The sequence below is a fragment of the Mesorhizobium sp. C372A genome (assembly GCF_030323245.1).
In the GTDB taxonomy this organism is placed as follows: Bacteria; Pseudomonadota; Alphaproteobacteria; order Rhizobiales; family Rhizobiaceae; genus Mesorhizobium.
In genome coordinates, this window is sequence record NZ_CP100475.1 from 5,435,130 (window position 1) to 5,546,746 (window position 111,617).

The following is a 111,617-nucleotide window of genomic DNA, read 5'->3' on the forward strand; positions in this document are numbered from 1 at the left end:
CTTCAACGGGTTTTCCTTGGCCGCACCCGCCTTACCCTTGGCGGCAGGTTTTTCAGCGTCGTCGGCCTTGCTCTTCGACTTGGCCGGCGGCTTGGCTGATTGCGACAGGCTCGCCTTCAACGCGTCCATGAGGTTGATGACATTGCCACGCTCGGGCGCCGCCGCAATGATCGGCTTATGGCCCTTCAGTTTCTCGCGGATCATCGTCATCAGCGCGATCTCGTAGCGGTCCTCATAATTCTTCGGATCGAAGGTGGTTTCCTTCTGCTTGATCAGCGCTTCGGCCAATTGCAGCATTTCGGGATCGGGCTTGCCGGCAGGGATGTTGCCGAAATATTCAGCCGTGCCGCGCACTTCGTTCGGGTTCCTCAAGGTGCAGACGAACATGCCGTTCTCGCGCGCGCCGATCGTCACCACGCGCTCTCGGCTGGACAGGACAAGGCGGGCAATGGCCAGCTTGCCGGATTTGCGCATGGCCTCGCGCAGCACGGCGAAGGTTTCTTCCGCCATGGCGCCATCCGGCGCCATGTAGTACGGCGCATCCTGATAAATGACGTCGACCTCGTCTTCGTCGACGAAGGCCTCGATGTTCATCGTGTGATTGGATTCGATGCGCACTGCTTCGAGGTCGGCCTCATCGATGATGATGTACTGCTTGTCCTCGTATTCGTAACCCTTGACCAAGTCCGCGCGCTCGACGAGGCCGAGTTCAGGGTCGACCGGCTTCATGTTGATGCGGTTGTGGGTCTTCTTGTGCAATTGGTTGAACGATATGCGCTCGCTGGTCGTCGTTGCCGGATAGAGCCGGACCGGACAGCTGACGAGGCTGAGCTTGAGGTAACCTTTCCAACTTGCCCTGGGCGCCATGATACTCTCCTACGCGGCCACGCACTGACATTTCAGACTGAGCATGATCTTAACCGAAAACCGGTTCCCACGTTTCGGGATCATGCTTACTGCAGCGCTTCGTCCAAAGGACGAATGGTGCTGCGGAAATCCTACACCGGCCCCAAACATACCGGCAAATTCCTGACGAAACCTTCCAGGTGAGCTGGAGGGCACCGACGGAGGATAATTCAAATTGTCCGCATGGTCGATGGACTTGGGGAAGTAAGTCATGCCGGAGGGACAGCACCCCCCTCTGTCCTGCCGGACATCTCCCCCGCAAGTGGGGAGATTGGCAGCTTCAACCTTATCGCTCCTCTTGCAAGGTTTGCGATTGGCGAAAGCAGAGGCGACATCCGATCTCCCCCCTTGCGGGGGAGATGTCCGGCAGGACAGAGGGGGGTGTGCCGGATCGCCAACACCTCCCGATCTACTTCCCCGAAAACACCGGCAAATCCCTCGCGAAATCCTCCATGTCCGCCCAGGGGTCGCCCGAGGTCGCCAACAACCCCGGCAGCGAGGAATAGTTCAGATCCTGCGGCGCATCGATCGTCTCAAGGTCGCTCCAGCTCACCGGCGTCGACGCCGGCAGGTTGGTGCGGGCGCGCAGCGAATAAGGCGCCGCGGAGGTGTGGCCGCGCGCGTTGCGGTGATAGTCGATGAAGATGCGGCGCTTGCGGTTTTCCTTGCCCATTGTGGTGGTGAAAGTGTCGGGCGCGGTGGCCGCCAGGTGCGTGGAGATGGCGCTGGTCGCCTGGTGCAGCTTCTTCCAGTTCTGCTTTTGCGTCACCGGCACGGTTATGTGGATGCCGCTGCCGCCGGATGTCTTGGCGAACGGCACCAGGCCGAACCGCTCCAATTCGCCCTTGATGTGGACGGCGGCCTCGACCACCTCGCGCCAGGCGATGCCCTCACCCGGATCGAGATCGAAAACGATCTGGTCGGGCTTGTCGAGGCTCAAGCGATGCGTGCCCCAGGTGTGGAACTCGACGACGCCGAACTGCGCCAGCGCCAGATAGCCTTTTGCTCCCTCGACCGACAGACAGGATTTGGTTTCACCTTCGGAGTTGGTGGCGTCAAAAGTGACCACCGACGGCGGCATGCCGGTGAAGGCGTGGCGCTGGAAGAAACAGTCCTTCGGCAGGCCCGTCGGGCAGCGCACCAGCGACACCGGGCGGCCCATAATGTGCGGCAGCATGAAATCGCCGACCAGCGCGTAATAGACGGCGATGTCGAGTTTGGTCGGTCCGGTCTTGCCGAACAGCCGCCGCTCCGGATTGGTCACCCAGATGGTTGCGAGATCGGCTTCGGCGATCAGCCGCTTGCGCTTCGGCGACACCGGCGTCGACAGGCCGACATCGCGCAAGCCCCGAAACACACCGTGGCGCAGCGAATTGTCCGCCGTGCGGTTGGCGTAGTGGATGCGGGCCGACAGCATCGGCCGCACCCATTTCATCTCGCGCATGATCTCGCGCGGCACACCCTCGGGTGCTGTCGCGCCGTCGCGCAGCGGCTGCAGCCGGGCCAGCAAGTCGCCCGCCGTCGCGGCATCGAAGCCGGTGCCAACCTTGCCGCGATAGTGCAGTTCACCATCCGCGAATTCAGCCATGCCGATTGCCGCCAGTCCTTCGGCCGCGTCGGAAACGGTGTAGCCGGCGATGATGAAATCGCCGGTCTCCAGCGCCTTGACCTTGGTCCAGGTCTTGGTGCGGCCGCTCTGGTAGATGGCGTTGGCGCGCTTGGAGACGACGCCTTCCAGCCCAAGGATCGAGGCCTGATCGTAAAGCCCCTGCCCGTCGCCTTCGACATGGTCGCTCAGCTGGATGGCGGAGTTGGCGCCCTGCCCGGCTAGCAGTTCGGCGAGCAAGGCCTTGCGTCTTGCGAGCGGCGCCTTGCGGAGGTCCCAGCCGTCGAGATGCAGCAGGTCGAAGGCATAGAAATGGAGCTTGCTGCCCGCACCCGCCGACAGCGCATCCTGCAGCAGCGCGAAACGCGAGATGCCCTTCTCGTCCAGCACCATGATCTCGCCGTCGATGATCGCCTGGCTGAGCGGTAGCCGGGAAAAGGCTTGCGGCAGGTCGCCGTAACGCTTCGTCCAGTCGATGCCGCCGCGGGTGATCAACCTGACCTCGCCATCTCCGACATGCGCCATGGTACGATAGCCGTCGAATTTTATTTCATGCAGCCAGAGTTCACCTGTGTCTTCCACCGGCCCGCCCGGCGGTTTCGGCACCTGCGTGGCGAGCTGCGGCTCGATGCGCGACGGCGGATCGCCCCTGACCGCACCGGACAACGCGCCGGGTTTCAGCGCGCCGGGCTTGGGCGGCAGGCGGGCCGGCTTCCTCGGCGGCGCCACCAGCTCCTCGATCCGCTTGCCGGACTTCACGCTTTCCGGCCGCGCTTCCAGGATGTCGAGGCCGGTATCGGCGGCGAGATCGCGCTCCTTGAACAGCAGCCAGTTTTTCTTCTCGCTGTCTTCGCCGGGCTTGGGCTTCAGACGGGTCAGCATCCAGCCGCCATTCAACTTGTCGCCGGCCAGCCGGAACTTGAAGGCGCCGGTGCGCAGGCTCTTGTCGACATCGTCCATCGGTGCCCAGGTGCCGGTGTCCCAGACGATCATCGGCCCGCCGCCATATTCGCCTTCGGGAATGACGCCCTCGAAGTCGATATATTCGAGCGGATGGTCCTCGGTCTCGACTGCAAGCCGCTTGTCGGCCGGGTTGAGCGAGGGCCCGCGCGGCACCGCCCAGCTTTTCAGCACGCCGCCGACCTGCAGGCGCAAATCGTAATGGTCGGCGGTGGCGTGATGCTTGTGGACGACGAAGCGGTTGCCGTCGCCTGAAATGAGCCCGCCCGCCGGTTCCGGCGTCTTCGTAAATTCGCGCTTGGCGCGGTAGGCCTTGAGTTTTGGCGGGGTTGGCATGGGTCAGGCGGGAGCGGCGGCGGCGGACGAACCTTCCCTGCGCCGCGTTCCTGCACAGTGCTGTCCCGCCAACATTTCAGATTTCCCAGCGTGGTGCGAAGAATGTGGAGATCACGCTCAATCGTCTGAGGCGGGCGTCAGGTCTAGCTCGGCCGGGGACAGCCCTTGTTGGAGCTGGCTCAGCCGGAACTCGTCGACCCAGTAGGCCTCGCCGTCGACCAGCACGCGGGCCGAGTAGACGCCGCCGGAAAAGCTTTGCGCGGTGACGTAGACCTTGTGGCGGTCGAGCGCCTTGCGCACCGCGGCGCGCTTGGAATTCTGGCTGGTGACGGAACTGGCCATGGCTCACTCATACACAAGACCGCAAGACATGGCGGCGGCATAAGGATGCTGGAGATCGGCCGCTCTGTCAATTTTGACCGCCTGCTTCTGGCAGCGCTACGATCCGACGGCAGCAAAAAACCGCTGCGCCTCGGCAGCGGACTTTGCAATGGCGACGACAATATTCGGTTAGTGGTCCGAAGGAATTATGAGCGCGGTGACGCGAGAGCTGCTGACGCCGGTTCAGCGTCGGCTTCTCGTAGATCTTCTTCATTGGTATCCCATGGCCCCCAATGGCCGCCGGCAAAGGCGCTTGCGGCTGGGTTTTGTCAAGGGAAGCGCTGTTCTTCCGCCGAACAGCTATGGAAACTGGAGGAGCGGCCGCTATAGTTTTCCGCAGCCCCAAGGAGAACGGCAATGACCCTCAGCACCCGCAAACTCGGCAGCCAGGGGCTGCAGGTCTCGGTGATCGGCCTCGGCTGCATGGGTATGAGCCAGTCCTACGGCCCTGCCGACGAGGCGGAATCGATCGCTACCCTGCACCGAGCCATCGAACTCGGCTGTACCTTCCTCGACACGGCGGAAGTCTACGGCGCCTATGCCAATGAAGAACTGCTCGGGCGGGCGCTGAAGGGCCGGCGCGATGAGGTGACCCTTGCCACCAAATTCGGCTTCCGCATCGAAAACGGCAGACAGGTCGGCACGGAGCGTGACAGCCGGCCCGACCATATCCGCGAGGCGCTGGAGGGCTCGCTGAAGCGGATCGGCACCGACCATGTCGACCTTTATTACCAGCATCGCGTCGATCCGGCGGTGCCGATGGAAGATGTCGCCGGCACGGTCGGCCGGCTGGTTGCCGAGGGCAAGGTGCGCTTCTTCGGCCTCTCGGAAGCGGGCGCGGCGAATATCGGCCGTGCTCATGCCGTGCACCCTGTGTCGGCCCTGCAGAGCGAGTATTCGCTTTGGGAGCGCAATCTGGAGCCGGAGATCATCCCGCTGCTCAAAAAGCTCGGCATCGGCCTGGTGCCGTTCGCGCCGCTCGGCCGCGGTTTCCTCGCCGGCGACGTCAAGCGCGCCGAGGATTATCCGGAAGGCGATTTCCGCCGCGGCGACCCCCGCTACCAGGGCGCCAACTACGACGCCAATGTCGCGGCTGCGGCTGCGGTGCAGGAGGTGGCCGCGGCCAAAGGGGCAAAGCCCGCACAGATCGCGCTGGCCTGGGTGCTCGGCAAGGGCGACGGTTTCGGCATTGACATCGTGCCGATCCCGGGGACAAAGCGGCGCAAGTATCTCGAAGAAAATGTTGCTGCGGCCGCGATCCAGCTCGACCCGGCCGAGACTGCTGCGCTCGACGCAGCCCTTGCGCCGGGCGGTCTCAGGGCCGCTCTACAATGAGCGGGTGATGACGACCATCGACAGGTAGAGGCGTCTAAGCTGCCAATCTCCCCCCTCGTGGGGGAGATGCCTGGCAAGGCAGAGGGGGGCGCGAAGGATCGCCCGCATCAAGTATTCTGCGTAGAGGTTAGCTCAAAGATGTAAGTGAAATTGGCCAATGTCGGCGGGACAGCGCCCCCCTCTGTCCTGCCGGACATCTCCCCCACAAGGGGGGAGATTAGCAGTTTCAGCCCCTCGCCTCACCTTGCGTAATCGATTTTCCTTGGCTAGCATCCTCGGGTCGGCGCCGTGCGGAGGAGAACGTTGCGGCGGACCGGCTGGAGCGCCTCGCGTCCCCTCGGGGCGTTCACAGGACACTCCATTTTTGAATTGACGCAAGGACCGTCCCGAGCCGCTCCCGGTTTCGGGCTCCTGCGTTCATGTGGAGGATATCTGATGAACAGACGCGAATTCCTGTTGTCGACCGTGGCGACCGGCGCCATGGCGCTGGCCGCGCCCATGGCCTTTGCCGCCGACAAACTGACCATATTGGGCTCGGTGCCCAATCTCGGCTTCCCGTTCTTTGTGCACATGCTGAACGAGATCAAGGCGGAGGCGCAGGCGCAAGGCGTCAACCTGGCCGAGAGCGACGGCCAGAACTCGGCGCCGAAGCAGACCGCCGACATCGAGGCCGCACTCGTGCAGAAGGTCAACGCCATCGTGATTTCGCCGCTTGACGTCAACGCGCTGGCGCCGGCGATCGAGGAAGCGGTCAAGGCCGGGGTTCCCGTGGTCACCATCGACCGCCGCGTCGACGGCGTCGAGGGCATTCTGGCCCATGTCGGCGCCGACAATGTCAAGGGCGGCGAGGCCGAGGCGCAGGCCATGGTGGCGGCGTTCCCCAACGGCGCCAAGCTGTTCCATTTGCAGGGCCAGCCGGGTGCCGGACCCGCGATCGACCGCAACAAAGGCGTCCACAATGTGCTCGATCCGCTCAAGGACAAATACCAGATCATCTTCGAGCAGACCGCTAATTTCGCCCGCGCCGAAGCGCTGTCGGTGACCGAGGCCGGGCTTGCCGCCAACGGCAAGCCGGACGCCATCATCTGCGCCAATGACGACATGGCGCTCGGCGCGCTCGAAGCCTGTGCCGCCCGCAACTTCACCGACGTCAAGATCTACGGCTTCGACGCACTGCCGGAAGCGCTGGTCGCCGTGCGCGACGGCAAGCTCGCCGGCACGGTCGAACAGTTCCCCGGCGAACAGTCGCGCACGGCGGTGCAGATCGCGGTCGCCTTCGCCAGGGACAAGACCGAGCCGAAGGAGAAGCTGGTGCTGTTGACGCCGATCGTCATCGGCAAGGACAATCTCGACAAGGCGGAGAGGTTGAACGAGACGAAGTGAGAGTAAGGCCCATGACGGGTGGAGGTCGCGCTCTGTCGCGCCCCCCTCGGTCCTGCCGGACATCTCCCCCACTTGGGGGGAGATTGGCCGTCACGTCTGCTTTCGCCAATCGCCAACGTTGTAGAAAAAGTGCTGCCGGCAAAACTGCTGATCTCCCCCCGTGCGGGGGAGATGTCCGGCAGGACAGAGGGGGGCGCTGTCCCGCTGCCTATCGCAATCCGGGAGCAATGCTTGTCCGCCGTTGAACCCACCGCATCATCGCCCCCGCTCCTTTCCGTCGAAGGCGTGACCAAGCATTTTTCCGGCGTCACCGCGCTCAGCGACGTTTCGCTCGAGGTGCGGCCCAGTGAGATCCTTGGCCTGCTCGGCGAGAACGGCGCCGGCAAGTCGACGCTGTTGAAAATCCTGTCCGGCGTGATGCCGCCGTCGAGCGGCCGCATCGTCTTCGACGGCGCCGACTACGCGCCGTCCAGTCCGCAGGATGCCAAGCGGCATGGGATCGTCACCATCTATCAGGAACTGAGCCTGATCCCGACGCTGACGGTTGCGGAAAACATTTTCATCGGCCGCGCGCCGCTCGGTCCGCTCGGGCTGGTCAGCTGGCGCAGGATGGAGGACGCCTCGCGCGCGATCATCGCCCGCGTCGGTCTCGACATCGATCCGGCAACGCCGGTGTCCTCGCTGTCGGTGGCCGAACAGCAGCTGGTCGAAATCGCCCGCGCTCTGTCGCTGGAAAGCCGCCTGATCATCATGGACGAGCCTACCTCGGCGCTGACCGAGACCGAAGTGCAGAAACTGATGTCGATCATGGACAGGCTACGCAAGGACGGTGTCGCCATCATGTTCGTCACCCACCGGCTGGAAGAAGCGTCCGCCATTTGCGACCGCATGACCGTGCTGCGGGACGGCAGGCTGGCCGGTCATCTCGACCGCGACGGCCGGCCGATCCAGATTCCGAAGATCATCGAGAAGATGGTCGGCCGCGCCGCCTCCGAACTCTACGCGCGGCCGACGCAGCGCGACGTCGCCGGCGAGGTCCGGCTCTCGGTGCGAGGCTTGCGAACGGTGCGCGATCCGCTGGCGCCGCACGCCATCGTGCTCGAAGGTGTCAACCTCGATCTGAAGGCCGGCGAAATCCTCGGCGTCGCCGGCCTCGTCGGCTCCGGCCGCACCGAGCTTGCCCGCGCCATTTTCGGCGCCGACCGCATCGCGGCCGGCACGATTGCGCTCGACGGCAAGCCGATCGCCCCGGCTTCGCCCGCCGACGCCATCAAACTCGGCATCGGCCTGGTGCCGGAAGACCGCAAGCACCAGGCGATTTTTGCAGCACTTGGCATTCTCAACAATTTCTCCATCGCCTCGCTCGGTCGCTACAGCAATGGGGCCGGCTTCATGGCCGAACGGCGCGAGCGCGAGGCGCTGGCCGGCTATCGCAAGGCACTGTCGATCCGCATGGCCTCGCCCGAGCAGGCGATCGAGGGCCTGTCCGGCGGCAATCAGCAAAAGGTGATCCTGGCCCGCTGGCTGGCGCGCGACCCGAAAGTACTGATCGTCGACGAGCCGACGCGCGGCGTCGATGTCGGCGCCAAGGCCGAAGTGCACCAGATCCTGGTCCAGTTGGCTGCGCGCGGCATCGCCATCATGATGATCTCGTCGGAACTGCCGGAGGTGCTGGCAGTGTCGGATCGCATCGTTACGATGCGGCGCGGCCGTATCACCGGCGAAATGCCGGGCATCGAAGCGACCGAGGAAAAACTGATGGAACTGATGGCGCTCGACCGCAAGCAGGACGCAACGCAATGACCAGCACCACCGAACAGACCCAGCGCAGCGGCATCAACATCGCGCGGCTTCTGATGAGTTTTGGGCCGCTGATGTTCCTGGCGGTGTTGATCGTCATCTTCACCGTGCTGAAGCCGAGCTTCATCGATCCAATCAACCTGTTCAACATTTTGAGGCAGATCTCGATCACCGGGCTGATCGCGCTCGGCATGACCTTCGTCATCCTCACTGCCGGCATCGACCTGTCGGTCGGCTCACTGCTCGCCTTCTGCGGTATGGTGGCCGCGGTGGTGGCCAAGGGCGGCACCGCCAACACGCTGTCGCTGTCGACCACGGGCACGCAAGGATATGGCTGGTTCGCCGCCTTGCTTGCCGCCGTCATCGTCGGGGCGCTGGCCGGCGGCGTCCAGGGCTTTGCCATCACCAGGCTGAAAGTGCCGCCCTTCGTCGTCACGCTGGGTGGGCTCACCGTGTTTCGCGGCCTGACGCTGACCATCTCCAATGGCGGACCGATCTCCGGTTTCGACGCCTCGATGCGCTGGTTCGGCACCGGGCTCATCGGACCGGTGCCGGTGCCGGCGATCATCTTCGCGGCGGCGGCCATCCTGTGCCACATCGTGCTGCGCTATACGCGCTACGGCCGCGCCGTCTATGCCGTCGGCGGCAATGCCGAGGCCGCACGCCTGTCGGGCCTGCGCGTCGACCGCATTCTGATCTCGGTCTATGTCATCGTCGGCTTCTTCGCCGGGCTGGCGGCCTTCGTTTTGTCAGCACGGCTCAACTCCTCCGAAGCCGTAGCCGGCATCGGTTACGAACTTACGGTGATTTCCGCCGTCGTCATCGGCGGCACCTCGCTATTCGGTGGCATCGGCTCGGTCGGCGGCACGGTGGTGGGCGCTGCACTGATCGGCGTGCTGCAGAACGGGCTGCAGTTCAATAATGTCTCGTCCTACACACAAAGCATCGTCATTGGCCTGATCCTGATCCTGGCCGTGGCCTTCGATCGTTGGCTGAAGTCGCGGGTGAGGCGGTGAGGATTTAGGCCATGGTTCAGATCAGGGCGATGACCGAGAAAGATATAGCGGCGGTGTCGCGGCTGTTGGGGGAATCCTGGCGGCGCACCTATTCGGCAATTATGGGGCCAGAGACCACTGCGCGGCTCTCGGACGACAAGCATGCGCCCGAGCGGCTGGCAGAGGAACTTGGGGACGACAACAAGATGTCGTTCGTGGCCGAACGGCCGGACGGTTCGATCGCCGGCTACGCGATGGCGGCGATGGACGATCGTGGCGATGTCCTGCTCGACCGGCTGCACATCGACAAGACAGAGTTCGGCAGCGGGGTCGCCACCGACCTGCTGCACGCGGTGCTTGTCGCGCATGCCGGCATCCCCAGCATTGCGCTGAAAGTGATCGAGGGCAACGACCGGGCGATCGCCTTCTATCGCAAGCACGGTTTCGAAGTGGTCGAGCGCCGCACGGCCGCGCACGGCGTTGGCGGCCACGCCTCGCTCATCATGCGCCGGCTGCTGTCGAGGGCGTGAAGTGAATGGGAAACCGCAGTAGTCAGGGCCCTACTGCCCTAACCCCTGCGCCGCCACCGCCTGTGGACCGTCCTCGTCGTCCGGCATATCGAGGAGTTCGATCAGCCGCGCCACCTTCGTTCCCGGCAAGGGGCGGCCCTCGTTGACCAGCGCCTCGTCGGCACCGAGCCAGGCGAACGCCTCGCGCAGTTCTTGAAGGGTGGCGCCGGTCAGCGCGATGTCGGCTATGACCGCCTCGTCTACCGGCCCCAACACCGAAATGATGTCGTCGCGTGTCATGGTCACCTCCATGCTAAGTGCCGGCAGGTCGTCGAGTTGACGCCGGGATCCGGCCATCCAGTCAACGGATTGCGAGCGAAAGCCGCCGACAAAGCAGAATCTGGGTCTTCTTTTCGACTAAGCAAGGTGAACGCGCGCCTTTTGCCGTCAAGCAGCCGAGTGCCGATCGATGCTGTAGAGATGCACGGGATAGCCGGGACCGATGGCGTCGCGCACCCGGTCCGTCCAGGCGAGGACCGCCGGATAAGCCGACAGCGCAAAGCCACAGTCTTCGGCACGGTGGCCGTAGGCATAGACAGCAATGTCGGCGATGGTGAGCGTGTCGCCGACAAGGAACGGCGTGTCGTTCAGGCTGCGCTCCAGCGCTGCCAGCGTGCGGGCGCCGGCTTCGCGCTTGGCCGGAACCATCGCCTGGTTGCGCTCCAGCCTTCCGGCCAGCGTCCAGAAGCGCAGGGAGCCGATGACCGGCTCGACATGGTACTGTTCGAAGAACAGCCATTGCATAATTTTCGCGTTGACATAGCGATCCGCCGGCAGCAAGGGCGTGCCTTCGGCGAGATAAATGAGGATCGCATTCGATTCGGCGATCGCACGGCCATCCTCGAGTTCGAGCACAGGAACGGCGCCGGCCGGGTTGAGCTTCAGGAAAGCGTCGGTGTGGCTCTCGCCCTCGAAAATCGACACCAGGCGGCTTTCATAGGGAATGTTGAGCAGGCCGAGCACGACCCTCGCCTTCCAACCGTTTTGCGACGGCAAATAATCATGAAGCGTGAGCATGGCTGTCCTTTCGCTGCGGTCGACGCCTGATTTGCACGGTGCCACGATCCCAGCCACCCGAATCCTGCAATGTGTACGCGCAGAAACAGATAAACTATACGCATGTAGAGTTTTATTGACTTCGCTGTATGTGCGATTTACCCGATAAACACTTGCGTCGGATAACTGCGCGGGCAAGCAATCAGTTTGCGTGTGAGAGGAATCGCAAGCATGAGCCTTTCGCGCCGCAGCGAAATCGCCGCCGAGGCCGCGGGGCCAACGATTGCCGCCGGCGAGATCCTGGTCGAGATCATGGCGACGGAACGGGGTTTCGGCTTCCTCGAGCCGCAATCGCTCGTCGGGCCATTCCCCAGCGGTGCGCCGGCGATCTTCATCGATCAGGTCGCCCGGCTGGGAGGCGGCGCCGGCATTATCGGCTGCGTCGGCCGCGACGATTTCGGCACGCTCAACCTGGACAGGCTGGAGCGCGACGGCGTCGACGTCTCAGCCGTCGATATCAGCGACCGCTTCCCGACGGGATGCGCCTTCGTGCGCTACCGGCCCGATGGTATCAGGGACTTCGTCTACAACATCGCCGAATCCGCCGCCGGGCAGATCCACCTGACCACTGCTGCGCGCCTGCTGGCGGACAGGGCCGGCCATCTGCATATCATGGGATCGACGCTGTCGGTGGCAGGGCTGAAGGAGATCGTCAGCTACGCAGTGCAGGCGGTTCGTGCCCGCGGCGGCTCGACCTCATTCGACCCGAATGTGCGCAAGGAGCTGATCGACGGCTCCGACGGCGCACTGTTTTCCGCACTCATCGACGATGCCGACCTGCTGCTGCCGTCCGGCGACGAATTGCTCGCTACGGCGGGCGTCGATGACGAGCACCGGGCGGTGGCGGCGCTGTTTGCCAGGGGCGTCGGCGAGATCGTGCTGAAGCGCGGTGCTGACGGCTCTTCCTGGTTCGGCGCCGACGGCGCCAGGATCGACTGCGCCGGTTTTCAGGTCGAGGAAGTCGACCCCACGGGCGCCGGCGATTGTTTCGGCGCCACCTACCTGACCTGCCGCCGCCAAGGAATGGAGCCCGGCAAGGCGCTGCTTTATGCCAATGCCGCCGGCGCCCGCAACGTCACCCGGCGCGGCCCGATGGAGGGCGTCACCAGCTTCGACGGGCTCGATCAATTCATCAAGGGAACAGCGAGACGGACATGAGCGCCAACCCGCTTGCAGGCCTCGCCAGCGCGCGCAAAAACGGCTCGCCCTACGGCATCACCTCGATCTGCTCCGCGCATCCGCTGGTGATCCAGACGGCGATCAGGCGCGCCGTTGCCGACAGGGAGAAAAACCTGCTGATTGAGGCAACCTGCAATCAGGTCAACCAGTTCGGCGGCTATACCGGAATGACCCCGGCGCTGTTCGTCGCCTTCGTGCTGGAGATCGCCTGCCGCGAGGGGCTGGAAGCCTCGCGTATCATCTTCGGCGGCGACCATCTGGGACCGAACCCGTGGCGCGCAGAGCCGGCGGCGCAGGCGATGGACAAGGCCGAGGCCATGGTCGGCGCCTATATCGCGGCCGGCTTCACCAAGATCCATCTCGACGCATCGATGGGCTGCGCCGGCGAGCCGGCGGCGCTTGACGACGAGACCATCGCCACCCGGGCGGCGCGGCTGGCAAAGGCGGCCGAAACGGGCGCGCACGCCGCAGGCAGCACCTTGCCGGTCTACATCATCGGCACCGAAGTTCCCGCCCCCGGCGGCGTCGACCATGCGATCAGCGAGTTGAAGCCGACCGAGGCGGCGGCGGCGCGGCGCACGATCGAGGTTCACCGGGAGATCTTTGCCCGCGAAGGCCTGACCGAGGCGTTCGGCCGCGTCATGGCCGTGGTGGTGCAGCCGGGCATGGAATTCGGCAGCCAGAACGTCGTCGCCTACGCGCCCGAGAAATCCAAGGGCCTGACCGGCTTGCTCGATGAGCAGCCGTCGCTCGTCTACGAGGCGCATTCGACCGACTACCAGAGCCGTGCGGCTTTGACCGCGCTGGTCGCAAACGGCTTTCCCATCCTCAAGGTCGGCCCCGGCCTGACCTTCGCCTTGCGCGAGGCGCTTTACGGGCTCGACCTGATAGCATCCGAAATGATCACGGATTATGGCGACCGGTCGCTCGCCCGGACCATGGAAGGCGCGATGCTGGCAGCACCCGGCCATTGGCACAGCCACTATCACGGCAACGAAGCAGAGCTCTATGTGCAGCGGCATTACAGCTACAGCGACCGCATCCGCTATTATTGGAGCAACTCCACCGCTGTCGCGGCCGTCGAGCGCCTGCGCAAGGCGCTGGACGGGGTCGCCATTCCCGAAACGCTGATGCGGCAATTCCTGCCGGCGCTGCCGGCCGAACTCGGGCCGGCGGGCAATCCCGAGGCTATCCTTCTCGAAGCTGTCGATCAGGTGCTGGCCGACTATGACGCGGCCTGCCGTGGGACCTGAGGCATTGCGCCGGGTTGATCTTTGCCTCAGCCCAGTGTCTCTGACGTTTCCATGAAACCAGCCATGTTCTTTCTCCTGTTCGCGGCCTCCCTGCTGGCGTCGCCGGCACGCGCCGACTGGAAGCCGGTCGAAAAGGTCGAGACCTACGCCATCGCAGGGCGGACCGGCCCGGAACTCTATGCCGCGATCGGCGAAGCCGGCCCCTTGCTCGGCAAGGGTCGGGTCATTGCGCACACCAATTTCAAGCTGACCTGGACCAGGGACTACAGGCCGCAAGGCGACGCCTGCGTGCTCAAATCGGCGCGCCCGAAACTGATCATCACCTACACCTTGCCGAAGCCGGCCGAACCGTTGCCGGCTTCCGTCCAGAAGAACTGGACGGTGTTCATCGCCGGGCTCGCCGCCCACGAGAGAGTGCATGGCGCAGCCATCGCCGAGATGGTGCGCAAGATCGAGGCGGTGAGCGTCGGCCTGACCATTACTGATGACCCCGCCTGCAGCAAGATCAGAACCGAGCTGACGAGGCAACTCGCCCAGATCTCGCTGGCTCAGCGGCAGGCGAGCCGCGACTTCGACCGGGTCGAATTCGGCCCCGGCGGAAACCTGCAGAAGCTGGTGCTGGCTTTTGTGAATGGGGGGTAGTTTGCCGGCGAACCGGTCATTGCGCCGGTGTTCCGAACGACAAGAGCACCGGCCGCATGGCCGCTTTACAGGCAGGCTTGGTAGCGCTACCGTCTGATCGTCACGCGACCTGTTGGGGGAATGGGAGACGGTCGCGAGGCAGGAGAGGAGCGGTTTCCTTCGGGGCGTCGCAAGAAGCATTCGGGAGGAGATCGATGGCGTCTGTCGCGATCGGCGATGTTTACAAATCGTTCGGGACCGTCGAGGTCCTGCATGGCGTCAGTGTGGATATCGACGACGGCGAATTCGTCACGCTGGTCGGCCCGTCGGGTTGTGGAAAATCGACCCTTCTCAGGATGATCGCCGGCCTGGAAAAGATTTCTCGGGGCGAGATCGCGATCGGGGATCGGGTCGTCAACAACGTTGCGCCGAAAGAGCGCGACGTTGCCATGGTGTTCCAGAACTACGCGCTCTACCCGCACATGACGGTCGCCGAGAACATGGCGTTCTCGCTCATGCTCAAAGGTGTTTCGAAGGCCGATTGCGCTACCAGCATTCAGCGCGCCGCCGAAATCCTCGGGCTGGTGCCATTGCTGACGCGATATCCGCGCCAGCTTTCCGGCGGCCAGCGCCAGCGCGTCGCCATGGGCCGGGCGATCGTGCGCGATCCACAGGTTTTCCTGTTCGACGAACCGCTCTCCAATCTCGACGCCAAGCTCAGGGTGCAGATGCGCGCCGAGATCAAGGAACTGCACCAGCGGCTCAAGACGACCACAGTCTATGTCACCCACGACCAGATCGAGGCCATGACCATGGCCGACAAGATCGTGGTCATGCATGACGGCATCGTCGAACAGATCGGACCGCCGCTGGAGCTCTACGACAGGCCAAACAATCTCTTCGTCGCCAGTTTCATCGGCTCGCCCGCCATGAACCTGATCAAGGGCGAGATCGTCACCGACGGGTCTCCGTCCTTTCGCGGCGCCGGGGGAATTTCCGTGCCGCTGGCCGGCGCGCCGGCCGTTGGCAACGGTCATCCGGTGGTGCTGGGAATACGGCCCGAGCATTTGCGGCTATCGTCAGACCAAGGCATTCCAGTCACCGTCGCGGTGGTCGAGCCGACCGGGTCGGAAGTGCAGATCATCGGCCGCACCGCCGGCGGCGACGAGATCGTCGCCAATTTCCGCGAACGCCATGCCTTAACACCGGGCGAATCCATACGGCTCTCTGCCGCGCCTGGCCTGATTCATCTCTTTGACGGCAAGACCGGAACACGATTTGAAACGCGTAACGGATGGTAAGGACCGCATAGCAAGGAAGATAAACCGGAGGAGACGACCATGAAATTCACGAGACGCGATGTAATCCGCACGACCGCAGGTGCCGCGGCGGGAGCTCTGGGAAGCCGGTTCGTCGGCTCGCCGGCTTTTGCCCAGGAGGGCTTGAAATACAAGCCCGAGGAAGGCGCAAAGCTGCGGCTGCTGCGCTGGTCGCCCTTCGTCAAGGGCGATGAGGATCAATGGCTGGCCAACACCAAGCGCTTCACCGAGGCGACAGGTGTCGAGGTTCGTGTCGACAAGGAAAGCTGGGAGGACATTCGCCCCAAGGCAGCGGTCGCCGCCAATGTCGGTTCCGGCCCGGACCTCATGTTCGTCTGGTTCGACGACCCGCATCAATATCCCGACAAGCTGCACGACGTGACCGAGCTCGGCGAGTATCTGGGCTCGAAATATGGCGGCTGGCACGACGGACCAAAGCAATATGCGACGCGGGACGGCAAGTTCGTCGGCCTGCCGCTGGCCACGATCGGCAATGCCATCGTCTATCGCGAAAGCTGGGTGAAGGAGGCCGGCTTCTCCGAATTTCCGAAGGACACGGCAGGCTTCCTCGAGCTTTGCAAGGCGTTGCAGGCGAAGGGACATCCGGCTGGCTTCACGCACGGCCACGGCGTCGGCGACGGCAACAATTACGCGCACTGGCTGCTGTGGAGCCATGGCGGCCAGATGGTCGACGAGAGCGGCAAGGTGGCGATCAACAGCCCCGAGACGCTAAAGGCGATCGGATACGCGCAGGAACTCTACAAGACCTTCATTCCCGGGACCGAAAGCTGGCTCGACGTCAATAACAACCGCGCCTTCCTGGCCGGCGAACTCGGCGTCATCGCCAACGGCATTTCCGCCTACAATACGGCCAAGATCAACAAGGACAACGATCCGAAGCTGGCTGAGATCGCCAAGGACATCCGCACCACCAACCTGCCGATCGGTCCCGTCGGGAAATCGGTCGAACTGTTCCAGGTGACCACCGCAGTCATCTTCAACTACACGCCCTACCCCAATGCGGCCAAGGCCTATCTGCAGTTCATGTTCGAGGATCCGCAGATGACCGACTGGATCACCTCCTCGGCGGGCTATTGCTGCCAGACGCTGAAGGCCTTCGACAACAATCCAGTGTGGACGGCCGACCCGAACAATGCCGCCTATGCCAAGGCCTCGGCGACGCTGCGCCCCAACGGCTATGCCGGGCCGCTCGGCTATGCCTCGGCGGCGACCATGGCCGACTATGTCCTGGTCGACATGTTTGCCAAGGCGGTGACCGGCCAGGCGACGCCGCAGGAGGCGATGGAGGAGGCGGAGAAGCGCGCCAACCGCTACTACCGCGTTTGATCACGGCACCGCCGGGCAGCGTCTAGTGCGCTGCCCGGCCCGTCGCACAATCCCATGGCGGCCGTTGACGCCGTGACCTGATTCCCCGATGAGGAGCCCTCCATGGCCGTGCCGTCCGTTGCCGCCCAGCCGCGTCCGTCGATGCTTTCGCGGATCTCCGAAAGCCGCAACGCGCTGGGCTTCGGCTTCATGCTGCCGGCGGCGGCGCTGCTGCTGGTCTTCCTGACCTATCCGCTCGGGCTGGGCGTCTGGCTCGGTTTCACCGATGCCCGGATCGGCCGCCCCGGCATCTTCATCGGCGTCGAGAATTATCAGTACCTTTGGAATGACAACGTCTTCTGGCTCTCCGTCTTCAACACGCTGCTCTACACGGTCAGCGCCTCGATCCTGAAGTTCGTGCTCGGCCTGTGGCTGGCGCTCATCCTCAATGAAAACCTGCCGTTCAAATCGTTCTTCCGCGCGATAGTCCTGCTGCCCTGGGTGGTGCCCACTGTACTGTCAGCCATCGCCTTCTGGTGGATCTACGATTCGCAGTTCTCCATCCTGTCCTGGGCGCTGCAGCAAATGGGCCTGATCGACCACCGCATCAATTTCCTCGGCGATCCGGAGAATGCGCGCGCTTCGGTTATCGCCGCCAACGTCTGGCGCGGCATTCCTTTCGTCGCCATCACGCTGCTCGCCGGCCTGCAGACCATTCCGCAGTCGCTTTACGAGGCGGCCACGCTCGACGGCGCCAGTCGCTGGCAGTTGTTTCGTTATGTGACTCTGCCGCTGCTGACGCCGATCATCGCCATCACCATGACCTTCTCGGTGCTGTTCACTTTCACCGATTTCCAGCTGATCTACGTGCTGACCCGGGGCGGACCGGTGAATGCCACGCATCTGATGGCGACATTGTCTTTCCAGCGCGGCATTTCCGGCGGCCAGCTTGGCGAGGGCGCGGCCATCGCGGTGGCCATGATCCCGTTCCTGCTGGCGGCGATCCTGTTCAGCTATTTCGGCCTGCAACGCCGCAAATGGCAACAAGGCGGCGGAGACTGACATGGTCAAGACGGCCGCGACAAGGAAGGCGAAACGTGGGGATATCGACGAAGGCGGCATGGGCTACCTGCAGAGCCTGCCGCGCCGCGTGGTGACGGTCTATCTGCCGCTGCTGGTGTTCGTCTTCGTGCTGTTGTTTCCGTTTTACTGGATGACGATCACCGCGGTTAAGCCCAATCTCGAGATGACCGACTATGCGCAGTTCAATCCGTTCTGGGTGGTGCATCCGACACTGGAGCATATCCGCTACCTCCTGTTCGAAACCTCCTATCCGGGCTGGCTGCTCAACACGATCATCATCTCGACCGCCGCTACTTTCCTGTCGCTGCTGGCGTCGGTGTTCGCCGCCTATGCGATCGAGCGGCTGCGGTTTTCCGGGGCGCGGCAGGTCGGCCTCGGCATCTTCCTCGCCTATCTGGTGCCGCCCTCGATCCTGTTCATTCCGCTGTCGGTGATGGTGTTCAACCTCGGGCTCTACGACACGCCCTTCGCGCTCATCCTTACCTATCCGACCTTCCTGGTGCCGTTCTGCACGTGGCTGTTGATGGGTTACTTCCGCTCCATTCCGTTCGAACTGGAAGAATGCGCGCTGATAGACGGAGCGAGCCGGTGGCAGATCCTCACCAAGATCGTGCTGCCGCTGTCGGTGCCCGGCCTGATCTCCGCCGGCATATTCGCCTTCACCCTGTCATGGAACGAGTTCATCTATGCGCTGACATTCATCCAGTCCTCGGAAAACAAGACCGTGCCGGTGGGTGTGCTGACCGAGCTGGTGCGCTCCGACGTCTACGAATGGGGGGCGCTGATGGCGGGAGCGCTGATCGGCTCGCTGCCGGTGGTGGTGCTCTATTCGTTCTTCGTCGAGCACTATGTCTCGTCGATGACCGGCGCGGTGAAGGAGTGACGCGCCGGCTCACGCGAGGCGACCGCGCGGTCAGATCGCGCCGATGATGCCGCCGTCGACGCGGATGTTCTGGCCGGTGATGTAGCCCGCACCTTCGGAAGCGAGGAAGGCGATGGTCGCGGCAATTTCCTCCGAGGTGCCGTAGCGCTGCATCGGCACGCTGTCGCGGCGCTCCTCGGTGGCCGGCAGGCTGTCGATCCAGCCGGGCAGCACATTGTTCATGCGCACATTGTCGGCGGCGTAGGTGTTGGCGAAGATCTTGGTGTAGGCGGCAAGACCGGCGCGGAACACGGCGGATGTCGGGAACATCGGGCTCGGCTCGACCACCCAGGCGGTCGAGATGTTGATGATGGCGCCGGCCTTCTGCTTGACCATCTGCGGCGCCACGATGCGCACCGGCCGGATGACGTTCATCAGATAGACGTCGAGACCGGTGTGCCACTGCTCGTCGGTGATTTCGAGGATCGGCGCGCGTGGCCCGTGGCCGCCGCTGTTGACCAGCACGTCGATGCGGCCGAAGCGCTCGAGCGTCAGATCGGCGAGCCGCTGCAGATCGTCATTCGACTGGTTGGAGCCGGTGACGCCGAGGCCGCCAAGCTCCTTGGCCAGAGCCTCGCCCTTACCGGAGGACGACAGGATCGCGACCTTGAACCCGTCCGCCGCCAGCCGCTTGGCCGCCGCCGCGCCGATACCGCTGCCACCCGCGACGACGACTGCCACTTTTTCTACACTCATTTTTCTCTCCTTGGGGTTTTGCGGCGTGTGTCTCGCGACTTCAAAGGATGATATAGCCGGTCTTGCCATCTGGTTCGAACCAGAAAGCCTGAAATCAAGCTGTAGAAAAACTCCTGCATGCCCGAAGCCTTCCTGAGCCTGCCACCATTGAATGCGCTGCGTGCCTTCGAAGCCGCCGCGCGTCATCTCAACTTCCGCATCGCCGCGCAGGAGCTGAACGTGACGCAAGGGGCGGTGGCGCAGCATATACGCGGGCTGGAGGCCGATCTCGGCGCAAAGCTGTTCGACCGGCTGCCGCGCGGCCTGGCGCTGACCGATGAGGGACGTGCCTATGCGCCGAACATTCGCCGCGCCTTCGAGCTGATCTCCGAGGCAACGCTGCTGTTGCGGCCCGAGCCGGCGCGGCTGACGATCAGCGTCACGCCGAGCTTTGCCACCAAATGGCTGATCCCCAAACTGCCGGAGTTCGTCGCCCACAACCCGCTCGTCGATTTGCGCATCCTGGCCAGCCAAAGCCTGTCGAGTTTTCAGGCCGACGGCGTCGACATTGCGGTCAGGCAAGGCCGCCCGCCCTTCGGCGCCGGCCTGATGGTCGACCTGTTGTTCCCACAGCAGATCGTCGCCATCTGCAGCCCTGCCCTGCTGCCTACCGAGGCGAACGAGATCGCGACGGCCGATATCCAGCATCATGTCCTGTTGCACGACGCGCACAATCTGTGGCCGGAATTCATGGAGAGAGCGCTCGGGCTGAAGATGGCCACCGAGGCCAAACGCATGCGCTTCAACCAGACAGGCCTCGCGATCGACGCCGCCATTGCCGGCCAGGGCATCGCGCTGGCCAGCCGGTTTCTCGTCGCTGCCGACATTGCCGCCGGCCGGCTGGTGCAGCCGATCAACGCAGAGATGCGTGGGACGCACGATTTCTATGTCGTGATGCCGCGCAAGCAACGGCACCCAGAACCGACGCAAGCCGTGCGGCAATGGCTGCTCGATGAGGGCGACGCGGCGGGGCTGTGATGGATAGCCGATCTCCCCGCAAGGCGGGAGATCCGCAGCTTGGCCGACGCCGCCCCTTTCAGCCTCGCCGAGCAATGTCGGCCGCCACTGCCTTCGCCTCGCGTCCAATTTCCCTGAGCAGACCGGTGACCGGATTGTAGAAGCCGACGAGGTAGAGGCCGAGTTGCGAGGCGCGGGCGTTGACGCCACTGCGCTCCGGCTGCAATTCCACGGGCAGAAACTTTTCGTAGCCCGGGCGATAGCCGGTGGCGAGGATGACGGCGTCGAAATTTTCCTGCCTGCCGTCGGTGAACGCAGCGCCGCGCTCGGTGAAGCCCGCTATGTCGGGCGCGATCTTGATGGCGCCTTTGGTGATGGCGTCGACCGTGCCGACGTCGATGACCGGGATGCGGCCGACTTCGTCGATCTGTTGCAGGATGCCCTGTTTCGGCCTGACGATGCCGTATTTCTCGAGCTTGCCCAGCGCGAAATCGAGGATGATCGGAAACATCCAGTCGTTCAGCGCCTGCGGCATTGGCCGGCTGGCGATGCCGACCATCTGGATCGGCACGCCAAACAGCTGGCGCGGCACGATGTGGACGCCCTTGCGCACCGAAATGGTCGGACGCGCGCCACTTTCCACCAAGTCGAGCGCGATCGCGTCGCCGGTGTTGCCCATGCCGACGATCAGCACCGAGCGGCCGGCAAAGGGCGCCGCTTGCGTATAGTCGGCGCTGTGCAGCACCTCGCCCTTGAAAGCCTCGATGGCAGGGAGCCGGGGGATGATCGGCTCGGCATTGTTACCGCTGGCGATAACGACATGGCGCGCCTTGAGGTTGTCCGATCCTGTCTCGACCAGAAAACCGCCGTCCCCGAGGCGAATGGCTTTCACCGTCACGCCGAAGCGCGGGCGCAGATCGAATTTTCCGCGTAGTCGTCGAGATAGCGGACCACCAGTTCGCGCGGCACGTAGCGCGGATAGTTTTTGGGAAAGGGCAGGAACGGCAGCGACGAGAACGACTTGACCGTATGCAGATGCAGCCGCCGATAGTGCCGCCGCCAGGCGGGCGCGATCTCCTGCGATTTTTCGAGCAGGATGAAATCCACTCCTGCCCGCTTCAGGCAGGCACCGACCGCAAGGCCGGCGGGCCCGGCGCCGACAATAACGACAGTGGTGTCCAAGCGATTCTCCTCCCGCTAGCTCCTTAGGCTACGCGTAGAAGCGCAGGCGGGACAAGGCGCGCCTCACCTTCTCCCCTTGTTGGAGAAGGTGGATCGGCGCGCTAGCGCCGAGACGCCTTCGCATCGCGGCGCGCACGCTGCGCATCCTGTCCGGTCTCGGCTCACCCCCGGTGACGAATGTCTATCCCGGCAATCGCCCCATGCTGTCGGACGGGCTGCCTGTCGCCGGCCGCACCGCGACCGAAGAGCTCTACGTGCATGGCGGCATGGCCCAATCGGCATGCATGCCGCCCCCGCCACCGCGCGCTGGCTGGAAGAGGCCGTGGTTCGGGCGATGGCAATCCGAAGCAGACATGGCTCCGGCCACAGCGATTTGCGGGATGGGAAGGGTGAGGCTGCGCGACGTCGTGTCGATCTAGCCCGCCACCAGCGCGAAGGGAGGCGTTCCTCCCTAGCCGACATGCTCGGCGCGCAGCTTCTTCTTTATCTGCTCGAGCGCTGCCTCGCCGCCCCTCGCCAGTTCATCGGCGATCCTTGCCAGCTTGTCATCGGCGTTGCGGTATTTGCTGCCCCAGGCGCCGAGCGTCGCCAGCACCGGCAACAGGTCGATGCCCGCCTCCGTCAGCTTGTAGATCGCCTTGAGCTTGTGCGTGGGGTCGTCGCTTCTGGTGACGATGCCCTCATCCTGCAAGGTCTGCAGCCGCTCGGCCAGGGTGCGCGACGAGATGCCTTCGCCTGATAGCAGAAACTCCCGGAAGTGCCTTTTTCCGGCGAAAATCATGTCGCGGATGATCAGCAGCGTCCAGCGGTCACCGAGCAATTCGAGCGATAGGCTGATGGGACAGCCGGATCTTTCCCTGGTCGACATTTAAATGCTTCCATTTTTAAATCACTTTACTATTGACATCATTTTTCACTCATGTCAATGGTTCCGAAAGTAAAGCAATAACCAACGCCGCCTGACCTGGCGCTGGTGACACCAGAGCTCAGGAGAACGACGATGAGAAAACTGATCCTGCAGATACAGATATCGGTCGACGGTTTTGTCGGCGCGGCCGGCGATGAGCACTGGCAGCTCTGGGAATGGGGCGCCAACTGCCCGTGGGACGACGACTTGAAGCAGGATTTCAACGCGGTGTTCGCCGGCATCGACACCATTCTGCTCAGCCGCAAGATGGCCGAAGAAGGCTATCTAACCCATTGGGGCAATGCGGCAAAAAACTATCCGCGCGATCCCTTCTACGCCTTTGCGCAGCGCATCGTCGAGGCGCGCAAGGTGGTGCTGAGCGACAAGCTCGCGGCATCGCGGTGGGAGCGCACGACGGTTGCCAGCGGCAACCTGCCGCGCGAGGTCAAGGCGCTGAAAGCTGAAGGTGAAGGCGACATGGCGGTATTCGGCGGCGCCGGCTTTGCCTCGGCGCTGATTGCAGCGGGACTGGTCGATGAGTTCCAGCTGTTCATCAATCCGGCCGCGCTGGGCGACGGCGAGCGGATTTTCGACCGTGGTGCCTTCCGGAAATTGCGCCTGCTCGGCTCTAAAGCCTATGCCTGCGGAATGGTGGTGAACCGCTACGCGCCGGCAATGTGAAGCAGTTCAGCGATTGAATCCGTGGACCGCTTCAACTCTTTGTTTTTGCGAGAACTCCGGACGGATCACCGCAACCCGCTCCTCGTGAACCTGCGCTAGAAATTGATCTCGACCGAAGCGGCACTTCGCTTTGCCGGCCCGTGAAACACCGCCTCGATGTTGTTGCCGTCGGGGTCGAGCAGGAAGGCGGCGTAGTAGCCGGGGTGGTAGGGCCGCTCACCCGGCGCGCCATTGTCGGCCCCGCCGGCATTGAGGCCGGCCCTGTAGAAGGCATCGACCATGGCGTTGTCGCTGGCCTGGAAGGCCAGATGATGGCGCCCGGTCAGTTGTCCTCTCGCCGCCCGGCTGTCGAGGCTTGAGATGAACAGTTCGTCGGCCCAGAAATAGTCCTCGGCCTCGCCGCCGATCGGAATGCCGAGCACCTTGAAGACGGCTTCATAGAAGCGCCGGCTCGCCTCGAGGTCCCTGACCACCAGCTGGACGTGGTCGATGAGGCGGCCGCGATGCAGTTCCATGAGCGATCTCTCCCGTCGCGAGACCACAAAGCTAGTGCCGCGGAGCGGCTCGTCAATTCGGCAGTCTATCTTGTCGGCGCGCTTGGCAGCCTTACACCCTGCTTTTGTCATATCCGGATGGACTTCCACGCAGACCGGATAAAAAATGCAACCGGATTGTCGGATTCGAAATCCCGCCAACGTCCTTCGGACGCAAGCGGCGCAACGGAGCTGGAGCGAGTGGCGCCGCATCGAAACCGATCTCGGGAGAAGAGCATGAACAATTCCTACCGTTGGGTGATCGTCGCGTGCGGCGCGCTGATGACCTGTGTGGCGCTCGGCGCGATGTTTTCGCTGGCGATCTTTCTCGAGCCGATGGCGCTCGACACCAACTGGTCGCGAACCGGCATTTCCAGCGCCATGACGCTGAATTTCTTGGTGATGGGTGCAGGCGGTTTCGCCTGGGGCGCCATCTATGACCGTGTCGGCGCCCGCCCGGTGGTTTTTGCCGGCGCGGTGCTGCTCGGCCTGTCGCTGGTGGTGGCGAGCCGAGCCCAATCGCTGCTGGTCTTCCAGCTGAGCTATGGCGTCATCGTCGGGCTGGCGGCCAGCGCCTTCTTCGCGCCGATGATCGCGCTGACCACCGCCTGGTTCGAGACCCATCGCAGCCTGGCCGTGTCGCTGGTCTCGGCCGGCATGGGCGTGGCGCCGATGACCATTTCGCCCTTCGCACGCTGGCTGATCACGGCCTATGACTGGCGTACCGCCATGTTCGACATCGGCATCATGGCCTGGGTGCTGTTGCTGCCGGCCGTCTTCCTGGTGCGCCAGCCGTCGGCGGCGGTCGCGGCAGCGGATGGCAGCGCGCCCGCGCCTGCCGCGGCCCCCGGCATGTCAGTCGGCCAGGCGCTGCGCTCGCCGCAATTCCTGGTGCTGGGCATGACCTTCTTCGCCTGTTGCGCGGCGCATTCGGGGCCGATCTTTCACATGGTGAGCTATGCCATGTCGTGCGGCGTGGCGCCGATGGCAGCCGTGTCGATCTACAGCGTCGAGGGCCTTGCCGGCCTTGGCGGGCGCGTGCTCTACGGCGTGCTCGGCGACAGGTTGGGCGCCAAGCCGGTGCTGATCGTGGGCCTCGCCATCCAGGCGGTGGTGATCGCCGCCTATCTCGCCGTCGGCAATCTCGAGCAGTTCTATCTCCTGGCGATCATCTTCGGCGCCACCTATGGCGGCGTCATGCCGCTCTATGCGGTTCTGGCGCGCGACTATTTCGGGCCACGCATCATCGGCACGATACTTGGCGCCGCGACCCTGTTGTCCAGCCTCGGCATGTCGTTCGGCCCGCTCGCCGGCGGCATGATCTTCGACGCCTATGCCAGCTATTCCTGGCTGTTCATCGGCTCGGCGCTGATCGGCCTCGGTGCTGCCGGCATCGCCATCGCCTTCCCGCCGCAGCCCGGCCGAGAGAGGCTGCAGGCGGCGTGAGCGAAATTTCCCCTCGAGGGGAAATACTCATCACCCTGTCGCCGTTCCCGAGCGCAGCTCTTCCCTGCCCTCGTCGTCGCGGCTGAGCCTGGCGTCCGAGATCAGCACCACCGGGCATTGGCAGCGCTGCAGCACGCCGGTGGTCGTCTCGCCAAAGAAGAGTTCCTCGCCAGGGCGCCGCGCCACGCCCATGACGATCAGCGCCGCCGCCCTGCCGGCCTGGCGGGCAATGGCATCGGCGGCGGCGGCCCGGCTGCGGATGGCCGTCTCGATCTCGACGCCATAGCGGTCGGCTAGCGCGACGGTATCCTTCAGCACCGCCTCCCTGTGGCGATGCGAGACAGTGTCGCGCGGTTCGTCGCGGCCGACGCGCGCGACATAAAGTATCTTGACCCGCGCACCCGTGACCGCTGCAATCGCCAGTGCCATTTCGGCACCCCGGCGGGCGATCGCGGTGCCGTTGACCGGAACCAGAATCTTCCCGCCTTCAGGTCCTAGCCTTGGCATCTGGCGGCCGGCGCCGGTCGCCTTCAGCACCAGGCATAGCGGACCCTCGAAGGCGCCGGCGATCTCGTTGATGCGGCGGGTAAACCCACCTTTCGAGGTGACCGCGCGGCCGAGCCCGATCAGCAGCAGCCCATAGCCTTTGCGCGCCTCCTTGGCAACCGTTTCGGCCGAAAGCTCGGCCTCGTGGCGCCGCGTGACAGGCGCCGCGCGGGCCAGCTCCTCGTCCGAACTCCTGGCGGCCTCGCGGCTGTCCTCGGCACCCTTTTCGATCGGCTCGAGCTTCGCATCCGTGCCGGGCTCGGCCTCCTCCCCCTCGCCTCGGGCATGCAGCACCGTCGTCGGCTTGCCGGCGCCCACGACTCCGGCGAGGTAAGCAGCAAAGCGGCCGACAACGCCCTCATCGGTCACCACCAGCAGTCGTTCCAGATTGGCGATGAAGCCGCGGTGGTCGATCTCCTCGCGCTCCAGACGCTTCTTCTCGTTCTCGCCCATCGGCAAGCGGCCGAGTGCCCAACGCAAGGTCGGCGGCATGGCGAGCGTGGTGATGACGGCCATGGTCACGATCATGGTGAAAAGATCGTGCGACAGAACGCCGATCGACAGGCCAATCGAGGCGACGATGACTTCGGTCGAGCCGCGCGCGTTCATGCCGCAACCGACGGCGATGCCTTCCTTGCGGCTCATGCCGGCAAGCTCGGCGCCGATGAAGGCGCCGGCGAATTTGCCGAAGCTGGCGATCAGCACCAAAGCGGCCGTGAGTAGCGCAAGCTCGTGGTCGACAAGCACGGTGAGATCCGCCGAAAGGCCGGCGACGCCGAAGAAAACCGGCATGAACAGCGCCATGATGACGCCGCGCAATTGCCCTTCGATATGACGCGACAGGATCGGCGATTCCCCAACCAGTATGCCGGCGACGAAGGCGCCGAGCACGGTGTGCACGCCGATCAGATCGGTGATCAGCGCCATTGCGCCCATGATGGCGAGAATGACGGTGACGACGGCGTATTCGCTGCGGAACGTATCGTTGGTCCAGCGGATGGCGTCGAAGACGATGCGGCGGCCAATCGTGAAGGAAAACCCCATGAAGGCGGCGACGCCGACAATGGTGAAGGCAAGGCTGCCGAGCTCGATGCGCCCCTTGGTGGCGATGCCGATGGTGATGGCGATGATCACCCAGCCGATCGTGTCCTCGATGATGGCCGACGAGACGATGATCTGACCGAGATCGCGGCGCATGAAGTTCATCTCGCGCACCACCATGGCGACGATCTTGACCGAGGAGATCGACAGCGCCGTGCCGAGGAAGAGACCGGCGACAATGCGCTCGGTTCCGTCGGCCAGCAGCGAGGCCGGCATGAACTGTGCGGCGGTGAAGCCGAGCGCGAAAGGCACGGCGACGCCCGCGGCGGAGATGGAAAAGCACGCACGGCCGACCCTGCGCACCAGCCGCAGATCCGTCTCCATCCCGGTGAGCAACAGAAGCATCAACACGCCGAGCTGGGCGATGGCGCTGATCATGCTCTTTTGGGTGGCGTCGCCTGAAAAGATCACGCGTTCTGCTTCCGGCAATAGCCAGCCGAGCAGCGATGGCCCGAGCAGGATGCCGCCGATGAGCTGACCCATAACCGCCGGCTGGCCGAGACGCTCCAGCAATTCGCCGATGCCGCGGCCGACGAGAAGCAGAAGGAGGATTTCGAGAACGAAAATCCCCTCGCTGGACATGCCGGTCTTTTCGGCTGCCAACGATGCGGCCGGCATGAATGCGAAAGCTGCCGCGGCAAGCGCGACCGGCCGGCGCCGGTTGACCACGAAGGACATGCACCCCCTCATCGTGCCCGGTATAACGTTTGCGGGCGAGATCGGTTGCACGCCACGCTCCCTTGGCGCGCCGCAGGTTCCTCATTACCTGAATCGCATAACGGGCCTATCTGACTGCGGATAAACCGCCGAGACCCGGGCCGGCGACGGAACATTTTCAACCGATTGCGCGTTGCGCGGATGGGGATGACCGGCGTCGTTTCGGCCGGCCATGGCGTTGGGAGGCGCGTGGCAAGGGATGTCCCAGGTCAAGACCGTGAAAACCGACGAAGCGGCTGCAGCGCCGCGGGCCTCTGATGCGTTCGCGCTGAAGCTCACCTCATCGGAATTCGTGGCCACCATGTCGCATTTCCACCGCGCCGAAATCGCCCGCATGGCCGGCTGGCGCGACCGGCTGGACCGTACCAGCAACTGGGCGATTACTGTCGTCGCCGCCATGCTCTCAGTCTCACTCTCGACGCCCAGCGCCCATCACGGGGTGCTGCTCTTTGCCATGCTGCTGACCACGCTGCTGCTATGGATCGAGGCGCGGCGCTATCGTTTCTTCGACGTCTACCGGGCCAGGGTGCGCCAGTTCGAGCGCTATTATTTCGCGCAGATTTTCTCGCCGCAGCCCGACTACGCCTCCAACTGGCTGGCCATCGTCGGCGAAGGCCTGCGTTCGCCGCGCTTCCTGATCTCGCAACGCGCGGCGTTGGTGCGCCGGCTGCGCCGCAACTACATTTTCATGTACACGATCCTGATGCTGGCGTGGGTGCTGAAGATCACGACGCCCAGTCTGCAGCGCGAAGGGTCGCCGATAGGCTTGGGCGCGTCATTTCTCGACGCCGCGCGCGTGGCGCAGCTCGGCCCGGTTCCAGGCATCTATGTCGTGTGCATGGTCGGGCTGTTCTATGTCGGCCTACTCGCAGCCGCTTTCCTCATCTCAAGCGACGAGGGCGAGCTTTCGCATGGCACCGTGCATGTCTGAGAGCGGCCTCGAAAAGCGCAATCTGCCGCGGTGATCTTCAGCAGACATTGTCGACCATCAGAGCGGTCGCTTCCGACCGGCTTGCGGCTTCCTCAACCGGAAGCCGTGCGCGATGGCGCTTGTAGGCGGTGAGCGCGATGACCAGCACGCAGCATACGGCGTTCAGCCAGTTGATCGCCGCCAGAGCGGGATCGTTCAGATTGATGTGGGCGTAGAGTCCCGTCGTGGCGTTGGCGCCTGTCCACAACAGCCAGGTCGCGTAGGAAATCGCCGACGCCCCGTGCCTGTCCCGGGCCACCCGCACGATCTGCGGCAGGTAGGACACCACCCGCAAGCCATTGAAAATAGTGAAAAGATAAAAAGACAGATCAGCAAGTGTCATCCGAAACCCCTGTCATGGCCGGACGTCCCATAGCGTTCCTTGCAGTGGCGGCATGTGAGCCCGTTCACATGCCGGTTTCGATTTTCCTGTTGCGGCCCGGCATCCGGATTCTTTCGCCATGGGGGCGTTCGCCGTGAGCCAGCCCGACGAGGTCGACATGAACCAGATCTTGTTTCGGCCGACGGCGCGGGAGTGCTAAACAGATCTCGTGCTTGGGCAAAGTTCGGGTTGACCGCTGCCAAGCGCGCGGCGACTATCCCTGCAACGTGCAGGAGGACATGAGAATGGACGAACCCGATCGCTGGCGGCACATGGCGAGCGCCCCCAAGGACGGCAGCCGCATCCTGGTCACGGTCAGGCCATCGGAACAGGGGCCGGCCGAGGTCGACCTCGCTTACTGGTCGCGCGCCGACCAGTTCGGCACGGAGGGCTGGCGCTCTTCCGATTCGTCGCCAGGACGGGTGATCGAATACCCCGAACCGGAGTTGAAATGCTGGATGCCGCTGCCGACGGCCAATCTGAGCCGGGCTTCAATGCCAAGTCCGTGGCAAGGCGAAGACGTCCCGCTGCTCGACGGCTCCGGGATATGATCTCGGCGGGATGACCGTAGGAAATACGCTGCCGGCCCAATACTTGACGGCCTTACTTCGGCCGACGCACCGATCGCACCATGCCGCCAGGGCCGCTGCCGCAAAAGAAGCGGTCGCCGCCGTCGGATTCGAGCCCGGAAACGCCCACCCCCGCCGGCATGTCGAGCCGTTCCAGCACCTTGCCAGTTTGCGGATCGACGCGCCGGACATCGCTCTGGTCGCCTTCCCAGGTGCCGTGCCAGAGCTCGCCATCGACCCAGGTCACTCCGGTGACGAAGCGGTTTGAGTCGATGGTGCGCAGGATTTTCCCGGTCTCGGGATCGATCTGGTGGATCTTGCGCTCCCGGTTCTGCCCCACCCAGAGCGTGCCCTCGGCCCAGGTCATGCCGGAATCGCGGCCGCCGCCGGGCGCCGGGATGGTGGAGAGCACCTTGCCGGTATCGGGGTCGATCTTCTGGATGCGGTCCCCGGCGAGCTGGAACAGATGCCGGCCGTCATAGGCGGTGCCGGCATGTGCCGCGACATCGATCGAGCGCAGCGTCTCGCCGCTTGCCTGATCGAAGGCGGTCAGCCGCTCGCCCGTCGCAAACCAGACATTCTGTCCGTCGAAGCTCACGCCGTGCACGGTGTCGACATCAGGAAAGGGCCCGTATTCGCGCAGGATTTCCGCTGCTGAATGTTTCATGTCCTGGTCCTCGATCATGGTCACCTTTCCTAGCCGTTCGGCAGCGGCGACGGGAGTAACAAGGTGGTCGTGAAACCAGCGACCGGTGGCGTCATCCAGCGCCGCGCCCGGCCGTGGCCGAAGGACTGCACTTTGCCGGTCTCGGCCAACTGCTCGAGCGCCCGCTGTACGCTGCGCTGTCCGGCGCCCAGCGCCAGCGCCAACGCCGAGCTGGCCCAGGATTCACCATCGGCCAGGAAGGCCAGCACCGCGGCGTGCCGCTCCTCGATCGGCCGCGCCAGCACCGCCACGGAGCCTGCTTCGCGCGGCTTTAGCGCAAAGCCCTGGCTGGTCGCGCCGATGCCCGCCAGCGGCCGCAATTCGGCGCGCAGCCGGCCGATCTCGACCCGCAGCCTGGCGCGATGCGATTCATCGGCATGCCGGCCGCCAAAGGCGCGGGCAATCAGCGTCGCCCTCGGCACATCCGCCGGCCAGGCTTCGGCAAGCGCGCGCGCCAGCGCAAACAGCACCGGCCGCGTTGCCAGCGAGATCGTTGTTTCCTGCTTGTGCACGATATAGCGGAACGTATCGACGACCAGCGCGCGCGACGCCTGCAGCGCCTCGACTTCTTCGAGCAACAGCGGATGCTCCTCGCCGCCTGCGATCAGCCGCGCCGCCGGCGTCTCCAGCGCCAGGAAGGCGCTGTCGACCTCCGCCATGAGACCCGGAATGCCGGCCCGGCGGGCGGCATGGCGCGCCCACTCAAGGGCTGCGCGCGCGGCCTTCGTCTTCAGGCGCCGCATGGCGATGCCGGCAACCGCGAGTTCATGCGCGGCGCGTGAGGCCGGCGGAAGCGGCGACGGATCGAGCCCAGCCAGCACGTCTTCAGCCTCGTCGAGGCGGCCGATCAGCAGCAGGCGGCGCACTTTGAGATGCCCGGCATGCGCCGCGTTCAGCCGGTCGCCATGCTTTTCCAATGTCGACCGCGCCGCGTCGAGCGCCTTGGACGGCCAGCCGAGATCACGCGAAACAAGTGCGATCTCGGCTTCGGCGACAACGCACCTGGCGCGCGCCACCGCCTCCTTTGGACCGAAGGCACGGCCGGCCCTACGCAACAGTACTTTGGCGCGATCGAAATCGCCGAGCTGCGCCATGGCAATGCCGCGCAACGCCAGCGCCGGGGCATCCTCGCGCAAGGCGACGCGGTCGAGTGCCGCCAGCGGATTGCCCGCCGCCAGCGCCAGCCCTGCCGCGGTGATCAGCGAGTCCATGCAAATCCCGTCACATTTGTAACTCCCACCGCTCCCCTTATCGGCCCTAACTTAAGTCACCACCGCCAAGCAGCAAGCCGCGGACGGCGACCTAGCCATCTGGACTGGTTGAAGACGCCCAGGCCTGCGTTGACGGCAATATTCGCATTCGCTAGCCTGAGCATCTCAGACAGTCGCGTTAAGCTTCTCAATAAGGAAAAACCGACCATGCCTGCTTCCGAGGACTTCGAGCCCACCGTGCGGCCTCGCCACCCCTGCTGCGGTGGCCTGCAAATGCCGTCACATTTGTAACTCCGCCCTCGCCGCCTCGCGGCCCTAGCCTGCCTCACGATCAACAGGCAACGACAAGCCACAACGGCTCAACAACTGGCAAAGGAAACAAGCAATGACCAAGCACGTGGCAATGAAGACCCCACCGGTCGTTTCAAGGCAAGAATGGGAAGCCGAGCGCGAAAAGATGCTGGTGAAGGAAAAGGCAACGATGCGCGCCAGGGACGCGCTGTCGGCCGAGCGCCGGCGCATGCCATGGATGGAAGTAGACAAGGCCTATGTGTTTGAAGGTCCCAACGGCAAAGCGAGCCTGCTCGATTTGTTCGAGGGCCGGCGCCAGTTGATCGTCTACCGCGCCTTCTACGAACCCGGCGTCCACGGCTGGCCCGAACATGCCTGCCGCGGCTGTTCGCTCGGCGCCGACCAGGTCGGCCATCTCGCCCATCTCAACGCCCGCAACACCACGCTTGCCTATGCCTCCCGCGCGCCGCAGGCCGACATTGCCAGCTTGAAGCAGCGGATGGGTTGGGAGATGCCCTGGTACACAATCACCGACAGTTTCGACAAGGATTTCGGCGTCGACGAATGGCACGGCCACAACGTGTTCATCCAGGACGGCAAGAAAGTGTATCGCACCTACTTCATCAACAACCGCGGCGACGAGCAGATGGGCACGGTCTGGAGCTACCTCGACGCAACGCCGCTCGGCCGCCAGGAAATCTGGGAGGATTCGCCCGAAGGCTATCCGCAGACCGAGCTCTACAGCTGGTGGAACTGGCACGACAATTACGACGCCGCACCCGACAAGACGTGGGAGGAAGTGTCGGCGGCCGGCGAAGCCGCGTTCCGCAACAAGGACGGCAAGTAAGGACCTGGAGCGGCGCCCATCCAGCTTGGTTTCCTGTCCCTCACGGGACAGGAAACCCGGGCATTGATCATCAAGGGATTACGACCATGAGCGATATCGGCACAGGGACCGACAGTGAGGTCCCTAAACGCTCCGATGCAGTTTCTCTCCGCACCGCCGACTGGCTGTGCCTCGCCGCGGCCCCTGTTTTCGCCGTGATGGCGCTGCTTACCTGCATTCACGCTGGCGACGGCGTCATGTCGTGCCTGGGGGCCGATGCCTCCCCGCTCACCGGCATGCCGCTGATGTATCTCTTGATGAGCGCCGTCCATCTGGCGCCTTGGCTGCGCGTGATTTCCGGCCGGCCGGTCCGGCGATAGGCTGGACCGCCGCCGCCATGCTAACGCTCTTTACGTCGGAGAGAGACTATGAAGCTGGTCAGGCTGAGAGCGCCGGGCGGGTTGGACAAGCTCGACCTGGTCGAGGTGGATCAGCCCCGGCCTGGGCCGGGAGAAATGCTGGTCAGGATTCGCGCCTGCGCGCTGAACATGCGCGACGATTTCGCCGTACAAGGCAAGGTGCCGCTCGCCGAAGGCCGCGTGCCGCTGTCGGATGGCGCCGGCGAGGTGATCGCGATCGGTGACGGCGTCGACACGTTCAAGCCGGGCGACAGCGTCGTCAGTGTTTTCTACCCCTGGTGGCTGGCCGGCGACATGAGATCCGATACAAGCCGCGACATTCCCGGAGACAGTTTCGACGGCTTCGCCAGCGAGTATGTGTGCATGCCGGCGCACGCATTCACCAGGGCGCCGGCGGGCTATACGCATCTCGAGGCGGCAACGCTGACCTGCACGGGCGTCACCGCCTGGCGCGGGCTGGTGACATGCGGCAAGGTAAAGCCCGGCGACACGGTGCTGATCCTTGGCACCGGCAGCGTGTCATTGTTTGCGCTGCAATTTGCCAAGGCCGCCGGCGCAAGGGTCATCGCCACCTCGTCCGATGAAGGGAAGCTGGAGAAGCTCAGACGACTCGGGGCCGACAGCGTCATCAACTACAAGGCGGTGCCGCAGTGGGGCGGCAGGGCCAGGGAACTGACGGACGGACGCGGCGTCGATCATGTGATCGAGGTCGGCGGACCGGCGACGCTGGCGCAGTCGATAGCGGCCTGCCGGACAGGCGGGCATATCGCACTCATCGGCGTCCTGACCGGCTTTGCAGCAGAAGTTTCAATCCCGGCGCTGTTTTCAAACCAGATCCGCATCAGCGGAATTTCCATCGGCAGCAAAGCCGACCAGCAGGACATGATCCGTGCGATAGAGGTCAACCGCCTGAAGCCTGTCATCGACAGCAGCTTTCCACTGCAGGATATCGCCGCCGCCTTCAGGCACTACGAAGCGCAAAGGCATTTCGGCAAGGTCTGCCTCGAGCTTTAGATCCTGCGATCGGCATTCCTACCCAGCGGCCGGCGCCAGCGTCCCGCTTGCCATCAGGCCCCAGAGCTGATCGGCGGTCAGCTGTTTGGCCGAGCCGTCGTAAGCCACCCTGCCGAGGCTGAGCACGACGATCCTGTCGGCCAGCGCCCTGACCGTCGACAGGTCGTGCGTGACCAGGATGACGCCGGTGCCGCTGGCGGCGATCGAACGGATCAGCTTGACGACCTGCGCGGTCTGCTTGACGCCGAGCGCGGCGGTAGGCTCGTCGAGGCAGATCAGCTTGACGTGATCGGCAAGCGCGCGGGCAATGGCGATGGACTGCCGCTGGCCGCCCGACAGCGAGCGCACCAGAACGTTTTCGTCGCGAAGCGTGACGCCCAGCGCGGCAAGCCGGGCACGACACTGCTCGGCGGCCTTTCGGTCGTCGCGAACCGGGAAGACACCGAGCCAACGCCGCGTTTCCTCACGCCCGAGGATCATATTGTGGGCGACGCTGAGGTTCGGGCAGAGCGCCAAATCCTGATAGACCGTCTCCAGGCCGGCGCCGCGTGCATCCTGCGGGCTCCTGAAGGAAATCGGCTGGCCCTCGAGGGTCATCGCGCCGGCATCGGGCTGGATGGCGCCCGAAATAATCTTCATCAGCGTCGACTTGCCGGCGCCATTGTCGCCGAGCAGACAGACGATCTCGCCTTTGCCGACCGTGAAACTCGCCTCTTCCAATGCCGTCAGCGCGCCGTAGGATTTGCGGGCGCCGGCAATCGAGAATGCCGGACCTTGCGGGGCTTCTGCATTGCCCGCCGTCACGGCAGGGCCGGCCGAGGCGACGGCACCATTGTCCGCCACCGTGAAGTTGGTCGCGGCGGCCCGAGCGCGCCGGCCGCGAAAACCGATCGCAGCCTGGTCGGCCACCAACGCCAGCAACAGCATGCTTCCCACCGAAATGGATTGCCACCATGATTGCAGGCCGACGAAGATCAATCCTGCATTTAGGATGCCGATGGTGGCAACACCGATGGCGATGCCGAGCGGCCTGCCGGAGCCGCCGGAAAACGCAACGCCGCCGAGAATTGCAGCGGTGAGCACGTCGAGCTCGAAGCGAACGCCGATGGTCGGCGTGATGCTGCCGAGACGACCGGCGATCAGAACCGAGACCAGGCCGATCAGCAAGCCATTGGCGGCGTAGAGGCCAACCACCGTGCGCCCCACCGGAATGCCGCAGAGTTCGGCTGCGCGCGGGTCGCCGCCTATGGCGTAGAGCCTCAAGCCGGTGACCGTGCTGGTCAAGACAAAGGCTCCGATGACAAAGACAGATGCGGCGATGATCACGGTGTACTGGATGCCGAAGATCTTGCCCCGCCCCAATTCGAGCAGAGCCTCGGGAAAACCATAGACCGCGGTGCTGGAGACGACGAAGGCAAGGCCGCCATAGAGCGCCAGCATCGCCAGCGTGACGATCAACGGCGAGATGCTCAGCCTGCGCACCAGCAGACCGTTGAGCAGACCGAGCAAAAGGCCCAGACCCAGGCCGACGCAGATTGCCAGCGGCGCGCTCTGCGTCGCCACCGCAACCTTGGCAGTGATGATGCCGATCAAGGCGACCATGCTGCCGATGGAGAGGTCGACATAGCCGGCGATCAGCAGCGCGGAGGTGCCGAGCACGGCGATCAGGATCGAGGTCGAGTTGACGCCAATGACGACGAAATTGTCGAGGCTGAAGAAGGATTTGTTCAACAGCGAGAAGGCGATGATCAAGCCCAGCGCGACCAGCGCCAGCCCGATGCGGCCAGACGCTTCGCCCGGCGCCTTGACGCCCGGCAGCAAGGATGAAAACCGGCCCGTTTGCAGCGGTGTCGTCCCCGTTCGAAGGCTGTCTGTGCTCATGCTAGCCTCTGACTGAAGCGGGCGGTTTCAGGTCAGGCTGACCCGCCCGTATCGCGCGGGAAAAACAGGCGCTACTTTGCCTCGGATGACCAGGGGAAATTCACATACTGGTCGCGCGTGTCGTAGCAGATGTTGCCGTACATCCTGAGATAGATGTCGCGGCGCTTCGGGTCCTTGTAGACCGCGGCCGGGTCGGCGACATCGGCCTCGTACTGGGCCATGTAGTCGCTGGTCAGCGCCACGGGCAGGATATCCATCGCCTGCGGGATGCTCTTGCCCTCCAGCCAGTCGGCGGCATGCTGGCCCATGGCATAAGCGAAGACCGGCGACGCCAGGCTGATGCTTGCCTTGTAGGGACCGCCGCCTTTCTTGATCGCGGCGACTGCCTCCGGTTCGCCGTCGATGCCGCCAAGGAACTGGTCCGGCCGCGCCTTGCCCGCCGCTTCCAGGGCAGCCAGCGCGCCGAGCACGACCGTGTCGGCGCCGAGCACGACATCGACGTCGGGATGGGCCTGGAGAATGGTGCTCATCGTGGCAAAGCCGCCTTCCTTGTTGACGGGATTGGGCGAGATGTCGGCGACGATGGTGACGCCTGGCATAGCCTTGAAGATGTCGCGCATGGCGGCAAAGCGCGGCGCCAGGAATTCCATGCTGTCATGCGACAGGATGACGACATTGGCCTTGCCGCCGAGCTTGTCCTTTATGTAGGCCGCGGCCGCTTCGGCCAGCACCTTGCCGGTCTCGTATTGCGGCGCGTTGAGCAGCGACGTCGCCGGCGGCGGCACGATGGTGCCGACATAGGCGCCCGACCAGATAAGCTCCTGCAGGCTGCGGCTCATCGAGGCCGGGTCCACGGGGGCTGCGACCAGACCGCCGATCTTGGAGGCGAGAAACAATTGCACCTGCTCGACCCCCTTGGCGGCGTCATTGTTGGCAAGCGCGCGGCGATATTCCAGGCCGCGATCCTTGGCGGCGGCGGCCAGGCCGCGGTCGACGCCCTGCATGAATTCACGCTCGTTGTCCTGCGCGAAGGCCAGCACCTTGCTCAGGCCGGGCGGTGGGCTGCAGGCCGGCGCCTTCGGATCGAACGGCGCAAATACCGCCGGCTTGGTGAGCCCGGCCGGGCCGTCCTGCGCGCTTGCCAGAATGGTACCGCCCGCGAGCACACCGGCAACGCCGAGCAGCGTCGCCAGCATCATGTTCCTGTCAGATCGCATTTTACTTCCTCCCTGTCGTTGATTGTTGCCGCGCATCGCAAGCCTCGCGGTCGCTACTCTTCCCAGTCTCCCCAGATACCCACCTTCCCGCTCGCAAGTCAAAACTTTTTCCAGTGGAATTAATTAATCAGAGATAGTCGGGTGACTCGCCCACGCGATCACGCCTTGGCGATCAGCGACTGGACGACTTTGGCCAATTCCGTGCCGAGCACGCGATGCGCGTCGCTGTCGAGGTGAATGCCGTCTACCGCGCTCGACTCGACGACATCGCCGGCGTTGAAGAACGCGGCGCCGGCGCGCCGGGCCGCATCGCGGAACAGGCCGGCAAAGTGCATCGACTTTGCGGCGCCGCCCAGGAACATCTGGCCGAACCAGTCGACCTCCAGCATCGGCGGCGGCGCTACTATCAGGACCGCGGGCGCCACGCCCGCGGGGCCAGCTTCGCTGCGCAGGACAATTCTGGCCAAGATCTCAATGGAATCAGCGACGTCATTCGGCGTTACCGAGAACCTATGCTTGAGATCGTTGGTGCCGAGCATCAGGATGACGAGGTCGAGCGGCATATGCGTTTCCAGGCACACCGGGAGCGATTTGAGCCCGTTCTTGTGGAGACCTTCGATCGGATCGTCGTGCACGGTGGTGCGCCCGCCCTGCCCTTCTTCGATCACATCCCATCCGTTGCCGAGCTGGCGGCGCATGATGCCCGGCCAGCGGCGGTCGGGCGTGAAGCGGTGCCGTCCGACGCGGGCCAGGGTGGGAATGGCGCCATAGGTATTGGAATCGCCAAAGCACATGATGGTCCGGGTCTGCGTCACGGCATTGCTCCTCCAGGCTTGCATACTTTGAACGACAGCAGGCCGGCTGGCGTCAACTACATTTTTCCATCGGGTGGATTTAAGTGTTGCCTTGCCAGGCCCGCATTGCTACGTCAGCGCTTTGATCGGCTCGCCTTGCGGCCAAACTCCTTGCGCAGGGGAAAGCGTGACCGGCACCAGCTTCTTCAGTCTCGAAAAGATCGCCGAGGGGCGCAGCGGCGGAACCACGCAGGCCGAGAGCCGCATTTACAACGAACGCCTGATCGTCTCGCTGATCCGCCGGCACGGCCAGCTGGCCAAGACCGATTTGACGCGGCTGACCGGGCTGGCCGCGCAAACCATCACCACCATCGTCAACCGCGCCGCCGACAACAAGCTGCTGCTGCGCCTGGAGCCTTTGCGCGGACGGCTGGGGCAACCCTCGGTTCCCTATGCGTTGAACCCGAAAGCCGCGTACGCCTTCGGCCTCAAGGTCGACCATCGCAGCGCCGATGTCGCCCTGGTCAATTTCGTCGGCAACGTGATGGCGTTCGAACGCACGCTGTTCGACTATCCGACGCCCGTCGAGGTGATGAAATTCGCCAAGGGCGCCATCGCGCGCATGTGCCGCAAGCACAGATCGATAGAAAAAGACCGCATCGCGGGTCTTGGCATCGCCTCGCCATTCCATCAGTGGAACCTAAGCGAAGAGGGCGCGGTGCCGGCGGGCAGGCTGGATGCCTGGAAGGAAATCGACATTCGCGCCGAACTGGACCGGGCGTTCGACTGGCCGGTGTTCCTCTACAACGACGCCACGGTGTCGGCCGCGGCCGAACTGATGTTTGGCGCCGGCGGATCCCGCGCCGACTTTCTTTACGCCTATGTCGGGCACTTCATCGGCGGCGGCCTGGTGCTCGATCATCACTTGTTCCCCGGCCGCAACAAGCTGGCCGGGGCGCTGGGCGACATGCCGGTGCCCGCGCCGGGGCGCAAGGGCGACCGCATGATGCCGTTGCTGCGCGTCGCTTCGCTGCATTCGCTCGCCGGCAAGCTCAACGACCAGGACAATGGGGACAAGGATGCCGGCCGCATCTGGTCGTCGCCTGACGATTGGGGAGACCTTGGAGAGCCGCTCACCGCGTGGATCGATGAGGTTTCGGACGGGCTTGCCTATGCCGCCCGCAGCGCCGTTGCCTTGCTCGACATCGACAATGTGGTGATCGATGGCGCCATACCGAATGGCGTGCGCAAGGAGATCGCCAAGGCCATGCGCAGAAAGCTGGCACGGATCCTTGTCGATCGTCCCGAGCCGTTCTCGGTCATCGAAGGGACGTTTGGCCATCTCGGTCCCGTCATCGGCGGCGCCAGCATTCCGCTGCTGGTCAAATATTCGAACGACAAGGACCTGCTCTTCAAGGAGTAGGGTTGCGGCTGGCCGGCCGGGCGGATCACCAAAACAGCGATCTGTGAGACTTGTCACATACCCGATCTCGAAGCGCGTGCTACTGCCACCCTACGGTCAACCAGCGCTGAAAGAAATCGGCTGCCATGGTCTGGCGGTGACGGGGCTTTCACTTTATCCTGTGGCAGGTTGCATACTCTTAACGGACCTCATGCCGCAGAATGCCTTCGTCGGCGTAAGGCGGCAGTTGCCAGGAGTTTTGCCATGCTCCGACTTTGTGGATTCATCGCGGTCTTCATCCTCGCCGGCCTCACGACGTTCGAGGCCTGCGCCGATCGAAGGGTCGCGCTTGTTATCGGCAATTCCGAATACCGCAACATTCCGGCGCTGCAGAACCCGGCCAAGGATGCCCAGAACGTATCGGCCACGTTCCGGCTGGCGGGCTTCGAGGTTTTCGTCGCCGAGAATCTCACCAAGCAGCAGTTCGAAGGTCAGTTCCGGGACTATCTGGCCGCCGCCGACGGCGCCGATCTCGCCGTCGTCTACTATTCCGGGCACGGCTTTCAGATCGGCGGCGAGAATTTCCTAATACCGGTCGACGCCTCGTTGAAGAAGGCGGCCGATATCGAGGTCCAGGCCATCAAGCTCAACGACGTGCTGGCGCAGCTGCGCTCGAAGTCGAAGATCCAGGTGATCATCCTCGATGCCTGCCGCAACAACCCCTTCCCGCGCAACAATTACTGGCTGCGCGACCAGCTTGTCACCGCCGGCAATACCGGGCTGGCGCAGGTGCGAAGCTCGCTCAACACGCTGATTGCCTTCGCCACCGAACCAGGCGCGGTCGCCTATGACGGCAGCGGCGACCTCAGCCCGTTTTCATCGGCCTTTTCGCGGCGCGCGCTGGCGCCGAACCAGGAGATCCGCACGGTCATGTCGGCGGTGCGCCGCGATGTCGTGCAGGCCACCAACGGCATGCAGGTGCCATGGGAAAATTCCTCACTGATCGACGACGTGGTGCTGGTGCGCCGCAACAATCGGCCTTCGCTGCCGCCAGTGCTGGAGAAGGTGGTGCTGTCGGGGGTCGGTCCTGTCGCTCTCGGCCTGCCGGAGCCGGTCGATGTCGATGGCGGCGCTATCAGCGTCAGCATCGAACGGCCGCCGGCAATGGGCCGTCTGGTGCTGGACGGCAAAGACGTCGCGGTGGGCGAACCGATCCAGGGCAAGGACCTGCCGCGCCTGCAGATGGATATCCCCAAAGGAGCCGCCACGCAGGACGAGGTGGATATGCTGGCCTATGCCACGCATGACAATTGGGGCGGCGGGAGCCAGGGCATATTGGTGTTCCGCGTCAAGAGCGGCGAAGGTGCGGCGGGTCAGCAGATCATGGCTTCGCTCGAGGCCGAGCAGAAGCAGCAGGTGCTGGAGCGCGGCATCCACATCACCGGCGCTGCCGAAGCAATCGAGAACCGCAAGCTTGATATTCCCGTCGGCGTCGGCCCGGTCGCGCTCAATCTGGATTTCCCCACCGACGATCCGGCGGTCAGCCTGAAGGTCTCGGGGTATCCGGCAACGGGAACGCTGTCATTGCCTGATCGAACCTTGTCGCCGCAATCCAGCCTTCTGGCCGGTGAAGTCGACCATCTCCGTTACGAGCCGCAGATCGGCGCCGGCGCGCCGGTCGAGGTCGGCTTCGAAATCCGCGCCGACAGCAGCTCCGCCAAGCCGGCGACGATGAAGCTGTCGCCGACGGTCGAGGCTTGCGACACCGCCGCCGGCGAGCCTCTCGACCTGCAAGGCGTGGTGCCCGGCCTGCTGCCGAACGAGATCGGCGCCGGTGCGGTGGCAGCCTGCGAGGCGGCGGTGAAAACCTATCCAGACGTCGCCCGCTTCCACTACGAGCTCGGCCGCGCCCTGCTTGCGGCAGGCCAGGTTAGAGAGGCCAGGACAGCCATCGAGGACGCCGCCAAGAAAGGCCATGTGCGCGCCGTCTTCGAACTCGGCTATCTCAACGCAACCGGAACCGGAACGACCATAGACCGCACCCAGGCCAACGCTCTCTACAAGGCTGCCGCCGACAAGGGTGATCCTTACGGTATGACCTCGTGGGGACGCGCGCTGTTCAATGGCTATGGCGTCAACCGCGATACGGCCAAGGGCCTCGACCTGCTGCTCAAGGCGGCGGCCATGGGGCACACCTATGCCATGAACGATCTTGCCGCCATCTTCACCGAGGGCCGCAATGGCGTGCCTGCCGATCCGGCCCGCGCCGTCGCCTTCCTGCAAGCGGGGGTGCAGCGCCAAGACATGTATTCGATGAACCTGCTCGGCCGCAATTACCTCGCCGGCCAGGGCATCGACAAGGATCCGAAGACGGCGCAGGCCCTGTTCCAGCAGGCCACCGATCTTGGCCAGCCCTACGCGCCCGGCAGCCTCGCCCGCATGTACAGGGATGGCGCCGGTGTGCGCCAGGACCCGGCGGAAGCGCAAAGGCTGTTCGAACTGGCGACCACGCGCGGCGATCCGTCGAGCGCCTATGATCGCGCGGCGCTTGAAATGGCGAAAGGCGACAAGGCCGATCAGGCTGTCGCGGTGCGCTTCCTGGCATTCGCCGTCGCGCTCGATCTGCGCAAGGAGCTGCCGGACGCCAAAAAGGGCCTGGCGCAGTTCGGCACCAAGCCGAAAACGGCAGCTTTGGACGCCCTGCGTCGAGAGCTCAAGTCGAAGATTCCCGCGTCCGGTTCGCTGGACACGCAACTGGTCAATGCGGCCCGGGGGGTCTGGGAAGAAGCCAATCCGCGTCGGGATTTGTTCTGAACAATAAGGAGGCCATGGTGGGCAAGGCATTCAAGCAGACATTCGGGCAGGCATTCATCGGGATAATTCTATCCGGCGTTCTGGCCGGGCTCATGGGCTGCACCTCGGTGTCGCCGATGTTTGAGCCGGCATCGCCGGTGAAACATCGCAAGGTGGTTCGCGCAGCACCCCAGCCAAAGGTGGTCAGATTCAAGAAGGCGGCCACCGGCAAAGTGATCAAGCCGGCCGAGGAGATCCCGCAAAAGCCGCCCGTCATTCCCGCTCTCGGCGGTAGCGGCGGAGGCGGTGGGGCTGGCGGCGGCGGCGGCGGTTGGGGATGAGATCGTCGACCAAGGGCGCTGCACTCAGCGGCCCCAAAGGGTCTTGCTAAGATCCGCATGAGCCTTGGACAACGTCAAGCCGAAATCGTCCATCCCTGTCGCGGCATCGGTTGGCCAGCGGACAATTCGGCGCAGCGCTGCACGGAAAAGGCAGCGGACGAACGCTGCCAGTGCAGAGGCCACGACCGCCGCCGGATCGAGTCTGCGAGCCGCCAATGCCCGATGGGCCTGTTGTGTTTCGAGATAGCGGGCCAGCGCAACATCGTGACGCGATGGTGCGCCAAGCTCCTGCCGGTCGCGCCCGGGGTCGTCATGCCAGATGGGCCACTCGGTCGGGCTAGGGTGATGCACGGTATCCTCCTGCGAAAAGAGATCCAGTGCGAACAATCTCCTCAAGCGCCGTGAGCAACGCGTGGGAACCTGCGTGATGGAATCGTGAAAAGCGCCTCGGCGGCGGAATAAGTGTTGAAATGGACCGAGCTTGAGCGGATCGTCGTCGCGCTGTGACCGTGGCGGATCCGATGACCGGACCTTATCTTCACCTGCTGGGTGGTTTCGACTTTGCCGGCGTCGGGGCCACGGTTCCAGCCATCAGCCGCAAGGCGCGTGCGATGGTCGCCTATCTCGCGCTGCAGTCGGGGCATTCGCAGTCGCGCGAGAAGCTGGCGACCCTGCTCTGGGGCATCAACAGCGAGGCGCAGGCGCGAATGAGCCTGCGGCAAGCGGTATCGTCTGTCAGGAAGGCCATGCAGACGTGCGGCGGCGGCCGCTTCCTCACCGATGGCAACAGCGTCGCTCTGCATCTCGACGGCCTTGATTTCGACGTCGCGCGGTTCGAGGCGCTGGTCGCCAGCCCGGCACCCGAAGACCTCGAACTGGCGCTCAATGTCTACCGCGGCGACCTGCTCGACGGCTTCGGCCTGAAGGAGGAGCCATTCGAGGACTGGCTGAGGATCGAACGCGAGCGGCTGCGGGCATTGGCCGTCGCGGCGCTCGACAGGCTCGTCGCGCATTATGCAGCGACGAACGATCCTGCCGCATGCGTGCGCGCGGCAGCGCGCCTGCTGGCCATGGACCCGTTGAGGGAGGATGTCCACCGGGCCCTGATGCGCGCCTATGCGGCGCAAGGCAGGACCAATCTCGCGCTGAAGCAATATGAGCACTGCCGCACCGCGCTTCTACGCGATCTCAAGCTGCAGCCGGAGCCGGAGACGCGGCAATTGTTTGAGACGCTGCGCACACGCCGCACAATGGCGCCGGCACGGCCACCCACGACCGATGCGGATGACGCTACCGGCTTCAGCCACGAACTCGCAGCCCCCCCGACCCACTATGTCAAATCGGCCGGGATCAACATCGCGTATCAGGTGACCGGCGACGGTCCGGTCGACCTGATCCATGTGCCGGGATGGGTCTCCAACCTCGACCACGCCTGGGGCTCGCCGCGGCTTTCGCATGTGCACCGGCAGCTCGGCACTTTCTCGCGCCTAATCCGCATGGACAAGCGCGGCACCGGGCTCTCGGACCGCAATGTCGGTCTGCCGACCCTGGAAGAGCGGATGGAAGATGTGCGGGCAGTGCTGGATGCGGTTGGCTCGAAGCGCACGGTGCTTTTCGGCAGCTCCGAGGGCGGCCCGATGTGCATGCTGTTCGCGGCGACCTATCCCGAGCGCACAGCGGCACTCGTGCTCAATGGGGCCTACGCCCGCGGCAGGTGGTCACAAGACTATCCGTGGGCGAAGACAAGCGAGCAGGTGGAAGAGGATCTGGCGATCGTCGAGAAAGAATGGGGAGCGGCGGCGGATATGAGCAACGCGGCGCCCAGTCTGATGAGCGACACGTTCGAGACAGAATGGTTCGCCGCCTATCTCAGGAATTCTGCCTCGCCCGCCGACGCGATCGCCCTGTGGCGCTGGGGAGCCGAAATCGATGTTCGCGACATTCTGCCTGCTGTCCATGTTCCGACACTGATCATGCAGACGACTGGCGACGGCTGGGTGAAGCGGGAAGAAGGACGTTACCTGGCGACGCACATCGAGGGCGCCCGATACATTGAGTTCGCCGGCCGCGACCACGTCATCTGGGGCGAGAATTCCGATCGGATCGTCGACGAGATCCAGGCTTTCGTCACCGGCGCCTTGCCGGCGGCCCCAGGCGAACGGCTGCTTGTGTCGGTGCTGTCCCTCGATATGACGGGCTCGCCTTTCGGCATCGACCCGGCCGAGCGGCACGCCGAAGCGCTCCGTGGCGAACTCCTCGCGGCCGAAGGCAGAGAGATCAGCCGATCGGACGGCAAGGTGCTCGCGGTGTTCCAGCGGCCAACGCGGTCGATCCAGTGCGCGATCGCCATCCGCGATCGCTTGCGGCAATCCGGTGTCGAGGTCCGCTCGGCGGTGCATATCGGCGAGTGCGAGCAGCGGGGCCATCAATTTTCAGGCGCGGCGATCGAACTGTCATCGCGTCTGCTTGACCATGCGCGGCCGGGCGAAATCATCGCATCAAGGACGGTGCGCGATCTCGTGGTCGGCTCCGGCCTGCGGTTCGAGGAGCGTGGCGAAATGGCGGCAAGCGGGCTGCCCGGCGCGTTTCGGTTCTATGCGGTCGATGGTTCGGCTTGAGCCGCTAGGTCACCTCTTCCCTGCCCCGAACCGCAGCCCGTCCATCAGCAGCTTGACCAGTCGGCGCGAGCGGTCGCGCCAGTCCTTGGTGTCGGGGGCCGAGTAGATGCCGCCGAGTGCGTGCAGCACATCGGAGGCGTCGACGTCGCTGCGGATCGAGCCTTCGGCCACCGCCGCCTCGACCAGTTGCCGCAAGGCCAGCGACACCCGGCCCGACATGTCGGAGAACACGGCGGAATTGGTGTTGAACAGGATGCGCAGGCTGGCAGCCAGGCCGCGCTTGGTGGCGATGTAGTCGACGAAGCGCTGCATCCACTGTTCCAGCGCCATGTCGGCCGAATGGTGGCTGGCGAGGTCATCGGCAGCCGCGCAGAGCGCCTCGACTTCACGCCGGTAGACCACTTCGACCAGATGCTCGCGGGTTGGGAAATGCCGGTAGAGCGTGCCGATGCCGACGCCGGCCTGGCGCGCGATCTCCTCCAGCGAGGCATCGACGCCGTGCGCGGCAAAGGCCGCTGCCGCAACCTCGACCAGCCGGTCGCGGTTGCGCTGCGCATCGGCGCGCAGTTGCCTTGGCGCTGCGGCTTCGCGCTTCTCGTCGGCAATTGCTTGCGACTGCTCGGTCAATTTTTTCTCCACTGTCGACATATGGGGGCTTGAACCCAAAGGGGTAAGCCCCCAACTGGATAAACGGAGGCGCCTCCGTTTTAGTGGAGCAGTCTTATCATATAATCAGGGGAGCCGGTATGTCACGTGTTGAGATTGTGAAGACTGAAGCATCCCCTGCCGGCTGGAGAGTCGGGGCGGCAGAGCTGCCAATCTTCCCCCTCGTGGGGGAGATGTCCGGCAGGACAGAGGGGGGCGCTGTCCCGCCAGCCTATCAAGGCCTGACCAACACCCGCTTGGAAAAGGTCTATTTCGACGCATGTAAATCGGGAACGTCGCATTCCTTCGCGCCCCCTCTGCCCTGCCGGGCATCTCCCCCACAAGGGGCGAGGTTAGGCGCACCGTCGCCTCTTCCCTTTTCCTCTCCCACTCGGACGCCATTTCAATCCCCTTGCGTCAAGCAACTGGAGCCAGACGCCCATGACCAGCCAGACCATCCACCTCACCATCAACGGGCACGACCATGAACTGCAGGTCGAGCCGCGCGTCACGTTGCTCGACGCCTTACGCGACCGTCTTAACCTGACCGGCACCAAGAAGGGTTGCGACCAGGGCCAGTGCGGCGCCTGCACGGTGCATGTCGAGGGACAGCGCGTGCTGGCCTGCCTGACGCTTGCAGCACAGGTCGAAGGCCGCGAGATCACCACCATCGAAGGATTGGCCGGCGACGACGGCACGCTTAACGCGGTCCAGGCCGCCTTCCTCGACCAGGATGCTTTCCAGTGCGGTTACTGCACGCCGGGACAGATCATGTCGGCGGTCGGCTGCATCCGCGAGGGCCATGCCGGCTCGGATGACGAGATCCGCGAATACATGGCAGGCAATCTCTGCCGCTGCGGCGCATATCCGCACATCGTTGCCGCCGTGCGCCAGGCGGCACTGGAGGTCGCGTCATGAGGGATTTTTCCTACGTTCGCGCCGATAGCATCGATGCGGCACGACAGGCGGCCGCCCTGCCTGGGGCCATGCTGCTTGCCGGTGGCACGACGCTGGTCGATCTCGCCAAATGCGGCGTGGCCGAACCCGACAGCCTGGTCGACATCACCCATCTCAAAGGACTCGACGCCATCAAGGTCGACGCTGACAGTGCCATGATCGGCGCGCTGGCCAAGATGAGCCACGTCGCCGACCATGCCGAGATCAAGAGCCGCTTTCCCGCGGTCTCCGAAGCGCTGTGGCAGGCGGCTTCCGCGCAACTGCGCAACATGGCGACCATCGGCGGCAATCTGATGCAGCGCACGCGCTGCCCCTATTTCCGCGATCCCGCGAATTTTCCCGCTTGCAACAAGCGCTCGCCCGGCACCGGCTGCTCGGCAATCGGTGGCGTCACCCGCGGCCATGCCGTGCTCGGCACCAGCGACGCCTGCATCGCCATGTATCCCGGTGACCTCGCCACCGCGCTGGTCGCCTTCGACGCCGTGGTTCATCTTGGCGAACGCCAGGTTGCCGTCGACGACTTCTTTCTCCTGCCCGGCGCCACGCCCGACAGGGAACATGCCATCCAACCGGGCGAGATGATCACCGCCATCAGCATACCGGCTTCCGGCACGGCCCGGCGTTCGACCTATCTCAAGATCCGCGACCGGCAGTCGTATGAGTTCGCGGCTGCAAGTGCCGCAGTCGGCATCGACTTCGAAGCCGATGGCCGCACCATTCGCGACCTGCGCGTCGCGCTGGGCGGCGTCGCGACGAAGCCGTGGCGGGCGCACGCCGTGGAAGCGGCGTTGAAGGGCAAGGTGCTCAGCGAAGACAGGGTGCGGGCAGCCAGCTTGCTCGCCGTGGAAGGGGCCATCGGCCACGGCGCCAACCACTACAAGATCGAACTGGCGCCGCGCGTCGTCGCCCGCGCCATCCTCAAGACGGGAGCCATGGCATGACCATTCACGACCCCAGGACACGGCACGGCGACGCTTCGGACGGCACTGCCGATCAGGTTGGCGGGCGGCTGTCGCGCGTCGACGGCCCGGCCAAGATTACCGGTGCGGCAAAATACGCCGTCGAGCACCAGCTCGACGGGCTAACCTACGGCGTTCTGGTCGAAAGCACGATCGCGTCAGGCAAGGTGCGCTCGATCGACACGTCAGCCGCGGAGGCGGCACCTGGTGTGCTCAAGGTGCTGACGCCGGACACCATCATGCCGCTGAAGACTGCATCGGACTGGTTCGGCACGCCGCCGCCGGACAAACCCTACTGCCCGCTGGCGCGCGACATCACCTTTTCGGGCCAGCATGTCGCCGCGGTCATCGCGGAGACTTTCGAGCAGGCCGTCGCGGCAGCGGCGATGGTCAAGGTCAGCTATGACGAGACGCCGGCCATCGTCGACCTCAGCGACGCCAAGGCCGGCGACGGCATTCCGATCGCCGCCATGACCAAGGAATGGGGCGATGCGCAGGCCGCTTTCGCCGCTGCCCCGGTGCGCGTCTGCGGCGCCTATAACACGCCGCGCGAATACCAGGCGCCGATGGAGCCGCATGGCCTCATCGCCCGCTGGGAGGGCGACAAGCTCACCGTGTGGGAACCGAGCCAGTGGCTCGACGGCATGGCCCGCACCTATGCCGAATGGTTCGGCGTGCCGTTCGAGAATGTGCGGCTGGTCTCGCCCTATATTGGCGGCGGCTTCGGCTCCAAGGCGCTGGCGCTCGGCCATGGCGCGGTGGCTGCTGCCGCAGCCAAGATGCTGGGACGTCCGGTGCGGGTCGTGATGACGCGGCCGCAGACTTTTACCGGCTATGGCGGCCGCGCCGCGACCCGCCAGACGGTGACGATCGGCGCCGACCGTGACGGAAAGATCCAGTCGATCGTGCATCGCGGCGTCAATGAAACGTCGATCGACGGCATGTGGGTCGAGCCTTTGGGCGTGGTCACCTCGATGTATGCGACGCCCAACTTCTCCTCGAAGCAGAATGTCGTGCGGGTGAATTCGGTGGTGCCTGGCGCCATGCGCGCGCCGGGCGAAAACCCTAGCGCCTTCGGCATCGAAAGCGCCATTGACGAGCTCGCCTATGAGGTCGGCATCGATCCGCTGGAGATCCGGCTGAGGAATTACGCCGAGCAGGATCCGCACGCAAAAAAGGCTTGGTCGACGCGGCAGTTGCGCGAGGCTTTCGCGGCTGGCGCCGAACGCTTCGGCTGGGCCCAGCGCACGCCCAAACCGCGTTCGATGCGCAACGGCAACCAGCTGATCGGCTGGGGCGTCGCCGCCGGCACCTATCCCGTGCGGCGCGCTTACGGCGAGGCCATCGTGCGTATCCTTGCCAACGGCTCGGTCGAGGTCGAAAGCTCCTCGATCGACATGGGCCAGGGCACCTACACGATCCTGGCGCAGACGGCGGCCGAAACGGTCGGCGTGGCGGCCGACCATGTCGTGGTGAAGCTCGGTGATTCCCGGTATCCCCGCGCCGGCGTAGCCGGCGGGTCGCGGCTGGCCGGCGTGATGACGGGCGCGGTCTACAAGGCGGCGACATCGGCGCTCGACCAGCTTGTCGGGCTGGCGATCAGCGATCCGCGCTCGCCCTTCCACGCGCTGCAGGCCAACACGCTGGTCGTCGCCAATGGCCGCATCAGGTCGCCGCGCGGCGATGGTCCCGATGTCTCGATCGCCGACCTGCTGGCCAGCGTCGGCCGCGACCGCATCGAGGCCACAGGCGACACCATGCCGGCGAACTCGACGGCCGAGGATCGCTACAAGAACTACACCACCATCGCGGCGGCGCTGCCGCACACCGAGGGCGACTATTCGCGCCACTCCTGGTGCGCGCATTTCATCGAGGTGCGCGTCGACGAGGATTTCGGCACGGTGCGCGTGTCGCGCGTGGTATCGGCACTGGATTCCGGCCGGCTCTACAACCCCAAGCTGGCCGAAAGCCAGTGGAAGGGCGGCATCATCATGGGCATCGGCCAGGCGCTGCTTGAAGAAGGCATTGTCGACCGCAGGCATGGCCGCATCGTCAACAACAATCTCGGCGACTATCTGGTGCCGACCAATGCCGACATCCCCGATATCGAGGTCATCTCGGTCGGCATTCCCGACCTGCACTCTTCGGTGCTCGGCGGCAAGGGTGTCGGCGAACTGGCCATCGTCGGCGTAGCGCCGGCGATCGCCAATGCGGTGTTCCATGCGACGGGAAAAAGAGTGCGGGATTTGCCGATCACGCTGGAGAAGTTGATCTAGGAAGCGGCGTGCGTAATCTCGCCCCTTGAGGGGGAGATGTCGCCGAAGGCGACAGAGGGGGTCGCCTCTCGTAGAGCGCCAACCTCCTTCCGCTGCAGTAGGTCGAGCCCGGTCGGACCGACCCCCTCTGCCCTGCCGGGCATCTCCCCCTCAAGGGGGGAGATTGGCAGCTCGCGCGCCTCGGTTACCAGTCGAGCTTGAACGCAAGCTTGCCGAAATGCTGCCCGCCTGCCGCCATGTGCGCGTAGGCTTCGGCCGCCTGCTCCTGGCTGAACACCTTGTCGACGACCGGGTCGATGCGGGCGGCGGCGATGGCGCGGACGGCGGCGCGAAGGTCAGATACCGACCCGGTGTTGTTGCCGATCACCTTCAGTGCCTTGATGATGATCGGCAGCAGGTCGACCGTGGCCTCGGCGCCGGTGACGAAACCGATGGTGAACAGCGTGCCGCCAGGCGCGGTGGCGTTGACGGCGCGGGCGAAGGTGGCGGTGCCGGCGGTCTCGACGACGAGGTCGGCGCCGAGGCCGCCGGTCAGTTCCAGCACCTTGCCGTCCCAGTCGGGCGTCGCGCGGTAGTTGATGAGATGATCGGCGCCGAGTGCCTTCGCCCGCCCCAGCTTCTCGTCCGACGAAGAAGTGATGATGACGGTGGCGCCGGCGGCTTTCGCCAGCTGCAGGGTGAAGATGGAGACGCCGCCGGTGCCGAGCAGCACGACGACCGAGCCCGGCCCGACATCGGCGGCGCAGACCGCGTTCCAGGCGGTGGTCGCGGCGATCGGCAGGGTCGACGCCGCCTCGAAAGAGAGACGAGCCGGTACCGGCACGAGCGAGTTGGCCGGCAGCGCGACATATTCGGCGAGCGACCCCGGCAGCGAAATTCCGCGCATCTGCGTCATCTCGTTAGGCCGGGGCGGACCGCCGATCCAGCGCGGCTTGGCATGGGCAACGACGCGATCGCCGACGGCGAAATCCGTAACGCCCTCCCCCAGCGCGACGATCTCGCCGGCGCCGTCGGCGACGGGAATGAGCGGAAAGTCGGGCACGCGATAATTGCCGCTGGCCACCGCCACATCGACGAAATTCAGGCTCGCGGCGCGCTGGCGGATCAGCACTTCGCCGCGCTGCGGTTCAGGCGTGGCAATGGTGGTGGCGCGAAAGGCGTCCAGCTTGGCGGCGGTCAGTTCGATGGCTTTCATGGCTCACGCATTCCTGTTGAAAGGGTCGATCGTCGGGATTGAGTGAAGCTATCTGCTGCGCTACAAGCAGATAATCTGGAATTTTTACATTTGAATCCTGTGCTTTATGCAGCAATCACACGACCCCGCCAGCCTTGCCGAAATGGCCGCCTTTGCGGCCATCACGGAAGCGCGCTCCTTCACCAAGGCAGCGTTGCGCGTCGGGCGCGACTCGACGGTTCTGTCACGCCGCCTGCAATCGCTGGAGGAGCGGCTCGGCGTGCGGCTGCTGCACCGGACCACCCGAAGCGTGTCGTTGACGGAGGCCGGAGCGGAGTTCCTGGTGCGTGTCCGCGCCATCCTGGCCTCGGTAGACGAAGCTGAGGCTGCTGCTTCCGCGCATGCCAGCGGGGCTCCGCGGGGCTTGCTGCGGCTGGCGATGCCGGGAACCTTTGGCCGTATGTGGATCGGGCCGCTGCTGCCGCAATTTCTAGCGACGTTCCCGGATGTCCGCATCGAGGCCGAGTTCTCCAACCGGTTCGTCGATCTCGTTGCAGAGAACTTCGATGTCGCCGTCCGTCTCGGCGCGCTGGAGGACTCGCGCCTGGTGGCGCGCAAGATCGCGACACGGCGGCGGTTGCTGTGCGCTGCTCCCTCCTACCTCGCCCGCCGGGGCACGCCGGAAGCGCCGGAAGCGCTCACAGAACACGCCTGCCTCGGCTTCTCCGGCTTCCAGACCTTTCCAACCTGGGAGATGACCGACAGTTCGGGACGCCGCGTCAACGTCGACGTCTCGGGGCCGATGGTGTGCGACGATGCCGAGGTGCTGGTCGAAGCCGCGGTGCAAGGCCTCGGCCTGATGATGAGCACCGACTGGCTTGTCGGACGCGAACTCGCCGACGGACGGCTGGTGCCGGTGCTGGCGGACTGGACGCTGGCCGACGAAGGCGCGGTCTATGTCGTCATGCCCTCGGCCAAGGGACAAGCCGCCAAGACACGCGCCTTCGCCGAGTGGATCGGCAAGCGCTTCGCGCCGGAGCCGCCCTGGACGTCGAGGCCGGTCTCAAAGGCTTGATCAATGGGGCGCGCCGGGGGCTAAGACGGCATATGCCGCTGTCACCAGGCCTTTTGTCCTGTATGATCTCGTTGAATGTAGCTTGGGAGGGGATCATGCAAAGTGCATTGGCGAAGTTCATGATGGCAGGTTCCGTTCTGGCCGCGCTGCAAGCCGCGCAGCCGGCTTTTGCCGCATCCTGCAACTGGAGCGCCAAGATGGAAGAAGACGAAGGCGGCAGCGTGCTGACGGCTTCGGTGTGCGGCGGACCGAAGGCCGATGCGCATCTGATGCTCGTCTGTTTCGACAAGCCGGTGCTGAGCTACGATCTGGGTGCGGCCGGCCAGCAGCTGGAACCCGGCATCAGCGCTTCCTTCACCTTCAAGGGCGGTGACAAGAGCGTGACCAAAAAGCTCGACCTCGAGGCCATGTATAATTACTTCACGGCTGAGCTGAGCAAAGACGATCCACTGCTCGGCCTGTTGCGCGGCAAGGGCGACGTCACGGTTACGGCCGACAAATATGGCGAGAACAGCTTTCCGCTGACGGGCTCGAGCGCTGCGATCGGTAAGGTGCTGGCGCAGTGCGGCAAAAGTTCGGCCGGCGAAGCGGACTGAAGCTCCCTACTTTCGACCACGCAGCTTGGTCCCGCGCCTCCATCAGGGCAAAGCCAAGCAGGTTCTCGCCGCGCCCGGTTTGCCGTTTCGCTCATCGACGGGGGCACGGGTTTGGAGGCGGCAATATGCGGCCTGAGTTTTCAACGCGAGCTGCGCTTTCCCTCCGGTGTCGCCACCAGCGAGGCGGCGGCGGCATTGGCCGTGGCGATCGCCGCTTCCATCGGATGGCCACGGGCGAGGCCTGCCGCGAAGGCGCCGACGAATTCGTCGCCGGCGCCATGGGTGCTGACGACCTTGACCGGGACGGCCGCCAGTGCGAAGGCCGCGCCGGTCCGGTCGCAATAGGCGACACCTTCGCCGCCGGCGGTGACGATCGCCGAGGGGTAGGCATCGATCAGCCGCCGCGCGGCTTCGGTTGCGCCGGCGAGCGTATCGACGACCGGAACGCCGGCCAAAAATTCCGCTTCGATGGCGTTGACGATGACGATGTCTATCAGCGCGGTCAATTCGGCCGACAGTGTTCGCGCCGGTGCGGCGTTGAGCACGACGCGGCCTCCGGATGCCCTCACCGCGCGCGCGGCAGCGATGTTGGCGGCATCGGGCACTTCGTTCTGCAGCAACAGCACTGCCGTCTGTACCACCACCTCGCCCGCAGCCGCGATGTCATCACTGCCCAGGGTGAGATTGCTGCCGGAGACGATCACCGCACCATAGTCGCCATCGCTGTCGAAGATCGCCACGCTGATGCCGGAGCCTGCGCCTGCCGCCACGCGCACGAAGCGGCGATCAACGCCGGCGCGATCGAGATTGGCCAGCAGCGCCGTGCCGAAATCGTCGTCGCCGACGGCGCCGATCATCGCCGCACGCACGCCGGCGCGTGCCGCCGAGACCGCCTGGTTGCCGCCCTTGCCGCCGCATTTCGGCTGCCAGGCATGGCCGGTCACAGTCTCGCCCTTGCGCGGACGGTCGGGCGCGTCGACCATGATGTCGTAGTGCAGGCTGCCGAAGACGGTGACCAGCGGAACCGTCATGTGCCCCGGTCTTTTCGTTTCGAGGTGACCGCCGACATGGTGCGGCCGAGATTGCGCTCCGCCGCCTGGTAGTCGCGCTGCGCCACCGCCACGAACAAAGCGTCGAGGATGTTGAGTTGCGCGATGCGCGCCGCTGCGTTTTCGCCCATCAGCGGCGAGCCTTGCGCGGTCGAGCACAGCACGATGTCGGCAATCCGGGCCAGCGGCGAGTTGTCGTAGTTGGTGATGGCCAGCGTGCGGGCGCCGCTCTTGCGGGCAAGATGGATGGCGTCGATGACGGCCGACGTGTTGCCGGAATGCGAAAAGCCGACGGCGATGTCGTCGGCGCCGAGCAGCGAGGCCGACATCAGCATCATGTGCGAGTCGTCATAGACAGACGCGCGGATGCCGATGCGCAGGAACTTGTGCGAGACGTCGCGGGCGATCTGGGCGGAGCCGCCGACACCATAGAAATCGCGGTTCCTGGCGCGGTAGAGCAGATCGGCGGCACGGTCGAAATCGTCCATGTCGAGGATCGCGAGCGTCTCCTCCAGCGCCTGGATCGAGGTGCGGAACACTTTCTGCACGATCTCGGCCAAGCTGTCGTCGACCGACAGTTCCTGGTGCATCTCGGCGGTCGGGAGGCGGCTGTATTCATAGACGGCGGTGCGGAAGTCGCGGTAGCCGGAGAAGCCGAGTTTCTTGGCGATCTTGACCACCATCGCCTCCGACACGCCGGCCTCCTCGGCGATCTGCTTGAGCGGAATGGTCTCGTCGAAACCGCGCCGGCCGAAGACGGTTTCCACCACCTTGGCCTCAAGCGGGGTGAGATGCGGCATCATCATGCGGATGCGCGGCCCCACGGCTTTCAGATCGAGATTGCTCAACGTCATCCACGTCCCCTCGTCACGACCCGAGCATGGCTTCCTGGACGATAGCCTGCGACGTCACGGCGTCCTGGCTGTCCATGGCGGCGGACAGGCGGTTATCCTTCTCCAGCCGGTCGACAACGCGCAGCAGGCGCTTGACGGTGGCGATGTTGACTTCGCATTCGCGCACCGGATCGAGCCCGGTCATGTCGGGGAAGGTGTCGAAGTAGATGGCGCCGGCGTAGCCGTCGCGGCGGATCTGGCGCAGCAGTTCGATGGTCTGCAGCGTGTGCACCGCGCCGACCATCAGGCCGTCGTCGCGCTTGGCATAGCCATCGTTGAGATGGACGCCGAGCAGCTTGCTGTGGCGAGCGATCAGCGCCGCGGCGAAGGCCGGCTGTTCGTCGGCATAGAGCACATGGGCGAAATCGAGCGTGACGCCGAGAGTGGGTAGGCCGACCTCGCGGATCGCCAGCAAGGTGGTCGCCGCATCCGGCATCAGCGAGTAGGAGCGCGGTTCGTTAGGCTTGTACTCCAGGCTGATCTGGCAGCCGGGATCATGCGCGGCAACTTCACGAATCCCCTCGATTTCGTGCTGCCAGAGCGTCGCATAGTCAGTTTGAAATGCATAGTCGAAGCCATCCTGGCCCAGCCACAGCGTCATCAGACTGGCGCCGGCCGCGCGCACCGCATCGATACCGGCCTTGGTCAAGTCGATGGCTTCGCGGCGCACCGCCGGGTCCGGATTGGTGAAGGCGCCGAGCTTGAAGGCCGGATTGGAGTAGTAACGCATGGCAAAGCCATTGATGGAAAGCCCGAAATCACCGAGCTTTCGGGCGATTTCAGCCGGCTTTTCACTGACATGGTCGGGGAAATTAAGATCAAGGTCGGTCAGCCCGTCGACCTTGGCCGCGCGGGCTGCCATCTGCAGCATGGACGGCTTGCCGGTAAGATCAGGCCATTCGGCTTGCGGCCGCGAGGCGAAGGAATTCAGGCGGGTGGCGAAGCGACTGTTTGTCATGATGGACCTTTCAGTGATTTACTTCATATAAATACGAATATTTGTAAAGTTCTCATTTGCGAGGCGGTTTGTAGCGCGCAACATCCTGCTTGGCCGAGATCTTCGGCTGCGCCTCTGCATCCATGCCGGGAGTTTCGAGTCCCGCAACGGTGCGGATGCTGGTGCAAGCCCTTGCGCCCTGCCTGCCGATTGACCAATCTCGCCGACACTGTCATGAGCCGCGGTTGGGGGATCGCACATGCCAACGCTTTATCAACTGAAACCGGCCTTTCAGGCCAGGCTGCGGCCGCTGGCCGACCGGCTGGCCGATGCCGGCGTCACCGCCAACCAGATCACGCTTCTCGCCGCGGCGCTCTCCATCGCCACCGGCCTGGTGGTCGCGGCCTTTGCCTACCATCCCCTGGTTTTCCTGTTGATGCCGGTGGTGCTGTTCGTGCGCATGGCGCTCAACGCCATTGACGGGATGCTGGCCAGGGAACATGGGCAAGCATCAAAACTCGGCATGTTTCTCAACGAACTCTGCGACGTCGTCTCGGACCTGGCGCTGATCCTGGCCTTTGCCACCTTGTTCCCGGCCTGGGGTGTCGTCGCCTTCGCTATTACCGCCATGCTTGTCGAGTTCGCCGGCGTGCTTGGCGTTGCCGCAGGCAGCGGGCGCAACTATGCCGGGCCGTTCGGCAAGAGCGACCGAGCCCTGGTGCTCGGCGTCATCGGCTTTCTCCTCGCTTGCGGCCTGTGGGTGGCGGGGATCGCGCCATTTGTGTTTCCGATCATGGCTACACTGTCGGGGATAACCGCCATCAACCGGATACGCAGCGGCCTTAGAGCGGGCGGCACCTGATGCCAAAGCGTCAGGCACCCCACCGCCAGAGGGAAACCATGATCCACCAGACCATCGCCGCCCTAGCACCGGCAAGCCTCGAGCGCATCGCGCAGGAGCGCACGTTCAAGAGCCATGACGGCACCGAGATCTTCTACCGCTACTGGCCGGCCGCCGGGTCGGCGCCAAAGGGTGCGATCCTGCTGTTCCATCGCGGCCACGAGCATGGCGGCCGCATGGCGCATCTGGTCGACGAGCTCGCCATGCCCGACCATGCCTTCTACGCCTGGGACGCCCGCGGCAATGGCCGATCGGCCGGCGAGCGCGGCTATGCGCCGTCCTTTGCCGCCCTGGTGCGTGATATCGACTGCCTGGTGCGCGAGATCGGCCGGGATGGTTTTGGCCAGCGCGACATCGCGCTGATCGCGCAGTCCTTCGGCGCCGTGCTGGCTGCTGCCTGGGTGCATGACTATGCGCCCGACATCCGCGCGCTGGTGGTGGCTTCACCGGCCTTTTCGGTCAAGCTCTACGTGCCCTTCGCCAAGGAGGGCATTGCGCTGTGGCAGAATCTCAAGGGCCGCTTCTTCGTCAATTCCTACGTCAAGGCGAAGTTCCTGACGCATGATGCCGAGCGCATCGCTTCCTTCGACGGCGATCCGCTGATCACGCGACCGATCGCCTCCAACATCCTGGTCGAGCTTTACGACCACGCTGCCCGCATCGTCTCGGACGCGCGCGCCATCACCGTGCCGACGCAGCTCTTGATCTCCGGCAGCGATTGGGTGGTGCGGCATGGACCGCAGCACGAATTCTTCGTCAATCTCGGCAGCAGCGCCAAGGAGCGGCATATGCTGCCCGGCTTCTTCCACGACACGCTGGGCGAGCGCGATCGCCAGCAGGCGCTGGACCTGATCCGGCCATTCCTCGAAAAGCAATTTGCCACGCCGGAGAAAACCATCGACTTGCTTCAGGCCGACCGCGCCGGCTACACCCGCGACGAGGCCGAGAGGCTCGCCTCGCCGCTGACGCTGCTGTCGCCCAAGGGTATTTTCTGGGCGATGAGTCGCGCCTCGATCCGCATGGGCGCCTGGCTGTCTTCGGGCATGAAGATCGGCATGGCCACCGGCTTCGATTCCGGCTCGACGCTCGACTATGTCTACGAGAACGATGCGCGCGGCACCGGCTTCATCGGCCGCATGATCGACCGCACCTTCCTCGACGCCATCGGCTGGCGCGGCATCCGCCAGCGCAAGCTGCATCTGGAAGAGCTGATCGGCAACGCCGCCGCCAGCCTGAAGGCAGCTGGCCGTCCCGTCAACATGCTCGACATCGCCGCCGGCCACGGCCGCTATGTACTCGATGCCGTCGCCAAATGCACTGAACCACCAGCAAGCGTGCGGCTGCAGGATTATTCCGAGCTCAATGTCGGACTGGGTTCGAAGCTGATAGCCGAGCGGCAGCTGCCGACCAGCGTCACCTTTCATCAGGCCGACGCCTTCGATGCCGACATGCTGGCCGGGCAAAAGCCGGCGCCGGACCTCGCCATCGTCTCCGGACTTTACGAATTGTTCGCCGACAATACGATGATTTCCCGCTCGCTCGGCGGGCTGGCGAGCGCCATGCAGTCCGGCAGCCTGCTCGTCTACACCAATCAGCCATGGCATCCGCAGCTGGAGATGATCGCGCGCAGCCTGACCTCGCATCGCGGCGGACAGGCCTGGGTGATGCGGCGGCGCACGCAGGGCGAGATGGACCAGTTGGTGACGGCTGCCGGTTTCGCAAAGATCGACCAGCGCATCGACCAATGGGGCATCTTCACCGTCTCGGTCGCACGGCGCGTCTGAGACCATGGCCCTGCCTGTCACTGACCCTGCCCCGGCGCGGGAACCCTATTTGGGCATCGTGCTGAGGGCAGCCCTTTGGCTGGCGCTGCTGGCGCCATTCTTCTATTCGACCTATGGCTTTGCCAACTGGCTGGCGTCGCGGCGCGACCATGTCGGCAGCATCGTGTTTGCCTGGGAATACGCCATCCCGTTCGTCGCCTGGACGATCGTGCCCTATTGGTCGATCAATCTGTTCTACGGCCTATCGCTGCTGCTCAACACGACCAGGCGCGGCGTCGACCGGCTCGCCGGCCGCTATCTCTCGGCGCAGATCATTGCCGTCGCCTGCTTCATCGCGTTCCCGCTGACGGCGACCTTCGTGCGGCCGGAAACCACCGGCCTGCCGGGTTTTCTGTTTGCGGTGCTCGGTGGTTTCGACAAGCCGTTCAACCAGGCGCCATCCCTGCACATCGCGCTGCTGGTGATCATCTGGGACCATTGGCGTCACGTTCTGGCACGCCACCGTCTCGGCGGCATTCTCCGCCCCGTCTGGCACGTCTGGTGTTTTCTCATCGGCGTCTCGGTGCTGACGACGTGGCAGCATCATTTCATCGACATTCCGACCGGCGCGCTGCTCGGCCTGTTTGCGCTATGGCTGTTTCCGTTCAAGGGCGAATTGCCATTCTGGGGTTTTCGGTTGACCGCCGACCCAAGGGCGCGGCGGCTGGCGGGTTATTACGGGCTGGGGGCGGCCCTTGCCCTGGCCGGCGCTGCCGAGGGCGCGTTGGTCTCCGCCGATTTTCTCATCCTGTTGTGGCCGGCATTGGCGCTGGCCATCGTCACCTTCGGCTATGCTGGGGCCGGCGCCAAAGTGTTCCAGAAGGCAGCCGATGGTAGCGTCTCACTGGCCAGCCGTATCCTGCTCCTGCCCTACCGGCTTGGCGCCCGGATCAATGTGTGGGTATGGACCCGCCAACTGGCGCCGCAAGTGGAGATCACCGACGGTGTTTTCCTCGGCCGGTTTCCGAGTGCCGACGAGGCCAACCGCTTCGGCACAGTGATCGACCTTGCCGGCGAGATGGAACGGCCGCGCGGCGTGACCTGCCGCTGGATCAGCTACGCGATGCTCGACCTCGTGGCGCCGCCTCACGACAGGCTGGAGCGAGCGGTGGCGGCGATCGAGCTGGCGCGCCGGCGCGGCACCGTCCTGGTCTGCTGCGCGCTCGGCTTCCAGCGCAGTGCGGCCATCGTCGCCGACTGGCTGGTGGTGACGGGGCGCTCGTACACAGCTGCACAGGCGCGCAAGAAACTCGCCGCGTCGGGCAGGCCCGTGCACCTTCAGATCGGGCTGGATGAACCGGGGCTGGAAGAACCGGGGCTGGAAGAACCGACATGAGTTGGCCGGCATGAGTGGCGACAATTTTCCCGAGAAGGCCGAAATATTCGCCGCCGGGCTGATGGTGCAGGCGGTGTGGCCGATCCTGCTGGTGGTCGCGGCTGTGATGGCAGCGCCGGTCATCGGCCTGGTGGCCGGACCGCAGACGACAGCGCTGTCCGCGGCGGCCTGGCTGGTCGCGGCGGCGAGCGCCGTGGCCACGCTGGCTCTTTCGGCCTTGCTTTTGTTCGATGCGCTGCTGTTCCGGCTGATGGCAAGCCACGCCAGCGAGGCCGCCGGGGGTGCCGCGGTCGACGATGTGCTGGCGCGCATGCGCCTGAAATCCACCACTGCCGGCGGCCGCTCGCTCGACCATCGCATGGCAGGCACGCGCCGCCTGCTGACAAGGCAGCGCATGGCGCTCGCCATGTTTGCTGCGGCATCCTTTTCGCAGCATTTGTTTGAGCCATGACAAAACTTCACCTGCGCGCCAACACCTTCACCTTGCTGCAGACGGTGACGTCGGTCGGCCTGTCGGCGGCGGCCTGGGTGGTAACCGGCGTCAGACCAATCTGGAACGGCAGCCAGCCGTCGGAGCGGCAGCGCATCTACTTCGCCAACCATGCCAGCCATGGTGATTTCATCCTGCTGTCGGCCTGTCTGAGTGAGAAGGTGCGCGCCCGGACCCATGCGATCGCGGCGGCCGAATATTGGGGCAAGTCGCGGCTGCGCCGCTTCATCGCGCAGGACATGCTGTCGTCCGTGCTCATCCACCGGCAGTGGACCGACGAAACGCAACACCCGATCTCGATCATGCTGTCGGTGCTCGACGACGGCCACTCGCTGATCCTGTTTCCCGAAGGCACTCGCAACACGACGGAGGCGGATCTGCTGCCGTTCCGCTCCGGCCTCTACAATCTGTCGATGGCGCGGCCCGATGTCGAACTCATCCCGTGCTGGATCGAGAACATGTCGCGCGTGCTGCCCAAGGGCCAGTTCCTGCCGGTGCCGCTTCTGTGCCGCGTCGTCTTCGGTCCGCCGGTGGCGATCGCGCCCGGCGAAGAACGCCGCACCTTCCTCGAGCGCGCGCGCCAGACGCTGCTGTCGCTCAACCCGCGTCCCGATCGGGACCACTAGCATGACCAGGCAAAGAGACTTCGTATGACACTGCCGCCAATGCATGAAACCGTCATCCTGCTGGCCGGCCTGATCTGCGTGCTGACCATGGCGAGCATCGTTGCCGGTATCCTCTCATGGCGGGCGCCGAAGCCGCTGCCCTCGACGCTCGTCAACTTGAACCAGCGCATCAACGCCTGGTGGGTGATGGTGCTGGCGATCACCGTCGCCTTCTTCTTCGGCCGCACCGGCATGACCATCCTGTTTGCGCTGATCTCGTTTGCCGCGCTGCGCGAGTTCGTGACGCTGACGCACAGCCGGCGCAGCGACCACTGGGTGCTGCTCGGCATGTTCGGCATCATCATTCCCTTCCAGTACTGGCTGGTGTGGACCGCCTGGTACGGGCTCTTCACCATTTTCATCCCCGTCTACTGCTTCCTCTTGATGCCGGCGGTCACCGCGCTCAACGGCGACACCGAGCGCTTCCTCGAGCGCGTGTCCGCGCAGCAATGGGCGGTCATGATCTCGGTCTACTGCGTCAGCCATGTGCCGGCGCTGCTGACCCTCAACGTGCCCGGTTTCGAGGGCCGCAACCTCCTGCTCATCGCCTTCCTGATCATCACCGTGCAAGGCAGCGACGTGCTGCAATACATTTTCGGCAAGCTGTTCGGCAGGCATCTTCTGTCGCCCTCCGTCTCGCCCTCGAAGACCTGGGAAGGGCTGGGCGGCGGGCTGGTGGCATCGAGCCTTCTCGGCGCGCTGCTGTCGTTCCTGACGCCGTTCTCGCCGCTGGCGGCGGCAGGCGTCGCCTTCATCGCCTGCCTGATGGGGTTCCTCGGCGGGTTGGTGGCGTCGGCGATCAAGCGCGACCAGGGCGTCAAGGACTGGGGTCACCTGATCGAGGGTCACGGCGGCATGATGGACCGCGCCGACAGCCTGGTCTTCGCCGCACCGGTGTTCTTCCACATCGTCCGCTATTTCTGGACGTGAGCGAAGCCGTTCAATCGCGGATGGCCCGGCCTGCCTGCTGCAGCAATTCGAAGGCGGCGAAGCGCTTGTCGTGCCAGGGCACGAGGTCGCCACCGGCCGGGCGATAGATGTCGCCGATGCGCGACATGCCGGTCATCGCCGCGATCACATCGGGAAATTTTTGCGCCGCCACCGCAGCCAATATGGCTGAGCCGAGCAGCACCGGTTCGGGCGAGGTCGAACCGGCGACGGTCAGGCCTGTGGTGTCGGCCAAAAGCTGACGTACCAGCTCGCTTTGCGCCGCACCGCCGCTGACGACGATAGTGTCGATGGCAATGCCTTTTTTGGCCATCGCCGCCAGGATCTGGCGAACGCCGTAGCCGATGCCCAGCAGGCCGGCGACATAGAGCGCGACCAGACTGTCGAGGGACGTGTCCATGCCAAGCCCGGCGATCAGGGCCTTGGACTCAGGATCGGCGAAGGGCGAGCGGTTGCCGAGGAATTCCGGCACGACATGCAGTCCATCGGCTAGGTGCGCTACTGCGGACAGGTCGGCGGACTGCTTCGCCGCCTGCTGACCAAGCCAAGCGGTCAGGCCGAGACCTTCCGCCTTGGCTTTTGCGGATGCCTCAGCCGTGGCCGGATGGAAAGCGACGAGGTGGTCGATTGCAGCACCCGCCGCCGATTGCCCGCCTTCATTGAGCCAAAGCCCCGGCACCATCGAGGAAAAATACGGGCCCCAGACGCCGGGCACGAAGGCCGGCTCGCTGGTGCTGGCCATGGTGCAGGCCGAAGTGCCGAACACATAGGCCATGCGCGACTGCAAGGTGCCGACCGAGCCCTGCCCGCCAACCGTGCCGACGCCGCCGGCATGGGCATCGATCAGGCCGGCCGCAACCGGCGTTCCCGGCAGCAGGCCGAGATCGGCCGCGGCGGCCTCAGTCAGGCCTTGGGCAAGTGCCGTGCCGCCTTCGACGATTTCGGTGCCGATGCGGGCAAAGCCTTCATCGGCGAGCGCGCCGAGGCCGATGGCACGGAAATAGGCATCGTCCCAGCGCCGCTCATGACCGAGATAGGTCCATTTGCAGGTCAGCGTGCAGATCGAGCGCGCCAGGCTGCCGGTTGAGCGCCAGGTCAGATAGTCCGTCAGGTCGAAGAAATGCTCGGCCGCATCGAAGGTGGCGGGCAGGTTCTCGCGCAGCCACAGCAGCTTCGGCGTTTCCATTTCCGGCGAGATGGTGCCGCCGACATAGTCGAGCACGGCGTGCTTGCCGGCATTGATGCGCTGCGCCTGGTCGAGCGCGCGGTGATCCATCCAGACGATGATGTTGCGCTGACTGTCGCCGGAACTGCCGACCTGCAACGGCGCGCCGTCCTTGCCGACCACGACCAGCGAACAGGTGGCGTCGAAGCCGATGCCAGCAATGTCGCGCCCAGCGAGCCCCGACTTGGTCACCGCCTCGCGCACGCTGGCGCAAACCGCACGCCAGATGTCCTCGCTCGACTGTTCGGCGATTTCGCCGGGCTCGATGAACAGAGCGATGTCGCGCTTCGCCGAGGCAAGCATGGTGCCCTTGCTGTCGAATACCCCCGCCCTGGCACTGCCAGTGCCGACATCGATGCCGAGGAAGTGGGACATGGGAACCTCAGAAGTTAGGCAGTAGGCAGTAGGCGAGATGGTCAGCAGTGAACGGCCAGTTGCAAGAGCCTCTCCCCATTCCCTACTGCCTAATGCCTACTGCCTCACAAATCATTGCTCTGCGGCAGGATCACCAGATCCCGGATAGTGACATTTCTCGGCCTAGTCAGCATGAACAGCACGGCTTCGGCGACCTCGACCGGTTGAATCAGGCCGCCCTTGGCCAGTTCATCCTCAAGCTTGTCCTTCGGCCAGTCGCTGATCAGCGCTGTCACCACCGGCCCCGGCTGCACCGCGCCGAGGCGCAGGCCGTGCGGGGCGACCTGCCGGCGCACCGTGTGGACGAAGGCCTGCACGGCATGCTTGGAGGCGGTGTAGATCGGCTCCCAGACCACCGGCACCAGTCCGGCGATCGAGGACGTCACGATGATGTCGCCGGTCTTTCGTTCGACCATATGCGGAAGCACGGCGTGTATGGAACGGAACACCGCGTTGATGTTGAGGTTCAGCATGCGGTCCCACACATCGGGGTCGCCTTCGAGCACCGGGCCTCCGACATAGGCGCCGGCATTGGCGTGGAAGATATCGAGCTGGCCGGCCTTGTCCAGGATTTGCGGCATCATCGTCGCGACGCTGGCCGGCTCCATCAGATCGATCACCAGCGGGATCGCGTTGGGACCGAGTTCGGTGCAGACGCTTTTCAGCGCGTCGGCGGCGCGGTCGACGAGCATAACGCGAACGCCGGCGGCAATCAGCGCTCTCGCGCATTCCAGGCCTATGCCCGACGCGGCGCCGGTGATCGCCGCGACCTTTCCACTCAAATCCTGAGCCATTCTATCCTCGTATCGATTGCGGTTGCGTTCAGGCGCGGCCGTGGGAAACCCGCGAGCGGCGTGCCAGGGAGTCGACGATGACCGCAATTGCCAGAACGGCGCCGGTGATCATGTAGCGAAGCGACGATGACAGATCGAGCAAGGTCAGCCCGCTGGCGATCGACTGGATGACGATGATCCCGAGCAGCGCGGAATAGGCGCTGCCACGGCCGCCAAACAGGCTGGTGCCGCCTATGACCGCCGCCGCAATGGCGTTGAGGTTGACGTCGCCGGTGCCGGCCTGCTGGCTGGCAGAGGCCAGCCGCGCCGCCGACAGCACGCCGCCAAGGGCGGCGAACATCGAGCACATGACGAAGGCGCTGAGGTAGATCGAGCGCACCTTGATGCCGGCGCGGCGCGCCGCTTCGCGGTTGCCGCCGACGGCGGTCATCGAGCGGCCCCATTGGGTGCGGGTCAGCGCATAGTTCATCGCCACCACCAGGCCGACGAACAGGCCGAACATCCACGGTATGCCGCGCGCCTGGTTGAGATAACCGACGATCAGTTCGAGCAGGATGGTCAGGGCGGCGACGCGCACGATGAGGCCGCCGACAGACGGCGCCGACAAATTGACGGCCCGGCGGCGGCTGACGGTGCGCAGGCCGGCGATCAGCATGACAATGCCGGGCAATGCCGCCAGTGCATAGGACAGCCAGTCCGGCATGACCAGCAACTGGCCGAAATTCACCAGGTTCGAGCCATAGGGCAGATTGATCGAGCCGGTGGAGCCCAGAATATACAGCTGCAGGCCCAGCACGGCGAGCAAGCCGGCCAGCGTCGAGACGAAACTCGGCATGCCGAGCCGGTTGAACAGCAAGGCATAGAGCGCGCCGATGAAGCCGCCGACGGCGATCGCGGCGAGGATGGCGAGCGCCACCGGCCAGCCCTGGTTGACCCACAGCGTGCCGACCATGGCCGAAGCAAAGCCGCTGATCGAGCCGACCGACAGGTCGATCTCACCGACCATCAGCACACAGACGATACCGAGCGCGATGACGCCGACGGTCGAGCAGTCGAACAGGAGATTGACCAGATTGCTCGACGAGACGAAGACCGGATTGAGGGCAGTGAACACGCTCCAGATGATGACCAGTCCGACAATCACCGGCAGCGAGCCGAGGTCGCCGGAGCGGACGCGGTCGAAGAAGGCGCTGATGGCGCCACCAACGCCGGCCTGGTGCTTGACGCGCACGTCGCTGCGGTCGAGCGCCGTCGACGAGGAGGTGTCCTGCTTGGGCTCCGCGCTCATGGCCGCTGCTCCTGGTTGTGCGCTTGTTCGGCGGCCTTGCGCCGTTCGGCGCGGCGCGACACTGCATTGTTGGCGGCGCCGGTGATGGCGCTGACCAGTTCCTGGTTCGAGGCGTCGGGTTCGAAGACGCCGTTGTTGCGGCCGAGCCTGAGCACCACGATGCGGTCGGCGACGGCGCGCACGTCCTCCATATTGTGACTGATCATCAGCACGCCGAGCCCACGCTCGCGCACCCGGTCGATGAGGTTCAGCACTTCCGCCGTCTGGGCGACGCCAAGAGCGGCGGTCGGCTCGTCGAGCAGGATGACCTTGGGGTCGAGCAGCAGCGAGCGGGCGATCGCCACGGTCTGGCGCTGGCCGCCGGACAGCGAGGCGACCGCCTCGCGGACGCTTGGAATACGCGCCGACAATTCGTTGAGCAGCGTCCAGGCGCGAATTTCCATCGCCACCTCGTCCAGCCGCAGCGGGTTGATCTCCTTGCCTAGAAAGATGTTGGCGACGACGTCGAGGTTTTCGCACAGTGCGAGATCCTGGAAGACGGTGGCGATGCCGAGCGTCAGCGCGGCGCTCGGGTCGGGCATCGTCACTTGCCTGCCGCGGAAATTGATGGTGCCCGAGCTCGGCTGGTGGACGCCGGCCAGAATCTTGACCAGCGTCGACTTGCCGGCGCCATTGTCGCCGACCAGCGCCACCACCTCGCCGGCATGGACATCGAGATCGATATCGGTGAGCGCCGAAACGGCGCCGAAATTCTTCGAGATGCCGCGCAGGCTGAGCACCAGCTCGCCTGCCGAAACCGGTCCGTCAGAGATGTCAGACATGGTGGCAAACCTTTCCGGATGGGCGGTCAAGAGTGACTGCGAACTTCCGGCCGCCGCAAGGGCGGCCGGAAAGCAGGATCAGGATTCTAGGTCATCCTTTTATGCATGTCTTATCCCAAAACCGCTGCGCGATTTTGGGCGACCTGCATTGTCACTTTGTGATGCCGAGCTTCTTGCAGCCTTCGGCATAGCGGTCGACGCAGAGCTCTTCGGCGGTGTTGATCTTCTTGTCGATGATCTCGGCCTTGAGGTTTTCCTGCGTCACCACCGCCGGCGTGAACAGCTGCGATGGGGTGTCGTAAAGGGTCATTTCGGCCTTCGGCGTCTCGCCCGACAGAAGCTGGACGGCGACGTTGGCGGCAGCCGCCGCAACGATCTCGCTCGGCTTGGAGATGGTGTTGTACTGATCGCCGGCGATGATCAGCTGCAGTGCGGCGATCGTCGCGTCGTTGCCGGTCACCGGCGGCACCGGATCGACACCGGCGGCCTTGAAGGCGGCGATGGCGCCACCACCGGTGCCGTCATTGGCCGCAACGACTCCGACGATCTGCGTGGAGAAGCGGGTGATCTGGCCGCTTGCCCATTGCTGCGCCTTCGGCGGCGCCCATTCCGGCGTGTCGTATTCGGCAAGGATCTTGTAGCCGCTGTTGTCGAGGCTGGAATGGATGCCCTTCTTGATCAGCCCGGCGGCCGCGTCGGTCGGCGATCCGTTGATCTGCAGCAGGCCGCCGCTGGCGGGGTCGACCTTCAGCGCCTTGAGGTGTTCGACGAGCGAGTCGGCAATGGCCTTGCCGATGCCTTCATTGTTGAACGAGACGTAGAAGTCGGCAGGTGCAGTCGGGATCGGGCGATCATAGGCGATGACCTTGACGCCCTGGCTCTGCGCCAGCTTGACCAGCGAGGCGGCGGCAGTCGAGTCGACAGGGTCGAGCACGATCGCCTTGGCGCCTTGCGAGATCACCGAGTTGAACTGCTGCTGCTGGCGCGAGGCGTCGGCATCGGCGTTCTGGTAGATCACCTTGCAGCCGGGGCAGAGTTTTTTCATCTCGGCGACGAAGCCGGGATAGTCGTGCTGCTCGTAGCGCGTCGAGGCCTGGTCGGGCATCAAGAAGGCGACCGTGGCGTCGGTAACCGGGGCGGCAAAGGCAGCGGTGCCGCCAAGAAGAGAAAGAGTGAGCGCGATGGCTCCCGTCGATTTCCAGGCAAATCTGGTCATTTCGATAGCTCCGTTTCAAGGAATGGTTTCATGAAGCCCTGGACACCACATGGCGCCGGGCCTTGACTGCAGTCGGGCTGTTGCGAGGAACAACGGAGCACTTGATCCGTGCTGCGCATCCTCTTGATATCTCTGGATTTCGGGACAAGCGATCTCCAGCACGGGACGCCTCCAACGCACCCCGCGTTCTTACCTCAGTAAATGTCTAGGCTCCTCCCGGTCCTCCCTGTTAGGCGGCAATCTCCGCGCTGACGTTTTCCGCCAGCAGGGCCCTGAAGCGCGAAGGCGACATGCCTTTCTGGGTCAGGAACTGGCGGTTGAAATTCGAGATGTTGTTGTAGCCGGCGGCATAGCAGATCTCGGTGATCGGCATGTCGGCCTCGCTCATCAGCAGCTGGCAGGCAAGGTTGATGCGCAGCCGGTTGACATACTGCACCAGCGCCATGCCGGTGTGACGGCGGAAGCTGCGCGAAAACGCGCTCGGGCTGCGCCCGGCGATCGCCGCCAGATCGCTTTCGCTGAACGGCTCGGTCAGGTTGGCGTTGATATAGGCAAGCGCCTTGTTGACGCCGGCCGACATGAAGCCTGAGGGATCTGGCAGATAGCTGGCGCTGGTCAGCGTCCGCACATCGGCGGCGCGGCTCAGAATATCGATCAGCTCCATGAACAGCGCGATGCGGCGAACGCCTTGCGCTTCGACCAGTTCGGCCAGCACAGGTGCGGCGAGCTTGGCGGTAGCGGTGGAGAACAGCGCGCCGCGGCGGCTGAGCTCGAGAATGTTTTCACAACCGGCAAGTTCCGGCAACGCGGCGGTGGCGTCGGCAATGAACTCTTGCGAGAACTGCACGACGCGGCCGCGCAGCGGCACGCTGGCGCCTGCCGGCACGTCGCTGACCCAGTTGTGCGGCAGGTTCGGGCCGGTGAGCACGAGGTTGCCGGGCTCGAACTCGCCGATGAAGTCACCGACGAAATAATGGCCCGTGGTGGCGACGACGTGATGGATTTCGTATTCGGGGTGGAAGTGCCAGCGCACCGTGTGGAAGGGGTAGCCGTGGGCCCAGGCCTTGAACGACTCGCCGCGTCTGATCTGGACGACTTCCAAGTCCGGATTCATGTCAGTTCCTCCCGGCGCCGGTCCGGTCATGCGACCAGTTGCAGTGCCATCTCCCGCAGGCCGCGTTTGCCGCTCTCTGCAGTGATCGAAGCTTAGGCGGCAATTCATGCAGCCGCCACCACGGTGTGTCCACCTCACTGATACTTTTTTGACGTTTTTGTGGTCAAGGCGATACGTTTGCGAGTACGCGGGAGAGATCAGGGCCCGCTTGCGAGACGGTGACGACGCAAACGATGTCGTCGGCAGCGAGAGCTGGCCGCTCGATTTCGGCTCCGTCACAGTGATAATATGCAAAGGGAGCGGATCGGCATGACAAGGACGTTCACCTACTCCGGCAGCCCTGCGCATATTGTCTTCGGCAATGGCGCGTCGTCCGAGGTGGGCACCTGGATCGAAAAACTCGGCTGCAATCGCGCGCTGGTGCTGTCGACGCCGCATCGGGCTGCCGACGGCGAGGCGCTTGCCGAATCCCTCGGCGCGCTGGCGGCCGGCACCTTTTCGGGCGCCGCCATGCACACGCCGGTCGAGGTAACCCAAACGGCAATGGCCAAGGCGACCGAGGTCAACGCTGACTGCGTTGTCGCGCTTGGCGGCGGCTCGACCACCGGTCTCGGCAAGGCGATCGCCTGGCGCACCGACCTGCCGCAGATCGTCATCCCGACCACCTATGCCGGCTCGGAGGTGACGCCGATCCTCGGTCAGACCGAGAACGGCGAAAAAACCACAATGCGTGACGCAAGGATCCTGCCGGAAGTGGTGATCTACGATCCAGAGCTGACCGTCGGCCTGCCGATAGCGATGAGCGTCGCGTCAGGACTCAACGCCATGGCGCACTCGGCCGAAGCGCTTTACTCGCAGGATCGCAATCCGATTTCCACCCTGATGGCGAAAGAAGGATTGCGCGCCATGAAGACTGCGCTGCCGGTGTTGACCAAGGAGCCTGGAAACATCGATGCACGCGGCGATGCGCTTTACGGCGCCTGGCTGTGCGGTACGGTGCTCGGCGCCGTCGGCATGGCGCTGCATCACAAGATCTGTCACACGCTCGGCGGCTCTTTCGACATGCCGCATGCCGAGACGCATGCGGTGATGTTGCCGCACACGATCGGCTTCAACGCCGCCGCGGTGCCCGACTTGTTGAAGCCGGTCGCCGACTTGTTTGGCAGCAGCGCCGGTAGCGGTCTCCAGGATTTCGCCAAGGCGGTCGGCGCGCCCCTTACATTGAAAGAACTCGGCCTCATGCAGGCCGATCTCGACCGCGCCGCTGAGATTGCGACCAGGAACCCATACTGGAATCCGCGGCCTTTCGACCGCGCCGCAATCCGCGCCCTGTTGCAGGACGCGTGGGAGGGAAGGCGTCCGCAAAACTGACTGCAACAAGCAAGGAACTTACCCGCCGCGAATTCATCAGGAAGACCGCCATGAGTGGCTCCGCCTGATCGGCGCAGGCCGCTCACGCTTTTGTGCGCGTGAAAAACTGCGCGGCTCGAAAAGCCCATTGACATCAACCGTATTTTCGAAGCAAACGTTATATTGTTACCGTTATACAGTTACACAGCCCGCCTCTCCGGCGACATACCTTTCAGACTGCAAGGAGACCACGGATGCGTCGCATTCCCTTTCTCGCCGCGCTGCTCGTCGCGGTGCCGCTTTTGACCGGCACGGCTGCCCGCGCCGAAGACAAGCTGACCATCGTGGCGGCCGAGAATTTCTATGGCGACCTTGCCCGCCAGATCGGCGGCAGCAACGTCGCCGTCACCAGCATCCTGGCCAATCCCGATGACGATCCGCATCTGTTCGAGACCAGCCCGTCGACGGCGCGCACCATCGCCGACGCCAAGATCGTCATCTACAACGGCGCCGACTACGATCCGTGGATGGACAAGCTGCTGTCAGCCTCGACAGCCAAGGATCGCACGACCATCGTCGCCGCCGACCTGATCGGCAAGAAGTCGGGCGACAACCCGCATCTGTGGTACGACCCGGCGACGCTGCCGGCCATCGCCAAGGCGCTGAGCGCCGATCTTGCCAAACGCGATCCGGCCAATGCAGCGCATTACGAGGCCAATCTCAAGGCATTCCAGACCTCGCTCGAGGCCATTGACAAGGAAATCGCCGACGTCAAGAACACCTATGGCGGCACCGAGGTGACGGCTACCGAGCCGGTCTTCGGCTACATGGCGGAAGCGCTCGGCCTGAAAATGCTGAACTACGATTTCCAGGTGGCTTTGATGAACGATGCGGAGCCGAGCGCCACGCAGGTGGCGGCGTTCGAAAACAGCCTGAAGGACGGCTCGGCCAAGATCTTGTTCTACAATTCGCAGGTGACCGACGAGGCAACGACAAGGCTGCTCGACATCGCCAGGCAGAATAAGGTCACTGTCATCGGCGTCACCGAGACGGAACCGGCGGGCCAGACGATCCAGACCTGGTTCCGCGGCCAGATCGACGCGGTCCAGAAGGCGCTCGCCGCCCGCACACAATGAACGTGACTGCGAATGAATGTGACTAAATGAACGCAATCGAATTCGACAGGGTCACGCTGACCTATGGGGGACGCCGGGTTTTATCCGACGTCTCCTTTTCTCTACCGCAAGGCGCCTTTGTCGGCCTGCTCGGCGCCAATGGCGCCGGCAAGACGACGATGCTGCGCGCCATTCTCGGCCTGATCAAACCGGCCGGCGGCGCCATTTCGGTGCTTGGCAAATCGCCGACGCGCGGCAACGCCGACATCGGCTATATGCCGCAGGCGCGGCGCGCGCTTGGCGATGTCGGCGTCAGCGGCCTCGACTTCGTGCTGAGTGCCGCCGGCGGGCATCGCTGGGGCTGGCCCGTCGCATCGGCTGCCGAGAAGGAGGCGGCGTGGAAGGCTCTTGAAGAGGTGGGCGCCGGCGACCTTGCGCGGCGGCCGCTGGGCGAGCTTTCCGGTGGCGAGCGCCAGCGCATCCTGATCGCGCAATCCTTGATCGGCAATCCGCAACTGCTGCTGCTAGACGAGCCGCTGATCAGCCTCGATGCAGGCCATCAGCGCGCGATCATCGACCTGGTGCATCAGATCGGCGAGCGGCTCGGCATTGCCGTGCTGTTCTGCTCGCACGAGATCAACCCGCTGCTGCGCGCCGTCGACCGCGTGCTCTATCTCGGCAACCGCAAGGCGGCGATCGGCTCCGTCGACGAGGTCATCAGCGGTCCGGTGCTGTCGAAACTCTATGGCACGCATATCAATGTGGTGCGCGTCGCCGGCCGCATCTTCGTCATGGCCGACGATGTCGAACTGGAGAGCGGGGCGCATGTCCACGATCTTTGACTATGAATTCATGCGCAACGCCTTCTATGCCTGCACCATCGTCGGCATCGTTTCGGGCGCGGTCGGCTATTTCCTCGTGCTTCGGGGCCAGACCTTCGCCGGTCATGCGCTCTCCCATGTCGGCTTTCCGGGCGCCACCGGCGCCGGCCTGATCGGGCTGTCGCCGTTTCTCGGCCTCACCGTGTTTACCGTCGCCGCCGGCATCGGCATCGGCCTGCTCGGCGAACGCGCGCATCGCGACGTCGCCATCGGCATCGTTTTGACGCTGTCGCTCGGCCTGGGCTTGCTGTTCCTGCATTTCTACACCGCCTTCGCCTCGCAGGCGACCAACGTGCTGTTCGGCAATGTGCTGGGCATCAGCCAGCGCACCGTTATCGTGCTTGCGGTGCTGGCGGTGGCGATCCTTGTCGCGCTTTTGCTGATCGCGCGGCCGCTGCTGTTCGCCAGCCTGCAGCCGGAACTCGCCGAAGCGCGCGGCGTGCCCCTCACTCTTGTCTCGACCCTGTTCATGGTGCTGGTCGCCGTCGCCACGTCCGAGGCGGTGCAGATCGTCGGCGTGCTGCTCGTCTTCGCGCTGATGGTGGCGCCTGCAGCCACCGCGCTCAGGCTTACCAGCGGCGTCGGAGCCGGCGTGCTGACGTCCATCGCGCTTGCCGTGATCATCGCCTGGATCAGCCTGACGCTCGCCTTCCTGACCGACTGGCCGACGAGCTTCTGGATCACGGCGCTGGGCGCGGCGGCCTATGTCGTCAGCGGCATGGTCCGGCGCCCGTCGGTCCGAGAGACTCAGAGCGCCGACGCCGGCCCCTGAGGCTTGCCCTCCGGCGGGTCGATCGGGCCGGCTGGAGTGCAAAACTGACGTGAGGGAAATACACCCAAAAAAAGTCAGGTCTACAATCCGGCTCCTGAAACGTTTCAGCCGCGAAAGACAAATTCATCCAATCGCCTAGATCGCGACCTCTGTCGCGCCAAAGGTCCGCTCCGGAGCGGCCGGAACACCCGGAAAACCGCCATTTCAAGCGCATTTTGTAGCGGCGAATGGCGTCCGCGCGGCCGGTTGGAAGCTGGCCGGGAGGTGCAAAGGCGACCCCCCGCGGCCATCGCGGGCGGCGTTGACAGACCGCGGTGCTGCATGCGTATAGCAAGCCATGGGTCACGCCATGGCCGTGGCGGTTGAGACGGGGCTGGGGGGTTTCGTAACAACAGCATTGACGGCCCGGCGCCGGACGGGCGGCATGCACTCAGCGGAGTGCGCCGCTCGCTCTTGGCTGACCATCGGCGCTGACCATCGGCAGGGTTGCCCGGCAGCGGAGCGGCGACCTCATCGACAAGGCACCGCAGAACGCCATCGTCTCAGCTTTCCGATCCGCATCGGTTCGAAGCGAACGAGGTGACGCCCCCTTTAACCGATATTCGCTTCGCTGCGTCCCCCTCGCCCATGCGGGACGAGGGGGACGCTGGCGATGAACCGCGCCGGCGGATGACGTTACCGCCGATCAGGCGACCCTGACGACGAAATGCTTGGTCACCGGCTCGATGATCTTCCAGGTGCCCTTGAAATCGGCTTCGACCACGAACGCATCGCCCGGGCCGACCTCGACAGGCGTGCCGCCATCCGGCGTGATGATGATGCGGCCGGCGATCATGTGCACGAACTCGTAGTCGGGGTAGGTGGCGTGATAGGTGCCGGGCGAGGCCCGCCAGGTGCCCGACAACACCTTGCCGTCGGCGGTGGTGTGCTGGACGGCGGTCTGCATGGTCGGCCTGCCCTCGACCACGATCCAGCCCGGCAGGTCGCCGGCCTCGGCATGATCGACGGCGCCGAATTTGAGGATGGTGGTGTTGGTCATGGTCGGGCTCCGTTTGCGCCTGCATTGGCTGGCGGTGAAATAGCCGATGCGCATGACAAGGGCAACGCGGGGCGGTTCGCAGTGGGCGCCGGCGCGACCAGGCGATAGCCTGCCACGCTTGACCGGGCCGGCATCGGCGGGATAGGCGAAGCGTGCGGCTGCGCGAAAACCGGCAGCAGAAAAGGCTTACCATGACAGACGTGATCGTTAGAGACAGCAACGGCACCCAGCTGAACGAGGGCGATTCCGTCACCCTGATCAAGGATCTCAAGGTGAAGGGCACGTCGGAGACGATCAAGCGCGGCACGCTGGTGAAGAACGTCCGTCTCACCGGCAATCCTGGTGAGATCGAATGCAACACCAAGCAGGTCAAGGGCCTGGTGCTGAAAACGGAGTTTTTGAAGAAGGCGTGATTGCGTGCGGGAGGTGGCGCCGGCGCCGACCCCGAATGTTGGAGATTGGCGAAGGCGGGTGAGAGCCAATCTCCCCCCTCGTGGGGGAGATGTCCGGCAGGACAGAGGGGGGCGCTGTCCCGCCGGCGTTCCGACAATCCAAATCACTTTTTTCGAGTCAGATGTCACCAAGATCAAGCGAGAGGTCGCGTTCCTTCGCGCCCCCCTCTGGCCTGCCGGCCATCTCCCCCACGAGGGGGGAGATCGGCAGCTTTGGCCGCCGGCACCCTCCACTTATGTTGCACTGCGTTAAGTATGTTGCATTGCGATATCGGCCCGTAGGGTCGAGTCTTGTTCACGGGTGGGCTGCCAACGACCAGCACGAGGCGTTGTCGTGTCAGCACAGTTTCCGGCCTCGGCCTCGTTCCGGCCCGATATCGAAGGCTTGCGCGCGCTGGCGGTGGCGGGCGTCATTGCCTTCCATTTCGGGCTTGCCGCGCTGCCCGGCGGTTTTGCCGGCGTCGACATCTTCTTCGTCATCTCGGGTTATCTGATCACCCGCCACCTCGTCACCGAGATCAGCGAGACCGGGCGGCTCGACCTCTGGCGCTTCTACGCCAGGCGCGCCCGGCGACTGCTGCCGGCCTCGCTGTTCGTGATCCTCGCCACGCTGGTGGCCGGCGCCTTCATCCTGTCGCCGGCGGAGCAGTCGCTCTATTCCAGGGGCGCGATGTTCGCCTCGGCCTACATGATCAATCTGTGGCTGATCCGCTGGTCGTTCGACTATTTCGCCGCCGATGCGGCCAACAACCCGTTCATCCATTTCTGGTCGCTGTCGGTGGAGGAGCAGTTTTACCTCGCCTGGCCGGCGCTGCTGGTGCTGGCGGCGTGGTTGCGCCCCGGCAAACGCGCGGTGATCCTGACCATCGGCATCACCGGCATCGTCTCCTTCGCCGTTTGCGCCTGGCTGACCACGACGGCGCAGCCCTGGGCCTTCTATTTCTCGCCGCTGCGCGCCTGGGAATTCGCCGCCGGCGGGCTGGCGACGCTGGCGCCAGCGACGTTGTGGCGGGAGCGCCCACGCTTGAGCGCCGCCATGGCGTGGCTCGGGCTGGCGCTGGTTGCGATCGCCTATCTGACTTTCAGCGAGGACGCCCCCTTCCCCGGCCTGCTGGCACTGGTGCCGGTGGCCGGCGCCGTCCTTCTGCTGCTGGCGGGAGCGGCCGGCGTCAGGAATGGCCTCAGCGCCGTCCTGGCGCTGCCGCCCTTGCAGTGGGGCGGCAAGCTTTCCTACTCGCTCTATCTCTGGCATTGGCCGGTGATCGTCTATGCCGGCATGCTGACCGCGGAGCTGACCACGCTGCAGCGCCTCGCCTGCCTGGCGCTGACGCTGGCGCTGTCCGTCTTCACCTACAATTTCATCGAAAACCCGATACGCCGCAATGGCTGGCTGATGGCCAATGCGGCGCGGGCGCTGGTGCCGGCCGTCCTCCTGACCGGCACCGGCGTCGTCGCTGCCTACGCCAACGCGCGGCTGGCCGTGAGCGACCTCGACCCCGAGCAACGCATCATTGCCGAAAGTGCCGCGCAGCTTTCCACCGCACGCGCCAAGGGCGGCTGCGTGCTCGATTTCGAGACGGTCAAGCCCAAGCCCTGCGTGTTCGGCGCCAAGGATGCCGAGGGCTCGGTGGTCCTGTTCGGCGACTCGCATGCCGACCACTGGTCGACGCCGCTGATCGAGGCGGCGGCCAAGAACAACTATCGCCTCGTTACCTATCTCAAATCGTCCTGCCGTGCCTCGCGGGTGACGACCTGGAACTGGCGGCTGAAGCGCGACTACACCGAATGCGACCAGTGGCGGGAGCAATCGGTCAAGGACATCGTCGCGTTGCACCCGCGCATGGTGGTGATCTCGGAATTCTCGATCGGCAATGTGATGAAGGAATCGCCCGAGGAACTGAAGCACGCCGATTGGAACGAGGAGTGGAAGGCCGGCCTGCGCTGGACGCTGGCGGCATTCAGCCGGGCCGGGATCAAGGTCGCGGTGATCAGGGACGTGCCCTACAATGGAAGCTATGCCGACAAATGCGTGGCGCGGGCGCTGTGGCGCGGGCAGGCGCCTGAAGTCTGCGACACGCCGAGGGTCGCGGCGGCGAACGACGATATCGCCGCGGCCGAGCGCGACGTCGTGCGTAGCGTGCCCGGCGCCATTTATGTCGACCTGACCAGCCAGTTCTGCGACGCCCAAACCTGCCACGTGTTCATCAACGGCCAACTCGCCTTCCGCGACCGGCACCATCTGGCGACACCGTTTGCGGAATCACTGGAGCCGGTGGTGGAGAAGGCGGTGTTTTAGGGGGTGATGGTGAGGTAAGGGACCTGACGGCTGACCGTGCACTTGATGCGAGCTATGCCACAAACACATCCTCTCGATGGTGAGCGAGGTAAGCCTGCTGCGGCGGGGTGAAGGTGCTAGTGCGCCAGACGGCGGGGGCTTCGGCAAAGCCGAAACTCTGCATCACCAATTGCTCGAATCCGAGCCGCCGCAAATCAGTCTTGTCGACGCGCTGGGATATGAGGACCTGCCCGCTATCTTCAAAACTGATGAAGCCACGGTCAAAGAGGTGGTCGGCATCAGGCGTGAGGAGCAGCCCGTTCATGCCGTCCAAGCGCTCCTGCGCGGAAGCGCATAGGCGCCAGGGCTTGATGTGGCTTGCAATCAGCAACGAGGGATTGGTGACGCCTGTGAGTCGGCACGAGCGCTCCACGGCTTCGACATTGGAACGAAATTTACCTTGGCCGCGACGCGCTTGAATGACGCTCGTCTTTACAGTGTCCTCGAGTTGGAGGTCGTCTCGGATACGGCGCTCAACGACGTCCTCTAAAATTTCGTTGACGACTTCGAAAGTGAGACTGTTCGCGCCACCACGCCTCAAAGCTTCGCGGTCGAAAGCTGTACCCGCGACAATGGTGTGGAATACCTCTTGCGATACGCTCGCGAGATAGGCGTTCTGACGGCCTGATCCGGAGTTTGGGTCGATGGGCGAGTAGCGGGCAGGCAGAAGCGGACCCAATTCGCCAATCATATCCGACGGGCGCACCGTCGGCAGGAGCGGTGCCCAATACACCGGGAGAAGCCAACCTTCCTGGTTCCAATTGGCTCCAGTGTTCTTGAACTCCGGTGGCTTCGGTGCTGTGAATGCAAACTCCGCTACCCGACCAATATAGCGCACGGCTTGACCGAAAAAAGACAACACGAGATCACCAGGTGTCGCCCGACGCATATTATTGTAGAACTCGCTGCGTGCCCCATTCTTCTGAGTTTTGGGCGACCAGAGATATTGCCCGTCGATCTCTTGGCGTGCGGTCTGACTGTGATTTACCCACCAGAATTGCGACATCGTTTTGATTTTAATATTTGTCGTCGGCTGGATAATCTCTATTCGAGACCTGTCTCGCCTTCAAGGAGGGAGCCGACCTTATTGCCAGGTGCGACAGGCGGCGTAACTGCATCTTTCGGCGAGACACCAAGAAGAGCCAAGGGGGCGACGATAGTCGCCACCCCGGCTTGCAAATCCCCACCCAAATGCCATCTAGATCACAGGCGCACCGCCGGTGCGCCGACAGCTTGGAGCAGAAACTTGACGCAGCGAAGCGGCAGCGCGGATTTGCCGCTGCATGGCGGGCGGGTTCCGAAATGGCTGGGCGAGCGCATGACGCGGCTGGGCGCGGTGCTGTGCGAGGCGATCATCCATCACTATGGCCGCGACGAGCTGTTGCGGCGGCTGGCGCATCCCTTCTGGTTCCAGTCCTTCGGCGCCGTCATGGGTATGGACTGGCACTCGTCGGGCATCACCACCTCGGTCGTCGGCGCGCTGAAGCGCGGGCTGAACCCGATGTCGCGTGAGCTCGGCATCCATGTCTGCGGCGGACGCGGCGCGCATTCGCGCAAGACGCCGCAGGAACTAACGGCGATCGGCGAACGCGTCGGCATCGATGGCGCGGCCCTTGCCACCGCCAGCCGCCTGGTCGCCAAGGTCGACAGCGCGGCCGTGCAGGACGGCTTCGACCTCTATCTGCACGGCTTCATCGTCACCGACGACAGCCGCTGGGTGGTGGTACAGCAAGGCATGAACGGCGACAGCCGCCAGGCGCGGCGCTACCACTGGCTGTCGGAAGGGCTGACCAGCTTCGTCGACCAGCCGCATGCGGCGATCGAGGGCGAGACGCAAGGCGAGATCGTCAACCTCACCGATCATCGCGCCGAGCCGTCGCGGACCGGGCAGCTCGACCTGTTGCAGACCATGAGCCCGGATAGCATCCTGCGCGAACTGGCCAGGCTCGAACCGGCAGAAGAGGCGCCGCCTGCGAAACCCGCGGCGCAGCCTATGCTGCCCAATCTGGTGATGCCGGCGCATCACGATGTGCGCGAGAGCGACATTGTCATGCACCGGCTGCACGGCAACATCTCGGCCGCCATCGAAAGCGGGCCGGCTGATTTTCCCGAGCTGCTGCTGGTGCCCGGCGTCGGCGCCCGCACCGTGCGGGCGCTGGCCATGGTGGCGGAAGTGGTGCACGGCGCACCTTGCCGCTTCTCCGATCCGGCGCGCTTTTCGCTCGCCCATGGCGGCAAGGACCGCCACCCCTTCCCGGTGCCGCTGAAAGTCTATGACGAGACGATCGCGGTGCTGAAATCGGCCGTCGGCAAGGCAAAGCTCGGCCGCGACGAAGAGCTCGGCGCGCTGAAGCGGCTGGATGGCGAATCACGGCGGCTGGAGCGCTACGTCACCGGGCCGAGCCTGAAGGAGATCGTCGCCGGCGAATTCGACCAGTCGCATCTGCTTGGCGGGCGCAGTGTGTTCGGGTGGGAGAAGGCGCCGGAGGGCGGTGAAGTGCCGAAGCAGCCGAAGAAGGGTGCCTAGCACCCACGCTGAATCGGTCTGACGCATTGATAAGGATCGTCTGTCTGCGCCGCCCCTCATTGTCCTGCCGGACATTTCTCCCCGTATAGTGACGGGGAGAAAGATGCTGTCCTTGATGCTTTCGCCAATCGCCAACGTTGCAAAAGGAGCGCCGAGGTCGCAGCTGTTTCCCTTCTCCCCGTCACTATACGGGGAGAAGGTGCCGGCAGGCGGATGAGGGGCAGCGCTACCCTTGATGCGTAGACCCTCTGGAAGACATCATACGGGGTTAGAGCTTGATTCACAAAACCGCTTCAAGCATCTGTTTTCGAACAGCAACCCTTCACGTCACGCAGCGCCCTTCAACAGGTCTTCCGGCCGCTCCTCGACCAGCGCCGCAATACAGGTGGTGACGCTGGCTTTTCCCGCAATGCACCGCGCAGGGATCGTTCACATTTTGCAAACTTTGGAACGAGGTCGCGTCTCAGGGGTTATATTAGGCCAACCTTAAAAGGAGGTAGCCATGAAGAAGCTCCTGCTTGCCTCGGTTATCGCCATTGCTTCAGTGGCGGCGATGATCGCCCCGGCGGATGCCCGCAGCCGTGTCATAATCGGCATCGGCGGTGGCTACGCTGACGACTATAACGACGGCTATTACAATAGTTATGGCGACTACGGCGATCGCTACTCCTATCGCCCCTATTACCAGTACGACGCCTACGACAACGGCTACAGGCCGCGCTATTATCACCGGCACTATCACCGTTGCCACATCGAGTTGGTCAAGCACTGGCGCCATCACCACAGGATCGTCGAGGAAATCCGCGTCTGCGGGTGATCCCATAGCGTGAACCGATCCGGCCGGCATTGCCCGGCCGGCCGCTTTGCCCCGCGCGGACTGCCGGCCTTATCGCGGCTTTCGCATCACCATCATGCCGTAATGCACGGCCAGCAGGTCGAGCCCGACTTTCAGCAGCTTCACCACCACATCCCGCCCCTCGCCGGTGCGCTCGGCGAGCGACTTCACCGACTGGCCTTCGAGACAGATCTTGCGGACGGCGTCGGCAAGTTCCCAGTGGGCCAATGCGGCATTGGCGCCGGCATGGGCGCGGCCGGCGTTGAGCACACGGTCGGGGATGCCGCCATTGATGCGGCCGCCGTCGACGCGCTCTTCCCAAGGCATCGGCCGCAGCCCTTCGCGAGAGGCGCGCTCGAAATCATCGCGGAACCGTTGGCCGGCCTGGCGCTGCTGGCGCGTCAGCGAAGTGATGCCGACCAGCGGATCGACGTTGCGCACCCGCACGACGCCGCCGGTCGCGGTGTAGCCGTCATTGGAAACCTCGTAGACGCGCCGCGCTTCCTCTGTGCCAACGCTCAGCCGCTTGCGGCCGAAGCGATCGTCCTTCAGCGCAAAATCATGGCCGACCTCACGGCGGATGCGCACCTGCTCGGCCTCGTCCCTGGGCAGTTTCGGCGGTTTTGCTTTCTGTGCGGTTTTTTTGCTCATGGATGGTCCTTGCGGGGTGGATTGTTGAGCTGGAAAGGTTGGCGTTCCTTCGCGCCCCCCTCTGCCCTGCCGGGCATCTCCCCCACGAGGGGGGAGATCGGATGCCGCGTCGGCTTTCGCCAATCTCGAACGCTGTAGGAGGCAGTACGGGCGAGGCTGCCAATCTCCCCCCTTGTGGGGGAGATGTCCGGCAGGACAGAGGGGGCGCTGCCCGCCGACCTTCCGATGGCTGCTGATTGCCTCGCACTAGTGCTTACACCACCTCAGCCACAGGCCGGTGGAAGCGCGCCTGGTGGTAGGCGCAGTAGCTCTTCAGCGCCTTTGTACGCAGGCCGCAGCACAGCATCTCCGGCCCAGGGCGGCTGCCGGGAGCGTCGTTCTCGGGGTCTGCTTCCAGGGTCAGATCGAGCGGTGCGCGGCAGCGGTTGAACAGGCAGTCGATGAAGCGCATGGCGGCGACATGCGGCTGGCGCCCGATGGCGGCAGGGCGCGGCGCCGGCAGCTTGAAGCGGTAGATCTCGCCATCCACCACCAGTCGCCCTTCGCCCGCGATTGAGCGCGCCGGCCGAGGCGACAGTGGCTTGGCCAGTGGCTGATGGACCGGTTTGGCGACCAGCGTGGTTGGTGCTGCCTGCTTCGAAGCTTCTGGCCGCCTTGCGAGCTTGCCCGGCAGCACCGGCGGATTCTTCCGCGCCGTATTCTCGTTGGCCGCAGACTTCCCTGTCGCACTCTTCCTGGGCCGGCCGCCGGATCGGCCGCCCTTGGGATTGGCAAAGCCGATGGTCTTCAGCGCACCGTTGCGGTGGACGATGCCGATGATGGCGTTGCGCGAGACCGGACTGCCGCGCAGCGCGGTGAAGCGAACGGCGATCCTTGTGGCCGATAGACCGTTTTTCAACCAGACGGCAATCTCCTGCAATTCGGTGTCGGTGTAGGCAGTCATGTCGGAATCCATCGATTGCGCGCAAAGGCGAGCGCTCGGCCTGAAGGCCGGGGCAAAGGTTCAAAGCGTCTGGTTCGGTGTCGTCAGGCGGTGCTGGCGGCCGGCAGGGAGCCGACGAGGCGTCGCAACGCGGCTTCGGCGGCCACCCGGGTGACAGCCGAAACCGCCCTGCCCGTCAGCCGGTCGAACAGGATGACGGTGCCGTCTTCGGTGCGGATGCAAGAGAGGCCGCCTGAAGCAGCTCCCGGCGGACCGGCAGCGCCATCAGGCAAAAAGGTGGCCGGAGCCGGGAGAGGAACGGCTCCGGCCGTTCCGGTCGACAGGGGGAGGTCGACCGGATCCGGGGCAAAAGCCCCGGTTTGCGCCCGGACCGGGGAGGAGGACAGCCCGGACGATTGGAGAAAGCTGACGATGCCTGCGGAAACGCTTGCGGTTTGTTCGATCATGCGTTAAGCGTACGATATGTACGAAACGTACGCAAGCGAAATCGTACATATTGGACGATAAATTTCAGGCAATTTGTACGATGCAGGAACCGAGGCACAGATTGCAGCAGGCGCGGGCGGAGGCGGGTTATGCCTCGCCCAGCGATGCCGCACGGGCATTGCGCGACATCAACAAGAACACGCTGATCAGCCATGAGAACGGCAACCGGCCGCTGTCGCGCAAGGCGGCGGAGAAATATGGCCGCCTGTTCGGCGTCGATCCCGGCTGGCTGCTGTTCAATGGCGATGGCGGCAGCCTTGCGGGCGGCCATTTCGGCTTCGACGAGACGGGCCGGCAAATCCCGATGCCGTCGCTGGCCACGGTCGACGTGCCCATCGTCTCGTGGATCAGCGCCGGCGAACTCGGCGGCCAGGACATGGTGGTCAATCTCAGCGACTATCCCACCATCCCCACCACCGATCTCGAGCAGGGCGAATGGATCGCGCTGCGCGTCGACGGCCCGTCGATGAACAAGATCTCGCCGCCGGATTCGATCATCTTCGTCAACCTCAGGGACAAGCGGCTGGTGACCAATGGCTGCTACGTCATTTCGGATGAGAGCGGCCAGGCCACCTACAAGCGCTATCGCCCCAATGAGAACCCGCCCTTCCAGCCGGCCTCCTATATGGACATCCCGCCGCCGGCGCTCGAAGGCGCCATCACCATCATCGGCCGGGTGAAGCGCTCGATGATCGATATGTGAGGAGTGGCGCCGGCGGCCATACAGCTAATCTCCCCCCTTGCGGGGGAGATGGCCGGCAGGCCAGAGAGGGTCGCCGCGCGTAAGGCGCTGACGTCCTCTGTCCGCGATAGGAAGTCGCGTCAGGACGTACCGACCCCCTCTGTCGCCTTCGGCGACATCTCCCCCTCGAGGGGGGAGATTACGCGCCCAAAAACTCGTTCGTGAAATACGCTCCAAAATCCGGCTTCTCCTTCAGAACCTTGCCATCGCCATCGAGCAATATGCCGGCCCTGAAGAGGTAGGTTCCGATCGCCTCTATCTTGCCCTTGTCGATGGTGCCTATAACGCCGTCTTGGCTGCGCAAGAAGTGCCCGTCGACCAGCATCTTCAGCGAAGCGTGGATCAGCGCCGGATCGGTCAGCGCATCCTTGTTGGAAGCGATCAGCAGGTCGCCGGCTTCTTGCGGATGGTCGACGGCGAATTGATAGCCGCGCCGCGTTGCCTCGACGAAGGCCGACGCCGCTTTCGGGTTTGCCTGGAGATATGCATCGCTGGAGGCAATGACGGTGGTGTGCTCGTCGGGCACGCCATAGTCGGCGTAGCGGAAGCCGCACTGCCTGATGCCTTTCAGTTCGGCATCGACGCCTTCCCAGGTCGAGACCTCCAGCGTGAAGTCGACCGAGCCGTTGGCCAGCGCCTCATAGGCCGAGGTGCCCAATGTTACCGTCTCAAAAGCCCCCTTGCCGCCATCGTGGCGGATGATGGTCGAGATCAGCGTGTTTTCCCAGGCGCTGCCGAAGCCACCATAGGTCAGACCGTCGAGATTTCTGGGGCTCTTGATCTCGCTGCGATCCGCGTTGAAGACCAGCCGGCCGGTCTCTTGCTGCACCACAGCGTAGACCGCCTTGAGGTCGGCGCCGGCGGCGCGCTGGGTGAACAGGCCGACGCCGGCAATGCCGAAATCGGCGATGCGGTTGGCGACCAGAGTGCCGGCGCCGGTATCGCCATAGGGCAGGATGTCGACGGCAAGCCCGGCCTCGTCATAAAAGCCTTTGTCGCGGGCGACGAACAGGCCGATGTGGTTAGTGTTAACCGTCCAGTCGAGTGCGACGGTGATTTTTTGCGCAGCCGCATGAGCGCGCGAGGCAAATGGCAGTGCGGCTGCCAGCGTCAAAAGCAGGGCTTGTCGGCGGGTGAATTCGGTCATGAAAAACTCCTTTGAGCGGTCTGCGCGGACGAGACACGGTCGGTCGGCGGATCGAGCAGCGTGTCGAGGATTTCGGCTTCGAGTGCTGCCGCCTGGCGCGCGGCGGCGCTGCCGGTGGTGCGCGGGCGCGGCAGCGGCACGGCAATCTCGCTGATGATGCGGGCCGGCCGCGCCGACAGGAGGTAGATGCGATCGGAGAGGTAGACGGCCTCACGCACGTCATGGGTGATCAGCAGCGCCGTCCAGCGGTGGCGCCGCCACATGCCTTCCAGCCAGCGCTGCATGGCCGCGCGGGTGAGCGCATCGAGCGCGCCGAAGGGCTCGTCGAGCAGCAGCATGTCGCGCTGCTGCACCACGGTGCGCAGAAGCGCGGCGCGCTGGCGCATGCCGCCGGAGAGTTCGGCCGGCCAGGCGCCCTCGAAGCCGGCAAGGCCGAACTCGGCGAACAGCGGCGCGACATGCTCGCGCGCCGCCCGGCGCTTCATGCCCTGCACTTCCAGCCCCAGCGTCACATTGTCGATCACGCGCCGCCACGGCATCAGCGCGTCGCGCTGCGGCATGAAGGCGAACGGGCTGCCAGCCAAGGGCGCGCCGTCGAAGCGCATTTCGCCCTCGCCTTTCAACGCGCCGGTCAGCAGCTGGAACAGCGTCGACTTGCCGGCGCCGGACGGGCCGAGGATGGAGACGAACTCGCCTGCAGCGACGTGAAGCGAGATACCGTCGAGCACCTCCAGCGCGCCGAAGTTCTTCCGCACATCCCGGAGTTCGAGCCGCGTCATTGGCTGCTCTCTCCCGAAAGCGTGCGGTCGCCGCTCTCGCGCCCCGCATTTTCCCAAGGCATGGCGAGGCGTTGGATGAGCACGGCAACGGCGAACAGAGCGAGCGTGAGCGCTGCGCTGACGGCGACGGCGGCGAGCACCAAATCGGGTCGAAAGTTGTTCTTCGCGTTGAGCATGTAGATGCCAAGCCCCTTCGCCGCGCCCGCATATTCGGCAAAGATCGCGCCGACCACGGCGTAAGTAATCGAGATCCTCAAACCGGCGAAGAAATAGGGCAGCGCCGAAGGCAGCCGCGCCAACCAAAAGATGCGCCAGCGCCCTGCCCCCATGGCGGCGAGCATCTGGGAAATCTCCTTGCTCGTCGCGGCGAACCCCTCGACCAGCGCCACCATCATCGGGAAGAAGGTGACGAGCGCCACAAGGAAGATTTTCGGCAGCAGCCCGAAGCCGAACCACAGCACGATGAGCGGCGCGATCGCCACCAGCGGCAAGGTCTGGCTGACGATCAGCAGCGGGAAGAGCGCGCGGCGCAGCGGGGCCAAGAAATCGACCAGCGCCGAAAGCACGAAGGCAGCGACCAACGAGCAGGCGAAGCCGGCTGATGTGGCGCGGATGGTGGGCAGCGTGTTCTCGGCCAGGGCGGCGCGATGCTCCCAGGCCTGCTGCAGCACGCGCGACGGCGCCGGCAGCATGATGGGGGCAGCGCCGCCATAGCGGGCGTAGAGTTCCCAGGCCGCGAGGAGCAGGGCGAAGGCGCAGGCGGCGGGGATGGTCTTGGCGACGGCTGCGGCTAATCTCCCCCCTCGAGGGGGAGATGTCGCCGAAGGCGACAGAGGGGGTCGTCTCGCATAGAGCGCCCACGCCTTGCCTATGCGAAAAGGACGTCGGCGCTCCACGCGGTGGGACCCCCTCTGGCCTGCCGGCCATCTCCCGCTCAAGGGGGGAGATTCGTGGGCATCGCGGTCTTCGCCAATCGCCAATGGCTCCCCTCCTCTTTGTGCTGAGGGGTCAGAGGCATCTCCTCCACGCAATGGGTCAGATAAACCAGCCACGGCAACATCCTCGAGGAACGACGCTTGAGCCGCGGCTCAGACCCCGCTCGGGCTGTTCGCCGAAATCGTGATGTCGAGGGTGACGTGGCCGGCGCCGGGGCCGAAGCGGCAGAAGGCCTCGTTGAGCGTGGCAAACACCGCACCGGCATCGCCGCGCAGTTTGGTGCAGAAGTTCTTTGAGCGTTCAAAGACGCCGGACTGCTTCAGGAAATCGATGCAGCCATAGATCTCGTCCATATGGTCGCCTGTGCCCATCACATAGAGCGAGAACTGCGCCGCCACCGGCTGGCCGGTCGACGGCGTGGCCTGGACAGCGCGGATCGCGGCGATCTTGCGCTCGTCCAGCGGAATGGCGGGGCCGCCGGTCTCGTCGGAGCGGCAGATCGGATCGTCGGGCTCGCCCGGACAGCCGCGCGAGACCGCCGCCGAAAGCACGCAGTGCTTGCCGCTTCTGGCCGCCGCGACGAACAGGTCGCGCATGGCGGGAAACAGCACCTCGGGCGGCCCGACCATAAGCGTCGAGATGTCGTCGGTTTCGATCCGCAGCCGGTCGCGCCACGGATCGAGCGCGCCGAGCGCGCCAAGGATGACGCCGACGAAATCGTCGGTCATGGGATAAAGGGAAATCTGTGCGCCTGAAAACATCGCCCGCCTCGCTCCGCTGGTATTATCCAGATCAGCTTTAGGGTCCGAAGGCTTGCCGCCCTCATCTCAGCCCCGACCATACGGAGCACCCCTGTGGATGAGCGGGTTAAAGCATTGTTCGCGACATTGGGGAAGCCGTTTGTTGAAGGCACTGCGGCAAAGTGTTTTGGGCCAGACGGGCCGGGCGCCCGGGCGTTAACGGACGACTCGTCAGTTCGTTGCGTTATAAGGTTTCCACGAATTTCTTATAACTGCGTTGAAATTCAAGCTGATAAACGTAATTATAAGAAAACGGCAGAGACTCCGCGCAGCCCTTACGGTTTCTGGATCTCCTTATCCGCGACCCCATCCGGACTGCGCTCCTGCATCGCTCGGGCTTGCCTGTGCTGGTCCCCTCGCCCCAGCGCTACGCCATCCACAAGCTGATCGTCGCCTCGCGACTCGGGCCGAGCGCTGGGGCCAAGCGGGAGAAGGATCTCCATCAAGCGCGCCTGCTGACCCAAGCGCTCGAAGCCACGCGTCGCCAGGACGACCTTGCCTTCGCCTTCATGGAAGCGTGGGACAAGGGCGAAAACTGGCGCGAGACGATCCGGCGCGGCCTGAACCTGTTCGACGCCGACACGAGGGAAACAGTCAACACCATCCTGGGAAAATCCCTCCGCGAAATTGGTGCGAGTCCTGAAGGATTCACGATGCGTGATTAGCTGAAGCGACCGCTGCTATATTCATTGTCATCGTCCCAACTGTACGAAATTGGCTTGACGCTCGTTCGTACATAAAGTACGATATCTCTTTTCGCAGAGAGGAATGTCCTTGAGCACAGCGAACCATGTTGCCTTCGCCGATCTCTCTCGTCCTTTGCTGTCACCCCCGTCATTGCCGCCGCCTTTGTTGCCGCCGCCTTTATTGCCGCCCCCTTTGTTGCCCTTGTCATTCGATCAGTGCGAACGCCTCGCCGGGGCCTGGCGAATGGCCAGCCAGGACATCGCCGACGACATCCGCTTCATCCGCCAATATCTGAAAGTCGTTGCCGAGAAGGACGAGAGGCTGTCGACCGGCACCCTTGTTCACAGCCGCGCCTATGTCGAGGCCTGCGCCGGCTGGCTGCCACAGACTGTAACGCACTATCTGCGCCACCTGCGCCAGATCACTGAATGCGAACTGGCCATGACAGCTGCCGGGATTCGCTTTGCGCTGTCGAGTTATGCCTGGGAGGCATGAGGGCGGCTGTCGCCAAACACAAGGAATTGCGCTGCCCGTCGCAGGCGCAATTCGTCAGGTTGAGAGGCTCGGGCGCGCTGAACGGCGGGCGCCAAGGATGGCCCGGCCAGCGAATTCCGGCCTTGCTTTATTTCGACTGGCCTTATTTCTGGCCTTATTTCGATTTGGCTTTGCCGGACTTTGCGGCGGCAGGCTTCGCGGCCTTTGGCTTGGCGGCTGCCTTGGCGGGCTTGGCGTCAGCTTTCTTCGCCGCCTTTTTGGGCTTGGCGACCGCGCCATCGACTTCAGCCGTGGCCTGCTCCCAGTGTTCCTGATGCGCGCCTTCAGGCCGGCCGGCCTTTTCCCAGATCTCGTGCGCGCGCTGGCGAATGCGGTCCTGTTTGTCGTCCGTCACTTAAGCCTCCGTGGTTGGGTCCGATCGGTTGGTCCAGATTCCACGAAAACATTAGCCGAAAATTCGGCCGGCGTCTTGAGTGACGAGACATCTCAGCGCGGGTCGGAAATCACCGCAACGCCGAGCAGCGCCGCTTTCTTGACGATCAGCCCCGCGAGGTCGGCATCCGAACGATCGGTGCCGGTGCGCTCCCGCAGGAGCGCGATCGCTTCCTTCATCGATAACAGCGCCGTGTTGCGCTCGGCCAGCAACTTGTCGCAACACGCCGCAACATTGGCGGAGTTCGGGGTCTCGACATGCGGCAACATGGCAATTCTCCTTTCATCATGTTCGTCATTCGGCCCTGCCGCCCTTTTGGGAAGAACGACAGGGCCGTATCACCGATGAATGGTTAGGTTGTCGAGCGTTACTCGACCACCTCGACAATCCTGCGCGTGCTGGGGTCGACCAACACGGTATGGTTGTCGACGACGGCGTATCTGTACTGAACGTCGGGAACCTCCTGCAGCTCGACAGTGTCAGGCAAGGCAGTGCCGACATTCAATTCGACGCCGAGCAGATTGACCGAGGCAAGCGGATGTTTCTTTACGTACTGGTGCACGACCGTGCGCTGTTCCGGGGTGATGATCACCTGCTGCTGTGCCGGCTGCGTGACGATCACCTCGTCGGCGGCGGCAATGCCGATACCAGCGATCATGGCGAGCCCGGCGACGGCGGGAATAAGGATGGTTTTCATCTTCGTCTCCTGTCGTTGTTGGCGAGCTCCGCCGTGTTCCCGCATGAGGCGAAAACAGCGCAGATCGAGGTGGCGGGCTCCTGGAGGCAAACGCAGCCGGTACGGTCTTGTTCCGCAAGCGGAGACTAAATTGATCGGCTTCCCGGTCATGCCAGCAGAACCCGCACCCGCAAGATTCGCATTGAAGCACAATCCCTCAGGAGACCTTCGACATGGATGATGCACGGCTCCAATTCCGGTGGCGATTGCGGCCGGCGCCGGCATTGATCCGGTGACCGCGTCGCCCGGCCAAGACCGGAACCGACCGCCTTCGTGCCACGCCGTGAAGTTTCAAGCAAAGGTCATTGCTTCGGCGGCTGCGCAGGCACCTCGCCAGGCTTGATCACCGGCGTCTTGCCCTGATCCGGCGGCGGCTGCGTCATACCCTGGTCACCACTGGGCGGCGGCTGCAGCACGCCGCCGCAGGGACCGAGCGTGCTGGTCGATTCGCCGCCGCCATTGGCGACCGGCGGCTTCTGACCATCGTCCTGAGGCTGCGCCTGGCAAGGCGCGGCAGGGCCGTGCTGGTCGCTATTGTCCTGCGCGGCCGCCGGGTCGACCAGCGCCAAGAGCAGCACGCATGGGATGAGGGGGAAAGTCTTCATGGTCCAGCTCCTCTGGATTCATCTCCTTGGCAAAGCAGACTAGTCCTTGGCAAAGCAGACTGGCGGCAATTGGTTCCACTGAAGCTGGAGTGGTTGCTGGAACCTGGCAGCCGGAAGTGAGTTCCACCTTCTCGACGCTAAGCCGCCCAGAGGAGGCAATCATGGAACGAAACAGAAAACCCAATGACGAGGTCGAGGCGCCACCGAGCAAAAGCGATGCCCGCGACAGGATCGCCAATGATGAAGTGGAAGCGCCGACGCCGCGCCGGCAGGATTGGGATGCGCTGCGTGGCGCAACGGTCCTACCCGACGGAGCAGATGAGGAAAGCCTGCCGGACACCACCGGTGTCGAGAAGGAAGGCGAACTGCCCGAGGAGGATGACGACAACCCCTACCAGGACAGTGACGATGCCTTGCCCGACGACGCCGAGGAAGCCGCCATTGGTCACGACCTGGCGAGGCGCGGCGGCCCGTTCGACGACGTGTAAGGCAGCGACCGCGGACTTTCGAGAGGTTTCCCGGGACGTCCACGCCGTCACCAGTTGGACCAAGTATGAGCTGAAGGCGATGCCGGAGCATCGCGATATTTCGAAGGATCCGGCTGGCCGGATCCTTCGTTTAAGGCGCCTTGGCGGTTTGGCTTAGCCCTTGTGGTCAAGGGCTGGACGGCGACAATCTCGGCACCTTCGACAGCCGAGAAGCAGCCGAGAAGCACGAACGCGAAGCCCAATATTTCAAGCGCCGTCGAGGCCGCTCGCCTGAAATCTTCAAAGTGCGCAAGAAATCCCCGCCGCGGGCGGTGCAGACACGCTCCGGCATCGCGGCGCTGCGAACCGGGCCATCGACCGCCGGCACTTGAGTGCCGACGGGCTCTGACCTTCAATTCGACCCGGGATCGCCGAGCGCCTCGGTGACGAAGGACGCCGCGATCAGGTCGTCGGCGTCGAGGCGTAGGGAGCCTTCGACACCTCCCATGATGGCTGCGACCTTCTGGAAGGTCTGCATCTCGTGTTCAGTAACGCTGGCGTCTCGCATCCTGGCTTTCAGATCGGCGATGCGTCGGCCCAGTGAGGCCGACGTTCCGATTTCTCTTTTCGACATGGTGGCCTGCTCCTCCCCCAACCCATGCTGTGGACGTACTCAAGTCTGCCTATATATAAGGCAGCGCGAATACAGTCGCCGCAACGCGCGATATCTGGGAAGGTTCCGGCGCCAAATAGTCACGAAATAATACGTGGTGGGACTCGGGTATGTTAAACGCCGACGCGGCGATAGACACCGCAGCCAGCGGCTGCGGCCATCGGCCTGGCCAACCCGTGTCGCGGGTCGCGAATGCGGGTCGGACTTTGATCGCCGCGCGCGAACAGTCAGCGAGAGGCCGGAACCACGCCGGACACCGAGCGCGCCGTTTCGGGCGAAAACACCACGAAAGCAAAAACCAGAACGGCAGCGGCGATAATGAGCGAGCCGCCGGCGACGATCGGTTCAAGCGCCGGGTTTCCCTGCAGCATCACATACAGCGCCGGCAGCATGATCACCAAGCCGAGAGTGTAGAGCCCGTAGTGGATCATGGCGACGCGACGCGCCGCCTTTTGCGGATTGAGCGCGTAGTAGCCGCCGAAGATGGCGCTCGTCACCCAACCGAGCAGATTGATATGCGCGTGCGCCGGAAAAGCGGCGTGGTCGCCCGAGATCGCCATCTGCAGGCCGGCCGCAATCCCCAACATCAGGAACAAGATGGCAGTTTTGAAAAAGAGTTCTGAAACCCTCGGCATGTCATTTCTCCCCCTATGCGGTCTGCGACCGCTTGCGACCTGGAGAATACACCCACGCGCAGAAATTTTCCACGCCCCGGTTATGGGGCCATGCCTGCACAGCTTTTTGCACGCTGTTCGACTTTTCTGGCTGCCACAACCCGGCGCCGCCGCGCTACGGCGTCAGCAAGATGTCGGCGCCCGCTCGCTCGTCGAACACCACCGCGCAGCCGCGCCCCAGCGCCACTGCCGACAGCGCGTTGGCCACCGTCTCGTCCGGCGATACGAAATCACCGGTCAGCACTCGCAACTCCTCCACCGCCCTGGCCATTGACACGCAGTGCCCGGCAACGCGATCGCTCGTGCAGGCGTCAACGACGCTGACGAGGTCGATCATCTCGAACTGGCCCATACCGGCCTCCACAAAAACAGCGTCCCGTCGCGGATATGAACGCTGAGGCGAGAGACAATGTTCCGCAGGTCCGATGCCCAGGCGGAGCACTCGACGGCCCGACCTGGAACGGACCGGCCGGCGGCAACCGCTTCGCTTGACAATAGGCCCTGTTTGTTCTCTATTTGTTCGGAAAAACGCCTCTCACAACAGACGCGGCTAATGCTGCAACGCCGCAAAGGGAACGGTCGGGATGGAACCCACCATCCTGCATGCGGATCTCGACGCCTTCTACGCCTCGGTCGAGCAGCTGCTCGACCCGGCGCTCAGGGGCAAGCCGATCGCCGTCGGCGGCGGCGTCGTGCTTGCCGCCTCCTACGAAGCCAGGGTTTTCGGCGTGCGCGGCGGCATGCCCGGACGACGCGCGCGCGAGCTTTGCCCCGGACTGATTTTCGTCGGCGGCCATTTCGCCGACTATCAGCGGCTGGGCGATGCCGCCATCAAGGTGCTCGACGATTTCACGCCGCTGGTCGAGCGGATTTCCATCGATGAAGCCTTTGCCGACGTCGCCGGCTGCACGCATCTGTTCGGGCCGCCGCCCGAGATCGCCGCCACGGTGCGTCGGCGCGTCCGGGCAGAGCTTGGCCTGCCGATCTCGATCGGCGTGGCGCGCACCAAGCATCTGGCCAAGATCGCCTCGCAGGTGGCCAAGCCCGACGGGCTGGTGGTGGTCGATCCGGACACCGAACTTGCCTTCCTGCATGATCTGCCGGTCGGGCTGATGTGGGGCGTCGGCCCGGCGACCAAGGCGCGGCTGGCCGAGATCGGCATCGAGACCATCGGCCAGTTGGCAAAGACGCATAGTGGGGCGCTGCGAAGGTTGCTCGGGCCCGCCGCCGGCGAAAAGCTGGCGTCGCTGGCATGGAACCGCGACCCGCGAAAGCTCGAAACCCACAGGCGGTCGCATTCCGCCGGCGCGCAGTCGGCGCTTGGCAGACGGCCGGCCGAAGCGCGTATCTTCGGACCCGTGCTGCTGCATCTGGCAGACCGGGTCGCCAGCCGGCTCAGGGCGAAATCACGGCCCGGGCGCACGGTGACGGTGCGCGTGCGTTTCGCCGATCTGCACGCCGTCACACGCTCGCTGACGCTCGATCAGCCGATTTCGGCAACCGCGATGCTGGCCGAAATCGCCGGGGAGCTGGTGCGCGGCGTGCTGGCCGCCAACCCTCGGGAGAAGACCATCTCGCTGCTGGCGATCTCGGTGTCGCAGCTGGAAGAAAGTGCCGAGCTGCAGCTGGAGCTGCCGCTCGGGCTTGCCGATGAAAAGCAGCGGCCCGGCAGCAGGCAAGGCCTGGCGCGCTTTGGCGCCGACCGCGCCATCGACAAGATCCGCCAGCGCTTTGGCAGAGAGGCTGTCGGCTATGGCGCCGTGGCGCTGGAAGCCCGGCGCTCGGTTCCCGATGCCTTCCGCGAACTGGCGGAGAAGGAACTGTGAGTGCGGCGCGACGGCAAGGCCAATGTTTAGGCTGGGCCAGTCCGCGCTGCATTGCCGCTCTGTTTGAGCAGGCCGACCAACCAGGCCAGACCCGCCGCAGTTTCGGACATTTTTCGCACCGCAACCCGGCCACGCCATGCACGCCCAAGAACAACGCTTTGTCGATGAAGGTGGACTTGCAGTTAGCGCATCGGCGCCAAGAAAAACCGGGATGGGACAGCGTGGCCGCGAAGGTTGACAGTGCCGATCCGTCTGGCATTATCGCGTAAGCTCGGAGGATTCACTATGAAGAAAACCTATTCGAAGCCTGTTCTGGTCAAAAAAGGCAAGCTTTCGCAGGTTACGGCGCTCGCCAATGGAGCGGGTTCCGGCCCGATCGAGTGAAGTCGTTGAGTCGGCTGTCGCCTGATCTGGCGGCCTCGCCTGACACTGGAGATGCGGCATGAAGAAGACCTATTCGAAGCCGGTGCTGGTCAAGAAGGGCAAGCTCTCGCAGGTTACAGCCGACAATGGTAACGGCTCCGGGCCGGTCGCCGTCTAGCAGCCGATTATCCGACGCCTCGTGCCGTCTGGCCGGGAACAGGGCTTTGGGTGCCCGACGTGGAGAGTGGAAAATGAGGAAGACCTATCTGAAACCGGTGCTGGTCAAAAAAGGCAAGCTCTCGCAGGTCACCGCGAACGGTGCTTCCAATCCGCGATAAACCCTTTCACCCCGATTAATCGCGACACGCTTCAGCGCACAACCACCAGATCGTCGAGCACGAGCTGCCAATAGTGGCTCGTGGAGAGGCGCACGCGCGTCACCGCCGCCAGCATCGGCGCATAGTGGACGGGCGCCAGTGCCGACAGGACGATCGTGTCGCTGGCGATCAGCCGGTCGCCAAGCCAGCTCTCGACCAGTGCGGTTTCGCCTTCGGACTTCAACCATGCCGCTGTCAGCATCACGGAATGGAACCCGAACGGTTTGTCGCTCGAGAATTCGGCCGGGTGTCCGCTGCTCGTATAGCAGACATGGTCTCCCGAGATATTGCCGTTGACGTAGCCTTCGCTGCCTTCAGTATGATCGCGCGCCAGTGCGTTCAGGTTGAACCAGGTCAACCCGGCATAACCGGACGGCACCTTGCGCAGGCCGCGCGTCGTGACATCGTCGAAACCGATGGCCTGCAAGGACGCGGCGCTGTCGACAGCCGCGTTCTCGGGCGACAGCAGGCCGAGTTCGGTCGGGTAGGCCGACAAGGCCAGTCGTCGTTCCATGCCACCGCCGGTGATTTCGATCGCGTCGGCGTCATCGGGCAGATCGAGGCGGAAGCCATCGCTGAGCGGATGCACCGCCACCTCTTGCCCTTTCGCCATCACCGAGATGCTCGCCGAGATACCGTCCGCTACGCGGCCGCTGAGCCGGCGTATCGCAAACAGGCCGACCGGCTGCAGCATTGCTTCCGAGACCAGCCCGGTGGGCGAGCCCGGCAGCGGCCGGAGGTGCTGCGACTGGACCTCGTTGGCGCTGCTGGAGCGCCAGCCGGGCGGAACCGACACGGTGAAGCGGTAGCTGCCCGGCACATGGATGGGCGCGGCCCGACGTTTGGTCGACGCCAGGAAATTGGCAAAGCCGCCGCGATTGCTCCGCGCCGCGGCGACGAAGCGGCCGTCGCCATCATGCAGTCTGACCATGATGCCAGCCATCGGGCGGTCGCCGAGCCCGTAGCGACCGTCGCGATCGGCATCGAAATAGACAAAGGTCGAATGATTGAGCTTGCCGTGGTTGCCCGACCAGTCGCGGCGCACGGCGTAGTCGTTGGCCGGATCTTCACGAAGCCGGGCTCTGCGACGAGACCGCGCCAGCCGCCAGGCGAGAGCCGCAACGACAGCGGCGAACCCGACAAGGAGTATTGCCTTGATCACGGACGGCTCAAGCAATGCTGTCGGCCCTGCTCATCTGGATCTCCTGCGCATACATCGATCCATATATCGATGCTGCAGGCGCTTGAGCAACCGGACACGGGACCGGCGGACCACGGCATCGGCGTCACATATCCATTTCAGGCAACTATTCCGGCGACGGCACCGGCGGCTTCGTGGTCAGCGCGGCGCCGAAGGCGGCGACGACGACTGCGGCAATGCCCGCGCATTGCAGCGGGCTCAGGATCTCGTGCAGGAACAGGAAGCCGGCCAGCGCGCCCAGCGCCGGCTCCAGACAGGTCAGCGTGCCGTAGAGCCTGGCCGGCATCCGGGTCAGCGCCACCATCTCCAGCCAGAACGGCAAGGCACTGGAGAACAGCCCGACCAGCAGCGCGCTGACCAGGATCGCGGGTGCGATCAGGCCGGTACCCGCCTCGGCGAGGCCGAACGGCAGGGCGACGGCAGCGGCAATGACCAGCCCGTAAGCCGTGGTCTGGCTGCCGAGCTCGGCGCCGGCCTTTTGCGCAAAGACGATGTAGAGCGCCCAGCAGCCGCCGGCTGCCAGCGCCAGCATCACGCCGAGCGGGTCGAGTGCACTGCCGGAGTGGATGAAGGGCGACAACAGCAATATGCCGGAAACGGCCAGGACCACCCAGACGAAGTCGGTGGCGCGCCGCGACGACAGCGTCGCCACAAGCAGCGGGCCGGAGAATTCGAGCGCCACCGCGACGCCGAGCGGGATTCTGGCGAGCGCTGCGTAAAACAAAAGGTTCAGCGCCGCGAGGTTGACGCCGTAGGCGATGAGCCAGGGCAGCACGGCGCGCGACGGCCGCACCCGCCACGGCCTCAGCACCGCCGCCAGCATCAGCGCGCCCACGACCAGCCGCAGCGCCGTGGTGCCATTGGCGCCGATCAGCGGAAACAGGCCCTTGGCGAAGGTGGCGCCGATCTGGATCGACACCATGGCGCCAAGCAACGCGCCGATCGGCAAGGCCTTCGCTTCAGCTGCGGCAATCGACGTCGACGTCAATTCCAGTCCCTCCGCGCGGTGCGCCGCAGCGTTGGCCCGAGATATGGATAATAGGCCTGGCTGTCGTGTGGCACGGGCAGACTGTTGATGGGGCAAGACGTGGAAGGCGAACGCCGACGCATTTCCTCTCCCCCGTCGATCGGGGGAGAGGTGTCGAGCGAAGCTCGACGGAGTGGGGGTCGACCGTCCATCACATCCGCCCGATTGCCTGCTTGCCGGAGGCGGCGACCGTGGGTTTCATGAGCGCCTTCCCCCACTCCGTCGCCGCTTCGCGGCGCCACCTCTCCCCTCCGGAGGGAGAGGAAAAGAGGCTAGCTCGCCAGCCGATACACCAGGCTCACACGTCCATCCGAAAGCGCCTCGGCCTTGCGCAGTTCCAGTCCGTGCCGGGCGTGCACCGTGCCGAACAGCGCCTTGCCGTCGCCGGCGAGCAGCGGGTAGACGATGAGCCGCATTTCATCCACTAGCCCCGCCTCGATCAGGCTGGCGGTGAGGCGGGCGCCGCCCATGAGGTAGATGTCCTTGCCGGGCTCGCGCTTCAGCGCCGCGATGTCGTCGAGGCTGCGCAGCAAGCGCGTGGAGGCCCAGGCTGCCGTCGTCATGGTGTTCGACAACACATAGTGCGGGGTTTTCGCGGCAAAGCGCGCCCATTCGAGTTCGGCCGGGTCGACCAGTCTGCCGGTCATCGGCAATGGCTGGTCCGGCTCGTTCTGTTGGATCGCGCTCCAGTAGCGCTCATAACCGGCATACATGACGCCGCCGAGCAGGCAGGCGTCGATCTCAGGCATCAGGCCGTATTCCTCCGACCAGTTGTCGACCCAGTCGGCGAAGCCTTCGGGGCCTTCGATCTTGCCGTCGATGGAGATCTTCATTCCGGTGATCAATTTACGCATGACTTCCTCCTTCGGGCTTGCGGGATGCAAGCACGTTGCCTGGTTTCACTTCCGATGACGCGCCGCGGTATCTGGCGAAGGCGCGTGTTTCGCCGGCCCTTGCGCCGGCATCCGGCGCAAGGGATCGATGGTGCCCGGTTGGACCGGGCGATGCGTTAGGTCAGGTCAGGCCGGCAGGCGCCGGTCGTATTCCGCCACGATACGGCTAAAGCTGTCCCAGAACGGTTCGGGCTTCTCGGCCGCCACGCGGGCAACCAGGAGGTCGAGATGCACGTGCCAGCCTGCGGCATGCATCATCAGGCTCGAGCGGTCCGGCAGGCGGCGGTGGACCAGGGTGAGCAGAACGTCGTCGCCGCGCTGCGCCAATTCGAAGGTGACATTGCCGCTGCCGTTCCAGGTGATGGTGAGCTTGCGCGGCGGATCGCACTCGACGATCTGGTTGTGCATCCGCTGCTCGCCGCCACTGAAGCTGGCCGGCCTGTCGCCGGGCGGATCGGTCAGTTCGTCGTTGCGCCAGACCAGCTCGAAGGAAGAGCCTTCCTCCATCTCCATGTCGCCGGCCGCCAGCCATTTGCGGCGCAGATCGCTCTGCGTCAGATATTCCCAGACGCGCTCCCTGGTTCCGGGCAAAAGCCGTTCGATCCTCAAAGTGGCCGGCTGGATCAGCTGGGCGTAGCCGTCGAAGCTGTTCATCTGGTTCATCGGTCGTCTCCCTTGGAAGGTGTTGGCCTGGGTGATTCCGGCTTCGATGGTTCTGGATTTGCCGGTGCCGGCGTTGACGGCGTTGTCGACGTTTTGCGCCCCGCCTCCTCGCGCAAAAGCTGTTCGAGGACATCGAGGCGGCTGTTCCAGAAACGCGCGTATTGGCCGAGCCACTGATAGGCGGTGGCCAGCGGGCGGGCCTCGAGGCGGCAGACATGGGTGCGCCCGCGCACTTCGCGCCGGATCAGCCCGGCATGCTCCAGCGCCTTGATGTGCTTGGAGGCTGCGGCCAGCGACATGGCGAAGGGCTGCGCCAACTCACTCACCGTACGCTCGCCGCCGGCGAGGTGGTTAAGCATGTTCCGGCGCGTGGCATCGCCAAGGGCGTGAAAAACCTGGTCCATCTGGGGCGTCTCTAATTCAACCATGTAGTTGAATATAGAGATGCGATTTTAGATAGTCAACTGGTTGGTTGAATGTTTTTTGGGGAGAGGCGCTGGCCCCCTACCTCCCCCTTGTGGGGAGGTCGGACCGTAGGTCCGGGCGGGGGTACTTGGCGCAGGCGAGCGCGAGGAGCGCAATCTCCCCCCTCGTGGGGGAGATGTCCGGCAGGACAGAGGGGGGCGCGAAGGATCGCTACGTCTCAGCGAATCCAGATCTTCGGCAAAGCCGTTGCTACATGTAATTGACAGGCCAGCGGGACAGCGCCCCCCTCTGGCCTGCCGGCCATCTCCCCCACAAGGGGGAGATCAGCAGCTTCAATCTCACCCGGCCATGGCCAGCGGCACTGCGCTCTTGTTGGGGATCTGGATGTCGATCTCCAGCGTCGACATGGTCTCGCCGCGGTCCATCGAAACTTGCAGATAATCCTGGTCGATCTGCACATGCTTGGCGATCACCGCCATGATCTCTTCGCGCAGGATGGAGACGAGATCGGGCTGGCTGCGGTTGCGGCGCTCATAGGCGAGAAGCACTTGCAGCCGTTCGCGCGCCACCGGCGCGCTGGTGCGCCGCTTGAAGATGTCGAGCAGGTTCATGCCGCCCTCCTTCCCAAAAGACGATCGAGGAAGCCCTTGCGTTCGAAGGGCACGATGACCGGCAGCTGTTCGCCCTCGAGCCGCTTGGCCGCGTCGATGTAAGCCTTGGCAGCGGCATTGAGCGGCTCCGACAGCGTCACCGGCGAACCGAGGTTGGAGGCGCGCAGCACATCCTGGCTCTCAGGGATAATGCCGAGCAGCGGCACCGACAGGATCTCCAGCACATCGTCGATCGACAGCATTTCGCCCCGCGCGGCGCGTCCCGCATCGTAGCGCGTGACCAGCACATGCTTGGCGATCTGCTCGCCCTCCTCGGCCCGCAAGGTGCGGGAATCGAGCAGGCCGATGATGCGGTCGGAATCGCGCACCGACGACACTTCCGGATTGGTGACGATGACCGCCTCGTCGGCAAAGCGCATGGCGAGCTGCGCACCGCGCTCGATGCCGGCCGGGCTGTCGCAGAAGACGTAGTCGAACACCGAGCGCAGCTTGCCGATGACCTCGGCGACGCCCTCCTCGGTCAGCGCATCCTTGTCGCGCGTCTGCGAGGCCGGCAGCAGGAACAGCGTCTCGACCCGCTTGTCGCGGATCAGCGCCTGCGACAGCTTTGCCGAGCCCTGGATGACGTTGACGAGGTCGAACACCACGCGGCGTTCGGCGCCCATGATCAAATCGAGGTTGCGCAGGCCGACATCGAAATCGACCAGCGCCACCTTCTTGCCGGTCTTGGCGACCGCCGCCCCCAGAGCCGCGGTAGAGGTCGTCTTGCCGACGCCCCCCTTGCCCGAGGTGACCACCACTACCTTGCCCATCAATAAAGCCTCCGTTGTTGTTCGTTATGTCGTTGTCGGGCGAGACGCATTAGCTGAAAGGGGCGATGCGCAGCATGCCGTTGTCGAGAAATGCCTGCACAGCCTTGCCCCGGACTGACGGGTCCATCTCCTCGGCGGTGCAATACCAGCCATCCACCGACAGAAGCTCGGCTTCGTTCCTGCGGCAGAAGACACGCGCCGCCGTGTTGCCTTGAGCGCCCGCCGAAGCGCGGCCGCGCAGCGTGCCATAGACATGGATGGAACCGGTGGCGACGATCTCGGAGCCGGAGGCGACCGAACCCAGCACGATGACATCGCCATGCGGATGGAAGATCAGCTGCCCCGAACGGATCGGCGAGCGGATCATCAACGTGCCGGCGTCCGGCGCGGCAATTTTGACGTCTTGAGGCTGCGTCTTGGCACCGCCCGCCGGTTTCAACTCGCCCGCCTTCAAATCGCCGGCCTCTGCCTTGATGTCACCGGCCGCCTTCATGTCGCCCACCGCAGTGGCGTCCTCCGCCCTGCCCGCCTTGCGGCTCGGCTGCAGCAGCAGCCCGTCGGTGGTCGCCTCCTTGGCGCCGACCAGCACCGGCGGCAGATGCGCGCCAAGCTCAGTGCCGCCGTCGAGCTCGATGGCGTAGATGCGAATGCCGCGCTGGCCGAGCAGATCGACCAGCGCTTCGATGGCCACGACATCGGGCTTCAGCACGTTCAGGTCGAGCACCACCGGGCGCCCGGCAAAATAGCCCGGCGAATTGCCGACCCAGCGATCGAGGCTCTCCAGCCAAACATCCAAAGGCGCCTCCGGCGTCAGCGTGAACGCGACGAAGGAGCGGGCGCGAAAGCGAATGGATTTGGCCTCGAGGGGAGCGGCAAAGGTCACGGCGGGCGATTCCTTACTGAGAGGTAAACGCTAGCCGTGGTATGGTTAATGAAAGGTTAATGAACTGAATAACCGCTTGGCAGATCGGACGCCAATTGGCGACACAGACCGCGACATTCACGAAACTAAGCGCGATTGCTAAGGAACAACGCTGGCGTTGCAAGGGCTATCTAAAGTATCACCACTGGGTGAAATCTGGGGCTTGGCGAGATGAAGTTCTTTCGTGTGGCGTTGGCGGCAATCACCGCCGCGGCAATCTACCTGCCGTCCGCGGCAAGCGGCGGCGAGATCGCTTGCGCAACCACCTACGCCGGCCGGCGAATCACCCTCGTTGTCCCCAACGCTGCCGGCGGCGGCTATGATACCTATGCCCGTGCATTTGCGCCGGCCCTTGCCAGCACGACCGAGCTCGATGTCAGGGTCGTGAATATGCCCGCGGCAGGCGGATTTGCGGCGCTAAAGCGTGTAACCAATGCGCCATCCGACGAACTGGTCCTTATGATTGAAAGCGTCTCCGACATAATTTCGCAAGGTGACATTCCGGCTGGCGTCGACAACTGGATGAATCGGCTAAATCCGATAGGACTGATTCACATCGATCCCGAAGCGTGGATCGTTCGGAACGATGTCGATTTGCAAAGCGCCAAACATCTGGTCGCGTCGGTTTCATCGCTTGAAGCCGGCATCCTGCCGATAGTGCTCACCGCGCACCTCCTCGATATCAAGGTCGACGTGGTCTCGGGCTATGAAGGCAGCGGCGCACTCATGTCCGCGCTCCTGCGTGGCGAAGGCGATATGACATCCAATTCATTGACGACAGGCTTGCGCTCGACCGCCGCAGGCGAAGCCAAAGTCGGTCTGGTTCTCACGGAGGGACCTGACCCGAACGCGCCAGGCGTGGCTTTCCTGGCGGGTGAAGGAGGGTTGGTGTGGCAGCGTAGCCAAGGCCTTTCCAAGGAGAAGCAGGAAGAACGATTGCGGTTGGCCATCGCCGTCGCGAAAGCTTCGGCGACAGCGCGGGGATTTTTTGCCCCTGCCGACATGGAGCAGAAATCGCTAGGTTGTCTTCGTGACGCCGTCTCTGCCGCGGTCAAGAGCGATGGGTTCAAGGTGGCGCTTGAAGCTCAGAAACGTCCAATCGAGCCGCGCGACGCTGACCAGACCGTCATCGTGATCAACGATATGCTCAGTGCCTTCCATGAGGCGGAAGCGTATCTGAAAAAACACCCGGAACTCGAGCGGGATGCGCGAGCAACGCGCTGATGACCGGATATTGGGCTGCCCTCGGCACTGGACTGGGCAATGTATTCTCCTGGCCGAACATACTGATCCCGGTGCTTGGCACCTTGGTTGCCATGGCTACGTCCTTTCTTCCAGGGATTGGCGGCGCCAGCCTTGCAACCCTTCTGCTGGTCGCAACCGTGCATTGGGATCCGGTATCGGTGTTGTTGCTGTTTGGCGCCCTGACCGGCGGCGCGACCTTCATGGGATCTATAACGGCTATCCTCTTCAACATACCGGGCAACGCGCCAAGCGCGGCAACCCTGCTCGACGGCCATCCGATGTCCAGGGCCGGCCTGCCTCGCACCGCGATAGCCGCCGCGGCAACGGCCTCGGCCGTCGGATCGGTTTTTGGCGTCCTCGTCCTCATAGCGCTCATGCCGATCATTCGGCCGTTCATCCTGCAATTCGGACCGTTTGAATACGTGCTGCTCGGCGTATGGGGCCTGTCGACGATCATTGCGGTTCCAAGCGCGTCCCGTCTGAAAGCGCTGGCGATGGCGCTGCTGGGGCTTTTGGTCGGTCTTGTCGGAACTGATCCGACCTATGGCCAACCACGCTGGACGTTTGGGAGCATCGCTCTCTTCGATGGCGTCGACATGGTCGCGCTGCTGCTTGGCTTTTTCACCGTTTCTGAAATCATCTCGTGGCGAAAAAGATTGCAGCTTGAAAAAGCGGCTGGCCTGGAAAACGCGAACGACTCGATCTGGACCGGTATGCTTGCTGTCTTTCGTCATTGGGGACTGACAATGCGATCGTCGGCCATCGGCGTGTTGGTCGGCATCATTCCAGGTGTTGGAGGAACGGTCGCCAGCTTCGTTGCCTACGGGCAGGCGATCCAGACAACCCCCAAGGACCAGCGCTTAAGGTTCGGATCTGGTGACATCAGGGGCATCATCGCGCCAGAAGCGGCCGTCGATTCGAAGGACGGAGGCTCGCTTCTGCCGACCGTTGCCTTCGGCCTTCCCGGCAGCGAGGGCGGCTTGATCCTGCTGACAGTCCTGACGGTACACGGCATCGTTCCGGGCATACCGATGCTGACGACCGGCTTGCCCCTGACGTTCACGTTGATTACCGCGCTGCTGCTGTCGAACCTGCTGACGTCCGCAGTGGGATTGGCGTTGACACCATATTTTGCGCGCCTGACTGCTCTCAGGATCGACCGCATCGCGCTCCCGATCATTGTCGTCAGCTTCGTGACGATCGTGCAGCTAAACGGGCTGCTGATCGATCTGTACGTAGCCGTCGCTTTCGGGCTGGCCGGCTACATGCTGAAGCGCCTCGACTGGCCGCAAATTCCTTTTGTCATATCATTCGTCCTGGGCGGCTTCATCGAGCGAAACCTGGCGCTCAGTGTGGAGTTGGCCCGTGTCGGCAGGCTGAACCCTCTACAACGGCCGGCGTCGTTGACGATCATGGTCATAATCGCGCTTTCCCTCGCATGGATCGTGCGCGGTGGTGTTTTGCCGCTGCGACGTGTCAAGCCAAAGCGTGCCGATGCCGTGGTCGCATGGCTGTTGACCGGTGGATGCGCTGTGCTGGCAGCGATATCGCTCCAAGGGCAGCCAGGCTATTCGATCTTCGCGCAGGCCGTGGCCTGGTGTTGTCTGTTTGCGATGCTCGCGGTCGCCCTTGTGCAAACGATCTCGCTTGTTCGTCACGAGAAACAGGGAGGCGAACGGACCCATACGATCCCGGAAAGCCATCGTGTGCCGTTGATGATGATGCTCCTGTTGCCGGTCGCTGTCTGGCTGGCGGGCCTCCCGGCGGCGCTGTCCCTGTTTACCCTGGTATGGATTGCAGCCGGTCAGAAGCTGACCTTGAAGTCGGCGACACTGGCATCTTGCACCTCGGTTGCGGTCGCAGTGGCGACCTGGTTTTATCTCGATCGGATAGCCGCTATCGACCTTCCCGCTTCTGCGATGTCGCACTTATTCTAGTGGTCGGGCTACATCCTGACGGCGACGATTTCGTATCTAGGAATTGTCTGGACGCTGTCGGCAGCGGCAAGCGGGGAAACGCTTTTCCCGGTATGATGCTGCTCCGAGCCGACAATCGTCAGGTTGGATTGCTTCAGCATATCCGCAAGGTCTGAATATGTAGTGCGATCTTCATGTAGCGGTTCATCCCAGAGCGCTTCGACGGCCGTCTTCAGCTCCGCCACGGCAGCGGCAGTAAAATGCGCCGCGACGGCGGCCTTCTCGATGGTCGAAAGCCTTCGGCCGATTTCAGCACTGCTGCGAGGCCCCCTCGGCTGGTCTTTTTCCGATAGCAACCTCTGGGAGAGAAGCAGGCGTCCGCCAGGCTTGAGATTACGTGCCCAACTGTCGACCACCTGCTGGCGTGCGCTGCGGTCGAAGAAATTAAGAACGCTATGCGCGACAACTGCCTGCACCGGCGCACAGTCGCAACCGCGAATATCGGCGCGATGGGTCTCGAGCGCAAAACCGGCGGAGCGTGCAAACAGCCTGTTCTGTTCGACCGTCGTTTCACAGCGATCGATCAGCACAAATTCGGGCTCGATGCCGACCGGCCTCGTTTGGCCCAGAACCATTGCCGCCAGGCCGGTGTCGGCCGCGCCCGAGAGGAGAATGCGACAGCGTCCCTCCTGGGCCATGGCGGCCAATTCACGTCCAAAGAACCCCCCGCCGGCCGGCTTGGCACCTTTCGATTCCAGCAGGCGGATCATGCTCCACGTGCGATGGTAGGGCATGCACCCATGGCTCGGGTCACACAGCACCTCAGCCCAATCAAACGAAAAACGGGCAAGTTGCGTGAGTGGTTCGTCGGTGTGGATCGAGATCCGTTGCCCTGCCGGTGGGCTTTCTCGCGGGCCGTTCATTGCGAATGCATCTTCCTTCGCCGGGCCATTCTTGTTCTCCAAAGCCATCTCACTGGCCATATCCAGCGGCCCGACTGAATGAATTGGTAAGATCTGGCTGAAGGCAGGAAGTCGATTCTCCCGGTGCCGGAACTGTCGATTGCCTCGAATGCAACTTTCAACGCCGCGATAATGTGGCTACGTCGTTCCTCACGGGCGGCTGCGCCACCTTTGAACTTCGGAAAAGTCGGATTGGGGTTGACCTCGAATATCACCAATGCGCCGTCTCGCAACGTGTAGTCCACGCGGCCGAACTGGATATGGCCCGTATTGCAGGCGCGAAGCAGGTCCTCAGCGTGCGGATTGTCCTTTACGAAGGCGAGTTCCTCGCGCACGAAATCCGGGTCGGTGCTGCTTGCCGATGACTTAACGTTCCAGTCGACGGACCTAAGTATGTGCTGGGACACAATCGCGTCCCCAATGCGGAATGCGCCATACTTTCGATAGTAGCCGTTCGAATCGCGATCGGCTTCAAAGGAGACGGCGATGCGCCGCTTCATCGGCTTGGCGTTGCCCTGGAGCACGGCGATCGCCTCTTCAAGTTGGCGTGGGTTTTCCAGAAGCTTGGTTTCCGGCCCCCAAAAGCCATCTTCCATCCGGATAAAAACAGGGTAACGGGTTGGTCGCTCATCCTGCTCCAGACGCGATACTTCGACCGGGTTGATTCCTCTAATACGAAGCCGGCGGAGCAGGGCGAACCGCTCCAGGACAGTCGCGGGATGGTTTAGAATTCGAGCATCAGGGTCGGCGCGCTTTGCGGCTTCGGCAATATCCGCCGCCGCCATCATTTCCATGCCATTCAGATACTCAAAATCAGTAAAAACCAAGGTACCCGCGGGAAAGTTTAGTCGGCGGAAGACTGACTGATAGGTTTCCATGCGCAAAAGCGGCAACAAGTGCCCTGCCGACGAAATCAGCCGCCGCATCGGCGTCTGATTCAACTCGTGCACCAACACTGTGATCATCGTTGCTCGCCACCCCGTCTCGACGTCGTATAGAGAAAGTGGCGAGAGTGTCTACAGGCACGCTGGTGCCGCGAAGTGGTTGGCACTTCGTATCGCGGCATCTGGGCTGCTTCGCCGGCATCGGCACCGTCCGCTTACGGATGTTGCTATGGCCAGCACGGATCAATTTAGGCGCAAAGCTGTCAGAGAATGACGGCCTCTGTCGCGACTGCCAAAGTGATAAGTGTCAACAAGACACTCTGAAAGATCGTCCCAGGCCTCTGATCAGGACGTCGCCCGCCTCTTTCCCTCAATCCCCCGCGCAGCCTGCTCAACCACCGCCCGGTCCGTGCCCAGCCTGTCGATCAGCTCCTGCGCCTCGTCGCCCGATATGCCGGTGCGCACGGCGAGTTCCTCGACGGTCAGGACGTCGGTGCTGGCGATCTCGCGCGGCAGGGCGTCGTCGGCGGTCAGCGGCAGCGCCGCCTCGCGGTCGATCTCGGCCTCGGCCCGGTGCCAGTGGTGCTCGGGGTCGCCAGTGCCTTCGCGCTCCCAGATCTGGTAGGCGCGCTGCTGTATCTTGTGATGCCGGTCGTCTTCCATGGTGGTTCCTCCCCTGGGCTTTGAGGACGATCCGGACGATCCCAGAAATCGCGCGGTCGCAATCGTTGGCGGCGCCCTTCGCGCTGGCTACTCGCATTGCCGTCTCGGCCCGCCGGAATATGGCTGGTAGCTGTTGTCTTCCGGACGGTAGGAGCGATAGCGGCTGAAGCAGGAGGCGACATGGTCCGGTTCGCCGCCGGCAGCCGCGTAGGCGCCCGCGCCCTCGACGTAGCTTGCCTCTCGCGGCGCGACGCGGTCGGCGGCGAGATAGGGCGATACGCAGGTGCGCTGCTGTCCGCTATAGGACATGTAGCTGTTGTCGTCGGGATCGTAGGAGCGGTATCGGCTGGCGCACCAGGCGAGATGCGGCGGCGGCAGTTCGGTCCGCGCGATGGCGCCGGTGACTGTGGGATCGGGCTGCTGCCTGGCCGGGTCCTGGGCTGGCTCCTTGGCGGCGATGTCGGCAGGCGCGGACTGCTCGGGCGGCACACGTTCGAAGTCCTGCGCCGTCTTGTCCACCGGCCGCGCTTTCCGGGTCCACAGTTCCGCCACGCTAACGGTGGGCCTTGCCTCCCGCACAGGCTTGGCGGCAAGCAGCCAGGCTGCGAAAACCAGCCCGCTGCCGAACACCGCAAGGGTCAGCACGAAGCCGCCGACCAGTCCCAAAATCGCTTTCACTCGACACTCCTTGTGTCCCTGCCAATAAAATGCGGGACATCACGGCTTGTTCCAGAAAAGCAGGCGCGAGGGACCTAAGTCTGACCGACCGACAACCGGCAGCTCGCCGAGAACCGGGTGCGGCGCGATTTTTTTCGACGGTGAAAAATCAAGGGAGCGGTCGAGCAGCCATTGGGCAAGATCACGTCCCGGCTATTCCGCCGCCTCGGCATAATCCACGGGCACATAGTTGAGGATCGGCCCAAGCCAGCGCTCGGCATCTGCCAGCGGCATGGCTTTACGCCGCGCATAGTCCTCGACCTGGTCGCGTTCGACCTTGGCGACACCGAAATAATAGCTTTCGGGATGGGCGAGATAGATGCCGGAGACCGATGAACCCGGCCACATCGCATAGCTTTCGGTGAGGCTCACGCCGGCACTGCGCTCACCATCCAGCAGTTGGAACAAGGTCGCCTTCTCGGTATGGTCGGGCTGCGCGGGATAGCCGGGCGCGGGGCGGATGCCGCGATAGGGCTCGCCGATCAGTTCATCCGGCGCCAGCGTCTCGTCGGCGGCGTAACCCCAGAATTCCTTGCGCACCTTCTCGTGCATGCGCTCGGCGAAAGCTTCGGCGAAACGGTCGGCCAGCGCCTTGACCATGATCGAGGAATAATCGTCATTGGCGCGCTCGAAGCGCTCGGCGATCGCCACCTCCTCGATCCCCGCGGTGACGATGAAGCCGCCGATATAGTCCGACTTGCCGCTGTCGGCCGGCGCGACGAAATCCGACAGCGCGACATTGGCCTTGCCGTCGCGCCTGGTCAGTTGCTGGCGCAGCGTGAAGAAGGTTGCCAGTTCCTGCGAGCGTGCCTCATCCGTGAACAGCCTGATGTCGTCGCCGACGGCGTTCGCCGGCCAGAAGCCGATGACGGCGCGCGGCGCGAACCATTTTTCCGCGATGATCTTTTTCAGCATCGCCTGCGCATCCTCGAACAGCTGGCGCGCCGCCGGTCCCTGCTTCTCGTCGTCGAGGATCTTGGGGTAACGCCCCTTCAGCTCCCAGGTCTGGAAGAACGGCGTCCAGTCGATGTAGCGCGAGAGCTCAGTCAGGTCCCAGTTCTCGAACACTTTCACGCCGGTGAAGGACGGCTTCGGCGGTTCATAGGCGGACCAGTCCACCCTGTGCGCATTGGCCCTGGCCTTTGCCAGCGGCAGCCGCTGCTTGTCGGCCTCGGAGCGGGCATGCGCGTCGGCGACCTTTTTGTACTCGGCCCGCACTGTGTCGACGTAGCCGCCCTTGGTCTCGTTCGACAGCAAGGATGACACGACGCCGACGGCGCGACTGGCGTCATTGACATAGACCGTCTGTCCCTTGGAATAGCGCGGGTGGATCTTCACCGCCGTGTGCACGCGGCTGGTCGTGGCGCCGCCGATCAGCAGCGGAATGTCAAACCCTTCACGCTCCATCTCGGCGGCCATGTGCACCATCTCGTCCAGCGACGGGGTGATCAGGCCGGACAGGCCGATGATGTCGACATTTTGCTCACGCGCCGTCTGCAGGATCTTTGCCGCCGGCACCATGACGCCGAGATCGATGATCTCGTAATTGTTGCAGGCCAGAACGACGCCGACGATGTTCTTGCCGATGTCGTGGACATCGCCCTTCACCGTCGCCATCAGGATTTTTCCCGCTGTCTGGCGCTCGCCATTGTCGATGCCGTTGGCGGCGTTGGCCAGCTTTTCGGCCTCCATGTGCGGCAACAATCCGGCCACCGCCTGCTTCATCACGCGCGCCGACTTCACCACTTGCGGCAGGAACATCTTTCCAGCGCCGAACAGATCGCCGACGACATTCATGCCGGCCATCAGCGGGCCTTCGATGACATGCAGAGGCCGCTCGGCCGCATGCCGCGCCTCTTCGGTGTCGGCGTCGATGAATTCGGTGATGCCGTTGACCAGCGCATGCGAAATGCGCTGCTCGACCGTCCAGTCGCGCCAGGCGAGATCGCGCTCCCTGGCTTCCTTGCCGGCCGTGCCCTTGAAGCGTTCGGCGATCTCCAGCATGCGCTCGGTGGCGGTGCCGCCGGCCTTGGGCATGCGGTTGAGCACGACATCCTCGCACGCCTCGCGCAGCCCCGGCTCGATCGTGTCGTAGACGGCGAGCTGGCCGGCATTGACGATGCCCATATCCATGCCGCGCTGGATGGCATGGTAGAGGAACACCGCGTGCATGGCCTCGCGCACCGGCTCGTTGCCGCGGAACGAGAAGGACAGGTTCGAGACGCCGCCCGAGATATGGACATGCGGCAGCGTGGCGGTGATCTCGCCGGTGGCCTCGATGAAGTCGACGCCGTAATTGTCGTGCTCCTCGATGCCGGTGGCGACCGCGAAGACATTGGGGTCGAAGACGATGTCCTCGGGCGGGAAACCGGCCTGTTCGGTGAGCAGCTTGTAGGCGCGGGTGCAGATCTCGACCTTGCGCGCCCTGGTGTCGGCCTGACCGGCCTCGTCGAAGGCCATGACGACCACGGCCGCGCCATAGGCGCGCACCAGCTTCGCGTGATGCAGAAAGGCTTCCTCGCCTTCCTTCATCGAGATGGAGTTGACCAGCGGCTTGCCCTGCACGCATTTCAGCCCGGCCTCGATGATCTCCCATTTCGAGGAGTCCACCATCACCGGGACCCGCGCGATGTCAGGCTCGGCGGCGATCAGGTTTAGATACTCGACCATCGCCTTCTTCGAATCGATCAGGCCTTCATCCATGTTGATGTCGATGATCTGTGCGCCATTGGCGACCTGGTCGCGCGCCACGTCGAGCGCCGGAACATAGTCGCCCGCCGTGATCAGCTTTCGGAACCTGGCCGAGCCGGTGACGTTGGTGCGTTCGCCGACATTGACGAAGGGAATCTCGTCGGTCAGCGTGAACGGCTCCAGCCCCGACAGGCGCATCTTGCGCTCGATCTCGGGAATGGCGCGCGGTGGACACTTCTTGACAGCCTCGGCGATGGCGCGGATGTGGTCCGGCGTCGAGCCACAGCAGCCGCCGACGACATTGACCAGCCCTTCCCTGGCAAAATCCTCGATCTGCGCGGCCATGAAGTCCGGGCTCTCGTCGTATCTGCCGAATTCATTGGGCAGGCCGGCATTCGGATAGGCGCAGACGAAGGTGTCGGCGGCACCCGATATTTCAGCCAGATGCGCGCGCATGGCGTTGGCGCCGAGCGCGCAGTTGAGGCCGATGGTGAAGGGGCTCGCATGGCGCACCGAATGCCAGAACGCCGTCGGCGTCTGGCCCGACAGCGTGCGGCCGGAGAGATCGGTGATGGTGCCGGAAATCATCACCGGCAGGTGCACGCCCTTTTCGATGAATATCTCGTTGCAGGCGAAGATCGCCGCCTTGGCGTTCAGCGTGTCGAAGATGGTCTCGATGAGAATGATGTCGGCGCCGCCGTCGATCAGGCCGCGCAGCTGCTCGCCATAGGCCAGGCGCAGATCGTCGAAGGTGACGGCGCGGTAGCCTGGATTGTTGACGTCGGGCGACATCGAGGCGGTGCGGTTGGTCGGCCCGAGCGCGCCGGCGACGAAGCGCCGCTTGCCGTCCTCCTGCTGTGCCCTCGCCGCTGCCCGACGCACCAGCCGCGCGCCGCCGCGGTTCAGCGCGTAGACGGCATCCTCCATGCCGTAATCCGCCTGGGCGATCGAGGTCGAGGAGAAGGTGTTGGTCTCGAGGATATCGGCGCCAGCGATGGCGTATTGATAATGGATCTCCTCGATCGCCTTCGGCTGCGTCAGGATCAAGAGGTCGTTGTTGCCCTGCTGGTGGCAGGCGCAGCCGGCAAAAGCCTCGCCGCGGAAATGCTCCTCGTCGAAACCGAGACCCTGGATCTGCGTGCCCATGGCGCCGTCGAGGATGAGGATGCGTTCGCGTGCCGCCGCGGTGAGCGCCGCAAGCACTTCCGAACCGTCGGGCTTGGCCGCGACGGGGCCGAACATTGCGTCCAGCGATGCAGAATTCTGCGACATTTTTATCCTTGAGGCGACAACCATCACATAAGGATATCTTTATGTCAACATACGGAATGCAGGCGAACGCGTAGTGGCGAGAGTTTGGTGCGATGGTCATCCCGATCGACAATGTGACGGCGGCGGTCATCGTCGCCGCTGCGCCCTGCCTACACCACGACGTCCCGATACAGCCTCACCTCGCCGTCCTGGCCGCGGATGCGCCAGTCCTGCCCGTCCCGGCCCTCGACATGGCATGGCCCGAGCGGCACCTTGCCACCGCCTTCCGGCAGGTCCAGCACATAGACGGGATTGCAGATGCCCGACAGGCGGGCGCGCAACGCACCGGCCAGCGCCTGTCCCTGCGCAATCGTGGTGCGCCTGTGCGCCATGCCGCGCGCGAGGTCGCCATGGTGCAGGTAATAGGGTTTGACGCCGAGCCGGTACATCAGTTCGCGGCAGAGTTCCTCCAGCACCTCGACCGTGTCGTTGACGCCCTTGAGCAGGACACTCTGGTTGAGCAGCACGAAGCCTGCCTGGCGCATGACGCGGCAGGCCAATTCGGTGGCCGGCGTGATCTCCCGCGCATGGTTGAAATGGGTGACGATTGTGACCATCAGCCGGCCCTGCAAGGCGCCAACCAGCCCCGGCGTGATGCGCGCGGGCAGCACGACAGGCACGCGTGTGTGGATACGCAGCAGCCTCACATGCGCGATCGTCTCGATACGGGCGCGGATTTCGG

General features: G+C 64.3%; 111 protein-coding genes, 1 pseudogene and 1 riboswitch (2 of these 113 cut by a window edge). Of the genes and pseudogenes, 53 read left to right on the top strand and 59 right to left on the bottom strand.

The window, feature by feature from the left end:
• The 3 genes from ku to NLY42_RS26200 form a co-directional block, all read right to left on the bottom strand.
• Nucleotides 1-867 carry the 5' portion of a non-homologous end joining protein Ku gene (ku, locus tag NLY42_RS26190; RefSeq protein ID WP_023685883.1) on the bottom strand. Its footprint begins 39 nt before the window's first position, so only the first 867 of its 906 coding nucleotides appear in the window; it begins with the start codon at nt 865-867; the stop codon falls past the left edge of the window.
• A 448-nt stretch (nt 868-1,315) separates the two neighbouring features.
• A complete protein-coding gene (gene ligD / locus NLY42_RS26195) occupies nt 1,316-3,808 on the bottom strand; it encodes a DNA ligase D (protein WP_023715149.1) in 2,493 nt (830 codons plus the stop codon).
• A gap of 117 nt (nt 3,809-3,925) precedes the next feature.
• The gene (locus NLY42_RS26200) at nt 3,926-4,150 is read right to left on the bottom strand and encodes a hypothetical protein (protein ID WP_023673483.1); all 225 of its coding nucleotides are present in this window, start codon (nt 4,148-4,150) and stop codon (nt 3,926-3,928) included.
• 396 nt (nt 4,151-4,546) lie between these two features.
• Between NLY42_RS26200 and NLY42_RS26205 the strand changes: the two are divergent.
• The 5 genes and pseudogenes from NLY42_RS26205 (at nt 4,547) to NLY42_RS26225 (ending at nt 10,232) form a co-directional block, all read left to right on the top strand.
• Nucleotides 4,547-5,552, top strand: a pseudogene (locus NLY42_RS26205) (aldo/keto reductase).
• Nucleotides 5,553-5,959: 407 nt separating this feature from the next.
• Nucleotides 5,960-6,907 carry a substrate-binding domain-containing protein gene (locus tag NLY42_RS26210; protein WP_023703082.1) on the top strand — a complete coding sequence of 316 codons (948 nt, stop codon included), beginning with the start codon at nt 5,960-5,962 and terminating at the stop codon, nt 6,905-6,907.
• 171 nt (nt 6,908-7,078) lie between these two features.
• The gene (locus NLY42_RS26215; protein ID WP_502882125.1) at nt 7,079-8,710 is read left to right on the top strand and encodes a sugar ABC transporter ATP-binding protein; all 1,632 of its coding nucleotides are present in this window, start codon (nt 7,079-7,081) and stop codon (nt 8,708-8,710) included.
• On the top strand, nt 8,707-9,723 hold the full coding sequence (locus NLY42_RS26220) for an ABC transporter permease (RefSeq protein ID WP_023685887.1): 1,017 nt from the start codon (nt 8,707-8,709) through the stop codon (nt 9,721-9,723). The genes NLY42_RS26215 and NLY42_RS26220 overlap by 4 nt, the downstream gene beginning before the upstream one ends.
• A gap of 11 nt (nt 9,724-9,734) precedes the next feature.
• Nucleotides 9,735-10,232, top strand: a complete 498-nt coding sequence (locus tag NLY42_RS26225) for a GNAT family N-acetyltransferase (protein WP_023754610.1) — start codon at nt 9,735-9,737, stop codon at nt 10,230-10,232.
• A 30-nt stretch (nt 10,233-10,262) separates the two neighbouring features.
• Here NLY42_RS26225 and NLY42_RS26230 read toward each other — a convergent pair whose 3' ends face one another.
• Together NLY42_RS26230 and NLY42_RS26235 are read right to left on the bottom strand one after the other, a co-directional pair.
• Nucleotides 10,263-10,511 carry a hypothetical protein gene (locus tag NLY42_RS26230; RefSeq protein ID WP_031201948.1) on the bottom strand — a complete coding sequence of 83 codons (249 nt, stop codon included), beginning with the start codon at nt 10,509-10,511 and terminating at the stop codon, nt 10,263-10,265.
• Between the two features lie 147 nt (nt 10,512-10,658).
• Complete coding sequence (locus NLY42_RS26235) at nt 10,659-11,288, bottom strand: glutathione S-transferase family protein (RefSeq protein WP_023754611.1); 630 nt, start codon at nt 11,286-11,288, stop codon at nt 10,659-10,661.
• A 210-nt stretch (nt 11,289-11,498) separates the two neighbouring features.
• On the opposite strand from NLY42_RS26235, the gene NLY42_RS26240 reads away from it, so the two are divergent.
• The 7 genes from NLY42_RS26240 to NLY42_RS26270 all read left to right on the top strand — a co-directional run bounded on the left by NLY42_RS26240 (nt 11,499) and on the right by NLY42_RS26270 (nt 18,991).
• Entirely contained in the window at nt 11,499-12,485 is a 987-nt protein-coding gene (locus NLY42_RS26240; RefSeq protein WP_023754612.1) for a tagatose kinase, read from the top strand.
• Entirely contained in the window at nt 12,482-13,759 is a 1,278-nt protein-coding gene (locus NLY42_RS26245) for a D-tagatose-bisphosphate aldolase, class II, non-catalytic subunit (protein WP_023754613.1), read from the top strand. The genes NLY42_RS26240 and NLY42_RS26245 overlap by 4 nt, the downstream gene beginning before the upstream one ends.
• Before the next feature lie 51 nt (nt 13,760-13,810).
• On the top strand, nt 13,811-14,401 hold the full coding sequence (locus NLY42_RS26250) for a DUF922 domain-containing Zn-dependent protease (RefSeq protein WP_023754614.1): 591 nt from the start codon (nt 13,811-13,813) through the stop codon (nt 14,399-14,401).
• A gap of 194 nt (nt 14,402-14,595) precedes the next feature.
• A complete protein-coding gene (locus NLY42_RS26255) occupies nt 14,596-15,681 on the top strand; it encodes an ABC transporter ATP-binding protein (protein WP_023673472.1) in 1,086 nt (361 codons plus the stop codon).
• A 39-nt stretch (nt 15,682-15,720) separates the two neighbouring features.
• Nucleotides 15,721-17,046, top strand: coding sequence for an ABC transporter substrate-binding protein (locus NLY42_RS26260; protein WP_023693796.1), 1,326 nt, complete (start codon nt 15,721-15,723; stop codon nt 17,044-17,046).
• 141 nt (nt 17,047-17,187) lie between these two features.
• Complete coding sequence (locus NLY42_RS26265; protein WP_373432851.1) at nt 17,188-18,087, top strand: carbohydrate ABC transporter permease; 900 nt, start codon at nt 17,188-17,190, stop codon at nt 18,085-18,087.
• A 1-nt stretch (nt 18,088) separates the two neighbouring features.
• Entirely contained in the window at nt 18,089-18,991 is a 903-nt protein-coding gene (locus NLY42_RS26270; protein ID WP_023673469.1) for a carbohydrate ABC transporter permease, read from the top strand.
• Nucleotides 18,992-19,021: 30 nt separating this feature from the next.
• Here NLY42_RS26270 and NLY42_RS26275 read toward each other — a convergent pair whose 3' ends face one another.
• Nucleotides 19,022-19,726: an SDR family oxidoreductase gene (locus tag NLY42_RS26275; RefSeq protein WP_023754615.1), complete on the bottom strand. Its 705-nt coding sequence runs from the start codon at nt 19,724-19,726 to the stop codon at nt 19,022-19,024.
• Between the two features lie 117 nt (nt 19,727-19,843).
• On the opposite strand from NLY42_RS26275, the gene gcvA reads away from it, so the two are divergent.
• On the top strand, nt 19,844-20,743 hold the full coding sequence (gene gcvA, locus NLY42_RS26280; RefSeq protein ID WP_023685899.1) for a transcriptional regulator GcvA: 900 nt from the start codon (nt 19,844-19,846) through the stop codon (nt 20,741-20,743).
• Between the two features lie 58 nt (nt 20,744-20,801).
• On the opposite strand, the gene NLY42_RS26285 is transcribed toward gcvA, so the two are convergent.
• The 3 genes from NLY42_RS26285 to NLY42_RS26295 all read right to left on the bottom strand — a co-directional run bounded on the left by NLY42_RS26285 (nt 20,802) and on the right by NLY42_RS26295 (nt 22,772).
• On the bottom strand, nt 20,802-21,614 hold the full coding sequence (locus tag NLY42_RS26285; protein WP_280800252.1) for an NAD(P)-binding domain-containing protein: 813 nt from the start codon (nt 21,612-21,614) through the stop codon (nt 20,802-20,804).
• Nucleotides 21,615-21,616: 2 nt separating this feature from the next.
• The gene (locus NLY42_RS26290) at nt 21,617-21,904 is read right to left on the bottom strand and encodes an FAD-dependent monooxygenase (RefSeq protein ID WP_280800253.1); all 288 of its coding nucleotides are present in this window, start codon (nt 21,902-21,904) and stop codon (nt 21,617-21,619) included.
• A gap of 451 nt (nt 21,905-22,355) precedes the next feature.
• Complete coding sequence (locus tag NLY42_RS26295; RefSeq protein WP_023703095.1) at nt 22,356-22,772, bottom strand: winged helix-turn-helix transcriptional regulator; 417 nt, start codon at nt 22,770-22,772, stop codon at nt 22,356-22,358.
• A gap of 132 nt (nt 22,773-22,904) precedes the next feature.
• Here NLY42_RS26295 and NLY42_RS26300 point away from each other — a divergent pair, with 132 nt between their 5' ends.
• On the top strand, nt 22,905-23,492 hold the full coding sequence (locus NLY42_RS26300) for a dihydrofolate reductase family protein (RefSeq protein ID WP_023754617.1): 588 nt from the start codon (nt 22,905-22,907) through the stop codon (nt 23,490-23,492).
• A 95-nt stretch (nt 23,493-23,587) separates the two neighbouring features.
• Here NLY42_RS26300 and NLY42_RS26305 read toward each other — a convergent pair whose 3' ends face one another.
• Nucleotides 23,588-24,007, bottom strand: coding sequence for a VOC family protein (locus NLY42_RS26305; protein ID WP_023747821.1), 420 nt, complete (start codon nt 24,005-24,007; stop codon nt 23,588-23,590).
• A 255-nt stretch (nt 24,008-24,262) separates the two neighbouring features.
• Between NLY42_RS26305 and NLY42_RS26310 the strand changes: the two genes are divergently transcribed.
• Complete coding sequence (locus NLY42_RS26310; RefSeq protein WP_023693802.1) at nt 24,263-25,471, top strand: MFS transporter; 1,209 nt, start codon at nt 24,263-24,265, stop codon at nt 25,469-25,471.
• A gap of 30 nt (nt 25,472-25,501) precedes the next feature.
• On the opposite strand, the gene NLY42_RS26315 is transcribed toward NLY42_RS26310, so the two are convergent.
• Nucleotides 25,502-27,796: a cation:proton antiporter domain-containing protein gene (locus NLY42_RS26315; RefSeq protein WP_023754620.1), complete on the bottom strand. Its 2,295-nt coding sequence runs from the start codon at nt 27,794-27,796 to the stop codon at nt 25,502-25,504.
• Between the two features lie 238 nt (nt 27,797-28,034).
• On the opposite strand from NLY42_RS26315, the gene NLY42_RS26320 reads away from it, so the two are divergent.
• On the top strand, nt 28,035-28,766 hold the full coding sequence (locus NLY42_RS26320) for a DUF2270 domain-containing protein (RefSeq protein ID WP_023673885.1): 732 nt from the start codon (nt 28,035-28,037) through the stop codon (nt 28,764-28,766).
• Nucleotides 28,767-28,803: 37 nt separating this feature from the next.
• Here NLY42_RS26320 and NLY42_RS26325 read toward each other — a convergent pair whose 3' ends face one another.
• Entirely contained in the window at nt 28,804-29,148 is a 345-nt protein-coding gene (locus NLY42_RS26325; protein ID WP_023673886.1) for a PQ-loop domain-containing transporter, read from the bottom strand.
• A gap of 284 nt (nt 29,149-29,432) precedes the next feature.
• On the opposite strand from NLY42_RS26325, the gene NLY42_RS26335 reads away from it, so the two are divergent.
• Entirely contained in the window at nt 29,433-29,738 is a 306-nt protein-coding gene (locus NLY42_RS26335; protein WP_023689804.1) for a hypothetical protein, read from the top strand.
• 52 nt (nt 29,739-29,790) lie between these two features.
• On the opposite strand, the gene NLY42_RS26340 is transcribed toward NLY42_RS26335, so the two are convergent.
• Nucleotides 29,791-30,423 carry a Vgb family protein gene (locus NLY42_RS26340; protein ID WP_023754621.1) on the bottom strand — a complete coding sequence of 211 codons (633 nt, stop codon included), beginning with the start codon at nt 30,421-30,423 and terminating at the stop codon, nt 29,791-29,793.
• A 29-nt stretch (nt 30,424-30,452) separates the two neighbouring features.
• A complete protein-coding gene (locus tag NLY42_RS26345; RefSeq protein WP_023685490.1) occupies nt 30,453-31,673 on the bottom strand; it encodes a hypothetical protein in 1,221 nt (406 codons plus the stop codon).
• A gap of 385 nt (nt 31,674-32,058) precedes the next feature.
• Here NLY42_RS26345 and NLY42_RS26350 point away from each other — a divergent pair, with 385 nt between their 5' ends.
• The 3 genes from NLY42_RS26350 to NLY42_RS26360 all read left to right on the top strand — a co-directional run bounded on the left by NLY42_RS26350 (nt 32,059) and on the right by NLY42_RS26360 (nt 34,223).
• Nucleotides 32,059-32,811 carry a DUF899 domain-containing protein gene (locus NLY42_RS26350; RefSeq protein ID WP_023695474.1) on the top strand — a complete coding sequence of 251 codons (753 nt, stop codon included), beginning with the start codon at nt 32,059-32,061 and terminating at the stop codon, nt 32,809-32,811.
• Nucleotides 32,812-32,897: 86 nt separating this feature from the next.
• A complete protein-coding gene (locus NLY42_RS26355; RefSeq protein WP_023672530.1) occupies nt 32,898-33,170 on the top strand; it encodes a hypothetical protein in 273 nt (90 codons plus the stop codon).
• Nucleotides 33,171-33,218: 48 nt separating this feature from the next.
• On the top strand, nt 33,219-34,223 hold the full coding sequence (locus NLY42_RS26360; RefSeq protein ID WP_023672529.1) for a zinc-dependent alcohol dehydrogenase family protein: 1,005 nt from the start codon (nt 33,219-33,221) through the stop codon (nt 34,221-34,223).
• Between the two features lie 18 nt (nt 34,224-34,241).
• Here the strand turns inward: NLY42_RS26360 and NLY42_RS26365 are convergent, their stop codons facing one another.
• The 3 genes from NLY42_RS26365 to NLY42_RS26375 all read right to left on the bottom strand — a co-directional run bounded on the left by NLY42_RS26365 (nt 34,242) and on the right by NLY42_RS26375 (nt 38,136).
• Complete coding sequence (locus tag NLY42_RS26365; protein WP_084779757.1) at nt 34,242-36,104, bottom strand: ATP-binding cassette domain-containing protein; 1,863 nt, start codon at nt 36,102-36,104, stop codon at nt 34,242-34,244.
• Nucleotides 36,105-36,175: 71 nt separating this feature from the next.
• Nucleotides 36,176-37,321: a sugar ABC transporter substrate-binding protein gene (locus NLY42_RS26370; RefSeq protein WP_032895848.1), complete on the bottom strand. Its 1,146-nt coding sequence runs from the start codon at nt 37,319-37,321 to the stop codon at nt 36,176-36,178.
• 158 nt (nt 37,322-37,479) lie between these two features.
• On the bottom strand, nt 37,480-38,136 hold the full coding sequence (locus NLY42_RS26375; protein ID WP_023695479.1) for an SGNH/GDSL hydrolase family protein: 657 nt from the start codon (nt 38,134-38,136) through the stop codon (nt 37,480-37,482).
• A 166-nt stretch (nt 38,137-38,302) separates the two neighbouring features.
• Between NLY42_RS26375 and NLY42_RS26380 the strand changes: the two genes are divergently transcribed.
• The 3 genes from NLY42_RS26380 to NLY42_RS26390 all read left to right on the top strand — a co-directional run bounded on the left by NLY42_RS26380 (nt 38,303) and on the right by NLY42_RS26390 (nt 42,651).
• Complete coding sequence (locus tag NLY42_RS26380; RefSeq protein WP_023695480.1) at nt 38,303-39,538, top strand: ROK family protein; 1,236 nt, start codon at nt 38,303-38,305, stop codon at nt 39,536-39,538.
• A gap of 243 nt (nt 39,539-39,781) precedes the next feature.
• On the top strand, nt 39,782-42,331 hold the full coding sequence (locus NLY42_RS26385) for a caspase family protein (protein WP_023754623.1): 2,550 nt from the start codon (nt 39,782-39,784) through the stop codon (nt 42,329-42,331).
• A 14-nt stretch (nt 42,332-42,345) separates the two neighbouring features.
• Nucleotides 42,346-42,651: a hypothetical protein gene (locus tag NLY42_RS26390; RefSeq protein WP_023727043.1), complete on the top strand. Its 306-nt coding sequence runs from the start codon at nt 42,346-42,348 to the stop codon at nt 42,649-42,651.
• Between the two features lie 24 nt (nt 42,652-42,675).
• On the opposite strand, the gene NLY42_RS26395 is transcribed toward NLY42_RS26390, so the two are convergent.
• Entirely contained in the window at nt 42,676-43,038 is a 363-nt protein-coding gene (locus tag NLY42_RS26395; protein WP_023733969.1) for a hypothetical protein, read from the bottom strand.
• Nucleotides 43,039-43,172: 134 nt separating this feature from the next.
• Here NLY42_RS26395 and NLY42_RS26400 point away from each other — a divergent pair, with 134 nt between their 5' ends.
• Nucleotides 43,173-45,269, top strand: a complete 2,097-nt coding sequence (locus NLY42_RS26400; protein WP_031244625.1) for an alpha/beta fold hydrolase — start codon at nt 43,173-43,175, stop codon at nt 45,267-45,269.
• A 9-nt stretch (nt 45,270-45,278) separates the two neighbouring features.
• Here NLY42_RS26400 and NLY42_RS26405 read toward each other — a convergent pair whose 3' ends face one another.
• The gene (locus tag NLY42_RS26405) at nt 45,279-45,917 is read right to left on the bottom strand and encodes a TetR/AcrR family transcriptional regulator (protein WP_050591108.1); all 639 of its coding nucleotides are present in this window, start codon (nt 45,915-45,917) and stop codon (nt 45,279-45,281) included.
• Nucleotides 45,918-46,355: 438 nt separating this feature from the next.
• On the opposite strand from NLY42_RS26405, the gene NLY42_RS26410 reads away from it, so the two are divergent.
• From NLY42_RS26410 to NLY42_RS26420, 3 genes are read left to right on the top strand one after another with little or no spacing between them, the layout of a single operon-like run.
• Entirely contained in the window at nt 46,356-46,832 is a 477-nt protein-coding gene (locus tag NLY42_RS26410; protein WP_023754625.1) for a (2Fe-2S)-binding protein, read from the top strand.
• On the top strand, nt 46,829-47,812 hold the full coding sequence (locus NLY42_RS26415) for an FAD binding domain-containing protein (protein WP_023754626.1): 984 nt from the start codon (nt 46,829-46,831) through the stop codon (nt 47,810-47,812). The genes NLY42_RS26410 and NLY42_RS26415 overlap by 4 nt, the downstream gene beginning before the upstream one ends.
• Nucleotides 47,809-50,106 (top strand): xanthine dehydrogenase family protein molybdopterin-binding subunit, encoded by a 2,298-nt coding sequence (locus NLY42_RS26420; protein WP_023754627.1) that lies wholly within the window; start codon nt 47,809-47,811, stop codon nt 50,104-50,106. The genes NLY42_RS26415 and NLY42_RS26420 overlap by 4 nt, the downstream gene beginning before the upstream one ends.
• 184 nt (nt 50,107-50,290) lie before the next feature.
• On the opposite strand, the gene NLY42_RS26425 is transcribed toward NLY42_RS26420, so the two are convergent.
• Nucleotides 50,291-51,301, bottom strand: a complete 1,011-nt coding sequence (locus tag NLY42_RS26425; protein ID WP_023754629.1) for a zinc-dependent alcohol dehydrogenase family protein — start codon at nt 51,299-51,301, stop codon at nt 50,291-50,293.
• A 106-nt stretch (nt 51,302-51,407) separates the two neighbouring features.
• Between NLY42_RS26425 and NLY42_RS26430 the strand changes: the two genes are divergently transcribed.
• Together NLY42_RS26430 and NLY42_RS26435 are read left to right on the top strand one after the other, a co-directional pair.
• Nucleotides 51,408-52,355: a LysR family transcriptional regulator gene (locus NLY42_RS26430; protein ID WP_023688979.1), complete on the top strand. Its 948-nt coding sequence runs from the start codon at nt 51,408-51,410 to the stop codon at nt 52,353-52,355.
• A 95-nt stretch (nt 52,356-52,450) separates the two neighbouring features.
• Nucleotides 52,451-52,951, top strand: a complete 501-nt coding sequence (locus NLY42_RS26435; RefSeq protein WP_023713519.1) for a hypothetical protein — start codon at nt 52,451-52,453, stop codon at nt 52,949-52,951.
• A 140-nt stretch (nt 52,952-53,091) separates the two neighbouring features.
• Here NLY42_RS26435 and NLY42_RS26440 read toward each other — a convergent pair whose 3' ends face one another.
• Genes NLY42_RS26440 through NLY42_RS26450 form a run of 3 tightly spaced genes read right to left on the bottom strand, consistent with a single transcriptional unit; the run spans nt 53,092 to nt 55,851 of the window.
• Complete coding sequence (locus NLY42_RS26440; RefSeq protein ID WP_023695490.1) at nt 53,092-53,982, bottom strand: ribokinase; 891 nt, start codon at nt 53,980-53,982, stop codon at nt 53,092-53,094.
• Nucleotides 53,979-54,854, bottom strand: a complete 876-nt coding sequence (locus NLY42_RS26445) for a MurR/RpiR family transcriptional regulator (protein WP_023695491.1) — start codon at nt 54,852-54,854, stop codon at nt 53,979-53,981. The genes NLY42_RS26440 and NLY42_RS26445 overlap by 4 nt, the downstream gene beginning before the upstream one ends.
• 13 nt (nt 54,855-54,867) lie before the next feature.
• Entirely contained in the window at nt 54,868-55,851 is a 984-nt protein-coding gene (locus tag NLY42_RS26450; RefSeq protein WP_023695492.1) for a sugar phosphate isomerase/epimerase family protein, read from the bottom strand.
• A gap of 238 nt (nt 55,852-56,089) precedes the next feature.
• Between NLY42_RS26450 and NLY42_RS26455 the strand changes: the two genes are divergently transcribed.
• The 6 genes from NLY42_RS26455 to NLY42_RS26480 are packed head-to-tail and all read left to right on the top strand — an operon-like array spanning nt 56,090 to nt 61,975.
• On the top strand, nt 56,090-56,692 hold the full coding sequence (locus NLY42_RS26455) for a CDP-alcohol phosphatidyltransferase family protein (protein WP_023703071.1): 603 nt from the start codon (nt 56,090-56,092) through the stop codon (nt 56,690-56,692).
• Between the two features lie 41 nt (nt 56,693-56,733).
• Complete coding sequence (locus tag NLY42_RS26460) at nt 56,734-58,515, top strand: bifunctional alpha/beta hydrolase/class I SAM-dependent methyltransferase (RefSeq protein WP_031244626.1); 1,782 nt, start codon at nt 56,734-56,736, stop codon at nt 58,513-58,515.
• 4 nt (nt 58,516-58,519) lie between these two features.
• Nucleotides 58,520-59,890: a phosphatase PAP2/dual specificity phosphatase family protein gene (locus NLY42_RS26465; RefSeq protein WP_023754632.1), complete on the top strand. Its 1,371-nt coding sequence runs from the start codon at nt 58,520-58,522 to the stop codon at nt 59,888-59,890.
• A gap of 10 nt (nt 59,891-59,900) precedes the next feature.
• On the top strand, nt 59,901-60,341 hold the full coding sequence (locus tag NLY42_RS26470; RefSeq protein ID WP_023754633.1) for a hypothetical protein: 441 nt from the start codon (nt 59,901-59,903) through the stop codon (nt 60,339-60,341).
• Entirely contained in the window at nt 60,338-61,006 is a 669-nt protein-coding gene (locus NLY42_RS26475) for a lysophospholipid acyltransferase family protein (protein WP_023672504.1), read from the top strand. Before NLY42_RS26470 ends, NLY42_RS26475 begins: the two co-directional genes overlap by 4 nt.
• A 39-nt stretch (nt 61,007-61,045) precedes the next feature.
• Nucleotides 61,046-61,975 carry a phosphatidate cytidylyltransferase gene (locus NLY42_RS26480; RefSeq protein WP_031193489.1) on the top strand — a complete coding sequence of 310 codons (930 nt, stop codon included), beginning with the start codon at nt 61,046-61,048 and terminating at the stop codon, nt 61,973-61,975.
• A 10-nt stretch (nt 61,976-61,985) separates the two neighbouring features.
• Here NLY42_RS26480 and NLY42_RS26485 read toward each other — a convergent pair whose 3' ends face one another.
• From NLY42_RS26485 to NLY42_RS26510, 6 genes are all read right to left on the bottom strand, one after another.
• Nucleotides 61,986-63,593 carry an FGGY-family carbohydrate kinase gene (locus tag NLY42_RS26485; RefSeq protein WP_023742397.1) on the bottom strand — a complete coding sequence of 536 codons (1,608 nt, stop codon included), beginning with the start codon at nt 63,591-63,593 and terminating at the stop codon, nt 61,986-61,988.
• Between the two features lie 104 nt (nt 63,594-63,697).
• Complete coding sequence (locus tag NLY42_RS26490) at nt 63,698-64,426, bottom strand: SDR family oxidoreductase (RefSeq protein ID WP_023754634.1); 729 nt, start codon at nt 64,424-64,426, stop codon at nt 63,698-63,700.
• Between the two features lie 28 nt (nt 64,427-64,454).
• On the bottom strand, nt 64,455-65,714 hold the full coding sequence (locus NLY42_RS26495) for a sugar ABC transporter permease (RefSeq protein ID WP_023695496.1): 1,260 nt from the start codon (nt 65,712-65,714) through the stop codon (nt 64,455-64,457).
• Nucleotides 65,711-66,535, bottom strand: a complete 825-nt coding sequence (locus NLY42_RS26500) for an ATP-binding cassette domain-containing protein (protein WP_023688990.1) — start codon at nt 66,533-66,535, stop codon at nt 65,711-65,713. Before NLY42_RS26500 ends, NLY42_RS26495 begins: the two co-directional genes overlap by 4 nt.
• Before the next feature lie 151 nt (nt 66,536-66,686).
• Nucleotides 66,687-67,751, bottom strand: a complete 1,065-nt coding sequence (locus NLY42_RS26505; protein ID WP_023672498.1) for an ABC transporter substrate-binding protein — start codon at nt 67,749-67,751, stop codon at nt 66,687-66,689.
• 229 nt (nt 67,752-67,980) lie between these two features.
• The gene (locus tag NLY42_RS26510; RefSeq protein WP_023702911.1) at nt 67,981-68,865 is read right to left on the bottom strand and encodes an AraC family transcriptional regulator; all 885 of its coding nucleotides are present in this window, start codon (nt 68,863-68,865) and stop codon (nt 67,981-67,983) included.
• Nucleotides 68,866-69,174: 309 nt separating this feature from the next.
• On the opposite strand from NLY42_RS26510, the gene NLY42_RS26515 reads away from it, so the two are divergent.
• The 4 genes from NLY42_RS26515 (at nt 69,175) to NLY42_RS26530 (ending at nt 72,983) form a co-directional block, all read left to right on the top strand.
• A complete protein-coding gene (locus NLY42_RS26515) occupies nt 69,175-70,236 on the top strand; it encodes a maleylacetate reductase (protein WP_023754635.1) in 1,062 nt (353 codons plus the stop codon).
• 233 nt (nt 70,237-70,469) lie between these two features.
• On the top strand, nt 70,470-71,351 hold the full coding sequence (locus NLY42_RS26520; protein WP_023754636.1) for a metal ABC transporter solute-binding protein, Zn/Mn family: 882 nt from the start codon (nt 70,470-70,472) through the stop codon (nt 71,349-71,351).
• A gap of 26 nt (nt 71,352-71,377) precedes the next feature.
• Nucleotides 71,378-72,172: a metal ABC transporter ATP-binding protein gene (locus NLY42_RS26525; RefSeq protein ID WP_023754637.1), complete on the top strand. Its 795-nt coding sequence runs from the start codon at nt 71,378-71,380 to the stop codon at nt 72,170-72,172.
• Nucleotides 72,156-72,983 (top strand): metal ABC transporter permease, encoded by an 828-nt coding sequence (locus tag NLY42_RS26530; protein ID WP_198022198.1) that lies wholly within the window; start codon nt 72,156-72,158, stop codon nt 72,981-72,983. Before NLY42_RS26525 ends, NLY42_RS26530 begins: the two co-directional genes overlap by 17 nt.
• Before the next feature lie 685 nt (nt 72,984-73,668).
• Here NLY42_RS26530 and NLY42_RS26535 read toward each other — a convergent pair.
• Entirely contained in the window at nt 73,669-74,022 is a 354-nt protein-coding gene (locus tag NLY42_RS26535) for a cupin domain-containing protein (RefSeq protein ID WP_023754639.1), read from the bottom strand.
• Nucleotides 74,023-74,213: 191 nt separating this feature from the next.
• Here NLY42_RS26535 and NLY42_RS26540 point away from each other — a divergent pair, with 191 nt between their 5' ends.
• Entirely contained in the window at nt 74,214-74,435 is a 222-nt protein-coding gene (locus NLY42_RS26540) for an alkylphosphonate utilization protein (protein ID WP_023754640.1), read from the top strand.
• Nucleotides 74,436-74,808: 373 nt separating this feature from the next.
• A complete protein-coding gene (locus NLY42_RS26545; protein ID WP_023754641.1) occupies nt 74,809-76,770 on the top strand; it encodes an acyltransferase family protein in 1,962 nt (653 codons plus the stop codon).
• 52 nt (nt 76,771-76,822) lie between these two features.
• On the opposite strand, the gene NLY42_RS26550 is transcribed toward NLY42_RS26545, so the two are convergent.
• Nucleotides 76,823-77,815, bottom strand: coding sequence for an HNH endonuclease (locus tag NLY42_RS26550; RefSeq protein WP_023754642.1), 993 nt, complete (start codon nt 77,813-77,815; stop codon nt 76,823-76,825).
• A 240-nt stretch (nt 77,816-78,055) separates the two neighbouring features.
• Here NLY42_RS26550 and NLY42_RS26555 point away from each other — a divergent pair, with 240 nt between their 5' ends.
• Both NLY42_RS26555 and NLY42_RS26560 read left to right on the top strand, forming a co-directional pair.
• Nucleotides 78,056-79,336 (top strand): DUF763 domain-containing protein, encoded by a 1,281-nt coding sequence (locus NLY42_RS26555; RefSeq protein ID WP_023754643.1) that lies wholly within the window; start codon nt 78,056-78,058, stop codon nt 79,334-79,336.
• A 502-nt stretch (nt 79,337-79,838) separates the two neighbouring features.
• The gene (locus NLY42_RS26560; protein WP_023754644.1) at nt 79,839-80,153 is read left to right on the top strand and encodes a hypothetical protein; all 315 of its coding nucleotides are present in this window, start codon (nt 79,839-79,841) and stop codon (nt 80,151-80,153) included.
• Between the two features lie 69 nt (nt 80,154-80,222).
• Here the strand turns inward: NLY42_RS26560 and NLY42_RS26565 are convergent, their stop codons facing one another.
• The 3 genes from NLY42_RS26565 to NLY42_RS26580 form a co-directional block, all read right to left on the bottom strand.
• A complete protein-coding gene (locus NLY42_RS26565) occupies nt 80,223-80,822 on the bottom strand; it encodes a DUF6456 domain-containing protein (RefSeq protein WP_023754645.1) in 600 nt (199 codons plus the stop codon).
• A gap of 253 nt (nt 80,823-81,075) precedes the next feature.
• Nucleotides 81,076-81,765, bottom strand: a complete 690-nt coding sequence (locus NLY42_RS26575; protein ID WP_023754646.1) for a GcrA cell cycle regulator — start codon at nt 81,763-81,765, stop codon at nt 81,076-81,078.
• Between the two features lie 83 nt (nt 81,766-81,848).
• The gene (locus tag NLY42_RS26580) at nt 81,849-82,211 is read right to left on the bottom strand and encodes a hypothetical protein (RefSeq protein WP_023754647.1); all 363 of its coding nucleotides are present in this window, start codon (nt 82,209-82,211) and stop codon (nt 81,849-81,851) included.
• A gap of 80 nt (nt 82,212-82,291) precedes the next feature.
• On the opposite strand from NLY42_RS26580, the gene NLY42_RS26585 reads away from it, so the two are divergent.
• Complete coding sequence (locus tag NLY42_RS26585) at nt 82,292-82,954, top strand: LexA family transcriptional regulator (RefSeq protein ID WP_023754648.1); 663 nt, start codon at nt 82,292-82,294, stop codon at nt 82,952-82,954.
• Nucleotides 82,955-83,132: 178 nt separating this feature from the next.
• Here the strand turns inward: NLY42_RS26585 and NLY42_RS26590 are convergent, their stop codons facing one another.
• The 4 genes from NLY42_RS26590 to NLY42_RS26605 form a co-directional block, all read right to left on the bottom strand.
• The gene (locus NLY42_RS26590; RefSeq protein WP_023754649.1) at nt 83,133-84,140 is read right to left on the bottom strand and encodes an ABC transporter substrate-binding protein; all 1,008 of its coding nucleotides are present in this window, start codon (nt 84,138-84,140) and stop codon (nt 83,133-83,135) included.
• Nucleotides 84,137-84,919, bottom strand: a complete 783-nt coding sequence (locus NLY42_RS26595) for an ABC transporter ATP-binding protein (RefSeq protein WP_023756425.1) — start codon at nt 84,917-84,919, stop codon at nt 84,137-84,139. The genes NLY42_RS26590 and NLY42_RS26595 overlap by 4 nt, the downstream gene beginning before the upstream one ends.
• Nucleotides 84,916-85,752 (bottom strand): ABC transporter permease, encoded by an 837-nt coding sequence (locus tag NLY42_RS26600; protein ID WP_023754650.1) that lies wholly within the window; start codon nt 85,750-85,752, stop codon nt 84,916-84,918. The genes NLY42_RS26595 and NLY42_RS26600 overlap by 4 nt, the downstream gene beginning before the upstream one ends.
• Before the next feature lie 255 nt (nt 85,753-86,007).
• Nucleotides 86,008-86,616 (bottom strand): YkoF family thiamine/hydroxymethylpyrimidine-binding protein, encoded by a 609-nt coding sequence (locus NLY42_RS26605; RefSeq protein WP_023730345.1) that lies wholly within the window; start codon nt 86,614-86,616, stop codon nt 86,008-86,010.
• A riboswitch (TPP riboswitch) is annotated at nt 86,607-86,719 on the bottom strand. Its footprint overlaps the gene before it by 10 nt.
• 259 nt (nt 86,720-86,978) lie before the next feature.
• Here NLY42_RS26605 and NLY42_RS26610 point away from each other — a divergent pair.
• Complete coding sequence (locus tag NLY42_RS26610; protein WP_245263555.1) at nt 86,979-87,320, top strand: GSU2403 family nucleotidyltransferase fold protein; 342 nt, start codon at nt 86,979-86,981, stop codon at nt 87,318-87,320.
• Between the two features lie 265 nt (nt 87,321-87,585).
• Complete coding sequence (locus NLY42_RS26615) at nt 87,586-87,837, top strand: hypothetical protein (protein WP_023754652.1); 252 nt, start codon at nt 87,586-87,588, stop codon at nt 87,835-87,837.
• 154 nt (nt 87,838-87,991) lie between these two features.
• On the opposite strand, the gene NLY42_RS26620 is transcribed toward NLY42_RS26615, so the two are convergent.
• The 4 genes from NLY42_RS26620 to NLY42_RS26635 all read right to left on the bottom strand — a co-directional run bounded on the left by NLY42_RS26620 (nt 87,992) and on the right by NLY42_RS26635 (nt 89,611).
• A complete protein-coding gene (locus tag NLY42_RS26620; protein ID WP_023684825.1) occupies nt 87,992-88,231 on the bottom strand; it encodes a DUF2934 domain-containing protein in 240 nt (79 codons plus the stop codon).
• 92 nt (nt 88,232-88,323) lie between these two features.
• The gene (locus NLY42_RS26625) at nt 88,324-88,539 is read right to left on the bottom strand and encodes a hypothetical protein (protein ID WP_023670360.1); all 216 of its coding nucleotides are present in this window, start codon (nt 88,537-88,539) and stop codon (nt 88,324-88,326) included.
• Between the two features lie 98 nt (nt 88,540-88,637).
• Nucleotides 88,638-88,967 (bottom strand): DUF1236 domain-containing protein, encoded by a 330-nt coding sequence (locus tag NLY42_RS26630; RefSeq protein ID WP_023670359.1) that lies wholly within the window; start codon nt 88,965-88,967, stop codon nt 88,638-88,640.
• Nucleotides 88,968-89,308: 341 nt separating this feature from the next.
• Nucleotides 89,309-89,611, bottom strand: coding sequence for a hypothetical protein (locus NLY42_RS26635; RefSeq protein WP_023730342.1), 303 nt, complete (start codon nt 89,609-89,611; stop codon nt 89,309-89,311).
• A gap of 161 nt (nt 89,612-89,772) precedes the next feature.
• Here NLY42_RS26635 and NLY42_RS26640 point away from each other — a divergent pair, with 161 nt between their 5' ends.
• Together NLY42_RS26640 and NLY42_RS26645 are read left to right on the top strand one after the other, a co-directional pair.
• A complete protein-coding gene (locus NLY42_RS26640) occupies nt 89,773-90,099 on the top strand; it encodes a hypothetical protein (RefSeq protein WP_023754653.1) in 327 nt (108 codons plus the stop codon).
• 140 nt (nt 90,100-90,239) lie between these two features.
• The gene (locus NLY42_RS26645) at nt 90,240-90,470 is read left to right on the top strand and encodes a hypothetical protein (RefSeq protein ID WP_023702926.1); all 231 of its coding nucleotides are present in this window, start codon (nt 90,240-90,242) and stop codon (nt 90,468-90,470) included.
• Between the two features lie 20 nt (nt 90,471-90,490).
• Here NLY42_RS26645 and NLY42_RS26650 read toward each other — a convergent pair whose 3' ends face one another.
• From NLY42_RS26650 to NLY42_RS26660, 3 genes are all read right to left on the bottom strand, one after another.
• Nucleotides 90,491-90,712 (bottom strand): hypothetical protein, encoded by a 222-nt coding sequence (locus NLY42_RS26650; protein ID WP_023693867.1) that lies wholly within the window; start codon nt 90,710-90,712, stop codon nt 90,491-90,493.
• A 266-nt stretch (nt 90,713-90,978) separates the two neighbouring features.
• Nucleotides 90,979-91,386 (bottom strand): heme-copper oxidase family protein, encoded by a 408-nt coding sequence (locus NLY42_RS26655; RefSeq protein WP_023693868.1) that lies wholly within the window; start codon nt 91,384-91,386, stop codon nt 90,979-90,981.
• A gap of 154 nt (nt 91,387-91,540) precedes the next feature.
• Nucleotides 91,541-91,777: a hypothetical protein gene (locus NLY42_RS26660; protein WP_023689015.1), complete on the bottom strand. Its 237-nt coding sequence runs from the start codon at nt 91,775-91,777 to the stop codon at nt 91,541-91,543.
• A 232-nt stretch (nt 91,778-92,009) separates the two neighbouring features.
• Between NLY42_RS26660 and dinB the strand changes: the two genes are divergently transcribed.
• From dinB to NLY42_RS26675, 3 genes are all read left to right on the top strand, one after another.
• Nucleotides 92,010-93,251 carry a DNA polymerase IV gene (gene dinB, locus NLY42_RS26665; RefSeq protein ID WP_023693870.1) on the top strand — a complete coding sequence of 414 codons (1,242 nt, stop codon included), beginning with the start codon at nt 92,010-92,012 and terminating at the stop codon, nt 93,249-93,251.
• A gap of 285 nt (nt 93,252-93,536) precedes the next feature.
• Nucleotides 93,537-93,635, top strand: coding sequence for a hypothetical protein (locus NLY42_RS26670; protein ID WP_023670351.1), 99 nt, complete (start codon nt 93,537-93,539; stop codon nt 93,633-93,635).
• A gap of 58 nt (nt 93,636-93,693) precedes the next feature.
• The gene (locus NLY42_RS26675) at nt 93,694-93,792 is read left to right on the top strand and encodes a hypothetical protein (protein ID WP_023684816.1); all 99 of its coding nucleotides are present in this window, start codon (nt 93,694-93,696) and stop codon (nt 93,790-93,792) included.
• A gap of 191 nt (nt 93,793-93,983) precedes the next feature.
• Here the strand turns inward: NLY42_RS26675 and NLY42_RS26680 are convergent, their stop codons facing one another.
• The 8 genes from NLY42_RS26680 to minC all read right to left on the bottom strand — a co-directional run bounded on the left by NLY42_RS26680 (nt 93,984) and on the right by minC (nt 100,507).
• A complete protein-coding gene (locus NLY42_RS26680) occupies nt 93,984-95,153 on the bottom strand; it encodes a hypothetical protein (RefSeq protein ID WP_023754655.1) in 1,170 nt (389 codons plus the stop codon).
• A gap of 145 nt (nt 95,154-95,298) precedes the next feature.
• Nucleotides 95,299-96,180, bottom strand: a complete 882-nt coding sequence (locus tag NLY42_RS26685; RefSeq protein ID WP_023754656.1) for an EamA family transporter — start codon at nt 96,178-96,180, stop codon at nt 95,299-95,301.
• 311 nt (nt 96,181-96,491) lie between these two features.
• On the bottom strand, nt 96,492-97,073 hold the full coding sequence (locus NLY42_RS26690; protein ID WP_031209893.1) for a dihydrofolate reductase family protein: 582 nt from the start codon (nt 97,071-97,073) through the stop codon (nt 96,492-96,494).
• Nucleotides 97,074-97,238: 165 nt separating this feature from the next.
• On the bottom strand, nt 97,239-97,775 hold the full coding sequence (locus tag NLY42_RS26695; protein WP_023749880.1) for an SRPBCC family protein: 537 nt from the start codon (nt 97,773-97,775) through the stop codon (nt 97,239-97,241).
• Nucleotides 97,772-98,203 carry an ArsR/SmtB family transcription factor gene (locus tag NLY42_RS26700; RefSeq protein WP_023754657.1) on the bottom strand — a complete coding sequence of 144 codons (432 nt, stop codon included), beginning with the start codon at nt 98,201-98,203 and terminating at the stop codon, nt 97,772-97,774. Before NLY42_RS26700 ends, NLY42_RS26695 begins: the two co-directional genes overlap by 4 nt.
• A gap of 336 nt (nt 98,204-98,539) precedes the next feature.
• Entirely contained in the window at nt 98,540-98,812 is a 273-nt protein-coding gene (gene minE, locus NLY42_RS26705) for a cell division topological specificity factor MinE (RefSeq protein WP_023684809.1), read from the bottom strand.
• Nucleotides 98,809-99,624 carry a septum site-determining protein MinD gene (gene minD / locus NLY42_RS26710; RefSeq protein ID WP_023670342.1) on the bottom strand — a complete coding sequence of 272 codons (816 nt, stop codon included), beginning with the start codon at nt 99,622-99,624 and terminating at the stop codon, nt 98,809-98,811. The genes minE and minD overlap by 4 nt, the downstream gene beginning before the upstream one ends.
• Nucleotides 99,625-99,673: 49 nt before the next feature.
• Nucleotides 99,674-100,507 (bottom strand): septum site-determining protein MinC, encoded by an 834-nt coding sequence (gene minC, locus NLY42_RS26715; protein ID WP_023754658.1) that lies wholly within the window; start codon nt 100,505-100,507, stop codon nt 99,674-99,676.
• 210 nt (nt 100,508-100,717) lie between these two features.
• Between minC and NLY42_RS26720 the strand changes: the two genes are divergently transcribed.
• Together NLY42_RS26720 and NLY42_RS26725 are read left to right on the top strand one after the other, a co-directional pair.
• Entirely contained in the window at nt 100,718-101,770 is a 1,053-nt protein-coding gene (locus NLY42_RS26720; protein ID WP_023754659.1) for a Bug family tripartite tricarboxylate transporter substrate binding protein, read from the top strand.
• Complete coding sequence (locus NLY42_RS26725; RefSeq protein ID WP_023754660.1) at nt 101,770-103,728, top strand: tripartite tricarboxylate transporter permease; 1,959 nt, start codon at nt 101,770-101,772, stop codon at nt 103,726-103,728. The genes NLY42_RS26720 and NLY42_RS26725 overlap by 1 nt, the downstream gene beginning before the upstream one ends.
• 8 nt (nt 103,729-103,736) lie before the next feature.
• On the opposite strand, the gene NLY42_RS26730 is transcribed toward NLY42_RS26725, so the two are convergent.
• The 6 genes from NLY42_RS26730 to NLY42_RS26755 all read right to left on the bottom strand — a co-directional run.
• Nucleotides 103,737-104,678 carry a class I SAM-dependent methyltransferase gene (locus tag NLY42_RS26730; RefSeq protein WP_198022199.1) on the bottom strand — a complete coding sequence of 314 codons (942 nt, stop codon included), beginning with the start codon at nt 104,676-104,678 and terminating at the stop codon, nt 103,737-103,739.
• Nucleotides 104,627-105,634 (bottom strand): hypothetical protein, encoded by a 1,008-nt coding sequence (locus tag NLY42_RS26735; RefSeq protein ID WP_023754662.1) that lies wholly within the window; start codon nt 105,632-105,634, stop codon nt 104,627-104,629. The genes NLY42_RS26730 and NLY42_RS26735 overlap by 52 nt, the downstream gene beginning before the upstream one ends.
• A 264-nt stretch (nt 105,635-105,898) precedes the next feature.
• Entirely contained in the window at nt 105,899-106,216 is a 318-nt protein-coding gene (locus tag NLY42_RS26740) for a DUF2934 domain-containing protein (RefSeq protein ID WP_023754663.1), read from the bottom strand.
• 87 nt (nt 106,217-106,303) lie between these two features.
• Nucleotides 106,304-106,894 carry a BA14K family protein gene (locus tag NLY42_RS26745; protein WP_023701844.1) on the bottom strand — a complete coding sequence of 197 codons (591 nt, stop codon included), beginning with the start codon at nt 106,892-106,894 and terminating at the stop codon, nt 106,304-106,306.
• A gap of 192 nt (nt 106,895-107,086) precedes the next feature.
• Complete coding sequence (gene metH, locus NLY42_RS26750; RefSeq protein ID WP_023754664.1) at nt 107,087-110,896, bottom strand: methionine synthase; 3,810 nt, start codon at nt 110,894-110,896, stop codon at nt 107,087-107,089.
• 149 nt (nt 110,897-111,045) lie between these two features.
• Nucleotides 111,046-111,617, bottom strand: partial view of a KamA family radical SAM protein gene (locus NLY42_RS26755; RefSeq protein ID WP_031208658.1) — the 3' portion only. 550 nt of this gene lie beyond the right edge of the window; 572 of the gene's 1,122 nt are visible here — the last part of the coding sequence; its start codon lies off the right edge, out of view; it ends in the stop codon at nt 111,046-111,048.

Coding starts and splice junctions, on each gene's coding strand:
- ligD (WP_023715149.1), bottom strand. CDS start 3,808: ATGCCAACCCCGCCAAAACTCAAGGCCTACCGCGCCAAGCGCGAATTT.
- NLY42_RS26200 (WP_023673483.1), bottom strand. CDS start 4,150: ATGGCCAGTTCCGTCACCAGCCAGAATTCCAAGCGCGCCGCGGTGCGC.
- NLY42_RS26210 (WP_023703082.1), top strand. CDS start 5,960: ATGAACAGACGCGAATTCCTGTTGTCGACCGTGGCGACCGGCGCCATG.
- NLY42_RS26215 (WP_502882125.1), top strand. CDS start 7,079: ATGTCCGGCAGGACAGAGGGGGGCGCTGTCCCGCTGCCTATCGCAATC.
- NLY42_RS26220 (WP_023685887.1), top strand. CDS start 8,707: ATGACCAGCACCACCGAACAGACCCAGCGCAGCGGCATCAACATCGCG.
- NLY42_RS26225 (WP_023754610.1), top strand. CDS start 9,735: ATGGTTCAGATCAGGGCGATGACCGAGAAAGATATAGCGGCGGTGTCG.
- NLY42_RS26230 (WP_031201948.1), bottom strand. CDS start 10,511: ATGACACGCGACGACATCATTTCGGTGTTGGGGCCGGTAGACGAGGCG.
- NLY42_RS26235 (WP_023754611.1), bottom strand. CDS start 11,288: ATGCTCACGCTTCATGATTATTTGCCGTCGCAAAACGGTTGGAAGGCG.
- NLY42_RS26240 (WP_023754612.1), top strand. CDS start 11,499: ATGAGCCTTTCGCGCCGCAGCGAAATCGCCGCCGAGGCCGCGGGGCCA.
- NLY42_RS26245 (WP_023754613.1), top strand. CDS start 12,482: ATGAGCGCCAACCCGCTTGCAGGCCTCGCCAGCGCGCGCAAAAACGGC.
- NLY42_RS26250 (WP_023754614.1), top strand. CDS start 13,811: ATGAAACCAGCCATGTTCTTTCTCCTGTTCGCGGCCTCCCTGCTGGCG.
- NLY42_RS26255 (WP_023673472.1), top strand. CDS start 14,596: ATGGCGTCTGTCGCGATCGGCGATGTTTACAAATCGTTCGGGACCGTC.
- NLY42_RS26260 (WP_023693796.1), top strand. CDS start 15,721: ATGAAATTCACGAGACGCGATGTAATCCGCACGACCGCAGGTGCCGCG.
- NLY42_RS26265 (WP_373432851.1), top strand. CDS start 17,188: ATGCTTTCGCGGATCTCCGAAAGCCGCAACGCGCTGGGCTTCGGCTTC.
- NLY42_RS26270 (WP_023673469.1), top strand. CDS start 18,089: ATGGTCAAGACGGCCGCGACAAGGAAGGCGAAACGTGGGGATATCGAC.
- NLY42_RS26275 (WP_023754615.1), bottom strand. CDS start 19,726: ATGAGTGTAGAAAAAGTGGCAGTCGTCGTCGCGGGTGGCAGCGGTATC.
- gcvA (WP_023685899.1), top strand. CDS start 19,844: ATGCCCGAAGCCTTCCTGAGCCTGCCACCATTGAATGCGCTGCGTGCC.
- NLY42_RS26295 (WP_023703095.1), bottom strand. CDS start 22,772: ATGTCGACCAGGGAAAGATCCGGCTGTCCCATCAGCCTATCGCTCGAA.
- NLY42_RS26300 (WP_023754617.1), top strand. CDS start 22,905: ATGAGAAAACTGATCCTGCAGATACAGATATCGGTCGACGGTTTTGTC.
- NLY42_RS26305 (WP_023747821.1), bottom strand. CDS start 24,007: ATGGAACTGCATCGCGGCCGCCTCATCGACCACGTCCAGCTGGTGGTC.
- NLY42_RS26310 (WP_023693802.1), top strand. CDS start 24,263: ATGAACAATTCCTACCGTTGGGTGATCGTCGCGTGCGGCGCGCTGATG.
- NLY42_RS26315 (WP_023754620.1), bottom strand. CDS start 27,796: ATGTCCTTCGTGGTCAACCGGCGCCGGCCGGTCGCGCTTGCCGCGGCA.
- NLY42_RS26320 (WP_023673885.1), top strand. CDS start 28,035: ATGTCCCAGGTCAAGACCGTGAAAACCGACGAAGCGGCTGCAGCGCCG.
- NLY42_RS26325 (WP_023673886.1), bottom strand. CDS start 29,148: ATGACACTTGCTGATCTGTCTTTTTATCTTTTCACTATTTTCAATGGC.
- NLY42_RS26335 (WP_023689804.1), top strand. CDS start 29,433: ATGGACGAACCCGATCGCTGGCGGCACATGGCGAGCGCCCCCAAGGAC.
- NLY42_RS26340 (WP_023754621.1), bottom strand. CDS start 30,423: ATGAAACATTCAGCAGCGGAAATCCTGCGCGAATACGGGCCCTTTCCT.
- NLY42_RS26345 (WP_023685490.1), bottom strand. CDS start 31,673: ATGGACTCGCTGATCACCGCGGCAGGGCTGGCGCTGGCGGCGGGCAAT.
- NLY42_RS26350 (WP_023695474.1), top strand. CDS start 32,059: ATGACCAAGCACGTGGCAATGAAGACCCCACCGGTCGTTTCAAGGCAA.
- NLY42_RS26355 (WP_023672530.1), top strand. CDS start 32,898: ATGAGCGATATCGGCACAGGGACCGACAGTGAGGTCCCTAAACGCTCC.
- NLY42_RS26360 (WP_023672529.1), top strand. CDS start 33,219: ATGAAGCTGGTCAGGCTGAGAGCGCCGGGCGGGTTGGACAAGCTCGAC.
- NLY42_RS26365 (WP_084779757.1), bottom strand. CDS start 36,104: ATGAGCACAGACAGCCTTCGAACGGGGACGACACCGCTGCAAACGGGC.
- NLY42_RS26370 (WP_032895848.1), bottom strand. CDS start 37,321: ATGCGATCTGACAGGAACATGATGCTGGCGACGCTGCTCGGCGTTGCC.
- NLY42_RS26385 (WP_023754623.1), top strand. CDS start 39,782: ATGCTCCGACTTTGTGGATTCATCGCGGTCTTCATCCTCGCCGGCCTC.
- NLY42_RS26390 (WP_023727043.1), top strand. CDS start 42,346: ATGGTGGGCAAGGCATTCAAGCAGACATTCGGGCAGGCATTCATCGGG.
- NLY42_RS26400 (WP_031244625.1), top strand. CDS start 43,173: ATGACCGGACCTTATCTTCACCTGCTGGGTGGTTTCGACTTTGCCGGC.
- NLY42_RS26405 (WP_050591108.1), bottom strand. CDS start 45,917: ATGTCGACAGTGGAGAAAAAATTGACCGAGCAGTCGCAAGCAATTGCC.
- NLY42_RS26410 (WP_023754625.1), top strand. CDS start 46,356: ATGACCAGCCAGACCATCCACCTCACCATCAACGGGCACGACCATGAA.
- NLY42_RS26415 (WP_023754626.1), top strand. CDS start 46,829: ATGAGGGATTTTTCCTACGTTCGCGCCGATAGCATCGATGCGGCACGA.
- NLY42_RS26420 (WP_023754627.1), top strand. CDS start 47,809: ATGACCATTCACGACCCCAGGACACGGCACGGCGACGCTTCGGACGGC.
- NLY42_RS26425 (WP_023754629.1), bottom strand. CDS start 51,301: ATGAAAGCCATCGAACTGACCGCCGCCAAGCTGGACGCCTTTCGCGCC.
- NLY42_RS26430 (WP_023688979.1), top strand. CDS start 51,408: ATGCAGCAATCACACGACCCCGCCAGCCTTGCCGAAATGGCCGCCTTT.
- NLY42_RS26435 (WP_023713519.1), top strand. CDS start 52,451: ATGCAAAGTGCATTGGCGAAGTTCATGATGGCAGGTTCCGTTCTGGCC.
- NLY42_RS26440 (WP_023695490.1), bottom strand. CDS start 53,982: ATGACGGTTCCGCTGGTCACCGTCTTCGGCAGCCTGCACTACGACATC.
- NLY42_RS26445 (WP_023695491.1), bottom strand. CDS start 54,854: ATGACGTTGAGCAATCTCGATCTGAAAGCCGTGGGGCCGCGCATCCGC.
- NLY42_RS26450 (WP_023695492.1), bottom strand. CDS start 55,851: ATGACAAACAGTCGCTTCGCCACCCGCCTGAATTCCTTCGCCTCGCGG.
- NLY42_RS26455 (WP_023703071.1), top strand. CDS start 56,090: ATGCCAACGCTTTATCAACTGAAACCGGCCTTTCAGGCCAGGCTGCGG.
- NLY42_RS26465 (WP_023754632.1), top strand. CDS start 58,520: ATGGCCCTGCCTGTCACTGACCCTGCCCCGGCGCGGGAACCCTATTTG.
- NLY42_RS26470 (WP_023754633.1), top strand. CDS start 59,901: ATGAGTGGCGACAATTTTCCCGAGAAGGCCGAAATATTCGCCGCCGGG.
- NLY42_RS26475 (WP_023672504.1), top strand. CDS start 60,338: ATGACAAAACTTCACCTGCGCGCCAACACCTTCACCTTGCTGCAGACG.
- NLY42_RS26480 (WP_031193489.1), top strand. CDS start 61,046: ATGCATGAAACCGTCATCCTGCTGGCCGGCCTGATCTGCGTGCTGACC.
- NLY42_RS26485 (WP_023742397.1), bottom strand. CDS start 63,593: ATGTCCCACTTCCTCGGCATCGATGTCGGCACTGGCAGTGCCAGGGCG.
- NLY42_RS26490 (WP_023754634.1), bottom strand. CDS start 64,426: ATGGCTCAGGATTTGAGTGGAAAGGTCGCGGCGATCACCGGCGCCGCG.
- NLY42_RS26495 (WP_023695496.1), bottom strand. CDS start 65,714: ATGAGCGCGGAGCCCAAGCAGGACACCTCCTCGTCGACGGCGCTCGAC.
- NLY42_RS26500 (WP_023688990.1), bottom strand. CDS start 66,535: ATGTCTGACATCTCTGACGGACCGGTTTCGGCAGGCGAGCTGGTGCTC.
- NLY42_RS26505 (WP_023672498.1), bottom strand. CDS start 67,751: ATGACCAGATTTGCCTGGAAATCGACGGGAGCCATCGCGCTCACTCTT.
- NLY42_RS26510 (WP_023702911.1), bottom strand. CDS start 68,865: ATGAATCCGGACTTGGAAGTCGTCCAGATCAGACGCGGCGAGTCGTTC.
- NLY42_RS26515 (WP_023754635.1), top strand. CDS start 69,175: ATGACAAGGACGTTCACCTACTCCGGCAGCCCTGCGCATATTGTCTTC.
- NLY42_RS26520 (WP_023754636.1), top strand. CDS start 70,470: ATGCGTCGCATTCCCTTTCTCGCCGCGCTGCTCGTCGCGGTGCCGCTT.
- NLY42_RS26525 (WP_023754637.1), top strand. CDS start 71,378: ATGAACGCAATCGAATTCGACAGGGTCACGCTGACCTATGGGGGACGC.
- NLY42_RS26530 (WP_198022198.1), top strand. CDS start 72,156: ATGTCCACGATCTTTGACTATGAATTCATGCGCAACGCCTTCTATGCC.
- NLY42_RS26535 (WP_023754639.1), bottom strand. CDS start 74,022: ATGACCAACACCACCATCCTCAAATTCGGCGCCGTCGATCATGCCGAG.
- NLY42_RS26540 (WP_023754640.1), top strand. CDS start 74,214: ATGACAGACGTGATCGTTAGAGACAGCAACGGCACCCAGCTGAACGAG.
- NLY42_RS26550 (WP_023754642.1), bottom strand. CDS start 77,815: ATGTCGCAATTCTGGTGGGTAAATCACAGTCAGACCGCACGCCAAGAG.
- NLY42_RS26560 (WP_023754644.1), top strand. CDS start 79,839: ATGAAGAAGCTCCTGCTTGCCTCGGTTATCGCCATTGCTTCAGTGGCG.
- NLY42_RS26565 (WP_023754645.1), bottom strand. CDS start 80,822: ATGAGCAAAAAAACCGCACAGAAAGCAAAACCGCCGAAACTGCCCAGG.
- NLY42_RS26575 (WP_023754646.1), bottom strand. CDS start 81,765: ATGACTGCCTACACCGACACCGAATTGCAGGAGATTGCCGTCTGGTTG.
- NLY42_RS26580 (WP_023754647.1), bottom strand. CDS start 82,211: ATGATCGAACAAACCGCAAGCGTTTCCGCAGGCATCGTCAGCTTTCTC.
- NLY42_RS26585 (WP_023754648.1), top strand. CDS start 82,292: ATGCAGGAACCGAGGCACAGATTGCAGCAGGCGCGGGCGGAGGCGGGT.
- NLY42_RS26590 (WP_023754649.1), bottom strand. CDS start 84,140: ATGACCGAATTCACCCGCCGACAAGCCCTGCTTTTGACGCTGGCAGCC.
- NLY42_RS26595 (WP_023756425.1), bottom strand. CDS start 84,919: ATGACGCGGCTCGAACTCCGGGATGTGCGGAAGAACTTCGGCGCGCTG.
- NLY42_RS26605 (WP_023730345.1), bottom strand. CDS start 86,616: ATGTTTTCAGGCGCACAGATTTCCCTTTATCCCATGACCGACGATTTC.
- NLY42_RS26615 (WP_023754652.1), top strand. CDS start 87,586: ATGGCCAGCCAGGACATCGCCGACGACATCCGCTTCATCCGCCAATAT.
- NLY42_RS26625 (WP_023670360.1), bottom strand. CDS start 88,539: ATGTTGCCGCATGTCGAGACCCCGAACTCCGCCAATGTTGCGGCGTGT.
- NLY42_RS26630 (WP_023670359.1), bottom strand. CDS start 88,967: ATGAAAACCATCCTTATTCCCGCCGTCGCCGGGCTCGCCATGATCGCT.
- NLY42_RS26635 (WP_023730342.1), bottom strand. CDS start 89,611: ATGAAGACTTTCCCCCTCATCCCATGCGTGCTGCTCTTGGCGCTGGTC.
- NLY42_RS26640 (WP_023754653.1), top strand. CDS start 89,773: ATGGAACGAAACAGAAAACCCAATGACGAGGTCGAGGCGCCACCGAGC.
- NLY42_RS26650 (WP_023693867.1), bottom strand. CDS start 90,712: ATGTCGAAAAGAGAAATCGGAACGTCGGCCTCACTGGGCCGACGCATC.
- NLY42_RS26655 (WP_023693868.1), bottom strand. CDS start 91,386: ATGCCGAGGGTTTCAGAACTCTTTTTCAAAACTGCCATCTTGTTCCTG.
- NLY42_RS26660 (WP_023689015.1), bottom strand. CDS start 91,777: ATGGGCCAGTTCGAGATGATCGACCTCGTCAGCGTCGTTGACGCCTGC.
- dinB (WP_023693870.1), top strand. CDS start 92,010: ATGGAACCCACCATCCTGCATGCGGATCTCGACGCCTTCTACGCCTCG.
- NLY42_RS26670 (WP_023670351.1), top strand. CDS start 93,537: ATGAAGAAAACCTATTCGAAGCCTGTTCTGGTCAAAAAAGGCAAGCTT.
- NLY42_RS26675 (WP_023684816.1), top strand. CDS start 93,694: ATGAAGAAGACCTATTCGAAGCCGGTGCTGGTCAAGAAGGGCAAGCTC.
- NLY42_RS26690 (WP_031209893.1), bottom strand. CDS start 97,073: ATGCGTAAATTGATCACCGGAATGAAGATCTCCATCGACGGCAAGATC.
- NLY42_RS26695 (WP_023749880.1), bottom strand. CDS start 97,775: ATGAACCAGATGAACAGCTTCGACGGCTACGCCCAGCTGATCCAGCCG.
- NLY42_RS26700 (WP_023754657.1), bottom strand. CDS start 98,203: ATGGTTGAATTAGAGACGCCCCAGATGGACCAGGTTTTTCACGCCCTT.
- minE (WP_023684809.1), bottom strand. CDS start 98,812: ATGAACCTGCTCGACATCTTCAAGCGGCGCACCAGCGCGCCGGTGGCG.
- minD (WP_023670342.1), bottom strand. CDS start 99,624: ATGGGCAAGGTAGTGGTGGTCACCTCGGGCAAGGGGGGCGTCGGCAAG.
- NLY42_RS26720 (WP_023754659.1), top strand. CDS start 100,718: ATGAAGTTCTTTCGTGTGGCGTTGGCGGCAATCACCGCCGCGGCAATC.
- NLY42_RS26725 (WP_023754660.1), top strand. CDS start 101,770: ATGACCGGATATTGGGCTGCCCTCGGCACTGGACTGGGCAATGTATTC.
- NLY42_RS26730 (WP_198022199.1), bottom strand. CDS start 104,678: ATGGCTTTGGAGAACAAGAATGGCCCGGCGAAGGAAGATGCATTCGCA.
- NLY42_RS26735 (WP_023754662.1), bottom strand. CDS start 105,634: ATGATCACAGTGTTGGTGCACGAGTTGAATCAGACGCCGATGCGGCGG.
- NLY42_RS26740 (WP_023754663.1), bottom strand. CDS start 106,216: ATGGAAGACGACCGGCATCACAAGATACAGCAGCGCGCCTACCAGATC.
- metH (WP_023754664.1), bottom strand. CDS start 110,896: ATGTCGCAGAATTCTGCATCGCTGGACGCAATGTTCGGCCCCGTCGCG.